Origin of the sequence: Bradyrhizobium sp. URHD0069, assembly GCF_000701345.1 — a bacterium.
Taxonomy (GTDB): Bacteria; Pseudomonadota; Alphaproteobacteria; order Rhizobiales; family Xanthobacteraceae; genus Bradyrhizobium.
The window spans coordinates 57,033-172,375 of record NZ_JNIJ01000009.1 but is presented as its reverse complement, the minus strand read 5'-3'; the positions used below and the strand labels follow the sequence as shown (position 1 = coordinate 172,375).

101 protein-coding genes and 2 pseudogenes (2 of these 103 cut by a window edge) are annotated in these 115,343 nt (G+C 58.9%); 38 read left to right on the top strand and 65 right to left on the bottom strand.

Annotated features, from left to right (window positions below; all coding sequences use genetic code 11):
* The 3 genes in view from N554_RS0103820 to N554_RS0103810 are tightly spaced (at most 44 nt apart) and all read right to left on the bottom strand, a layout consistent with a single transcriptional unit that may run on beyond the window.
* Positions 1-493, bottom strand: partial view of an NAD+ synthase gene (locus N554_RS0103820; protein ID WP_029582263.1) — the 5' end (the start) only. Its footprint begins 1,265 nt before the window's first position; 493 of the gene's 1,758 nt are visible here — the first part of the coding sequence; its start codon is at positions 491-493; its stop codon lies beyond the left edge, outside the window.
* A gap of 44 nt (positions 494-537) precedes the next feature.
* Positions 538-891: a diacylglycerol kinase gene (locus N554_RS0103815; protein ID WP_029582262.1), complete on the bottom strand. Its 354-nt coding sequence runs from the start codon at positions 889-891 to the stop codon at positions 538-540.
* Position 892: 1 nt separating this feature from the next.
* Complete coding sequence (locus N554_RS0103810) at positions 893-2,281, bottom strand: class II 3-deoxy-7-phosphoheptulonate synthase (protein ID WP_029582261.1); 1,389 nt, start codon at positions 2,279-2,281, stop codon at positions 893-895.
* 173 nt (positions 2,282-2,454) lie between these two features.
* On the opposite strand from N554_RS0103810, the gene N554_RS0103805 reads away from it, so the two are divergent.
* A complete protein-coding gene (locus tag N554_RS0103805; RefSeq protein ID WP_029582260.1) occupies positions 2,455-3,360 on the top strand; it encodes an alpha/beta hydrolase family protein in 906 nt (301 codons plus the stop codon).
* Between the two features lie 943 nt (positions 3,361-4,303).
* Here the strand turns inward: N554_RS0103805 and N554_RS0103795 are convergent.
* Complete coding sequence (locus N554_RS0103795) at positions 4,304-4,573, bottom strand: DUF2312 domain-containing protein (RefSeq protein ID WP_029582258.1); 270 nt, start codon at positions 4,571-4,573, stop codon at positions 4,304-4,306.
* Between the two features lie 313 nt (positions 4,574-4,886).
* Here N554_RS0103795 and N554_RS0103790 point away from each other — a divergent pair, with 313 nt between their 5' ends.
* The 3 genes from N554_RS0103790 (at position 4,887) to N554_RS0103780 (ending at position 8,172) form a co-directional block, all read left to right on the top strand.
* A complete protein-coding gene (locus N554_RS0103790) occupies positions 4,887-5,123 on the top strand; it encodes a PepSY domain-containing protein (protein WP_029582257.1) in 237 nt (78 codons plus the stop codon).
* Between the two features lie 191 nt (positions 5,124-5,314).
* Positions 5,315-6,157 carry a GNAT family N-acetyltransferase gene (locus N554_RS0103785; RefSeq protein WP_029582256.1) on the top strand — a complete coding sequence of 281 codons (843 nt, stop codon included), beginning with the start codon at positions 5,315-5,317 and terminating at the stop codon, positions 6,155-6,157.
* A 1,376-nt stretch (positions 6,158-7,533) separates the two neighbouring features.
* The gene (locus N554_RS0103780) at positions 7,534-8,172 is read left to right on the top strand and encodes a hypothetical protein (RefSeq protein ID WP_029582255.1); all 639 of its coding nucleotides are present in this window, start codon (positions 7,534-7,536) and stop codon (positions 8,170-8,172) included.
* 688 nt (positions 8,173-8,860) lie between these two features.
* Here the strand turns inward: N554_RS0103780 and N554_RS0103775 are convergent.
* The gene (locus tag N554_RS0103775) at positions 8,861-11,266 is read right to left on the bottom strand and encodes a bifunctional diguanylate cyclase/phosphodiesterase (RefSeq protein ID WP_029582254.1); all 2,406 of its coding nucleotides are present in this window, start codon (positions 11,264-11,266) and stop codon (positions 8,861-8,863) included.
* Positions 11,267-11,539: 273 nt separating this feature from the next.
* On the opposite strand from N554_RS0103775, the gene N554_RS39545 reads away from it, so the two are divergent.
* Genes N554_RS39545 through N554_RS0103765 form a run of 3 tightly spaced genes read left to right on the top strand, consistent with a single transcriptional unit; the run spans position 11,540 to position 13,348 of the window.
* Complete coding sequence (locus tag N554_RS39545; protein WP_156041761.1) at positions 11,540-11,722, top strand: hypothetical protein; 183 nt, start codon at positions 11,540-11,542, stop codon at positions 11,720-11,722.
* A 7-nt stretch (positions 11,723-11,729) separates the two neighbouring features.
* Positions 11,730-12,788: a catalase family peroxidase gene (locus tag N554_RS0103770; RefSeq protein ID WP_029582253.1), complete on the top strand. Its 1,059-nt coding sequence runs from the start codon at positions 11,730-11,732 to the stop codon at positions 12,786-12,788.
* Complete coding sequence (locus tag N554_RS0103765; protein ID WP_029582252.1) at positions 12,785-13,348, top strand: cytochrome b; 564 nt, start codon at positions 12,785-12,787, stop codon at positions 13,346-13,348. Before N554_RS0103770 ends, N554_RS0103765 begins: the two co-directional genes overlap by 4 nt.
* A 39-nt stretch (positions 13,349-13,387) precedes the next feature.
* Here N554_RS0103765 and gor read toward each other — a convergent pair whose 3' ends face one another.
* From gor to N554_RS0103745, 4 genes are all read right to left on the bottom strand, one after another.
* Positions 13,388-14,773 (bottom strand): glutathione-disulfide reductase, encoded by a 1,386-nt coding sequence (gene gor, locus N554_RS0103760; RefSeq protein WP_029582251.1) that lies wholly within the window; start codon positions 14,771-14,773, stop codon positions 13,388-13,390.
* Between the two features lie 114 nt (positions 14,774-14,887).
* Positions 14,888-15,412: a DUF2059 domain-containing protein gene (locus tag N554_RS0103755; RefSeq protein WP_029582250.1), complete on the bottom strand. Its 525-nt coding sequence runs from the start codon at positions 15,410-15,412 to the stop codon at positions 14,888-14,890.
* Between the two features lie 24 nt (positions 15,413-15,436).
* A complete protein-coding gene (gene rpiA, locus N554_RS0103750) occupies positions 15,437-16,135 on the bottom strand; it encodes a ribose-5-phosphate isomerase RpiA (protein ID WP_029582249.1) in 699 nt (232 codons plus the stop codon).
* A gap of 116 nt (positions 16,136-16,251) precedes the next feature.
* Positions 16,252-17,088 (bottom strand): SDR family NAD(P)-dependent oxidoreductase, encoded by an 837-nt coding sequence (locus N554_RS0103745; RefSeq protein WP_029582248.1) that lies wholly within the window; start codon positions 17,086-17,088, stop codon positions 16,252-16,254.
* A gap of 87 nt (positions 17,089-17,175) precedes the next feature.
* Between N554_RS0103745 and gph the strand changes: the two genes are divergently transcribed.
* The 5 genes from gph to N554_RS0103720 all read left to right on the top strand — a co-directional run bounded on the left by gph (position 17,176) and on the right by N554_RS0103720 (position 22,085).
* Positions 17,176-17,871: a phosphoglycolate phosphatase gene (gene gph / locus N554_RS0103740; protein WP_029582247.1), complete on the top strand. Its 696-nt coding sequence runs from the start codon at positions 17,176-17,178 to the stop codon at positions 17,869-17,871.
* A gap of 152 nt (positions 17,872-18,023) precedes the next feature.
* Complete coding sequence (locus tag N554_RS0103735) at positions 18,024-18,497, top strand: hypothetical protein (RefSeq protein ID WP_029582246.1); 474 nt, start codon at positions 18,024-18,026, stop codon at positions 18,495-18,497.
* Between the two features lie 119 nt (positions 18,498-18,616).
* Complete coding sequence (gene moaA, locus N554_RS0103730) at positions 18,617-19,642, top strand: GTP 3',8-cyclase MoaA (RefSeq protein WP_029582245.1); 1,026 nt, start codon at positions 18,617-18,619, stop codon at positions 19,640-19,642.
* Between the two features lie 299 nt (positions 19,643-19,941).
* Positions 19,942-20,481, top strand: coding sequence for a TRAP transporter small permease subunit (locus tag N554_RS0103725; protein ID WP_029582244.1), 540 nt, complete (start codon positions 19,942-19,944; stop codon positions 20,479-20,481).
* On the top strand, positions 20,478-22,085 hold the full coding sequence (locus tag N554_RS0103720) for a TRAP transporter large permease (protein WP_029582243.1): 1,608 nt from the start codon (positions 20,478-20,480) through the stop codon (positions 22,083-22,085). The genes N554_RS0103725 and N554_RS0103720 overlap by 4 nt, the downstream gene beginning before the upstream one ends.
* A 79-nt stretch (positions 22,086-22,164) precedes the next feature.
* Here N554_RS0103720 and N554_RS0103715 read toward each other — a convergent pair whose 3' ends face one another.
* From N554_RS0103715 to N554_RS0103700, 4 genes are all read right to left on the bottom strand, one after another.
* Positions 22,165-23,253 (bottom strand): TRAP transporter substrate-binding protein, encoded by a 1,089-nt coding sequence (locus tag N554_RS0103715; RefSeq protein ID WP_029582242.1) that lies wholly within the window; start codon positions 23,251-23,253, stop codon positions 22,165-22,167.
* Between the two features lie 249 nt (positions 23,254-23,502).
* Positions 23,503-24,591, bottom strand: coding sequence for a TRAP transporter substrate-binding protein (locus N554_RS0103710; RefSeq protein WP_029582241.1), 1,089 nt, complete (start codon positions 24,589-24,591; stop codon positions 23,503-23,505).
* A gap of 187 nt (positions 24,592-24,778) precedes the next feature.
* A complete protein-coding gene (locus N554_RS0103705; protein WP_029582240.1) occupies positions 24,779-25,909 on the bottom strand; it encodes an Mrp/NBP35 family ATP-binding protein in 1,131 nt (376 codons plus the stop codon).
* 101 nt (positions 25,910-26,010) lie between these two features.
* A complete protein-coding gene (locus N554_RS0103700; RefSeq protein WP_029582239.1) occupies positions 26,011-26,400 on the bottom strand; it encodes a VOC family protein in 390 nt (129 codons plus the stop codon).
* 227 nt (positions 26,401-26,627) lie between these two features.
* Between N554_RS0103700 and N554_RS0103695 the strand changes: the two genes are divergently transcribed.
* Complete coding sequence (locus N554_RS0103695; protein ID WP_029582238.1) at positions 26,628-27,497, top strand: NAD(P)-dependent oxidoreductase; 870 nt, start codon at positions 26,628-26,630, stop codon at positions 27,495-27,497.
* A 17-nt stretch (positions 27,498-27,514) separates the two neighbouring features.
* Here N554_RS0103695 and N554_RS41700 read toward each other — a convergent pair.
* Positions 27,515-27,619, bottom strand: a pseudogene (locus N554_RS41700) (recombinase family protein); the annotation flags it as partial.
* Between the two features lie 269 nt (positions 27,620-27,888).
* Positions 27,889-30,681 carry a hypothetical protein gene (locus N554_RS37145; RefSeq protein ID WP_029582237.1) on the bottom strand — a complete coding sequence of 931 codons (2,793 nt, stop codon included), beginning with the start codon at positions 30,679-30,681 and terminating at the stop codon, positions 27,889-27,891.
* Between the two features lie 460 nt (positions 30,682-31,141).
* On the opposite strand from N554_RS37145, the gene N554_RS0103680 reads away from it, so the two are divergent.
* The 4 genes from N554_RS0103680 (at position 31,142) to N554_RS0103665 (ending at position 33,992) form a co-directional block, all read left to right on the top strand.
* Positions 31,142-31,348 (top strand): hypothetical protein, encoded by a 207-nt coding sequence (locus N554_RS0103680; RefSeq protein WP_029582236.1) that lies wholly within the window; start codon positions 31,142-31,144, stop codon positions 31,346-31,348.
* Positions 31,349-31,594: 246 nt separating this feature from the next.
* Positions 31,595-33,199 carry a sensor histidine kinase gene (locus tag N554_RS0103675; RefSeq protein WP_029582235.1) on the top strand — a complete coding sequence of 535 codons (1,605 nt, stop codon included), beginning with the start codon at positions 31,595-31,597 and terminating at the stop codon, positions 33,197-33,199.
* A gap of 45 nt (positions 33,200-33,244) precedes the next feature.
* Positions 33,245-33,454, top strand: coding sequence for a DUF1289 domain-containing protein (locus N554_RS0103670; protein WP_029582234.1), 210 nt, complete (start codon positions 33,245-33,247; stop codon positions 33,452-33,454).
* A gap of 25 nt (positions 33,455-33,479) precedes the next feature.
* Positions 33,480-33,992, top strand: coding sequence for a TIGR02281 family clan AA aspartic protease (locus N554_RS0103665; RefSeq protein ID WP_029582233.1), 513 nt, complete (start codon positions 33,480-33,482; stop codon positions 33,990-33,992).
* Between the two features lie 4 nt (positions 33,993-33,996).
* On the opposite strand, the gene dusA is transcribed toward N554_RS0103665, so the two are convergent.
* The 5 genes from dusA to N554_RS0103640 all read right to left on the bottom strand — a co-directional run bounded on the left by dusA (position 33,997) and on the right by N554_RS0103640 (position 39,473).
* Positions 33,997-34,986: a tRNA dihydrouridine(20/20a) synthase DusA gene (gene dusA, locus N554_RS0103660; RefSeq protein ID WP_081851096.1), complete on the bottom strand. Its 990-nt coding sequence runs from the start codon at positions 34,984-34,986 to the stop codon at positions 33,997-33,999.
* Between the two features lie 279 nt (positions 34,987-35,265).
* Positions 35,266-36,663, bottom strand: a complete 1,398-nt coding sequence (locus N554_RS0103655; protein WP_029582231.1) for an FAD-dependent oxidoreductase — start codon at positions 36,661-36,663, stop codon at positions 35,266-35,268.
* 93 nt (positions 36,664-36,756) lie between these two features.
* Positions 36,757-37,443: a haloacid dehalogenase type II gene (locus tag N554_RS0103650; RefSeq protein WP_036052325.1), complete on the bottom strand. Its 687-nt coding sequence runs from the start codon at positions 37,441-37,443 to the stop codon at positions 36,757-36,759.
* A gap of 141 nt (positions 37,444-37,584) precedes the next feature.
* Entirely contained in the window at positions 37,585-38,559 is a 975-nt protein-coding gene (locus tag N554_RS0103645) for a zinc-binding alcohol dehydrogenase family protein (protein WP_029582229.1), read from the bottom strand.
* Positions 38,560-38,612: 53 nt separating this feature from the next.
* Positions 38,613-39,473 (bottom strand): alpha/beta fold hydrolase, encoded by an 861-nt coding sequence (locus N554_RS0103640; RefSeq protein ID WP_029582228.1) that lies wholly within the window; start codon positions 39,471-39,473, stop codon positions 38,613-38,615.
* A gap of 298 nt (positions 39,474-39,771) precedes the next feature.
* Here N554_RS0103640 and N554_RS0103635 point away from each other — a divergent pair, with 298 nt between their 5' ends.
* Positions 39,772-40,446, top strand: a complete 675-nt coding sequence (locus N554_RS0103635; RefSeq protein ID WP_029582227.1) for a CGNR zinc finger domain-containing protein — start codon at positions 39,772-39,774, stop codon at positions 40,444-40,446.
* A gap of 172 nt (positions 40,447-40,618) precedes the next feature.
* On the opposite strand, the gene N554_RS0103630 is transcribed toward N554_RS0103635, so the two are convergent.
* The 7 genes from N554_RS0103630 to N554_RS0103590 all read right to left on the bottom strand — a co-directional run bounded on the left by N554_RS0103630 (position 40,619) and on the right by N554_RS0103590 (position 48,848).
* Positions 40,619-42,796 (bottom strand): xanthine dehydrogenase family protein molybdopterin-binding subunit, encoded by a 2,178-nt coding sequence (locus N554_RS0103630; RefSeq protein ID WP_029582226.1) that lies wholly within the window; start codon positions 42,794-42,796, stop codon positions 40,619-40,621.
* Positions 42,797-42,798: 2 nt separating this feature from the next.
* Entirely contained in the window at positions 42,799-43,269 is a 471-nt protein-coding gene (locus N554_RS0103625; RefSeq protein ID WP_029582225.1) for a (2Fe-2S)-binding protein, read from the bottom strand.
* Positions 43,270-43,374: 105 nt separating this feature from the next.
* On the bottom strand, positions 43,375-44,427 hold the full coding sequence (locus tag N554_RS0103620; RefSeq protein WP_081851095.1) for an efflux RND transporter periplasmic adaptor subunit: 1,053 nt from the start codon (positions 44,425-44,427) through the stop codon (positions 43,375-43,377).
* Between the two features lie 10 nt (positions 44,428-44,437).
* Positions 44,438-44,629 carry a DUF1656 domain-containing protein gene (locus N554_RS0103615; RefSeq protein WP_029582223.1) on the bottom strand — a complete coding sequence of 64 codons (192 nt, stop codon included), beginning with the start codon at positions 44,627-44,629 and terminating at the stop codon, positions 44,438-44,440.
* On the bottom strand, positions 44,626-46,671 hold the full coding sequence (locus N554_RS0103610; protein WP_029582222.1) for an FUSC family protein: 2,046 nt from the start codon (positions 46,669-46,671) through the stop codon (positions 44,626-44,628). Before N554_RS0103610 ends, N554_RS0103615 begins: the two co-directional genes overlap by 4 nt.
* 700 nt (positions 46,672-47,371) lie before the next feature.
* Positions 47,372-48,109 carry an SDR family oxidoreductase gene (locus N554_RS0103595; RefSeq protein ID WP_029582221.1) on the bottom strand — a complete coding sequence of 246 codons (738 nt, stop codon included), beginning with the start codon at positions 48,107-48,109 and terminating at the stop codon, positions 47,372-47,374.
* 103 nt (positions 48,110-48,212) lie between these two features.
* Positions 48,213-48,848: a 2-hydroxychromene-2-carboxylate isomerase gene (locus N554_RS0103590; protein WP_036052322.1), complete on the bottom strand. Its 636-nt coding sequence runs from the start codon at positions 48,846-48,848 to the stop codon at positions 48,213-48,215.
* Between the two features lie 248 nt (positions 48,849-49,096).
* On the opposite strand from N554_RS0103590, the gene N554_RS0103585 reads away from it, so the two are divergent.
* Positions 49,097-49,612 carry a winged helix-turn-helix transcriptional regulator gene (locus N554_RS0103585; RefSeq protein ID WP_029582219.1) on the top strand — a complete coding sequence of 172 codons (516 nt, stop codon included), beginning with the start codon at positions 49,097-49,099 and terminating at the stop codon, positions 49,610-49,612.
* 303 nt (positions 49,613-49,915) lie between these two features.
* Here N554_RS0103585 and N554_RS0103575 read toward each other — a convergent pair whose 3' ends face one another.
* Together N554_RS0103575 and N554_RS0103560 are read right to left on the bottom strand one after the other, a co-directional pair.
* The gene (locus tag N554_RS0103575) at positions 49,916-50,215 is read right to left on the bottom strand and encodes an HU family DNA-binding protein (protein WP_029582218.1); all 300 of its coding nucleotides are present in this window, start codon (positions 50,213-50,215) and stop codon (positions 49,916-49,918) included.
* Between the two features lie 1,052 nt (positions 50,216-51,267).
* The gene (locus N554_RS0103560) at positions 51,268-52,509 is read right to left on the bottom strand and encodes a glycosyltransferase family 4 protein (protein ID WP_081851094.1); all 1,242 of its coding nucleotides are present in this window, start codon (positions 52,507-52,509) and stop codon (positions 51,268-51,270) included.
* A gap of 328 nt (positions 52,510-52,837) precedes the next feature.
* Here N554_RS0103560 and N554_RS0103550 point away from each other — a divergent pair, with 328 nt between their 5' ends.
* From N554_RS0103550 to N554_RS0103535, 5 genes and pseudogenes are all read left to right on the top strand, one after another.
* Positions 52,838-54,217, top strand: coding sequence for a glycosyltransferase family 4 protein (locus tag N554_RS0103550; RefSeq protein ID WP_051677298.1), 1,380 nt, complete (start codon positions 52,838-52,840; stop codon positions 54,215-54,217).
* Between the two features lies 1 nt (position 54,218).
* A complete protein-coding gene (locus N554_RS0103545) occupies positions 54,219-55,352 on the top strand; it encodes a radical SAM protein (RefSeq protein ID WP_029582214.1) in 1,134 nt (377 codons plus the stop codon).
* Between the two features lie 464 nt (positions 55,353-55,816).
* On the top strand, positions 55,817-57,940 hold the full coding sequence (locus N554_RS0103540) for a type I secretion system permease/ATPase (protein WP_029582213.1): 2,124 nt from the start codon (positions 55,817-55,819) through the stop codon (positions 57,938-57,940).
* Positions 57,941-57,990: 50 nt separating this feature from the next.
* Positions 57,991-58,362: pseudogene (locus N554_RS42860) on the top strand (cysteine peptidase family C39 domain-containing protein); the annotation flags it as partial.
* Between the two features lie 222 nt (positions 58,363-58,584).
* On the top strand, positions 58,585-59,943 hold the full coding sequence (locus tag N554_RS0103535) for an HlyD family type I secretion periplasmic adaptor subunit (RefSeq protein WP_245283515.1): 1,359 nt from the start codon (positions 58,585-58,587) through the stop codon (positions 59,941-59,943).
* A 167-nt stretch (positions 59,944-60,110) separates the two neighbouring features.
* Here N554_RS0103535 and N554_RS0103530 read toward each other — a convergent pair whose 3' ends face one another.
* The 5 genes from N554_RS0103530 to N554_RS0103505 all read right to left on the bottom strand — a co-directional run bounded on the left by N554_RS0103530 (position 60,111) and on the right by N554_RS0103505 (position 67,239).
* On the bottom strand, positions 60,111-61,418 hold the full coding sequence (locus N554_RS0103530; RefSeq protein WP_029582211.1) for a DUF4910 domain-containing protein: 1,308 nt from the start codon (positions 61,416-61,418) through the stop codon (positions 60,111-60,113).
* A 92-nt stretch (positions 61,419-61,510) separates the two neighbouring features.
* Complete coding sequence (locus tag N554_RS0103525) at positions 61,511-62,806, bottom strand: class I SAM-dependent methyltransferase (RefSeq protein ID WP_081851093.1); 1,296 nt, start codon at positions 62,804-62,806, stop codon at positions 61,511-61,513.
* A gap of 215 nt (positions 62,807-63,021) precedes the next feature.
* Positions 63,022-63,603 (bottom strand): dTDP-4-dehydrorhamnose 3,5-epimerase family protein, encoded by a 582-nt coding sequence (locus N554_RS0103520; RefSeq protein WP_029582209.1) that lies wholly within the window; start codon positions 63,601-63,603, stop codon positions 63,022-63,024.
* A gap of 1,468 nt (positions 63,604-65,071) precedes the next feature.
* Positions 65,072-66,511, bottom strand: coding sequence for an undecaprenyl-phosphate glucose phosphotransferase (locus N554_RS0103510; RefSeq protein WP_245283511.1), 1,440 nt, complete (start codon positions 66,509-66,511; stop codon positions 65,072-65,074).
* Positions 66,512-66,582: 71 nt separating this feature from the next.
* Positions 66,583-67,239 (bottom strand): Crp/Fnr family transcriptional regulator, encoded by a 657-nt coding sequence (locus N554_RS0103505; protein WP_081851103.1) that lies wholly within the window; start codon positions 67,237-67,239, stop codon positions 66,583-66,585.
* Positions 67,240-67,676: 437 nt separating this feature from the next.
* Here N554_RS0103505 and N554_RS0103500 point away from each other — a divergent pair, with 437 nt between their 5' ends.
* Entirely contained in the window at positions 67,677-68,948 is a 1,272-nt protein-coding gene (locus N554_RS0103500; protein WP_245283510.1) for a lipopolysaccharide biosynthesis protein, read from the top strand.
* Here the strand turns inward: N554_RS0103500 and N554_RS0103495 are convergent.
* The 6 genes from N554_RS0103495 to N554_RS0103470 all read right to left on the bottom strand — a co-directional run bounded on the left by N554_RS0103495 (position 68,940) and on the right by N554_RS0103470 (position 75,645).
* Positions 68,940-69,713, bottom strand: coding sequence for a LuxR C-terminal-related transcriptional regulator (locus N554_RS0103495; protein WP_081851092.1), 774 nt, complete (start codon positions 69,711-69,713; stop codon positions 68,940-68,942). The genes N554_RS0103500 and N554_RS0103495 overlap by 9 nt on opposite strands.
* Positions 69,714-70,139: 426 nt before the next feature.
* Positions 70,140-71,117, bottom strand: a complete 978-nt coding sequence (galE, locus tag N554_RS0103490; protein ID WP_029582203.1) for a UDP-glucose 4-epimerase GalE — start codon at positions 71,115-71,117, stop codon at positions 70,140-70,142.
* 278 nt (positions 71,118-71,395) lie between these two features.
* Entirely contained in the window at positions 71,396-72,454 is a 1,059-nt protein-coding gene (locus N554_RS0103485) for an NAD-dependent epimerase/dehydratase family protein (RefSeq protein WP_029582202.1), read from the bottom strand.
* Between the two features lie 22 nt (positions 72,455-72,476).
* Complete coding sequence (gene rfbF / locus N554_RS0103480) at positions 72,477-73,310, bottom strand: glucose-1-phosphate cytidylyltransferase (RefSeq protein WP_051677295.1); 834 nt, start codon at positions 73,308-73,310, stop codon at positions 72,477-72,479.
* Between the two features lie 143 nt (positions 73,311-73,453).
* The gene (locus N554_RS0103475) at positions 73,454-74,341 is read right to left on the bottom strand and encodes an aldo/keto reductase (RefSeq protein ID WP_029582200.1); all 888 of its coding nucleotides are present in this window, start codon (positions 74,339-74,341) and stop codon (positions 73,454-73,456) included.
* A gap of 50 nt (positions 74,342-74,391) precedes the next feature.
* Positions 74,392-75,645 carry an acyltransferase family protein gene (locus N554_RS0103470; RefSeq protein ID WP_081851091.1) on the bottom strand — a complete coding sequence of 418 codons (1,254 nt, stop codon included), beginning with the start codon at positions 75,643-75,645 and terminating at the stop codon, positions 74,392-74,394.
* Between the two features lie 441 nt (positions 75,646-76,086).
* Between N554_RS0103470 and N554_RS0103465 the strand changes: the two genes are divergently transcribed.
* Positions 76,087-77,574, top strand: coding sequence for a GumC family protein (locus tag N554_RS0103465; RefSeq protein WP_156041759.1), 1,488 nt, complete (start codon positions 76,087-76,089; stop codon positions 77,572-77,574).
* 78 nt (positions 77,575-77,652) lie between these two features.
* The gene (locus N554_RS0103460; RefSeq protein WP_051677292.1) at positions 77,653-78,924 is read left to right on the top strand and encodes an O-antigen ligase family protein; all 1,272 of its coding nucleotides are present in this window, start codon (positions 77,653-77,655) and stop codon (positions 78,922-78,924) included.
* 140 nt (positions 78,925-79,064) lie between these two features.
* Here the strand turns inward: N554_RS0103460 and N554_RS37830 are convergent, their stop codons facing one another.
* Positions 79,065-80,117: a glycosyltransferase family 2 protein gene (locus tag N554_RS37830; protein WP_081851090.1), complete on the bottom strand. Its 1,053-nt coding sequence runs from the start codon at positions 80,115-80,117 to the stop codon at positions 79,065-79,067.
* A 581-nt stretch (positions 80,118-80,698) separates the two neighbouring features.
* Positions 80,699-81,721, bottom strand: a complete 1,023-nt coding sequence (locus tag N554_RS0103445) for a class I SAM-dependent methyltransferase (protein WP_156041758.1) — start codon at positions 81,719-81,721, stop codon at positions 80,699-80,701.
* Positions 81,722-82,081: 360 nt separating this feature from the next.
* Here N554_RS0103445 and N554_RS0103440 point away from each other — a divergent pair, with 360 nt between their 5' ends.
* The 5 genes from N554_RS0103440 (at position 82,082) to N554_RS0103420 (ending at position 87,852) form a co-directional block, all read left to right on the top strand.
* On the top strand, positions 82,082-82,747 hold the full coding sequence (locus tag N554_RS0103440) for a methyltransferase domain-containing protein (protein ID WP_197033403.1): 666 nt from the start codon (positions 82,082-82,084) through the stop codon (positions 82,745-82,747).
* Between the two features lie 366 nt (positions 82,748-83,113).
* Positions 83,114-83,395, top strand: coding sequence for a hypothetical protein (locus N554_RS0103435; RefSeq protein ID WP_156041756.1), 282 nt, complete (start codon positions 83,114-83,116; stop codon positions 83,393-83,395).
* 2 nt (positions 83,396-83,397) lie between these two features.
* Positions 83,398-84,885 (top strand): hypothetical protein, encoded by a 1,488-nt coding sequence (locus tag N554_RS37135; protein WP_051677289.1) that lies wholly within the window; start codon positions 83,398-83,400, stop codon positions 84,883-84,885.
* Between the two features lie 716 nt (positions 84,886-85,601).
* Positions 85,602-87,209 carry an Ig-like domain-containing protein gene (locus N554_RS41695; protein ID WP_245283509.1) on the top strand — a complete coding sequence of 536 codons (1,608 nt, stop codon included), beginning with the start codon at positions 85,602-85,604 and terminating at the stop codon, positions 87,207-87,209.
* A 178-nt stretch (positions 87,210-87,387) separates the two neighbouring features.
* Positions 87,388-87,852 carry a hypothetical protein gene (locus N554_RS0103420; protein WP_029582190.1) on the top strand — a complete coding sequence of 155 codons (465 nt, stop codon included), beginning with the start codon at positions 87,388-87,390 and terminating at the stop codon, positions 87,850-87,852.
* Between the two features lie 2 nt (positions 87,853-87,854).
* Here N554_RS0103420 and N554_RS0103415 read toward each other — a convergent pair whose 3' ends face one another.
* From N554_RS0103415 to N554_RS0103360, 12 genes are all read right to left on the bottom strand, one after another.
* Positions 87,855-88,208, bottom strand: a complete 354-nt coding sequence (locus N554_RS0103415; RefSeq protein ID WP_029582189.1) for a hypothetical protein — start codon at positions 88,206-88,208, stop codon at positions 87,855-87,857.
* 425 nt (positions 88,209-88,633) lie between these two features.
* Positions 88,634-89,335: a LuxR C-terminal-related transcriptional regulator gene (locus tag N554_RS0103410; RefSeq protein ID WP_081851088.1), complete on the bottom strand. Its 702-nt coding sequence runs from the start codon at positions 89,333-89,335 to the stop codon at positions 88,634-88,636.
* Positions 89,336-90,065: 730 nt separating this feature from the next.
* On the bottom strand, positions 90,066-90,305 hold the full coding sequence (locus N554_RS35335; protein ID WP_081851100.1) for a hypothetical protein: 240 nt from the start codon (positions 90,303-90,305) through the stop codon (positions 90,066-90,068).
* A 319-nt stretch (positions 90,306-90,624) separates the two neighbouring features.
* The gene (locus N554_RS42620) at positions 90,625-90,750 is read right to left on the bottom strand and encodes a hypothetical protein (RefSeq protein ID WP_256378719.1); all 126 of its coding nucleotides are present in this window, start codon (positions 90,748-90,750) and stop codon (positions 90,625-90,627) included.
* 75 nt (positions 90,751-90,825) lie between these two features.
* On the bottom strand, positions 90,826-91,320 hold the full coding sequence (locus N554_RS0103395) for a TorD/DmsD family molecular chaperone (RefSeq protein ID WP_245283508.1): 495 nt from the start codon (positions 91,318-91,320) through the stop codon (positions 90,826-90,828).
* A gap of 167 nt (positions 91,321-91,487) precedes the next feature.
* Positions 91,488-92,153, bottom strand: a complete 666-nt coding sequence (locus N554_RS35330) for a DUF3306 domain-containing protein (protein ID WP_245283507.1) — start codon at positions 92,151-92,153, stop codon at positions 91,488-91,490.
* 35 nt (positions 92,154-92,188) lie between these two features.
* Complete coding sequence (locus N554_RS0103385) at positions 92,189-92,698, bottom strand: DUF3305 domain-containing protein (RefSeq protein WP_036052343.1); 510 nt, start codon at positions 92,696-92,698, stop codon at positions 92,189-92,191.
* Positions 92,699-92,731: 33 nt separating this feature from the next.
* A complete protein-coding gene (locus N554_RS0103380) occupies positions 92,732-93,958 on the bottom strand; it encodes a cupin domain-containing protein (RefSeq protein ID WP_029582184.1) in 1,227 nt (408 codons plus the stop codon).
* Positions 93,959-94,002: 44 nt separating this feature from the next.
* Positions 94,003-95,010 carry a formate dehydrogenase subunit gamma gene (locus tag N554_RS0103375; RefSeq protein ID WP_029582183.1) on the bottom strand — a complete coding sequence of 336 codons (1,008 nt, stop codon included), beginning with the start codon at positions 95,008-95,010 and terminating at the stop codon, positions 94,003-94,005.
* Positions 95,011-95,067: 57 nt separating this feature from the next.
* Positions 95,068-95,670 carry a formate dehydrogenase FDH3 subunit beta gene (fdh3B, locus tag N554_RS0103370; protein ID WP_029582182.1) on the bottom strand — a complete coding sequence of 201 codons (603 nt, stop codon included), beginning with the start codon at positions 95,668-95,670 and terminating at the stop codon, positions 95,068-95,070.
* Between the two features lie 13 nt (positions 95,671-95,683).
* Positions 95,684-98,638, bottom strand: coding sequence for a formate dehydrogenase subunit alpha (locus tag N554_RS0103365; RefSeq protein WP_029582181.1), 2,955 nt, complete (start codon positions 98,636-98,638; stop codon positions 95,684-95,686).
* Between the two features lie 11 nt (positions 98,639-98,649).
* Positions 98,650-98,859: a hypothetical protein gene (locus N554_RS0103360; protein ID WP_029582180.1), complete on the bottom strand. Its 210-nt coding sequence runs from the start codon at positions 98,857-98,859 to the stop codon at positions 98,650-98,652.
* 398 nt (positions 98,860-99,257) lie between these two features.
* Here N554_RS0103360 and N554_RS0103355 point away from each other — a divergent pair, with 398 nt between their 5' ends.
* The 3 genes from N554_RS0103355 (at position 99,258) to N554_RS0103345 (ending at position 103,181) form a co-directional block, all read left to right on the top strand.
* Entirely contained in the window at positions 99,258-99,782 is a 525-nt protein-coding gene (locus tag N554_RS0103355; RefSeq protein ID WP_051677285.1) for a (2Fe-2S)-binding protein, read from the top strand.
* Positions 99,779-100,795, top strand: a complete 1,017-nt coding sequence (locus tag N554_RS0103350) for an FAD binding domain-containing protein (protein WP_029582178.1) — start codon at positions 99,779-99,781, stop codon at positions 100,793-100,795. Before N554_RS0103355 ends, N554_RS0103350 begins: the two co-directional genes overlap by 4 nt.
* 175 nt (positions 100,796-100,970) lie before the next feature.
* Positions 100,971-103,181, top strand: a complete 2,211-nt coding sequence (locus tag N554_RS0103345; RefSeq protein ID WP_029582177.1) for a xanthine dehydrogenase family protein molybdopterin-binding subunit — start codon at positions 100,971-100,973, stop codon at positions 103,179-103,181.
* A 167-nt stretch (positions 103,182-103,348) separates the two neighbouring features.
* On the opposite strand, the gene N554_RS0103340 is transcribed toward N554_RS0103345, so the two are convergent.
* Positions 103,349-104,035: a sensor histidine kinase gene (locus N554_RS0103340; protein ID WP_036052315.1), complete on the bottom strand. Its 687-nt coding sequence runs from the start codon at positions 104,033-104,035 to the stop codon at positions 103,349-103,351.
* A gap of 807 nt (positions 104,036-104,842) precedes the next feature.
* On the opposite strand from N554_RS0103340, the gene N554_RS0103335 reads away from it, so the two are divergent.
* Positions 104,843-105,613, top strand: coding sequence for a helix-turn-helix domain-containing protein (locus tag N554_RS0103335; protein ID WP_245283506.1), 771 nt, complete (start codon positions 104,843-104,845; stop codon positions 105,611-105,613).
* Positions 105,614-105,650: 37 nt separating this feature from the next.
* On the opposite strand, the gene N554_RS0103330 is transcribed toward N554_RS0103335, so the two are convergent.
* The 5 genes from N554_RS0103330 to N554_RS0103310 are packed head-to-tail and all read right to left on the bottom strand — an operon-like array spanning position 105,651 to position 110,503.
* Complete coding sequence (locus N554_RS0103330) at positions 105,651-106,841, bottom strand: ABC transporter permease (RefSeq protein ID WP_029582174.1); 1,191 nt, start codon at positions 106,839-106,841, stop codon at positions 105,651-105,653.
* 2 nt (positions 106,842-106,843) lie between these two features.
* Entirely contained in the window at positions 106,844-108,004 is a 1,161-nt protein-coding gene (locus N554_RS0103325; protein ID WP_029582173.1) for an ABC transporter permease, read from the bottom strand.
* On the bottom strand, positions 108,001-108,681 hold the full coding sequence (locus N554_RS0103320) for an ABC transporter ATP-binding protein (protein ID WP_029582172.1): 681 nt from the start codon (positions 108,679-108,681) through the stop codon (positions 108,001-108,003). Before N554_RS0103320 ends, N554_RS0103325 begins: the two co-directional genes overlap by 4 nt.
* A 47-nt stretch (positions 108,682-108,728) precedes the next feature.
* Positions 108,729-109,799, bottom strand: coding sequence for an efflux RND transporter periplasmic adaptor subunit (locus tag N554_RS0103315; RefSeq protein ID WP_197033402.1), 1,071 nt, complete (start codon positions 109,797-109,799; stop codon positions 108,729-108,731).
* Positions 109,800-109,813: 14 nt separating this feature from the next.
* Positions 109,814-110,503, bottom strand: a complete 690-nt coding sequence (locus tag N554_RS0103310) for a PadR family transcriptional regulator (RefSeq protein ID WP_210165368.1) — start codon at positions 110,501-110,503, stop codon at positions 109,814-109,816.
* 180 nt (positions 110,504-110,683) lie between these two features.
* Between N554_RS0103310 and N554_RS0103305 the strand changes: the two genes are divergently transcribed.
* Positions 110,684-111,034: an ArsR/SmtB family transcription factor gene (locus N554_RS0103305; protein WP_029582169.1), complete on the top strand. Its 351-nt coding sequence runs from the start codon at positions 110,684-110,686 to the stop codon at positions 111,032-111,034.
* The gene (locus N554_RS0103300; RefSeq protein ID WP_029582168.1) at positions 111,031-111,501 is read left to right on the top strand and encodes an SRPBCC domain-containing protein; all 471 of its coding nucleotides are present in this window, start codon (positions 111,031-111,033) and stop codon (positions 111,499-111,501) included. Before N554_RS0103305 ends, N554_RS0103300 begins: the two co-directional genes overlap by 4 nt.
* A gap of 83 nt (positions 111,502-111,584) precedes the next feature.
* Here N554_RS0103300 and phnN read toward each other — a convergent pair whose 3' ends face one another.
* The 5 genes in view from phnN to N554_RS0103275 are tightly spaced (at most 15 nt apart) and all read right to left on the bottom strand, a layout consistent with a single transcriptional unit that may run on beyond the window.
* Positions 111,585-112,166, bottom strand: a complete 582-nt coding sequence (gene phnN / locus N554_RS0103295) for a phosphonate metabolism protein/1,5-bisphosphokinase (PRPP-forming) PhnN (RefSeq protein ID WP_051677281.1) — start codon at positions 112,164-112,166, stop codon at positions 111,585-111,587.
* Positions 112,163-113,314, bottom strand: a complete 1,152-nt coding sequence (locus N554_RS0103290) for an alpha-D-ribose 1-methylphosphonate 5-triphosphate diphosphatase (RefSeq protein ID WP_029582166.1) — start codon at positions 113,312-113,314, stop codon at positions 112,163-112,165. The genes phnN and N554_RS0103290 overlap by 4 nt, the downstream gene beginning before the upstream one ends.
* Positions 113,315-113,329: 15 nt before the next feature.
* Positions 113,330-114,028 (bottom strand): phosphonate C-P lyase system protein PhnL, encoded by a 699-nt coding sequence (phnL, locus tag N554_RS0103285; RefSeq protein WP_029582165.1) that lies wholly within the window; start codon positions 114,026-114,028, stop codon positions 113,330-113,332.
* Positions 114,029-114,036: 8 nt separating this feature from the next.
* Positions 114,037-114,837 carry a phosphonate C-P lyase system protein PhnK gene (phnK, locus tag N554_RS0103280; RefSeq protein ID WP_029582164.1) on the bottom strand — a complete coding sequence of 267 codons (801 nt, stop codon included), beginning with the start codon at positions 114,835-114,837 and terminating at the stop codon, positions 114,037-114,039.
* Positions 114,830-115,343: the 3' portion of an alpha-D-ribose 1-methylphosphonate 5-phosphate C-P-lyase PhnJ gene (locus N554_RS0103275; RefSeq protein WP_029582163.1), read on the bottom strand. Its footprint extends 371 nt past the window's final position; 514 of the gene's 885 nt are visible here — the last part of the coding sequence; its start codon lies off the right edge, out of view — the gene reads right to left on this strand; the stop codon is at positions 114,830-114,832. Before N554_RS0103275 ends, phnK begins: the two co-directional genes overlap by 8 nt.

The following is a 115,343-nucleotide window of genomic DNA, read 5'->3' as shown; positions in this document are numbered from 1 at the left end:
CGTAGTCCTCCGACTCCTCTAGCCAGATGTCCTCGCAAATCGGCACGCCGACCCGGATACCGCGGATGGTCACCGGTCCCGCGGCAGGCCCGCGCGCGAACAGGCGCTTTTCATCGAACACGCCGTAATTCGGCAGGTTGGCCTTGAACCGAATAGCCGCGATGCGGCCTTCGTCCAGCAAGGCACAGGCGTTGTAGAGCTTGCCGTCCTCGACCCAGGGACTGCCGATCAGCATCGCCGGACCGCCGTCGGCGGTATCTCGCGCAAGCTCCTCGATGGCGGCGCGGCATGCCGCCTGAAACGCCGGCTTCAGCACCAGGTCTTCCGGCGGATAGCCGGCGATGTACAGTTCGGGCAAAATGACGAGGTCGGCACCGTCGGCACGCGCCTGCGCGCGGGCGGCGCGCGCCTTGGCGGCGTTGCCCATGACATCGCCGACCGTCGGGTTCAGCTGGGCCAGCGTGATCGTAAAATGTGCGGCGCGTTCGGTCATTGAGCGATGGTGCCTTGCGCACGGGCAAACTGCAATTGCATGCTTTAGATCGCGCCTATGCGTTCGGCGATGGCGAACAGCCAGAACAACCCGGCCATCACAAGCGCGACGCCCACCGCGGCGGAACCCATATCCTTGACCCGCCCGATCTGCGGATCGTGATCGGTCGTCAGGCGGTCGGCGAGCTTCTCGATCGCGGTGTTGAGCAGTTCGACGACCAGCACCAGCACGACGACGGCGACCAGCTCGATGCGACGCATCGTGGTGGCGCCGACCAGCCATGCCAATGGCAGGGATAGCGCCAGCGCGACGAGCTCTTCGCGAATGGCCTGCTCCGAGCGGATAGCAAAGGCCAGGCCGTTACGCGTATTGATCGTGGCCCGCCAGAACCGCAGCAACTCAAAGTCCCGCCGCGACCGGCATCGGCTTGACCTTGCTGCCGCGTTCTTGCTTGAGCAATTCCGCGATCAGGAAAGCCATGTCAATCGACTGCTCGGCATTGAGACGGGGATCGCAGACAGTGTGATAGCGATCGTTGAGGTCCTCGTCGGTGATGGCGCGCGCGCCGCCGATGCATTCGGTCACGTCCTGGCCGGTCATTTCCAGATGGACGCCGCCGGCGTGGGTGCCCTCCGCCGCGTGGATAGCGAAGAACGACTTCACCTCCGACAAGATCCGGTCGAATGGACGGGTCTTGTAGCCGCTGGTCGAGGTGATGGTGTTGCCGTGCATCGGATCGCATGACCAGACCACCGCACGGCCCTCGCGCTGCACGGCGCGGATCGTTTGCGGCAGATGATCGCCGACCTTGTCCGAACCGAGGCGGTTGATCAGCGTCAGGCGCCCCGGCTCATTGTCGGGATTGAGCACGTCGATCAGCCGCAACAATTCGTCCGTCTTGAGCGAGGGACCGCATTTCAAGCCGATCGGATTCTTGATGCCGCGGAAATATTCCACATGGCCGTGATCGAGCTGGCGGGTGCGGTCGCCGATCCAGATCATATGACCCGAGGTCGCGTACCAGTCGCCGGTCGTGGAATCGACCCGTGTGAAAGCCTGCTCGTAGCCGAGCAAAAGCGCCTCGTGGCTGGTGTAGAAGTCGGTGGCCCGCAGCTCGGGGTGGCTTTCGAGATCGAGCCCGCAGGCGCGCATGAAGTTCAGCGCGTCGGAGATGCGATCGGCCAACTCCTTGTAACGGCGCGACTGCGGGGAATCTTTCAGGAAACCAAGCATCCACTGGTGCACGCTGCCGAGATTGGCGAAGCCGCCGGTCGCAAAGGCGCGCAGCAGGTTTAGCGTCGCCGCCGACTGGCGATACGCCATCAACTGGCGCTGCGGATCGGGGATGCGCGACTCCGCCGTGAACGCGATATCGTTGACGATATCGCCGCGGTAGCTCGGCAGCTCGACGCCGTCGATCTTTTCGGTGGACGACGAGCGCGGCTTGGCAAATTGCCCGGCGATGCGCCCGACCTTCACCACCGGCACCGCGCCGGCATAGGTCAGCACCACCGCCATCTGCAGCAGCACGCGAAAGAAATCCCTGATATTGTTGGCGCCATGCTCGGCGAAGCTTTCGGCACAGTCGCCGCCTTGAAGGAGGAAGGCCTCGCCTGCGGCTACACGCGCAAGCGCCTTTTTCAGGTTGCGGGCCTCGCCTGCAAAAACCAGCGGAGGAAACGTGGCAAGCTGCGCCTCGACATCGGCCAACACCTTCGCGTCGGGATAATCGGGTACTTGCTTGACCGGCTTGGCGCGCCAGCTGTCGGGTGTCCACCGCTCGGACATGACGTCAACTCCTTAAACAAAAACCGCTACTTATCGGAGGTAGCGGCGGAGCCGGGTTATACACAGGCCGGTCACGGTCCGCCAGTTGGATTTCCGATACCCGAGACAAGCCCTTGCGGCAAAAGCCGAATCGCCCTTGTTGGAGGGACCGCGAAAGCGCGGGGAAATCGCGGGTGGCGGAGGCTGCGCTGGACGACGTTTTCATCGATGACATCACCTTCCCCGCTGCGGACGGATGTCTGCTGGGGGCGACGCTATTTTTGCCCCGCGGGGCGAAGCGCCAGGCCGTCCTGATCAATTCGGCCACCGCCGTGCCGCGCAAGATCTACCGGGGTTTTGCCGGCTATCTGGCGCGGCGCGGCTGCACGGTCCTGACCTACGACTACCGCGGCACCGGCGATAGCCGGCAGAAGGCGCTGGTCGGCTACAACCAGCCCAGATCGCTGGTCGGCTTCAAGGCCTCGATGTCGGACTGGGCCGCGCTCGATGTCTCTGCCGCCGTCGCCTGGATGCGCGGGCGTTACAAAACCCTGCCGCTCAACTATATCGGACATTCCTTCGGCGGCCAGGCGCTTGGACTGCTTCCCAATAATGGCGAGGTCTCGCGGGCGCTGTTGATCGCGGCCCAGGCCGGATACTGGAAGCTGATGGCCGGGCCGGAACGCTATCGTGTCTATGCCATGCTGAATTTCGTCGGCAGCCCCCTCACGCGCCTGTTGGGCTATGCGCCGGGCTGGAGCGGTTTGGGCGAGGATCTGCCGAAAGGCGTGTTTCTGGAATGGGTCAGTTGGGTCATGAGCAAACGCTATTTGTTCGACGATCCCGCGCTCAGCGGCCTAAAGAATTTTCCGAACTACCGCGGAGCGATGCGCGCGCTGTGCCTTTCCGATGATCCCTGGGCGACACAACCGGCGGTCGAACTGCTGTGCTCGGGATTTGTCTCGATCAAGCCGGAAATCCTGACCATCGCGCCCGCCGACGCCGGGGCAGCCAAGATCGGCCATTTCGGCTTCTTTCGCCCCGAACACCGCGACACGCTCTGGCGAGGTGCGGCGGAGTGGATCGAGGCGGCGGAATAGGCTGGATGGCGCTCGCTTCAACCTGGTGTCGTCCCGGCGACGGCATCATGTAACTGATTCAGTTTTCAAAGAGCCAAAGACAATTTGCAGACCGTCATTGCGAGCCAACGGTCGCGCGAATGCGCGCCCGATGACAGGCTCCGCGAAGCAATCCATTTCGCTGAAAAGAAAGAATGGATTGCTTCGTCGCTTCGCTCCTCGCAATGACGTCGCTCCAATTTCAGATGCGCGTCCGCGCTCTCGCGGCGCGATGCGCCCGAGTGATGCAAAAATCTTTCGCCCGAATGAGGGCGTGGGGAATGCCGGGTGCACGGTGCACCCGCAGCCCGTGTGCAATGGTAGTAAGCACACGGTAGTCACCGCAGGTCACCGGAACACCCGGCATTCCCGCACGCAATGGTTTTAACGGCTTATATCGTGCTCTCCCCGGCGACGAATTCGTCTTGTCACCGTCATCGGCGGATTGAAGGTTTTGTCAGAGCCCGGTTGGGCCAACGAAACCTCCGCCGACTTGACACCAGCAACGGGTGCCAGGACCACACGGTTTTGCCGTACGCGACCCGTCTTCGCCAAGAGGCTTCGCCGGGCTGTGCACCTCCGGCGAAACTTTAGTGAAAACGGAAGCAACATCGTTCGTCTGCGCGCCGCAAATCGTTCGTCTGCGCGCCGCAAATCGCTCACGAGGTTCAACTCGCCCTGCGATTGCCAATGCGCGCCCGACGCTGCCGCGTCCACCGCATCCCATCCCGCGTCCGTGACGATCGCGATACGCCCCTCATGTGGGACGAGACGGCGAGGGATATAGATTTGATTTGGGTAAAACGGGAAGCGGAATATTTTTGCAAATGGGGCTGGACAGGAAAGTCGGTGATTTGCCCGTCGGGCAAAGGACCGGGATGGCGCGCGAGCGCTCGCTGGGCGCTCGCGCTTGATTTCGATTGAGTCACGCGGCCTTGGCGGCCGGTTCCGAGCCGCCTGTTTCCATGGCTCTCATATACATATCAAGCAGAGTTTCGCGCTCATCGCGCTCGTCCTTATCTTCCTTCCTCAGCTTGATGATTTCCTTGAGTATTTTCACATCAAAACCCTCAGCCTTGGCCTCTGAAAAGACCTCCTTTTTCGACTCGCTCAACTCCTGCAATTCGGTGTCCAAGTGCTCGATCCGTTCTACGAAAGAACGGATCCGTCCGCCGGGAATGCTGATGTCAGACATGGTGCCTCTCTGTTGAATGAGATCGTGAAAATGAACGCAAAGAAATAACCAATGCGTTAACTCAGGGGGCACCTATCAAAATGTCGCTCTCGCGCGGTCGGACTACGGCGCGCTATCGCGCGTTTGGGCCGCCCACCGAATTGCCTGAATCGAATGACTAGTCGATTCAACTTCGAGCCAACGAAGTCTGGGTGCGGTAGTCCACGGCCGGTCGCGCCGTAGCATGCCCCCGCGGGCGGAACCGCAGTGTCGAATAGGCGTTGAAGCTTCCGAGCAATTTTTTCGGTTCGCACAAGCCAAGGGAGCATAGATCATGTCGGCGCGATCACTCTCTCAAGCGGTCCTTTGTTCTCTTGTGATGGTTGGCGTCTTCTCGCCTGCCCATGCCCTGACCCAGCAGGAGCTTGTAGCCAAGCTTGAAGCCGCGGGTTATTCGCAAATCCGAGAAATCAAATCCACCGCCGAAGGTACGGCCGTCAGGGCGATGAAAAACGGCAAGGAAGTATCCCTCGTCGTCGACAGCAGCGGCCAAATCCAAGAGCGGCGCTAGAGACTGGTTCTTTCGCCGCGGCAATTCGTTGCAACTGTCTGCCGGCGCCCGGCCGCTCCTTCGTCCAGTACCCAGGCTCTGAGTTTGGGCCGGCCTGCCCGGGCGGCGCTGCCATAGCGCTTTATCGGTTGCCGGTAACGTCTCACCCGCGGTGATATCGGTTCATGAGTCCATCTGTACGATCGCCCGCCATGAGCGGTTTGCGCATCCGGCCGATGCGGCCGGACGAAATTTCAATAGCCGTGAACTGGGCGGCAACCGAAGGCTGGAACCCGGGCCTCGCCGACGACGCCTGCTTCGCCGCGGCCGATCCGGAAAGCTTCTTCATCGGCGAGTTCGAAGGCGCTCCGGCCGCCACCGTCTCCTGCGTCAATTACGGTGCGAGCTTCGCCTTCCTCGGTTTCTATATCGTGCGAGAGGACTTGCGCGGCCGTGGCTACGGACTGCGCATATGGAACGCGGCCATCGCGCACGCTGGCCCACGCGTGATCGGGCTCGATGGCGTGGTGGCGCAGCAGCAAAACTACAGGGTTTCCGGATTCAAGCTCGCTTACGCCAACGTCCGTTACGGCGGTACCGTCGCGACGCCGGATGCGCCGCAGGCTGGTGTCATCGCGCTGACCCAAGTCCCATTGGCGACTGTGGAGGCTTACGACGCGACCGTGTTCCCCGCTCCGCGCACCGCGTTCCTGCGCGCCTGGATCGGCTCGCCCGGGCATGTCGGTCGCGCGCTCGTGCGCGATGGAGGGCTTGCCGGCTGGGGCGTGATCCGTCCATGCCGGAAGGGCCGCAAGATCGGCCCACTGGTGGCCGACGACCGCGCCACCGCCGAGGTGGTTCTGTCGGCTTTGCTGGCCAGCGCGGGCGGCGGCGAGATATTCCTCGACGTTCCAAGCATTAACCGCGACGCGGTGGCGTTGGCGCAAGACCTGGGGCTCGCGCCAGTGTTCGAGACTGCGCGCATGTATACAGGCGCGATCCCGCCGTTGCGGTTGGAGCGGATATTCGGCGTCACCACCTTTGAGCTGGGGTAGCTCCCCTCCCCACGCGAGCAATGGCCACGTCGCGCAATCGGACGATCAGTTGATCGAGCGATGGCACGAGAGGACGCGTTTACCGAATGCTGTTCCTGTAGATGTTTTCCGTTTTTCATGATGACGACAAGGTCTTTCGCACCGGTCTTAGGCGTGTACTCATTTATCGGTGTCTTTAGTAGTGTGTGTTACCGCTTTCGGCACAGGCGTAGAATCGCGATCGGTGCGATCACCGCGCGCGGACGATTGCTGGAGCACTGAGGCTCTGTGAGATGTGAACAGCTTGGCGGCTTCTGTCGCGCTGAAGACGGTTTGGAACAAAAAATCATGAGACGGTTTGGAACACAAACAATCATGGTGGGTTAAGTTCGATCCCCTAAGATCAAGGGAGAATGACCATGAAACTTGCGACAATAGCATTGGCTTCTGTGTTCGCACTTTCAAGCACGTTCGCGCTTGCACAGACAAAGCATCAATCCACAAGTCCAAAGCATCAATCCACAAGTCAGCATAAGTACAAGTCGGCCAATAAGTACAAGTCGGGCGTCAGGACCCAACAAGGTACGGTCGGCATGGGGCGTTACGGAGGCAGCTCGAACGACAGAGGCGGCTTGGTTGGCGGCGCGGACCCCGGTACCTACAGGCCCTAAGAGTAAGCGCCGCGTTTCTGCGGGGCTTTTGTGCACTCTTCGACCGAAGTAGCGCGGCGCCTTACCGAACAAACACAATTTATGAGTACACGCCCTGGATTAGCTTGAATATTCGCCAGCAGATCGCCGTCGACAATCGGCACAGGGACTTGTTCAGCAGCGGACCTTGATGGGCACCTTCACGATTCCGGCGAGCACACTTTGGAGATCGGCAACGGCTTGGCCGCATGACCTGACGCCGCAGCCACTCTGTCGGCGGGAGCGGACCAACTACCCATAGCCCGTTCGCAGATTGGTACGGGCGCCGTCGATGTTCGAACTTAGCATTTCAAAGACCAAGGCACTTGGCTTGGCCAAACTGAGGAGACGGGCGGATTAGGTGATCGAATGAAGTCGCCTATGTCTCCTGGTGGGCACTTTTCGGACGTAACCGGTCTAGCCGACGAAGTTTGTTCATTGGGTCAAAGGGTCAAAGCCGACTTCACGCTAAAGCGCCTACACTTCTTAGTCTGCCCCAAGGCAGACATTGCCGCGCCAATTTAAGGATTAACCTCCGTCAGTTGAATACGGCTGTTTGGCCGGCCCGATCTGCGGCACGCGGACCGGCTTGGTGACACCATTGCAGTTTGGATGTAACAAGTTAGGTGTTCCGGCTCGGAGCAGTCTCTGTCTCGCTCGTTCAAGATATTCGTCAGGTGATCGGTTGCGCTGAGGGGGAGAGTATTCATGTCGCTCACCATCGGGTTGCTGATGATACTGACTGGCCTCGCCATCATGGCATTCGGCCTTTTCATGTTCTATGCGTGGCTTCCACTACTCTATGCCCTTATTGGTTTCGACGTCGGCCTTCTACTGGGTCGGGCATTCACCGGGGATGTTGGTGCAACTGCGATTGTCCTCGGACTTGCCGGTGCGTTTATTCTTGGTGCCGCATCTTATATTCTTGAGCCCTATCGGCGCGTTTTGCTCGGCGTTTCCGGCGGCATCCTGTTCGGCCTTTCTGTGGCCGCCGCTTTCGGGATTGATGGCTGGTTTGGCGGCTTCTTCGGCAGAGTGCTGGCGTTAGTCTGCGGCGTGGTGGGAGGCTTGCTCGTGCCGCGATTCTTCGACTTATTTGTTATCGTTGCATCTGCCGTCAGTGGTGCAGCCATGGTGATGACTGGGGCAAACCACATTCTCCCAGGTGTCGGATTTTTCGACCGCGCCGCCGGCGGCGTGTTGCCGTCATTGGTCACAATAATTCTGGCCGCTGCCGGCGTGAGTTGGCAACTCAGCAACATCGCAAAGTGGACTCAAATGTTGTCCGTCGGCCGCGACGTTTCAGATGCTTCGACAAGAGGCCAAGAAGGTCCGCCCCGACGTTGATTTTGCAATCCCGGGAGCAACTGTAAATATCAGTCGGCCGAGGCTACTAACGATTGAAGTGGCTTTAAAATGAAACACGACAGCTTATTGGCGGGGTGGCGAAAATTGGTCGTCGCGGCTGGTTTAGCGACGCTTGGATCAGCGCTGGTGATCACAACCTCCTTTGCGCAATCATCGGCAAATTGCCGTGCCTACGCCGAGGATTACTCTCTTCGCTATTCGGCGCCATGGGCGACGTCGAATTTCAACATCGGGGGGCGGCGCGCCGGCGTTAGTGCGCTGGCCGCCCATAGGTCCCGCGCCCTTCGACAGTCCACCCTCTTCGACAACGCCTACGCACGCTGCATGCGCGGTCGATGGCCGTAAGGAGATCCGCTCTTCTCGAGCAGCAGGCTCTGTTGGCGGATGCTGGGCTGAAGAGCGCCGCTGAAGCGCCTGATCTTGCGGTGCCCTCCTCTTGCCCGTCGATCGAATGCGATGAGCCGCGACGTCCGCTATACCGCCGCTATCGGAGGAAAAGCGGAAGTGACTCGGACATCGTAAAACTGACGCGATTGACCCGTAACCGAAGGGCTGCGAACGTTGGATTCAATGCGCGTTGCCGCCGCTAGATCCCCTCTCAAGCACCTCTGTACTGGTCGCATTCACGATCAAATCTTTCCCGTTTCGTGGCATCGACTTTCCGTCCTCACGCGCTTTTTGCTCGCGAAACAGGAAGATCGCCACTCACGTCCAATACAATGTCCCCATGCGTGAAATTGCGGAAGCTGCCGATGGCGGCCGGGCGTCCGAGCAGATAACCCTGCACCTCATCGCAAAGTTCGTCGCGCAGGAATTGAAGCTCGGCGTCGGTCTCGACGCCTTCGGCCAGCACGGGAAGGCCGAGCCCGCGACCAAGCCCCAACACCGCTCTAACAATGGTCGCGGCTTGACCGTTGGAATTGACAGATTTGATGAACGAGCCGTCGATCTTGATCTTGTCGAACGGAAATGCCCGCAAGTTAGAGAGCGATGAATAACCGGTCCCGAAGTCGTCCATCGCGATGCGGATGCCGAGAGCCTTGATCAGCCGCAGCGTGGTGAGCGCCCGATCGAAATCGCGAACAAGCGCCGTCTCGGTGACCTCGATCTCCAGACGGCGTGCCGGCAGGCCGGTTTCCAGGAGGATTTGGTGCAGCTCCTGGACGAAGTTGGCATTGTAGAGCTGCACGGCCGAGACGTTGACCGCGACCGTCAATGGTTCGGTCCACGCTGCCGCCTCGCGGCAGGCCATCTTTAACACCCAGTCGCCGATCTCCAGGATCGCGCCGGTCTCCTCGGCCATCGGGATGAAAATTGCAGGTGAAATCTCGCCGCGCGTCGGGTGCTTCCAGCGCAGCAATGCTTCGAAGCCGGTGACGGTCCCGCTCTGGACTTCCGTCTGGGGCTGATACACCAGCCGCAGCTCGTCGCGCGCAATCGCGAGTCGCAGATCATGTTCGAGCATACGGCGCTCGCGAACCTCAGCGCCCATCTTTGCTTCGAAGAAACGATAGGTATTTCGGCCTTCGGTCTTGGCGCGGTAGAGGGCCGTGTCGGCATGGGTGAGAAGCGACTGACTATCCGTCGCGTCATCAGGATAAAGCGCAATGCCGATGCTCGCCGAGATGCTGTTGATTTCCGGCGTATCGCTTGGTGCGCGCAGCGCTTCCAGAATGGTCTCGGCAAGTCGGCTTGCCGCGGCGGGATTTGCAACTCCGGGCATCAGAACGGCGAACTCGTCGCCCCCCAGACGTGCCATCATCTGACGCTCGTCGAGCACTGCGGTGACGCGCGAAGCCACGCTCTGAAGCACTGCGTCGCCCACGGCGTGGCCGAACAGGTCATTGACTTCCTTGAACCGATCGAGGTCGAGGCAGAACACGGCGAGACTGTCGCCTTTGTTTAGGGCGACAAGTTCCTGGTCGAGCCGCCCGTTGAAGTGGCTGCGATTGGGAAGTGAAGTCAACGCGTCGTGATGTGCGAGATAGTGAATGTGTTGCTCGGCCTCCTTGCGGGCTTGCAGATCGCGAACAGCGACGACGTGATGGGGCCGTCCGGCAAAAATGATCGGCCGCAGGATCAACTCAACAGGGGTCATCGAGCCGTCGAGGTGGCGTAATTCTGTTTCGATCGGCAGGCTCGATCCGGACAGCAGTTTAGCGCATGCGACCCGGTTCGGAAAACAGCGCTCAAGCCTTGCACCGACGAGACTTGCTGTCGATAAACCCGTCAGAACGGCAAAACTTGTGTTAACGGAGACAATCACCTCTCCGTCGCAAACCAGAAGTCCCTCAACCGAGGCATTCGCGAGATCGCGCATCCGGTTGACTTCAAGTTCCGAGCGGCGACGGTCTCGGATATCGAGCACGACACCCGCCAGCGCCAATCCGATAATGGCGAAGCTCGCGATCGCCACCCCCGCCGCCAGCCATGCGGCTGGCAGCGCTGATTCCGAAACCGCAATACTGGGGTCGGGAATGATCGACACTGCGCCCATCGCGGTGAAGTGATGGCTGCAGATCGCGAGCGTCAGCAGCACGGCGCCGCCGATCTTCCATTTCTCTTCCTTTTTATGAAGACCAACGGGAAGTGCGACGGCACCGATTCCGGCACCGAGTACAATCGATGCGAAGACAAGAACAGGATCCCACAGGATGATGCCCGCGATTTCAAATGCAGCCATTCCGGTGTAGTGCATCGCGGCGATGCCACCGGCGACGATGGCGCCGCCAATCCATGGCCCATGGCGCCCGTTCGGAATGAGGGAGATAGCAAGTCCTGCGCCGGTCAGCAGGATGGCCGCGAGTAACGACAGGATGGTTAAGGCAATATTATAGCCGCTCGGGATTCCCGGTGTGAACGCAAGCATCGCGACGAAGTGCGTTGCCCAGATACCGAAGCCGGTGGATATGGCCGATACCGCAAGCCACACGCGCCGCATGTGGCCGCTCGATTTGCAGGCATGATGAAGCAGATTAATCGCTGCGAAAGACGCCAGGATGCAGATCACGGCCGCGAGGCCGACAAGCCTCAAATCGTGGGCGTAAGCGATGCAATTGTAGACCTTGAACATGTTACAATTCCGCAACAGCGGGAATACCGCGGTTGCGGGAAAATCTAGTGGTAAAACCGTAAGAAGCGGTAAAGCCATCCGGCCCGGCAGAGGATGTGCCCGGCAGGCAGGTCGGTGTATGATGAGATCCCCGACGTGACCCTCAGGCCGTCGGATGACCGGGCGTGAAGGTCATGGGACATGACCGATATTGGCACACACCATGGGCAGCTACGTCTCGCGAAGTCCGCTTCTCGGGGTGCGCAGACTTGCTGGGGGTCATGGATTTTTCTCATGCCGCGGCTGGGTCTTCTGCTCGCGCGACGTGCGATTCTGAAAGAGTTCTGGCGGTTTGAAAGACCGGCGCTGCGCCTGAACGCTAAAAGCCAAACATATCCGAATAGCTCACAGGATTTTGAGCGGATTGGTCGTGGAGAACGGCAAATTCGCTCGCAGGCCCATCCATCACAACAGTGAGGGTTGAATGGAACAGCCGCGCCAACTTTCCGGGCGTTCCGTGCTTGGACGGCTTGTGCTGATCGCCGTCGTCATCGGTGGCGCTGCTGCCGCCTTCGCCTACACGGCGGGATGGTTCTCGCCGCAGCGCCTCACACCGGACAAGATGGTGGATGCGTTCAAGCCGCCGACCGCCGTGCCGCTCGGCCATCGGCGAAACCACGCCAAGGGTATCTGCTTCACCGGAATATTCGAAGCGAACGGCGCCGGGTCTGAGCTGTCGCGGGCCCAGGTTTTTAACCGCGGCCAGTATCCGGCGCTCGGGCGCTTCAATCTCGGCACCCCTAATCCGAACGCGCCGGATGCGACGGTACGGGTGCGGGGCATCGGGCTGCAGATATCGACGCCGGACGGCCAGGAATGGCGCACCGCCATGATCAATCCACCATTCTTTCCAGTGTCAACGCCGCAAGCATTTTATGAGATGCTGCGCGCATCGGCGAGCAAGGACCCGAACGCGATGAAGACATTCAGCAGCGCGCATCCGGAGTTTTCGGCATTCGACGCATGGGCCAAGAGTGCGCCCTGGACTGGCAGCTATACGGAACAGCGATTCAACAGCCTTAACAGCTTCATTTTCACCGCCGGTTCCGGCGTAGAGAGTACGGTGCGATGGTCGCTCTTGCCGGCGGCGCAACCCGTTCCGGTCTCGCGCGATGATCTGGCGAAGCGCGACCCCGACTTCCTCGAGCAGGACGTCACAGAACGAGTGCGCAGCGCACCGGTGCGCTGGACCATGGTAGTGACCGTCGCCAATCCGGAAGATCCAACTGCCGATCCGAGCAAGGCCTGGCCGGATGAGCGTCGTACAGTCGAGGTCGGCACGCTCATCGTTCAGCAGATCCAAGCCGAGCGGGACGGTCCCTGCCGTGACATCAACTTTGATCCGACCGTCCTGCCTTCGGGCATCCGGACATCGGACGACCCGTTCCCAAGCGCGCGGTCATCCGTCTACATCAAATCATATGACCTTCGTGCGGCGGAGGCCAAGTACTATCCACGAACTGCAACGGACGCCAAGCCATGATCGGCCTCCGCCAACATTTCACCCCGCTCCAGCGCCTGCTGCACTGGCTCATGGCGGTCTGCCTTCTCGCGATGCTCTTCGTCGGCGTGGGCATGGTGTCCACCATCACGCCGAAATATCTGACGCTCGTTTCGATTCACAAATCGCTCGGCATCACCATTCTGGTACTCGCGTTGATCCGCCTGGCAGCGCGCCTGCACTATGGCGCGCCGAGACTGCCGGCCGACCTGCCCGAGCCGCTCAAGCTCGCAGCGCACCTGTCGCATTACGCGTTCTATGTCCTCATGATCGTCATGCCGCTGCTCGGCTGGGGGATGCTGTCGGCCGCCGCCTATCCGGTCGTGCTGTACGGGGGCGTTCGCCTTCCACCAATACTGCCGCAGAGCGACAGCCTGCATACGCTGCTATGGAATGCGCATTTCTACCTGGCTTTCGTATTCTTCGCGCTGATCCTGATGCACGTCGCCGCGGCGCTTTTCCATGCGCTCATCCGACGCGACGGTGTGTTCGACTCGATGGCGCCCGTGCCGGCTCACGATGAGGTCGCGCCCGCTGAGTGACGCAAATCCACCAAAGTCCGGGGCTTTCGCTCGAAAACGCTACTCCGCCGCCTGCCGCACATAGCGCGCGGTCGGCGTCCGCATGGTCACGAGTTCTTCCGCCGCGGTGGGATGCAGCGCCATGGTCGCGTCGAAATCGGCCTTAGTTGCTTTCATTTTGACGGCGATGCCGAGCACCTGCACGATTTCGGCCGCGCCGTCGCCGACGATGTGACAGCCGACGACGCGGCCGGTGGTGCCATCGACAACCAGCTTCATCAGAACCCGCGTATCGCGGCCTGACATCGTTGCCTTCATCGGCCTGAAGTCAGTTTTGTAGATATCGACGTGGCTGAATTGCGCGCGCGCCTGCGCTTCCGTCAGTCCCACCGTGCCGACCTCCGGCTGGGAAAACACCGCCGTGGGAATGTCGACATGGTCGACTTCAATCGGCCGCTTGCCAAACACCGTATCGGCAAACGCGTGACCCTCGCGGATCGCGACCGGCGTCAGGTTGAGGCGATGTGTGACGTCGCCGATCGCGTAGATGTTCGGCACCGAGGTGCGCGAAAAATTATCGACCGCGATCCCGCCATTGCTCGGATTAATGGCGACGCCGGCCTTCTCCAGCCCGAGATTGGCGACGTTGGGATGCCGGCCGATCGCGAACATCACCTGATCGGAGGCGACGCTCGATCCGTTGGACAGATGCGTGGTGAACTCCTTGCCGTGCCTGTCGACCCTGCTGACCGTGTTGCCGGTGAGAATGGTGATGCCCTGCTTTTCCATCTCGGCGCGCACATGGGTGCGGACGTCGTCGTCGAAGCCGCGCAGGATATTTTCGCCGCGATAGATCACCGTCACGTCGGAACCGAATCCGGCGAAAATGCCGGCAAACTCCAGCGCGATGTAGCCGCCGCCTTGAATCATGATGCGCTTCGGCAGCTCGGCCAAATGAAACACTTCGTTGGACGAGATCACGTGGTCGATGCCGGGGATCGCAAGCCCGTGATTGGGAGCACCGCCGGTCGCGATCAGCACATATTTTGCTTTCACAGCCTCGCCCGTCGTGAGCCGAAGCGTATGGGCGTCCTCGAACACCGCGCGCGTCTTGACGATACGCGCGCCGGATTTTTGCACGTTGGCGGTATAGGCCGCCTCCAGTCGTGCGATCTCCTTGTCCTTGTTGGCGATCAGGGTCGGCCAGTCGAACGTCGCGGAAGGAATGGTCCAGCCGAAGCCCGCGGCGTCCTCGATCTCCTGATGGATGTGGGAGGCATAAACCAGGAGCTTCTTCGGCACGCAGCCGCGGATCACGCAGGTCCCGCCCATCCGGTATTCTTCGGCAATCATGACGCGCGCGCCGTGACCGGCGGCGATCCGGGCGGCGCGCACGCCACCCGAACCTCCTCCGATGACAAACAGATCGACGTCGAACTCAGCCATATTGCCCGACCGAACACTAGAGCTTCAATAAAACCGACGCTCTAATCGTTGTTTTGACGCATTCTCTTCACGCGAACCGAATGCACTTTGCTCGAGAACGCTGTAGTTGCGGGATCAGATTTCCTTGCCGCGCTTGCGCATCTCGGCGCGGAATTCACCATTGACGCTTTCGGCAAAACCCTGCGCCCACTGGTTCATATAGGACATGCTGAACTGAATGGCCCTCGGCTCCGACGCGAGCAGCTTCTGACCAAGCGGCGACTTGTAGAACGTGACCAGATCCTTCAGCTCCTGCTCGCTGAATTCGTTGGCGTAAACTTTCGCCATCCCTTCCCCGATTTCCTTTTCGCGACCGGCAAGCTTTTGGGCGACGACAACGGCAACTTCATTGAGATCTTTTTGGTAGTTGAGGTTGCTTTGCATCAACTGATCTTTGGTCTGCTGGACGATGTTGGGAACGGCGTTGGCATACATGGCGCTTGCATTTTTCATCGCCAGAATTTCCTTTGCCGCCGAGATAGCCGACGAGGAAGCTTCCTTGAGCGGAGGCGCCTTCTGTTGTGCGCCCGCCGGAACGACCGTCAGAGCCAGCCCCAATGCGAGGCCCGCAGCCGAAAAAATTCTAGAAAAGCTCTTCATTCCGATTCTCCTAACATTGCGGCGTTACGGCCGTTCAACAACGCGAATTCCCTGCGAGCCCGCCAGTATCGCCATGCCCGCAAGACCGATGAACAGCCCGTGATCGACCACGCCCGGGATGACGGCCAGCAAGCCCGCCAGGCGCGGAGCATCGGCTATTCGTCCAAGATGGGCGTCGACAATCCAGTGGCCGCCGTCAGTGACAAAAACGTGACCGTCCTTGCCCGTTCGGACCACCATTTGCCCGGAATTGCCGCTTTCCGCAAATGCCTTTCCGATCGCGTGTTGCGTCGCCGCCAGCCCGAACGGAATGACCTCAACCGGTAGTGGAAAGCGGCCGAGATCTGCGACCCATTTGGAATCATCGGCGATCACGATCATGCGATCGGACGCCGCGGCGACGATCTTTTCGCGCAGCAACGCGCCGCCGCCGCCCTTGATGAGGTTGAGAGCCGGGTCGATTTCGTCGGCGCCATCCACCGTCAGATCGAGCCGATCAATGTCGTCAAGCGTCGTCAATGGAATGCCGCACCGTATCGCGTCGATGCGGGTCGCTTCCGATGTCGGCACGCCAACGACGTTGAGCCCGGCGCGAACCCGTTCGCCCAAAAGTTCGACAAAATGTTTCGCAGTCGAGCCGGTGCCGAGACCGAGCTTCATGCCGTCGCGGACATGTTCAAGCGCGCGGGCCGCCGCTTGGCGTTTCAATTCGTCCATATTCACGTGCAAACGATGCCCCAGGAGCCGCTCACCGGTCATGCACCGGCGACGTCGGCGGGCCATATCTAGCGTCGTTTTCCCGCGAGGAACAGCGCTATAAGCGGCCTTTGGAGCCGCAATCAGTGAACCGGCACCTTGTCCATCGCCGCCAGGATGGCCGCGAACCGCTCCTCAACCTCGCTGCGCATGTCGGGATGGGTAAAGACGTAGAGTTCGTCGTCCCTGACGGCGGCCAGGACCCGCGCGGCAACGGCCGCAGGTTCCAGGCCGGCCTCGAGTTGCCGTGCAATCTCGGCGACCATGGCTGCCGCCGGGCTCGCCGGATCCAGCGGCTGCGCCGGACCATACCGCTGCGGCCGATTGCGCCCGCTCTCGCCGATACGGGTGCGCACGAAGCTCGGACAAAGCACGCTCACGCCAATGCCGTGGGGCCGAAGCTGCATCGCCAGGCCCTCGGACATGCTGACCACCGCAAATTTGCTCGCCCCGTAGGGGCTGAAGCCGAGCCCGCTGTATATGCCGGCCATCGACGCGGTGTTGACGATATGACCGCCTTCGCCGTGGGCGCGGATGTGGGGCAGAAAGCTCTTGATGCCATGAAGCACGCCCATCAGATTGACGTCGAGCACCCACCGCCAATTGTCGAGCGAGATAAGGTCGATGCCGCCGCCCGCCGCGACGCCGGCATTGTTGCAGACCACATGCACATTCCCAAACGCTTCGAACGAGGCCTGCGCGGCCCGCTCCACACTTGCGGGATCTGCAACGTCACAGATCGTGCCGCGCACATTCGGCGCGAATGCCTGCAGGTTTTTGACGGCCGCCTGCAGCGCGTCCGTCTCGATATCGGCCAGCATCACGTTCATGCCGGCTTCCGCAAAGGCCCGCCCGAGTGCGAGCCCGATGCCGCTTGCCCCGCCGGTGACAAAGGCTGTCTTGCCTGCAATCTCTCGCATCAGTGCCTCCCGGATCGGCCGAAGCCTTCATCTCGTAATTGCATCTCCTACTTGCATGATCGTTCGGGGACCGATAGCGATTTCTCGATGACCTCTCCCCGCACCGTTGTATTCGATCTTGACGGCACGCTGGTTGATACGGCGCCCGATTTGATCAATGCGCTCAACTTCGTTCTTGACCGCGAGGGCCTGCCCCCGGTGCCGCTGCAATCGGCGCGCAACATGATTGGCGCGGGTGCCCGCAAGCTGATCGAACGCGGCCTGGAATTGGAGGGCCGCACGGCCGGGGTCGAAGACATCACCCGGCTTACGAATGACTTTATCGACCACTATGCAGCGCATATTGCTGACTTTTCGCGCCCGTTCGAGGGCCTGGAAAGCGCGCTCGATGAGCTGGCCGCACGCGGATTTCGCTTTGCGGTTTGCACCAACAAGCTGGAGTGGCTGTCGAAGCTGCTGCTCGACCAGCTCGGATTGAGTTCGCGATTTTCTGCGATTTGCGGCGCAGACACCTTCGGCGTTTCGAAGCCTGACCCGGCCATACTCCGGCAGACGGTCGCGCGCGCGGGCGGGCAGCTGTCGTCGGCGATCATGGTCGGCGATGCCGGCCCCGATATCGGCGTAGCCCGGCGCGCCGGTATTCCCGTGATCGGCGTTGAATTTGGCTATACCGATGTGCCAATCGCCGATCTCAAACCGGATCTGCTGATCGGTCACATGAGAGATTTGACTGCGGCAGTGGAAAGCCTGATGTTGCAGAGAAAGGTCATACAAGTATTTTAAGTATTTGCTTCCATTCGATATTTTTCAGTACTCCATCCGGAAATTAACCATCAATTTGCGATGCAGGTCCGCGCGGTTGCGCCCCTGTCCTGACGCTCCTATGGTCCGCGCGGGGATTGTGGCAGTTTGCCGCAGTAAGTGACGGATAGATCATGCGTCGTGTCATCGTGATTGCCATGGCGGGGGCAAGCCTGGCCGGCTGTTCCTCGCTTTCTCTGGACGCCTTCAAACCAACGCCGCCAACCGTGCAGGTCCAGCTCGAGTCGGTACCGCCAGGAGCGGACGCCCTGACATCGCTAGGGCCGGGCTGCAAGACCCCCTGCTCCGTCGCCGTGCCCGCGCCCGAGGCTGGTTTCTCGGTCACCTACACGCTGAACAAGTTCCAGCCGGCAACGGTCCCGGTACAGGTGATCCGTAGCCCCGGAGATTTCTCCTCCCCTGCCTCGACGACCGTCGATCCCAACCCGGTGATCGCAGAGCTCCAGCCGGCGGGCCCGCCGCCGAGGGCAGCCCGGAAAATGCTGAAGCCGAAACAGCCAACAGCGCCCAAAGCCGCCGCGGCGCCTGCGGGATCGCCGTTCCCCGACCCGGCGCAAGCACCCCCGCCGCCTGCGGCCAGCCGCTGATCGCCGGCACCGCACCAGGAAGGTGCGGATTGTGCGCGGATTGCATCATGCATACATTGGGATCATAAACTTTGCGTCGCGCCCATCATGGCGGCTGCCGCAGTGACAAGGCGTATTGAATGACCGGACCCTCCAATACATCGCTGACCCGCCCGATGACCGACCCGTTTGGCCGGACGATCAGCTATTTGCGGGTATCGGTCACGGATCGCTGCGATCTGCGCTGCTTTTATTGCATGTCCGAAGACATGACATTTCTGCCCAAAGCCGATTTGCTGACGCTCGAAGAGCTTGATCGGCTTTGTTCGGCGTTCATCGCCAAGGGCGTACGGAAGTTGCGGCTGACCGGCGGCGAGCCGCTGGTCCGGCGCAACGTGATGTCGCTGGTGCGCTCGCTCTCGCGCCATCTCGACACCGGTGCGCTCAATGAACTGACGCTGACGACCAATGGCTCACAGCTGGCGCGTTTCGCCGGCGAGTTGCGGGACTGCGGGGTACGCCGCATCAACGTATCGCTGGACACGCTTGATCCGGCGAAATTCCGCGCCATCACCCGTTGGGGCGATTTCGACAAGGTCGTGGCCGGCATCGAGGCCGCGCGATCGGCGGGTCTCGCTGTCAAGATCAATGCGGTTGCGCTGAAGAATCTGAACGAGGATGAAATCCCCTCGCTGATGGAATGGGCGCACGGCAAAGGCATGGCGCTTACGCTGATCGAGGTCATGCCGATGGGCGACATCGGCGAAGGGCGCATCGACCAATATGTGCCGCTGTCGCTGCTTCGCGCGCGTCTCGCCAAGCAATTCACCTTGACCGACCTCGACGATAATACCGGCGGGCCCGCCCGTTACGTTCGCGTCAGCGAGACCGGTGGCAAGCTCGGCTTCATCACGCCGATGACCCACAACTTCTGCGAGTCCTGCAATCGGGTGCGGATCACCTGCACCGGGACGCTACATACCTGCCTCGGCCACGAGGATGCCTCCGATTTGCGCAAACCGCTGCGGGCGTCCGGCGATGATGACCTGCTCAGCGCGGCGATCGATCGTGCCATCGGCCTCAAGCCGAAGGGCCACGACTTCATTATCGATCGCAGGCACAACCGCCCGAGCGTCAGCCGCCATATGAGCGTCACCGGCGGCTGAATTCCGGCCCCTGATTCGTCAGGCCATCCCGCTGTTTGCCCCCCGCGTCAACTTGTCCATTTTTCAATTGACGGCGCCACAACGCGCTGAAATGGTGCGGCTGCCTTATGCTTGCTCGGCTGTATAGGCCGCTGCGCCTGACGGGCGCGGTCAAGACGGCAAAGGTATTTTGGGGGAGGACTATCGTTGCAATCGCTCTTGCAGATGAGCCATGACGTCACGCGTTTAATGCGTGGTGGCGGAGCGATGCTTGTTGAAACGATCGGCGTGCTCTGATGGCGACCGCCGGAGAGAACGCGATGCGTCCATTGTTGGCAGTTAGCCGAGCTATCGACCAGATCAACGAAAAGATCGGCTACATCTGCAATTTTCTCGTCCTGGCTGCCTGTATCGTAAGCGCCGGCAACGCAATGATCCGCTACGCGTTCGGTTACAGCTCGAACGGCTGGCTTGAACTGCAGTGGTACATGTTCGCCATCCTCGTCATGTTCGGCGCGTCGTACACGTTCAAACGCAACGAACATGTTCGAGTCGAAATATTCTACTTGCTTCTCTCCGAGCGGGGCCAGCTCTGGCTCGACTTGATCGGCACACTTTTCTTCCTGATACCGGCGTGCCTTCTGCTTAGCTATCTTTCCTGGCCATTTTTCATGCAAGCCTACTCCGTTGGTGAAATCTCCGGCAACGCCGGCGGCTTGGTCCGCTGGCCGATTAAAATTGTGGTACCGGCCGGTTTCGTGATGTTGGCGTTGCAGGGCGTCTCAGAAGTCATCAAGCGCATCGCTGCCCTCCAAGGTCATGTGACGATCGATGCGAAATATGAGAGGCCGACACAATGATCACGCTGGAAATGATGCCACCGCTGATGTTCGGCGGTTTGGTTCTGTCCATGCTGATCGGCTTCCCGGTAGCCTTTACGCTCGCCGCGGTAGGACTTTCGTTCGGCTTCCTAGCGATCCATCTCGGTTTCTTTGACCTGAATTTTCTTCAGGCGATTCCGGGCCGCATATTCGGCAGTGTTCTTTCGAACGAACTTCTGCTCGCGATACCCTTCTTCACGTTCATGGGTGCAGTCCTCGAGCGGTGCGGTCTTGCAGAAGACATGCTCGATTCGATGGGGCAGCTCTTTGGACCGATCCGCGGCGGCCTCGGCTACTCAGTCATCATCGTCGGCTTCATCCTTGGAGCCATCACCGGTACGGTGGCGGCGCAAGTTATCGCCATGGCGATGATCTCGATGCCGGTGATGATCCGCTACGGCTACAATATCCGCTACATCACCGGCGTGCTGGCGGCGTCCGGGACGATCACGCAGCTCGTGCCCCCCTCGCTCGTGCTCATCGTGCTGGCCGATCAGCTCGGCAAGTCGGTCGGCGATATGTATCTTGGGGCGTGGGGACCGTCGCTTTTCCAGATCGCACTGTTCGCCGGCTACACGTTTTTGCTTGGCCTCATCAAACCGGACCATGTGCCGCCGGTACCGAAGACCGAGTTGACGCTGACCGGCTGGCCGCTTTGGCGCAAATGTCTGCTTGGCATCATCCCCTCGGCCGTGCTGATCTTCGTCGTACTCGGCACTATGATGATGGGTCTTGCAACGCCGACCGAGGCTGGCGCCATGGGCGCGGTCGGCGCCATCGTGCTCGCAGCGATACACAGCAAGGAATTCAGCACGACGGGCCACAAAATCTTGGTCGCCGGTGTGATCGCCGCCGGTATCGGCACCATAATCGGCATGTTCTTTACAGCGGGACTTATCTTCAAGATCGCTTTTGCCATCACCTATTTCGCGGTGGTGTGGATTTGCCTCGAGGCGGTCCGCATTCCCGCCCTGCGAGACCTGATCAAGCAGGGCTATCAGACGACAATGCGCATTACCACCATGGTGGTGTTCATCCTGATCGGCTCAACCTGTTTCTCGGTGGTGTTCCTCGGCGTCTCCGGCGGCGTATGGTTAGAGCATCTGCTTACGTCGTTGCCCGGCGGTGTCTGGGGCTTCCTGATCTTCATCAATCTCTTCATTTTCTTCTTGGCGTTCTTCCTGGATTTCTTCGAGATTGCCTTCATTATTCTGCCGATGATCGCTCCGATCGCGCAGAAACTCCTGACGCCGGTTGTCGGACCGGATGCCGCGCTGATCTGGTTCGGCGTGATGCTTTGCGTGAACATGCAGACGTCGTTCCTGCATCCGCCATTCGGGTTTGCGCTGTTCTATTTGCGCGGTGTCGCTCCGAAATCAGTGAAGAGCTCCGACATCTATTGGGGCGCGCTGCCCTGGATCGGATTGCAGTTGATCATGGTCGCACTCGTGATTGCCTTCCCGATCACCGTGACCGGCCTGCTCGACAGGCCGCTGAACGTCGATCTGAACAAGATCAAGATCGAGGTTCCGGAGATCGAACTTCCGCCGCCGCTGGATTTCGGTCCTCCAGCAAAACAGTAGCAATTCTGTTTTCGTCAACAGAAACCCCGGAGCTTTCGCACCGGGGTTTTTATTTGCCTTTAATGTTCTGCGGACGCGATCAACCCTGCGGATTGCGCGCCATGAAGCTGTCGTAACCGAGCTCCGCGACCTGGAACCATTGGTATCCGTTGTTCGAGAAAGCGGTCATCGACTCCAGCACCTTCTTGAAATTCGGATTGGTCGCCGCAGTTTCGGTGTATAGTTCCTTCGTAGCCTTGAGGCAGGCCTGCATAATCGGCGGCGAAAACGAATGCAGCTTGCTACCGCCGGCCAGCAATTTGCGCAGCGCCGGCGGATTACCCTGATCGTACTTCGCCATCATCCAGTTGTTGGCATACTGTCCAGCCTGCTCGATAATGGCTTGATAGTGCTTGGGCAGCGCATTCCATTTCTCGAGATTGATGTAGGCCATGAGCATCGGGCCGCCTTCCCACCATCCGGGATAATAGTAGTGCGGCGCGACCTTGTAGAGGCCGAGCTTCTCATCATCGTAGGGACCGACCCACTCGGCGGCATCGATGGTGCCTTTTTCGAGCGCCGGATAGATATCGCCACCGGCGAGCTGCTGCGGGACGACGCCGAGCTTCTGCAAGACACGCCCGGCAAAGCCGCCGATGCGCACCTTGAGCCCCTTCAAATCATCGACGCTGTTGATCTCCCTGCGAAACCAGCCTCCCATCTGGCAGCCGGTATTGCCCGCGAGAACGGAATGAACATTGTAGCCCTTGAAGAAATCGTTGAGGAGTTCCTTGCCGCCGCCGAGCATGTACCATGCCTGATTGATGCGCTGGTTGGGCCCGAACGGCACCGCCGTGCCGAAGGCAAATGTCGGATCCTTGCCGAAGTAATAGTAGGACGCCGTATGTCCCATCTCGACGGTGCCATTTTGCACGGCGTCAAGAACCTGCAGGCCCGGTACGATTTCGCCAGCGGCAAAGGTTTGAATCTGGAATTTGTTGTCGGTGGCTTCGCCGACCGCCTTCGCCATCTGCTCGACGCCGCCCCACAGCGTGTCGAGCGACTTCGGCCAGCTTGCCGTCATGCGCCATTTGATCTCCGGCATCGATTGCGCGATCGCCGGCGCTGCCAGCGTCGCAGCACCTGCCACGCCTATTCCGGTGACCTTGATAAAGTCTCGTCGCTTCATTGAGTTTTTCCTCTCCTGGGGGGTGTGTGTCAGCCTTCTTGTCGAGGCTTGTTCCCAGCATGGAACATCCGGTTTTGGATTTCCATGGTGAACTTAGCTGCCGCAATGCAAAAAGCCCGGCCTTGGAAGGCCGGGCTTGCGGTCTGCGACTTACGAGGTGGCCCTGGTTCTCAAACCAAGGCCCTATCTTTTGTTTGGCACGTTTTCTTGACGCGAACCGGTAGCCGCTGCGCTCGAAAACGTTACCGATCAGCCGCGGGTGCGCGAGCGGATCATGAAGCTGTCGAAAGTATATTCGGCAACCTGCCACCACAGATACTGGTCGGAGCGATAGGCCTGCATCGCGTCGATCGATTTCTTGAAGTCGGGGTTCTTCGCGGAAATTTCAGCCCACAATTCGTTGGTCGCCTTCAGGCAGGCTTCCAGCACCTCGTTGGTGAACGGGCGAAGCTGCGTGCCGCTGGCAACCAGGCGCTTCAACGCCGCCGGGTTCTGCATGTCGTAGCGCGCCGCCATCCAGGCATTGGCATTGGCTGCCGCATTGGTCAGAATTGCCTGATAGCTCTTTGGCAGCGAATTCCACTTTTCAAGATTGCAGAAAGCGTGGACTGTCGGGCCGCCTTCCCAGAAGCCGGGGTAATAATAGTATTTGGCAACCTTCTGGAAACCGAGCTTCTCGTCGTCGTAAGGGCCAACCCATTCGGCGGCATCGATCGTGCCCTTCTCAAGCGCGGGGTAGATGTCGCCGCCGGCGAGCTGCTGCGGCACCACGCCAACCTTCTGCAGCACCTGCCCTGCAATGCCTCCGATGCGGAACTTCAGACCGGAGAGATCGGCAACCGTCTTGATCTCCTTGCGGAACCAGCCACCCATCTGGGTGCCGGTATTGCCGCAGGGGAATGCGATCACGCCGGATTTCTTGAAAAACTCGTTACCCAACTCCTGACCACCGCCCTGATACCACCACGAGTTCTGCTGGCGCGCATTGAGGCCGAACGGCACCGATGCATAGATCGCGAAGGTCGGATCCTTGCCGACGTAGTAATATGAGACGGTGTGACTCATCTCGACGGTGCCGTTGGAGGTTGCGTCGAGCGCCTGCAAACCAGGAACGACCTCGCCGGCGGCAAAGACCTGAATCTGAAATTTGTTGTCCGTCATTTCGGCGACGTACTTGGAAAGCTCCACAGCGCCGCCGTAGATCGTGTCGAGCGACTTCGGGAAACTCGACGTCATGCGCCACTTCACCTCGGGCGAGGATTGCGCGATCGCCGGCGAGGCCACAGCGGCCACCGCGGCACCGGTTGCCGAAACTTTCAAAAAATCACGACGCTTCATTCAGGCATCTCCTTGTTGGGCGTTTCCCAGATTTCCAACATGGCCCTGCGGCGGCGCGATTCTGCGTCGTCCCGGGCGCTCTGGCGGGCGGTCTTTAACACGGAAGTTCAGCCGCGGAATACGGGACAAAGGACAAAGGCATGACAGCATTTATTAAACGAAAGTCGCATATGTTAGGGAAACGGGCTCAGGCCGCAGCGATAACGCCGCGAAGCTGATCGCGGACTTTTGCACCGATCGCCCGATAGATCGCGGCGTGCGGTCCATCCGGCTCACTCTCCACGACGGGGGTCCCCGAATCCGACGTGGCGCGAATCGACATGTGCAGCGGAATTTCGCCCAAAAACGGCACCGCAAGCCGCTCCGCCTCCTGCCGTGCGCCGCCGTGGCCGAAGATGTCCGATCGCGTGCCGCAATGCGGGCACTGGAAATAGCTCATGTTTTCGACAATGCCGAGAACCGGCACATTGACCTTCTTGAACATCGCGAGCCCGCGCCGCGCATCGATCAGGGAAAGATCCTGCGGTGTCGAAATAATGATCGCGCCCTTCAGCGGCACATTCTGCGCCAGCGTCAGTTGCGCGTCTCCGGTGCCGGGAGGCATGTCGACCACGAGGATATCCAGCGTACCCCACGCCACATCCCGCAGCATCTGCGTGATGGCCGACATCACCATCGGCCCGCGCCAGATCATCGCGGTGTTTTCCTCGACCAGAAAGCCGATCGACATGATCGCCAGACCGAAGCGCGCAATCGGAAGCATCTTCCTGTCGTCGTTCAGCTGCGGCTTCTCGCGAATCCCGGTCAATCTCGGGACCGATGGCCCATAGATATCGGCATCAAGTAAGCCGACGCGCAAGCCGAGGTCGCGCAGGCCAAGCGCCAGATTGAGCGCGGTGGTCGATTTTCCGACACCCCCTTTGCCGGAAGCCACCGCAATGACCGCAGCGATGCCGGGAATTTCCGACTGCTTCGACATCGGCGAGGTCGGACTTTGCGGCGGCCGATGCGATGAGACATGCGGCACGCCCTGCGCGGGACGTGGCGGCGGCGGCGCGGCCGCGGAACCGGGCTTGCGCTCGGCGGTGAGCGCGATCATCGCTACGGTGACGCCGGGAATCGCCCGCACGGCCGCTTCGGCCTTCGCGCGCACGCTTTCCCATGCGCCGGCCTCTGCGGCATCGACGTTGATCGACAAGAACACTTTGCCATCCTTGGCGGTGATTGCCGACAACACATTGGCGTCGGTCAAGGCGACGCCGCGCGGCGACGTCACCTTGGCGAGAGCGTCGAGAACCTGCTGCTGCGTTATGCTCAATGCCTGTCTCCTATCCCGAGGCGACACATAGAGCGATCCCGTGAAAAAGGATACCGCTCTTGCGCCGCATCAGGGCTCCAGCAGCATGGTGATCCCGAGTCTCAGCCCTGTTCTTGAGCCGCTTCATAATTGAGTTCGATCATCACGCCATTGGGGTCGTTGACGAAAATCTGCCAGAGATCGCCGCCGGGCACCTGCCGCACGTCGAACGCCATGCCCTTGGACTGAAGCCGCTGCTTCATGCCGGCAAAACCACGGCTGGCGAAAGCGACATGATGGACAACGCCTGAATCCGGCTTCTGTTGCTCATCCGTCGGGGAAATATCGACGAGATGGACCACGGGCTTACCCTCGCTGTACATCCATGCCCCGGGAAATGCGAAATTCGGCCGGTCGCCCTTCTTCAGTCCCAGGGCATCCTCATAGAACCGGACCGTGTCGGCGAGCTTTCGGGTCCGGATGTTGAAATGATCGAGCACGCCTACACTCATGCAATGTCACTCCCTTTATCTTGAAATGGTGGTTGCCGAAGGCTCTTCCTAGCATAAATCCTTGCATAGCCGCCAAACGAGGACATTGCCCTTCATGCTGCAGCGTTTAATGTGGGGTTCTTCGTCTTCAGCGGAACCTGTTTCGAGACACCGAACCAGCCCACCCGCCCCTCTCCAGCATACGGCCAGGCGAATGCAAAGGCCGTCCAAAACCCAAGGTTGCAAATATGGCTAAAGTCGCTTTTCTCGGTCTCGGCGTCATGGGCTTCCCGATGGCAGGACATCTGGTGAAAAAAGGCGGTCACGAGGTGACGGTCTTCAACAGGACGTCGTCCAAGGCGAAGGCATGGGCCGAAAAATTCGGCGGCCGCACGGCGCCGACGCCGAAAGCTGCAGCGGAAGGCCAGGATTTCGTCATGGCCTGCGTCGGCAACGACAACGACCTCCGTGCGATCACGATCGGCGCCGACGGTGCATTCGCGGGCATGAAGCGAGGCGCGACCTTCGTCGATCACACCACCGCCTCGGCCGAGATTGCGCGCGAGCTCGATGCGGAGGCGACCAAACGCGGCTTCAAGTTCGTCGATGCCCCGGTATCCGGCGGACAAGCCGGTGCGGAAAACGGCGCGTTGACCGTGATGTGCGGCGGCAGCGAAGACGCTTGCGCAAGCGCCGAGCCCGTGATCGCGGCCTATGCCAGGATGTGCAAGCGGCTCGGGCCAGCGGGCTCAGGCCAGCTGACCAAGATGGTCAACCAGATCTGTATTGCCGGCCTGGTCGAAGCACTCTCGGAGGGCATTCATTTTGCGAAAAAAGCCGGACTCGACGTCCACGCGGTGATCGACACCATCTCGAAAGGCGCCGCGCAGTCCTGGCAGATGGAAAACCGTTACAAGACCATGAACGAGGGAAAATTCGACTTCGGCTTTGCGGTGGAATGGATGCGCAAGGATCTCTCGATTTGTCTTGCCGAGGCACGGCGCAACGGAGCCAGCCTGCCGGTCACCGCGCTGGTCGATGCGTTCTATTCGGAGGTCGAGAAGATGGGCGGCAAGCGTTGGGACACTTCCAGCCTGCTCGCCCGCTTGGAACGCTGAGCTTCGCACTCAACAACGAGCTTCGTAACCACAAGCGTGTCACCCTCGCGACTGTAGTCGAGGGCTGCCGCAAGCAGCCCTCGCTCGCTTAATGCCGATGCCTGTTCCGTGAAGACCTTTGCGGCTATGGCGCAGCGCGGCGCGAAAAAGGCGAGCAAGCAGGCGGCCAAGTCGAAGGTGTCCGCCTCACACATGGCGCGCGCGATCTGCAAAACTTCCCGTTGCCCGTGGCCCCGATCAACAAAATCGCCAACAAAAATTGCCCTTCGGGTTTCGTGCCGCGCCCTCGACCTCGGTATAGCCTGGCTTGATCAGTAGTCGGCGAAGAGCATCCGCATATCCGCCGCCTGCTTGAACGGCACTGCTTCGTCGTCCGCCTTGCGCAACAGCGCTACCAGCGTCTCAATTTCGCGCTTTGCCATGGCCAGATCGCGAACCAGTTCGGCGCCGCGCGCGCTCTCCTCGTCGAGCGCTTGACGACGTGGCGCCGTGTGCGTGCGGTCGGCTCTTGTCGCGCGGCGGCCTCCTGCGCGAGGGCGGCCGTTTTCACGCGCTCCTGTCCGAGCGATTGTGCGGTCTTCGCGGCTTCCGCCTGCTTGAGCTGCCCTGTTTCCTCGCTCGCCTTGCGCAATTGCACCGCCTGCTTCTCAATTTCGCGCTGCGCCGTCGCCAGTTCGCTCGCCAGTGCGGCACGGCGGGCGCGTTCCTCCTCCAACGCTTGACGATGTTGCGCCGTGCTTGCGGTCAGCTCTTTTCGCGCGGCGGCGGCCTCCTGCGCGAGGGCGGCCGTTTTCTGCCGCTCCTGTCCGAGCGATTGTGCGGTCTTCGCGGCTTCCGCCCGCTTGAGCTGTCCTGCTTCCTCGCTCGCCTTGCGCAACAGCGCCGCCTGCTTCTCAATTTCGCGCTGCGCCGTCGCCAGTTCGCTCGCCAGTGCGGCACGGCGGGCGCGTTCCTCCTCCAACGCTTGACGATGTTGCGCGGTGCTTGCGGTCAGCTCTTGTCGCGCGGCGGCGGCCTCCTGCGCGAGGGCGGCCGTTTTCTGCCGCTCCTGTTCGAGCGATTGTGCGCTGTTTGCGGTTTCTGCCTGCTTGAGCTGTCCTGCTTCCTCGCTCACCTTGCGCAATTGCGCCGCCTGCGTTTCCATTTCGCGCTGCGCCGCCGCGAGTTCGCTCCACAGTGCGGCACGGCGGGCGCGTTCCTCCTCCAACGCTTGACGATGTTGCGCCGTGATTGCGGTCAGCTCTTGTTGCGCGGCGGCGGCCTCCTGCGCGAGAGCGGCCGTTTTCTGCCGCTCCTGTTCGAGCGATTGTGCGCTGTTTGCGGTTTCTGCCTGCTTGAGCTGTCCTGATTCCTCGCTCGCCTTGCGCAATTGCGCCGCCTGCGCTTCAATTTCGCGCTGCGCCGCCGCCAGTTCGCTCCACAGTGCGGCACGGCGGGCGCGTTCTTCGTCCAGCGCTTGACGATGTTGCGCCGTGCTCGTGGTCAGCTCTTGTTGCGCGGCGGCGGCCTCCTGCGCGAGGGCGGCCGTTTTCTCGCGCTCCTGTCCGAGCGATTGTACGGTCTTCGCGGCCACCTGTTTGAGCTCCCCTGTTTCCTCGCTCGCCTTCAGCAGCGCCGCCTGCGTCTCAATTTCGCGCTGCGCCGTCGCCAGTTCGCTCGCCAGTGCGGCACTGCGCGCGCGTTCCTCGTCCAGCGCTTGACGATGTTGCGCCGTGCTTGCGGTCAGCTCTTGTTGCGCGGCGGCGGCCTCCTGCGCGAGGGCGACCGTTGTCTCGCGCTCCTGTCCGGGCGATTGTGCGGTCTCCGCGGCTTCCGCCTGCTTGAGCTGCCCTGTTTCCTCGCTCGCCTTGCGCAATTGCGCCGCCTGCGTCTCAATTTCGCGCTGCGCCGTCGCCAGTTCGCTCGCCAGCGCGGCACGGCGGGCGCGTTCCTCGTCGAGCGCTTGACGATGTTGCGCCGTGCTCGTGGTCAGCTCTTGTTGCGCGGCGGCGGCCTCCTGCGCGAAGGCGGCCGTTTTCTCGCGCTCCTGTCCGAGCGATTGTGCGGCCTTCGCGGCTTCCGCCTGCTTGAGCTCTCCTGTTTCCTCGCTCGCCTTCAACAGCGCCGCCTGCGTCTCAATTTCGCGCTGCGCCGTCGCCAGTTCGCTCGCCAGTGCGGCACTAAGCGATTGTGCGGTCTTCGCGGCTTCCGCCTGCTTGAGCAGCGCTGTTTCCTCGCTTGCCTTCAACAGCGCCGTCTGCGTCTCAATTTCACGCTGCGCCGTCGCCAGTTCGCTCGCCAGTGCGGCACTAAGCGATTGTGCGGTCTTCGCGGCTTCCGCCTGCTTGAGCAGCGCTGTTTCCTCGCTTGCCTTCAACAGCGCCGTCTGCGTCTCAATTTCACGCTGCGCCGTCGCCAGTTCGCTCGCCAGTGCGGCACTGCGCGCGCGTTCCTCGTCGAGCGCTTGACGATGTTGCGCCGTGCTTGCGGTCAGCTCTTGTCGCGCCGCGGTGGCCTCCTGCGCGAGGGCGGCCGTTTTCTCGCGCTCCTGTCCGAGCGATTGTGCGGTGTTCGCGGCTTCCGCCCGCAGTTGCACATCGAGCCCTTCGATGGCGCGCCCGGCGTCGGCAAGCTCATTCGCCAAAACCTCGGGACGCTGCGCCTTACCCAGAAATTGTCGCGCTTCCGGCGCGGACGCCTCCACGGCCTGCTTGACCTGCGCAGCCTGCTTGACCTGCGCAGCTTCCTGCGCCCCCGACTGCGCTCTGGCCTGATCGGCCTCGGCGTGCTGCTCAAGCGCCAATACGTCGGTCTTCCCCGAGTCCTGGCTCGGCAACCGGGTCTCTTGCTCGACGATCGTGCCGACCCTAACGATATCCCGTTGACCGGCGTCTCGGGTGACATAAAAAAACAGGCCGATGAGCGCTGCCGCTGCAACGACGTCGACGAAGAAATTATAGCGACGCCGCCATCCCGACGGCCCGACCTGAGAGGGGTTGCTGGATCCTTCGTCCTCCTGCAGGAGATATTTGTCGCGCGACATTGGATGCCAATGCGTCGGCGCGATTTTGATTGGCTCGCCGGATTCACCGACCCATGCACCCACCTCGGGCGACCAGTGAGCGAGGTAATAGGTCCCACTGGCGTCATCCTCGAGAATGACGACTTTCCCATCTCTCGGTGCGGTCTCGATGGCATGGCGCATGCAGACGCCTGTTCTGCGTGTAGCACGAGCTGGATAGAGTTTTCCGGGAGCGGCATCTCTGACTTGACGCCCGTCAATAACAAATGGGCAGTGTAGGTACGGCGTCCGAATGGGGAACTTCAACGAGTGAGATGTGTGGATCACGGCTACATTCTGGAGTTGACAAAATGCGCGTGTAACGTAGCGCGGTTCCGATAAATCCTTTGTCGACGGGCTTCCTCTGCCACCCGCAGCGCCTTGACCAATTCCTGACCTCGCAATTTTTTTGCATGTTGATTTTTGCTGCGATGCAACCACCGCGGCCGGCTCACCGGACCGCGCCGATATGTCCTAAGCCTTCCAAAGCGCCTGTGTGCATAATCTCCTTCCAAAGCGCCTGTGTGCATATTCTAATGGATATCAACTCCATCACTTAGGCACTGCGATAACCGAGGCCTCCGGTTACCTACAAGGCGCGAGGATGAAATCTTCGTTCAAGCAAGAACAGGCGAAGCTTTGCCGCAGGCTGGCCATCTCTCTTACCGATCAGGTCGAGAAGAGCCGCTTGTTGCGGTTGGCTGAGAAGTATGAGGCCAAAGCGGATGCCGATGATAAGAAGCCCATCAGCCGGTTGAAGGCCCTTTGCAAGAACTGGAACGATACGACGCTTCGGCGTTTTTGGAGATGATGCCTTATTTCGGTTCTCAATTTCGGTCGTTAACGGATATTCGTCGCCAGCATTTGAAAATCAGCGACTGGCTGAGCAGATCGCCCGACTGGAACCGTACCCTTTCGAGAGGCCCGCGGAACAGGCAAATTTAATCTCCCGTTAACGAGATTCTTTAGCCCTTTAAGGCAGCTCTTAATGATTTAGCGCCAGAGATAGACAATGCAAAAGCTCGCGCTGTTCGCGGGCAGGATTTTGTGTTGTTTGATGAGTAATCCCGCAGATAAGCCTGAAGTTGTCCAGCTTCCGGCTGAACCGCCGATTGCAGCGCCGGTCAGTCACCGCCGCATAGCCGCGCAGCGGGTGCGCGAGGCGCGCGACCGGTTAACGTCGACCAGCGGAACCCGCCCCGCCTTCGATCGCGAGCTGCTTCGGCAATATGTCCAAACCCGCATCTCGGCATCCTATGTCGTGATGCTGCTCGTGGTGGCGACCGGCTTGCTGTTCGGCTTTTGGGTAGAGCCGGTTTCGGCGGCGGCGTGGACCTGCGGCATGCTCTGCATTCATGCCGTCGTCATCCGCAACTGCGCCAGGTTCCTCGCCGAGTCGCCCTCGGTCACCGCAACCCGGAAGTGGCGAACGCGATTTATCCTGCTCGATCTGCTTTATGGAATGTGCTGGACGGCGATCCTGATCCACCCGACAAGCTCCGACGTGGTCTCGAACACGCTGATGATGTTCCTGATGCTGCTGGTAATCGCGGTATCAAGCATGCTCGCCGCCAGCCTGCCGATCGCCGCTCTTGCCGTGACCGTTCCGGTGACGTCGGCGATTGCCCTGAATTTCGTGCTGAGCGGCACGTTCGACAATTACGTTCTCGCGGGGCTCGCGCTCGCCGCCGAAGCCTACTTTGCGCTGCTCGCCCATCGTCTGCATTCCACGACGCTCGCGACGTTGGAGGCGCGTGCCGAAAAGGACGCGCTGATCGGCGAGCTTGAGCAGGCGAAATCGATATCCGATGAGGCGCGGCACCGGGCGGAGGCGGCCAACGTCGCGAAATCGCGGTTTCTCGCGCAAATGAGCCACGAGCTGCGAACGCCGCTCAATGCGATCCTCGGATTTTCCGAGGTCATGAAAAGCGAAATTTTCGGCGATCATGCGGTACCGGTCTACAAGGAATATTCCGCCGACATTCATAATTCTGGCGTGCATCTCTTGAATCTCATCAATGAAATTCTCGATTTGTCGCGGATCGAGGCCGGCAGGTACGAGCTCAACGAAGAAGCGGTGTCGCTCGTGCATGTCGTCGCCGACTGCCATCACTTGCTGAAACTGCGCGCCTCCAGCCGCGGCATCACCATTCACGAGGTGTTCGAGCATGGCATGCCGCGGATTTGGGGCGATGAGCGCGCCACACGTCAGATCGTGCTCAATCTGTTGTCGAACTCCATCAAGTTCACGCCCCAGGGCGGGGAGATCTGGCTGAAAGTCGGATGGACCGCGTCGGGCGGGCAATATCTGAGCGTCAAGGATACCGGCTCCGGCATCGCGGAGGACGAAATCCCCATCGTGCTGGCGTCGTTCGGTCAGGGATCCAATTCGATCAAATCCGCCGAACAGGGTGCCGGCCTCGGGCTGCCGATCGCAAAAAGCCTGATCGACATGCACGGCGGCACATTTACGCTGAAATCAAAACTTCGCATCGGTACCGAGGTCATCGTCACTTTCCCGCCGGAGCGCGTGATGTCGGCGCTGGCTCCGATGGCCGAAGAAGCTCCGCCGCTGCAACCGGAAACCGCCAGCACCGGGACCGCCGACGACAAGCGCCGGGCCCGCAACAGGCCGATCATGAACGCCGGCACCGGATTGTAACTGGAGCACTTGCGCCAACGAGAAAATACCCATCACTGTCCCTGAATGAGCAAAGAAACGCCGTGTATCGCAGTCTGCATCATCGATCCCAAATCCAGCCTCTGCTTCGGCTGCGGCCGTACGCTTCCGGAGATCGCGCGCTGGCAGCGAATGGAACGCGCGGAGAGGCTTGCGGTGATGGCACTGCTGCCGGCGCGCATGGCCGACGCTGGCCTGTCTCAGCCCGAAATGGCGGGGAATCAAAAGCGCGACTGACCAACACCTGCATGGGAGGCCCGCTGTGAGCCGCTTCTTGCTCGTCGTTTTCCTGCTCGCTGCGACGGCCGGCGCTGTCGTCGCCTATAAAGATCCAGAACAGGTCGCCCGCGCCAGCGACACCGTCTCGGACTTGCTGCGCAACCGGACGACAGCTGCAACGCGCGCCGTGCAGATCTCGCGCGGTCAGGGCGGTGAATTCGCGCTGCGGGCCAAAATCAACGGCGTAAGCGCGCCGATGGTGATCGACACCGGGGCGACTTCGGTCGTACTGACCTACGAGACGGCAAAGGCGGCCGGGCTGCCGCTGGAGTTGCTCGAATACAATGTCAACGTCGAGACCGCCGGCGGACATACCAGGGCGGCACGGCTGACGCTCGATCGCCTTGCCATCGGCAAGCTCGTCGAGCGTTCAGTCCCGGCGCTTGTGGTGCCGCACGGACAGATGAAGACCAATCTGCTCGGCATGAGCTTTCTGGACCGGCTGGAACGCTGGGAAGTGCGCGCCGACCGCCTGATGCTGCACGGCTATCCGTAGCGCCTCACGCAGCGATCGAGGCCATCACGCGATCCTCCACCAGCGCAATCGCATCGCGCAGAACATTGACGCCGGCATCGGCTTTGACGCCGTTTTCAGCCAGGTGACGGCGGAACGCGCGCGCCCCCGGCACGCCATGAAATGCGCCGACGAAATGCCGCGTGATCGAGTGCAGCCGCGTGCCGTGCGCGAGCTGGCTCTCGATGTATGGCATCATCGACTCGAACACGTCCTTCATGGTCGCGTGCGGCGCCGCCTCGCCGAACAATTCGGGATCGGCGGCGAGCAACCGCCATGGCTCCTGATACGCGGCACGTCCCAGCATGACGCCGTCGACATGGCTGAGATGCTGCTTGGCCTCGGCGAGGCTTGCGATGCCGCCATTGATGATGATGGGAACGTTCGGCAGTGAAGCCTTCAGCCGATATACCCTGTCGTAGTCGAGCGGCGGGACGTCGCGATTTTCCTTCGGCGACAATCCGTTGAGCCAGGCTTTGCGGGCGTGCACGATCAGCGCATCCGCGCCGGCGGCGACGACGCTGCGCGCCAGCACGTCCAGCGCCACTTCCGGATCCTGATCGTCGATCCCGATCCGGCATTTGACCGTGACCGGAATGCCGACCGCGCGCTTCATGGCATCGACGCAAGCGGCGACAAGCGCCGGCTCCGCCATCAGGCAGGCGCCGAAACGGCCGTCCTTCACCCGATCCGATGGGCAGCCGACATTGAGGTTGATTTCGTCGTAGCCGAAATCCTCGCCGATCTTCGCACACGTCGCGAGATCGCGCGGGCTCGAGCCGCCAAGTTGCAGCACGACCGGATGTTCGGTGGCATTGAAGCCGAGCAGACGCGTGCGGTCACCATGAATGATCGCGCCCGTCGTCAGCATCTCCGTATAAAGCCGCGCATGCCGCGTCATCAGGCGATGGAAGACGCGGCAATGCCGGTCGGTCCAGTCCATCATCGGGGCAACGGAAAATCTATGCGCTAACATGTTGATGTTATTTCGCTTTATTGTCTCACTTGGCAATAGCTGATTTTTGGGCCGACGGAAATTCAAGATCGACTGCTAAAGTATTTTTCTTTCATTTCAAGCGCTTACACCGCCTTTGTCCGGTACGACATTGCAGTACGAGATGAACGCGTGCAATTCCGTGATCTTGCCGAAAGGTTTTCCCGATCAGGTTCGGACGCAAAGTAGCGCGCTGCCCTCCCCACGCCTAGAGCTGGATAAGCGCGATCGTAGTTTTGGCGATAATAGAGTCAGTTGCGATCACGCAGCCCGTGCCGGCACGTTGCCGAAAAGAGGGCCGAAACCTTCGGCGATCGTAAGGTGCGTGATGACGGCGTCGCGCAGCTTCGTGTAAGGAAGCTCGGCGAGCATCGCGGTCTGAATTGCAGCCATGACCTCGCCGGCCTCGGAACCGATCATGGTGAAGCCAAGGATGCGGTCGTCACTGGCGCTAACCACCACCTTCATGAAGCCTTGAGTCTCGTCGGTCGCCTCCGTGCGCAAGACGTTGCTCATCGGAAGCGTGGCGACCCGCACCGGAATTCCCTTGCGCTGCGCTTCGCCCTCGGAAAGGCCGACGCGAGCGAGGGGCGGATCGGTGAACATGACATACGGAACCAGCCGATCGTCGGTTCTGCGATTGCCGCCGGCCATGTTGTCCCTGACGATCCTGAAGTCGTCCACGGAAACGTGCGTGAACTGCGGGCTGCCGGCGCATTCGCCGATGGCCCACACGCCGGACGCCGTCGTTTCCAGCCGTTCGTTGACGTGGACGAAACCGCGGGCGTCGAGCGCCACGCCCGCCTTGTCGAGGGCGATATCGCCCGTGTTTGCGATACGTCCCGCCGCCACAAGCAGATCGCTGCCTTCGACCTTCTGCTCGCCGGCCGCTGTCCGCATCGTAACGGTGATCTCGTCTCCGGAGAGGCCGTGAACGCCGACCGGCTGAGCGTCGAGCAAGATTTGGATGCCCTCAGCGGTCAGGATACCCAGGATCTCTTCCGCGACATCGGCATCCTCGCGGCCCATCAGTTGCCGACCAGGCTCGATGATCGTCACTCGACTGCCGAAGCGGCGGTAGGCCTGCGCCATTTCGATCCCGGTATAGCCTCCGCCCAACACGATCAAGTGCGACGGCAGATAGTCGAGCTCCAACACCTCGATGTGCGTGAGTGGGCGGACCGCTTCAAGGCCCGGAATATCCGGAATCGCGGCGTGCGTGCCGACATTGACGACGACCTCGTTGCCGGTAAGCAGGCGGGTGCCGCCATCGTTCAGGGCGACTTCGATGATCTTCGGGCCCATGAAGCGGCCGCTGCCCATGATCAGTTCAGCGTGGCTGCTCTTGTATGCGTTCAGGTGGAATTCGATCTCGCGATCGATCATGTCCTGCTTGCGGCTGCGCACCTTGCGCATGTCGGTCTTAACAGCAGCCGCCAGCGTACCGAACTGCGCGGCATTCTGGACGAGATGGGCGACCCGCGCGCTCCAGAGTTCGTTCTTGGACGGCATGCAGGCGACGGCGGGGCACGAGCCACCGACCCAGCGGCGCTCCACGACGGCAACCTTTTTGCCGGAATGACCCAAATGCCATGCGAGCTTCTTTCCGCCTTGGCCGCTGCCGAGGATTACGACATCGAAGTGTTCGGTCTGAGACATGACTATTCCCTCCGCCTGATCGCTGAGTTGAGCATTGGGTCTCTCCTTGTCTTGGCTTGTTGTCTAACGACGTCAGGGAACATCGCCAGGGGATTAGCTCCGCCCCCTGTGTCGGGCGATAAGCTGATCGGCAACGTCATTCAGGTCATCGCCGACGATCTGCGGCTGAGGACCGACTCCCAGCACATCGTTGCCGACCCGCTTGATCAGCGCCGCTTCCCAGCCGGCCGCCACGGCGCCAAGCGTGTCCCAGATATGGCAGGCGATGAGACAGAGCTGGGAGGGCCCGACCCCAAGCTCCTTCTCGACGTGGGCGTAAGCCTGACGCGATGGCTTGTGGTGCTTCACGCCGTCCGCGCTGAAGCGCCGCTCGAAAAGATCGACAATGCCGCCGTGTTCAAGCTGACGGGTTTGAACCTCAGGCAGATTGTCCGTGAGGGTGAACAGCCGGAAACCCGCATCGCGCAGCTTGCGTAGCGCTCCCGGCACCTCCCGGTACGGCGGCATCGTCGAAAACTTCTCGGTAAGCTCTCTCTTATCCGCGTCATCAATCTTGATGCCTTGCGTATCCCCAAGCATCTTCATCACAGCCGAACCGATATCGGTGAACGGAACGTAGCAGCCGGCCACAGTCAGAGCCGCGGAATACATGATGAGGTTAGCGAACCAAAGGCGCATGGCGCTCTTCTCGCCAAAGATGCGTTCAAAAGTTGGCTCCATAGTTTGAAGGTCCAGAAGCGTTTCATTGACGTCAAAGACGATCAGAGGAAGAGCGGCCATGTAAATAAACTCCGATTTTTGTTGCATCTATGGCCGGATGACATTGTCTGTTTGGTGGAACGCTGCCACGGGGCCGATTTTGACATTCTAAATTTCTCTTTCTCCTATCCTCTTATCGAATTTCGAGCATTGGCCGCCGCCTCAAGCGTGAACCACGACGATCTTCCCATTGGCCTCGTTGGCCTCCATCACGCGATGGGCCTCGCGGATCTCTTCGAAACGGAACGTTCTGGCGGGCTTGATGTCGAGCCGACCGGCCGCAGCGTCCGCTGCAATTTGTTGAAGAGGCACGTCCGAAAGGGGAAAGCCCGGAGTTCCGAACACAAAGCTGCCGAAGAACGTCAGATAGACGCCGCTCGCCATCTGCAGCAGAGGGTTGAAGTCGGGGATGGGATCGAGACCGCCAAGCCAGCCGGCCAGACAGGAGCGGCCACCACGGTGCAGCATGGCAAGGGAATCGAGCATGACGCTATTGCCCACCAGGTCCAGCACGGCATCGATCTTCTTCGCTTCAGCGATGTGCTTCGACAAGTCGCGTCGCTCGATTTCGCAGCGCTCGGCTCCGATTTTCTCAAGCATGGCGAAGCGATCGCGGTTACGAGTCGTCGCGATCACCCGGACTCCGGCATTGACGGCCATCTTGAGCGCGGCCTGACCGAATGAGGACGTCGCGCCGCGAATGACGAGCAGTTGCCCCTTCTCGATCTTGAGATTGCGGAACAGGCAGGTCCAGGCGGTCGCGTAGGTTTCAGGAATCGCTGCGAGTTCCGCCCACGGCAGGTCCGACTCGATCAGCGCCACGTTTGAAGCCGGTGCGCGGGTATATTCGGCATAACTGCCGTTGATCGTGCGCCCGAGACCGCCCATGAGCGCGGCTACCTTCGCGCCGATCGGAAACTCCCCACCGGGGCAGGATTTCACGATGCCCACGCACTCGATGCCGCTGACGGGAGCCGCCTCCGCCCATTCGCCCCTGCGCATGTGCATCTCAGCGTGATTGATGCCGAACGCCTTTACTTGGATGACGACGTATCCCGCCTTCGGCTCGGGCTCCGGAAGGTCCTTGATGACCAGAGCATCGAGGCCACCAAATTTTTCGAGAACAATTGCACGCATCAGATCGCTCCCTGGAGAAGATTACTTGAAAGGCGGAGGCGGCCTATGGGCTCTCATTTGGAACGCGAGAGAAAGTCGCGCATCGCCGCGGCGATTTCGTTGCAGTGCGTCTCAAGTGCGAAGTGGCCAGTGTCAAAGAAACGCACTTCCGCGCCCGGAATGTCACGCTTAAACGCTTCCGCGCCCGGCGGCAGAAAGAACGGATCGTTCTTGCCCCAAACGGCCAGGAAGGGCGGCTTGTGGTTGCGGAAGTACTCCTGAAAAACCGGGTAAAGCGTGACGTTGCTCTTGTAGTCGCCAAACAGGTCCAGCTGGACTTCATCAGCCCCGGGGCGGGCCAAATAGAAGTTATCGAGCGAATAGCCGTCCGGAGACACATAGGTCGTGTCGGATACACCGTGAGTGTATTGCCAAATCGTCGTCTCGGGGGCGAGGAACGATCGGAGCGCGTTCCGATTGGCCTGCGAGGGGTCCTGCCAATAGGCGCGGATGGGATTCCACCCATCGCTCAGCCCCTCCTCATAGGCGTTGCCATTCTGGGAGACGATTGCGGTGATCCGCTCCGGATGGCGAACAGCCAGTCGAAAACCGGTCGGCGCGCCATAATCGAAGACGTAGATCGCGAAGCGAACAAGTCCGATCACTTCGGTGAAGCGCTCAATCACTTCGGCTAATCTTCCGAAAGTGTAGGAAAACTTGTCGCGAGATGGCATGTCGGACTGGCCGAAGCCAGGCAGATCCGGCGCCACGATGTGAAAGCGATCCGATAAGGCCGGGATCAGCTCGCGAAACATATGGCCGGCACTTGGAAATCCGTGAAGCAACAGGAGCGCCGGCGCCTCGACCCTCCCCGCCTCGCGATAGAATACCTGGAACCCGTCGACGTCGGCCTTCCGATAATGAATCTTGCTCATCAAAGGGTTCCCGCTTTGCCGGAGCAGAGTAACTTTTCTGATGCTATTTGTCAGGTTACTATAGCTCTAGAACCTGGCTGTTCCAGTCGCATCCTGCTCAATCTCACGTGACTATCTTTCGCGGATTGTTACAGGCACGCCGATCGTCATTAAAATTTCTCGCGTGCGGCATCGCTGGTTGTGCCGGCATAGCCGTTCCAGTTGGCCCTTCAATGGGGTTATGGACGGAGGGTAACTTGTTAGGGCCCATACAAATGGTTATGTTTGTTTCGATGTTTGCCGCTTCTCTCGAGCGCCCATGACAGCCAAGCTCCCGCCGCCATTTTTCATCGCCGACAACCCTGGACTCGACTTCTTGAATTCCATTGCGGTCCCGGTGGATACCAAGGTCGAGTGGCTGGCCTCGGGGGAAGATCTTCTCACCTGGATCAAGCAAGCTGGATTGGTACCCAACAACGCGTTGAAGGGTTTTCGGAAGAGCGCTCTTCCCGGGGAGCTCGACGCTATTGCGGCGCAAGCACGCGCGCTAAGGGATTGGTTCAAACCCTTTGTCTATAAACATATGGGTAAACCAATTGAGCCGAACGCACTGCGCCAACTCGAACCACTCAATCAGTTGCTGGCGCGCGACGAAGAGTTCGGTCAGATCGCGGTTCGTGAACGGCCTTACAAGGAGGACCATGACCACGGACAAGAGGAAAAAGGAAATTCCGGTCTGGCTTGGCGCCCGCAGCGGCGCTGGCAGTCACCCGATTCGCTGCTCCTTCCGTTAGCGCGATCGCTAGCCGACCTCGTGTGTATAGAGGACTTCACCTATGTGAAAGCGTGCGAGGGGCCGGAGTGCACGCTTCTGTTCGTCGATCGAACCCGAGGCCGTACGCGCAGGTGGTGCAGCATGGCGATCTGCGGCAATCGAGCAAAGCAGGCTGCGCACCGAAAGCGCTCCAAGCGTGCACGAAAACGGACTCCTTAGCCTAGCCTGCCCTCCACTAACGGCTTAGTGCTCTTCATGCCGCGGCAGAGCCGCAAGAGCTGCGGCGGCATGTGAGAAAAGGACAGATCCCCCTGGATTGCGTACTACGCCGCGTTACGCCGTAGCCGCTTGCGCGCTGCGTTTCGCCCTTCGTATTTGCTGCGCCAACGACTCACACCGGTTGTTTCAGCACGCTGGCATCGACCGGCATTTTGCGCAGGCGCTTACCGGTGGCGGCAAAGATCGCATTGGCGATCGCGGGAACGATCACCGATGTCCCGGTCTCACCCATCCCGCCCGGCGGCTCCGCGCTTTTGACGATGTGGACCTCGATCGCGGGCGCCTCATTTATGCGCAGCATCTGATAGGTATCGAAGTTGGTCTGCTCGACACGGCCGTTCTTCAGCGTGATCTCGCCGTAGAGCGCAGCCGTTACGCCAAAGATGATGCAGCTCTGGATCTGCGCCTGCACCGTATCGGGATTGACCACGGTGCCGCAATCGACCGCGCAGACCACACGCCGGACGCGGACAGCGCCCTCTTTCGAGACTTCGACCTCGGCCACCTGCGCGAGATAGCTGCCGAACACTGACTGCAGCGAGACGCCGCGACCGGTTCCCTTGGGCATGGCCTGTCCCCAGCCGGCTTTTTCCGCGGCAAGATCAAGGACCGCTTTGGCGCGCGGGGACTTGTCGAGCAGCGCTCGACGGTAGGCGACCGCATCCTGTTTCGCGGCGACCGCCATTTCATCGATGAAGCTTTCAGTGACGAAGACATTGTGCGAGGGGCCGACACTGCGCCAGAACGCCGTCGGGATGCCCGGAGGCTCGACGCGGATATATTCGACGTGGAAATTCGGCAGGTCGTAGACGAGATCGATCGCGCCTTCCGTCGAGTCGGGATCGAGGCCGTCCTTGAAGGCCGGCGGCAGCCATCGCGCAAGCACCGAGGAGCCGGCGAAACGATGCTTCCAGGCGACCGGCCTGCCCTGCTCGTTGAGCCCGGCGGAGATACGGTCGAACCAATAAGGCCGGTACATGTCGTGCTGAATGTCTTCCTCACGCGTCCACACGACCTTCACGGGACCATCGACATGCTTGGCAATCTCAACGGCGCGGACCGCACCGTCAGCCTCCAGCCGTCGACCGAAGCCGCCACCGATCAGATGATTGTGGACGATGACCTTTTCCGGCGGCAGGCCTGCGGCCTCCGCGGCCATCGCCTGGACACGCGCCACAGCCTGGCTGCCGATCCAGATCTCGCACTCATCCTTGCGGAAGTGCACCGTGCAGTTCATCGGCTCCATCGTGGCGTGGGCCAGGAATGGAAGGTGATAGATCGCCTCGACCTTGGTGGCGGCACTCGCCATGGCCTTGTCAGCGTCACCGATGTTGTGCGCCACAGCGCCCGAGCCAAGCGTCGCCTGTTCGAGCTCGCGCGCGATCTCTTCAGTGGCGAGATTGGCATTCGGACCGTCATCCCATTCGAGCTTGAGCGCAGCCAATCCCTTTTTTGCAGCTCCCATATGATCGGCTACGACCGCAACCACGTCGTCGAGCCGGACGATCTGGCGCACACCTTTCACCGCCCTGGCAGCCGTGTCATCCAGACTCTTCACGCGCCCGCCGAACACAGGCGATTGCGCCAAAGTCGCAATCTTCACGCCGGGCGGCCGAGCGTCGATACCGTAGACCGCGGTCCCGTTGACCTTTGCCGGCGCATCGAGCCGCTTGGCCGGCGTGCCGATCAGCTTGAAATCTTCCGGCGATTTCAGGGTGACATTTCCGGGGACGGGCATCTTTGCCGCCTCGACGGCCAGCTCGCCATATTTCAGACGCCGGCCGGTCGACACATGGATCACCTCGCCATCCTGCGCGCGGCAGGATTTTGCATCGACCCCCCAGCGATTGGCCGCTGCTGCGACCAGCATGGTCCTTGCGGTGGCGCCGGCCTCACGCAGTGGCTTCCATGCACCGCGCATCGCGTTCGAATTGCCGGTCGCCTGCACGCCGAGCAACGGGTTGGCGTAAAGCTTTTCGTTCGGCGGCGCATGCTCCAGCCGCACCTGCTTAAGGCTCACCTCGAGCTCTTCGGCAATCAGCATCGGGATCGATGTGTAGGTGCCTTGCCCCATCTCGACATAAGGCATGGTCAGGACGACCTGGCCGTCGCTGTCGATACGAATGAAAGCGTTCGGCGCAAAGCCATCGGGGCGAGCGGCTTCGCTTCGGCCAAGAGGCAGGCTGAGGCTCAGCATGAGACCACCGCCGACCGTCGCGCTGGTTGTCAGGAAGCTACGTCGCGACAGATTCGTGTCAGGAGTGCGGGACGCGATGCGATCGAGGATCATAGTCAGCCTCCCTTTTTGTTCGTTTGCATGGCAAGCTTGATGGCTTCGCGGATCCGCACATAGGTTCCGCAGCGGCAGATATTTCCGCTCATGGCGTCGTCGATGTCGGCGTCGTTGGGATGCGCATTGCTTGCAAGCAGCGCTGAGGCCGACATGATCTGGCCGGACTGGCAGTAGCCGCATTGGACGACCTCGTGGTCAAGCCAGGCCTTCTGAATCCTGGCACCGGCTGCGGTCGCACCCACTGCTTCGATGGTCGTGATGTGCGAGTTGCCGATGCTGTCGATTGTCGTGATGCAGGAACGGGTGGCGACGCCGTCAATATGCACGGTGCAGGCGCCACACAGTGCCATGCCGCAGCCGAATTTCGTCCCGGTCATACCGAGCACGTCGCGAAGGACCCAGAGCAGCGGTGTGTCGCCATCGACATCGACGCTGCGCGCACTTCCATTGACGTTGACATTGAAGGCCATCATACGCTCTCCTTTGTGCCGCGATGTTATTCCTAGACCGTGAACCCATAAATCTGCTGGGCGGACGGTTCGCCAGTGTTCGCTATGCCCCGATAGCGATCAAATTCAACTGATTGCTTCTCCATGGCACGATTTGCAAATTGCAGCCCACCAGCTGCATCCGTCCTGACGACACGCATCTATGACGCGCGACGAGCGCACCTCCGAATGGCGCCAGCCTTTGGCTAACGATTCTCTTATAAGGCTCCAAAGAGATCGTATTTCGTATAGGGCCGTCGGTGTGGGGGCCGCAGAGGGAGTGACAATCACCGTCGCTGTCAAGCCTGCAGTCAGCGTTACTGCCGGGGGCACGCTGTCGATTTTGATTCGAACGGGAATCCGCTGGGCAAGCCGCACCCACGTATAAACGGCCTCGACCGAGGGCAAGCCCTGGGTGCTGACGGTTGCATTTGGTGCGCTGATTCCGCGCGTTATGCTTTCGACATGCCCCGTCAATTTCCCATCATATCCCATTAAATTGACTTCGGCGGCATCACCGACTTGAAAGCTGCCGAGTTTAGTCTCCTCGAAATAGCCAGCGACCCAATACGAATCCGAATCAACTATTGCGATATTTGGCGATCCCCGGTTTGCATAATCTCCAACGCGAAGCAGAAGATTCGTAACGAAGCCGTTCACGGTGGCGCGCACCTCCGTGCGCCGCATGTTCAGTTGGGCCTGCTCAAGGTTGGCGAGCGATGTCTGATAAGCAGCCCGGGCGACGGAGTAGCTTCCCTCATAAATCTGCTTCTCTTCGACAGACGCGGCGAGGTCCGTCAATTTCCGGCGCCGCTCATTTTCATTCTTCTTGACTTCGAGGTCAGCAGCCTTGCTCGCGACGTCCGCTTTGGCCAGGTCCAGCGCTACTTTGTAATCGCCCTGGTCGATCACATAGAGAAGGTCGCCTTTGTGGACAAACTGGTTGTCCTGGACCAACAGCTCGACGATTTGACCGGCTACTTGGGGCGCAATATCGGCGACTTGTACACGGACCTGACCGTCGCGGGTCCACGGTGCCACCATATAATGTTCCCATAAGCCAACGACCGCGAAGGCCGCGAACGCGAGCAGAAGGAACGTCAGTGCGAAACGGATCGTTCGACGGGCGCGGTTGAACATCGTATGCCCTTCAGATGAAGATGTTCAGGCTTGCGACAACGCAGATATAAATGGCGGCTTCCGCAAGCAACGGATGCCAGAACCATTTTTGCACTCGGGTGACAACGAGAGCGAAACGGATCGGAATAAAGATCAATGCCCCGATCAGTGCATATTTCACGAGCGGCGAGATCAGTAGCCCTGCGACGACGAATTCCTTCATGGCTTCAGACCCCCTTGCGAATGATAACGCAGCAACTTCAGATGCCCGAGCAATCTCATTTCTGACGTCGTTAGAACCGCGGTGCCATAAAGCGCGGCTGCGGCATGTACGAGGTCAAGGCGCTTCGAGCGATCGAGGCCTGCAGCAGCGGCTAGATAGGCCCGAGACAGATCGAGTATCTCCACTGCCGATAATGTCGGAAGGATCTGCCTTGCCTTTGCGTCGATGGCAGGGTCAACGGCGATCCTCGCCTGGTCGAGTGCCATCCATGATCGCCGCACCGCGAAACTAAGATTGCCCAGGTCGGAAAGCCGCTTCATGACGTTGCGGCGTGCGGGAGTAACCGGCTCGCCGTTCTGCCATGAACTGAACTGACTTAAGCGGTCATAGTGAAGGCTTGCCCTGGGCTGATTGAGACTATTCTCGTCAGCCAAAGCTCTGCGCAAGGTACGACCCACAGCCAAAGCCAGGCGAAGACGAAGCAGGGCAGGATCAACCGGGACGATCAGAAGCAAGGAAAAGAAAATGCATACGCTTCCGGCGACGAGGAAGGCTGCAGTATCCACAAAAGTCGTTGGATCGAGCGTCTGCACGTTGGCTGGCGAGATAAGCGATATGCTTTGCACACCATAAAAAATTCCCATTGGGCCTTTGCCGATTTTGATCAACCAGCAGGCGATTGCCACCACCGGCGCGAGAGAGATGATGAACAACGGATAGTCACTGATATTTGGGAAAATCAGGAAGTCATAGATCGTGCCTGTGATGATTACGGCCGGCGTCATTAAGAGTGCCGCTCTTCCCATTGCAAGGGGATCGTGCAGAACAGATCCGAGGGAGACGAAAACGATTGTTCCGATGATCATCAGGTTCGCGCCGGGCAGTCCAGACAGCACGGCAAGCAATCCAACGATGCCGACCGTGAGGCCTACGCGCAGAGCATTAAGAACCGCCGCGATATAGTCTTGATGCACGGGAAGGCTCACGGATCTTCGTGGAAGCCGTCCAACCCGACTTGAAAGTAGACCGTCACGAATGTCGCGAAATACTTCAATCATGAATTTGCAGCGATCCAGAACGTATGCCTCATCAATAGAGAGCTCCCCTGCTTCCATTGCCTGCTGCATGAGAGCCTCAATGTCAGCCAGCCGTTTCTCAGGGCGCTGCGCGACAATTGCTGCGCGCATGAGGGAGATTGCGCGGTCGACGGTCGAAGATGCCGCGGACATGTTGCGCAAACCTAGACCCACGGCCTGGATAGCGGAGATCGCTTCAAACAGGCCGAGCAGCGCGCTTCGAGCGCCTTTCGCGCGCGCCCATCCATCAAGCAATTCCGGCGTTGCAAACCCGATCTCGCTTCGTAATGGCATAAGCCTCGCGCTCATCGCGACACATTGCGATGGATCAGGTGGTACGCGTTGATCGAGAGCGGCCAAGGCCATGGCCACGATATCCTTCGTAGCAAGACGTAGCTTGGATTGCAGTGATCGTGTCGATTCAGCGATCGCGAAAATTGCGCTCACGAATGCAAGGACGAGCACGGCAAGCAGAATGACGGCGACCCGATCGAGCATAGCCATAAAGGTAGCCGTGGGGGCGTCGACGTCGACAATCGAAATAAGTGCGACCGTATAGCCGGCCAGGATACATCCATACGCGCGGAAGTCACGTAGAAGCGTTGCTATCGCAACGAGACATGCCATATACACCGCAAAAACGGCGATGAGCATCGTCCGGTCTTGTGAAAAGAGGCTCGTCAGGATTATCGCGAAGACTGCTCCAAACAATGTTCCTGCGATGCGATAGATCGCTTTGGACAGGATCATGCCTTGGGTCGGTCCCACCAATATGAGCAGGCCTGTTCCCACGCTTGCCGCGGCGTTGAGTTCAAGCGCGAAGGCAATATAGTAGCTGACAGCCAGCGCCACCCAAATCTCGAACGCCAGGGTCGTCGTGCCAGCCGGCCATTGCGCGAGGCCCAGATGATAGGAGCGATGTTCGCGCTCTGTTGGGTTCTGTATAGCTGCCGTCGACATCTTCATCTACTTCTGCCTGAGCGACTCAGTTTCGTAGTCGGCATCTTCGTAGTCGGCATCGATCTGGATTAGGAAATCGCCGGCCTTGACGCGCTGAGACGACGAGAACCTCACCGGCTGCTCAGCCGCGTCAATTCGGCTCCGATAAAAGCACGTTCGTCGTCTGGATCACCGGGTCGCCCCTCCAGCCGGGGCTTTAATTGGGCCGAGGCTAATGACGTTGACCCGGCGGCCCTACGCTGCTTGCTCTACCAGATTGACGAGCCTTTCGTTCTGCGAACTCCCAATTTTCCGAACGGTCTCTGAACCGAAGGATCCCATCAGCGGCTCCGGACTATCCGGTCTGTTTTATCATGCTCGGTTCTCCCACAGGCTCTCTGCGCTTTACGCGCTCACTGCGCGTTGCGCGCTCATGGAAACCAAGCCCATAAGTAATCCGTTCACGAGCATGACCAAGCGCGCCGCGGCGATGTCCTCATTGCATCAATGACGTCGCCAACGTAGGTCCTTGCATTCCTCCCTGCCAGTATGCAGCTTTTGGTAGTATCAACTCCTGGAATCACATCGAGGTGAAGAAGCATGTCTTTACCTGCGGCTTGAACGCAGCCCTATTTGTGCTCGGGGGCAACAGTGCGAAGTCACGCCCCTCGTCGCGAAGCGCAGCGTTCTCTTCGGAAAGGCAGAGCTCCATCGCAAACAGCTCCCGTCACCACTTCTCGCCGAAGGGGCGTATTTCCAGCTCAAAGGTCCAGGCGCTGCGCGGCTGCTGATAAAGCAGCCAGTAGGATTCCGCGACCGACGACGGCGGCATCAGCAGATCGGGGTTATTGAGGGCATCCGGTCCCAGCGCCTCGATCCGCCGCTGGCGCACCCATTCGGTGTCGACGCCGGAGTCGATGATGAGATGGGCGACGTGGATGTTCTTCGGACCCAACTCGCGCGCGATCGCCTGTGCGACGGCACGCAGCCCAAACTTGGCGCTGGCGAAAGCCGCATAGCCCGGCCCGCCGCGCAGACTCGCCGTCGCGCCGGTAAAGAAGATATTGCCCTTGCCCCGGGGCAGCATCAGCCGCGCTGCCTCGCGGCCTGCGAGAAAGCCGGAATAGCAGGCCATTTCCCAAACCTTGCGGAACACGCGCTCGGTGGTATCGAGGATTGGGAAGTTGACATTGGCGCCGATGTTGAAGATGCAGACCTCGAGCGGAGCGTGCTTGTCGGCATCGCCGAGAAAGGAGATGATTTCCTCCTCCTTGCGCGCATCGAGCGAACGCGCGTGAATTTCGCCTCCGGCCGCCTCGATGTCTTTCACCAGAGGTTCGAGCTTGGCGCCGTTGCGGCGCCCGGCGAATACCGTGAACCCCTCTGAAGCAAACTTCTTGGCGATCTCGCCGCCGATGTAGTCCCCGGCGCCGATCACGGCCACGGTCGCGTTTCTCTTCTGCAAGGTCTTCTCCCGGTGAGGTTAGATCTATCGGCCGTGGACAATCTATTCTCGCCATGCAACTCCCGGACATCCAGCTGACGTTCGCAGGCCGCGATTCCCGATCTTAGGCAATTTTTGGAACAAGTCGGCTGGTCTGCTCGACGATCGATTCTTCGACGTCGCGGAGCTTATCCTTGCCGAAGAACATTTCATTTCCGACAAAGAACGTCGGTGAGCCAAATGCTCCGCGGCTCACCGCGTCGGTCGTCAAATCGATCAGCCTCTTTTTGACGTCATCCTGCTGCGCGCGCGCAATCAGTCGATCGATATCGATGCCCGATGAGACAAAGGCGCCGCGAAAGACTTCGAGGTCGTCCATCTTCTTCGGTTCTTCCCACATATGATGGTAGGCGGCGCGGAAGTACGGCTCGAACACGCCTTCGAACTGCGCCGCGACGACGCCTCGCATCAGCATCAGCGTATTGACCGGAAAGAACGGATTGGGACGGAACCTGGTGATGTTGTGGCGACGAATGAAGCGTTGCGTCTCCAGCGCCTGATATTCGGGCTTGTTCTTGATTCCGCGAAGTGACTCGAATGGCGACAGATTGTTGGTCGCCTTGTAGATGCCGCCGAGCAGCACCGGAACATACTCGAACTTCACCCCGGTGCGCCGTTCGATAGCCGGAAGCGCCAGCTCCGCCAGAAAGGCATTCGGGCTGCCGAAATCGAACTGAAACTCAGCTTTTGGAGGGTTCATCACCGGCTTCTCCTGGGTAGCACGCGTTGCGTGTCAGGGATCGGTTGCAATGACCAACAGCCCAGCCTTGGCTATGAATGACCCATACAGTTCTAAAAACGAACTGTCAATTGAAGTCCGCTGCGGCTAGGATATTGAGCCCTTCTGAGGTAATTGTCACCCAGAGTACCTATTTAGAATGGCAGGGCGACCGAGGTTCTCTCGTCGATTTGGGCTGGACGGGGCGCGGCGATGACCGGAGAGCAGGTATGAAGTGGGATGCCCTGGAGGAAGAGCCATGTTCCCTGGCCCGAACCATAGGTGTAATTGGCGATCGCTGGAGCCTTCTGATCCTGCGCGAATGCTTCCTGCGCACGCGGCGGTTTGAGGGATTTCAATCCGCGCTCGGAATCACGCGCCACCTGCTCGCCGAACGGCTGAAGAAGTTGGTCAGGCAGGGCGTGCTACGGCGCATTCCGTACCAGGAGTCGCCCAAGCGGCACGAATACATCCTCACCCAAAAAGGCCTCGATCTGTATCCGGTGATGATGGCGCTGGTGCATTGGGGCGACACACACATGGTCGACGAACGGGGACGTCCCCTGCTGCATGAGCATCGCAAATGCGGCAAGATGTTCGATCCCGTGATGGTATGCTCCGAATGCGGCGAGCCGCTTTTGGCCAAGGAAGTCCACACCCATCCCGGTCCCGGTGCGCGCCCGGCCTCGGCAAAGCTTCCCGCCGGCAAGCCGGCGAAAGCAAAGACACCCAAACACGCGACCTGACGGCTTCCGAGGCCGGCATGTCGGCGCCTCGCCCGCATGCTTCCTCGCGTGCTGCCGCCACCGCGCGACAATCACGAGCTATCTTGGACTGAAACGTCGTCCAGCATTCTCGCGTCGTCCTGCCGCGCGGGTGTCGAACATGGCCTGCTTAGTGGCGGCGCAACTCCATCTTCTGAATTTTACCGGTTGCGCCGTAGCTGAGCGCATCGACGAAGACGATATCATCCGGCATCCACCCGTTGGCGAACGTTGCTTGGATATCGAACTACGCTGAAGTCAAAAGGCCCGGAGGCCCTTTGCTGTTCATACCGCGTCTTTTGCTGCCTTGACCGGGCGTGCTCTGACGATTTTTCGGGCCGGTTTGGCCTTAAACATCATCGGCTCCCCGTTGAAGGGGTTGGTACCTTTGCGCGCCTTGGTAGCGGGCTTTTTGATGACCACGAACTTGGCAAATCCCGGAACCAAGAACACGCCATTTTTCTTCAGCTCTTTATAGCCGACGGTCGCGAGCGTCTCCAGCACGCCCTTTACGTCCTTCCTTGCTACTTCATTCTCGGCAGCAATCTTATCGATCAGCTGCGACTTCGTCATCTGCGTTGCCATTTCGTCTTCTCCACGTTGATTCGCGCTTCGGACAGTATTTGGGAATAAAGCCCAGAACCCTTGGAATATTGCGATCTACACAACTTTATCGCTATCTCTTATTAGACGAACAGTTTACGGGCGAAGTCGTACCTGCGACAAACGAGGTGTCGCCTCCCATCTCTCCGATATTGAGTCGCCTATACTAGGCCACAGCGTGCACTAAATGCCCGCTCCGCGTCAGCCGGCGGACCTCGCGCGCCCACGCGATGCCTTCGTCGGCGGAAATCGCCAGCCGTTCGGGAATATTTAGGCGGACCGCCCCTGGAAGTGAGCGAGCGAGGCAAAGATCATGTCTCGGGAGACCTGGACGATCGGCCACGGCATCGTGGCGTCATCTGATGACGATTGTTGGATCCTTGCGGTACAGAACTCTTGACGCGGATCTTTTAGCCTTGAGCACGCTGGTCGACCATCCGATCGCTCTTTATCTCGCTTCTCGAACTCGTTCACGATAAGCCTCAATTCCCCGCCGCATATCCTTCCCCGGAATCCATTCGCCCTCCTCGTCCATGACGCCAGCCTCAAGCATCGCGGCTGCGCATGGCCAGTGAAGATCGACCCAGCCCGATATTTCGGTCTCCGACATGCCGCTGCGCCGACAAATGCGTTCGGTCATCGCTCGCGCGAGGGGCTCGATATTGGAACTCATAAGTCCATATTCGCACAAAATCGATTTCGTCGGCAATCGGTGCGAGGGGAACTCCCCGGCGCTTCTCATTTAGTGAGCGTCGCCGATCGTTGAAATGGCCACGCGCAGTGATTGACCCTTGCTTGCGCTGATGGCGCATAAATCAACTGCTCGAAGATGAACGCGGTCCGAAAAGACAAAATGAACCACGGATGCAAGCAACATCACGACGCTCGAAAGGCTTTCCCGTTGTACCCGGGAAGCGTGGCAGCTCCGCAAATCTCGCGCACATCGGCAACAAGAACCGGCGACTCTTCAGGGCGACGCACCCTGACCACATAGGGCGTGCTCTGCTTTGTCTGAAACTGGATTTTCGTGGAATTCACGGTAGCTGTGGCGGACGATGTCGGGCGGGACGCAGCGAGCGCCTGAGATCATCCCACACCGGCTCAGCATGCTTTGTTTGCCCCCGCGTCGGATTCGAACGCGCGAGTACGGCGTCCCGCTTCGCCTCGACGAGTTCCTCGTATGCTGCCGAGGTCTTCTCGGCAATTTCGGCCCAATCATAGCGACGGGCGCAATCGCGCCTTGCCGCCTCGCGCTCCGTCGCGTCCAATCTTACATCGGTCAAGGCAGATATTTTGGCGCTCAATTCCGGGATATCGCCTACTCGGAAGACGTGCGCGGGATCACTCACAACTTCCATATTGGACGGAATATCACTGACCAGCACGGGCAATCCATAACTCAGCGCCTCCAGGAGTACGATCGGTAAGCCCTCGTGCGACGAAGGCAGGACAAACAAGCCGGCGTGAGCGTAAAGCTGACGCAGAGACTCGCCATTCTGAAAACCCGTCATGACGACGTTTTCCGTCAAGCCTGCCTCCGAAGCGAGAAGATCGGCATATTTGTTCTTATGATCGATGCGACCAACGATTGCCAGCTTCCAGCCCTCTAGCTCGGCGTCGGAGAAGGCGCGCAAGAGATCCAATTGCCGTTTCTCGGGAACAAGCCGTCCTACTGTCAACACGTATCGACCCGGCTCCAAACCCAAGTCAGCAAGCCTGTCGTTCTCCAGAGGTAGATCTGGAAAGACCACCCCGTTCGGAATAACCACGCAAGGCTTGCCGTACTTAGTGGCGATCAGCGCCTCTATGCTGCGACTAATGGCGATTCGTTCATGCGCGAAGCGCATCCCCAGCGCCTCGCCGAGGCGCAGGACAGTGCGAGCCGCCCAACCCCATTTCTCGCGGTTGTAGTCCTCGCCATGATGGGTGACGACAACTCGCAAACCGAGAAGGCGAAGCAGTGGTGTAACGAGAGCGGGGCCAATACCTTGGATGTGCACGACTTGCGGCCTGCGAAATCCTGCCACCAGCGCGCAGATCAGCGAGTGTAGCAGCGCCTCAAGATAAATATTGCGTACGGTCCAAAGCCGAAGCAGCCGTACTCCTCTCCACTCCCTACCACCTTGCGGACTGACATACGGCGAACGCAAACAGGCAGTCACGCGGTGCCCAATGTGGACGAGTTTCGGGGCGAGATTTTCGACGTGCGTCTCGACACCGCCTTGGACTCCCGGAAAGCCGCGAAATCCGAAAATATAGATCTCGCCCTTGCTCATTTCACGTCCTCCGCAAAACGCCTGGCTGATAATCGCCACTAGGCAGCTCGGGGTGATTGTGGGAGGAGCTCCCGCCGGTCGATTATTGCCGGTTGATGCTCATCCAGCGCAGTAGACATGGACTATCCTGTACGACGGCTCGCGACGTAACTTGACGGCCGTCAATATCGTCATGCCGAGCCGAGATAGGCTTTCCAAACTCGCCGTTTGTTTTCGTCCAACTCGAAGGGAAAGCGATGCGGGTGCTGTGCAATGGAGCAGCCGGCGGCTCGGTCTATCGCCTGTTCGGAATTGAGGCGAGCTTCGGGTTGGCGATCGGATCAGAACGATGAGCGAGCCGTCGATCGATCGCGGTATCGATGCAATGGCCGGGCTCGCCCGTCACCACGCAGGACCGCGTCTGGCGTCGAGCGCACGCCACCCCGATCCAACCGCAGGCACACAGATGAAGGCGGCCACCTCGCCAAAACAATCGGCCTTGAAGATCCTGTTTGCCAACAAATTCTTCTTTTTGAACGGCGGCTCTGAGGCTGTCATGTTCGACGAAATGCAGCTAATGAGGAAGTACGAACTCGACGTTATCGAGTTCTCCATGCATGACCCGCGTAATTTTCCGTCGAAGTACGAATCCTATTTCGTCTCGCAAAAAGATTACCGATCGAACTCGCGAGCTAGTCAAGTCAGATCGGCGCTGTCGTTCATTCGTTCGCGGGAAGCGGTGAAGCAGATTACCAATCTGATCCGCGATGAAAAGGCGGACCTACTGCATTGCCATAACATCTACCACCAGCTGACACCGTCCATTATCAACGCGGCTGCGCGGCAGAAGATTCCAGTCGTTCTCACCCTTCACGACTTTAAGCCGGTGTGCCCGGTTTACAGCCAGCTCTGGAACGGCAAAGTGTGCACGAAGTGCGCCGAAGGCAGCTTCGAGGCGTTGCTCATGCAACGCTGCGCCGATGGTTCGATCGGGCGGAGCGCGCTGCTTTGGGCCGAAGCTCGCTATCATGCGGCGGCTCGCAGCTATCAACGGGTGGACAAGTTCATCGCCCCTAGCCGACTCATGCAGGACGCCGTCGTCGGTCGCCTCGGTAAGGACAAGGTAATCCATATCCCGAACGGCGTCGACACCTCCCGCATCGAAGTGTCAGAGCTTGACGAAGGCTATGCTCTCTATCTCGGCCGCCTTTCACAGGAAAAAGGGGTTGAGACCCTGTTGCGGGCGCATGCGGCAGACAACGCGGCATGGCGGCTTGTCGTCGCCGGATCGGGACCGCTGCTGGAAGATCTTCGGTCGCGTTTCCCGTTAGCCGAATTCACGGGCTATCTGACAGGAACGGCTCTCGAGACCACACTCAGAAAAGCGTCTGTCGTCGTCGTGCCCTCCGAATGGCGCGAAAACTGTCCGCTTTCGGTACTCGAAGCGATGGCACATGCAAAGCCGGTCATAGCGGCGCGTACAGGGGGAATACCGGAACTGGTCAGGGATGGCGAAACTGGCTTGCTCTTCGAATCCAAGGACGTGCAACAACTGTCCAGTTGCATCAGGTTGCTGTTGGGCGATTCCGATCTGCGAAGAAGACTTGGCCGCCAGGCTCGAAGGATTGCAGAGACGGAGTATTCGCTCGAAAGACATGGAGCAGCACTTCTCTCGCTCTATCGGAGCCTGACCGCAAACACCAGATCGCCCAGCAAGATTGGATTGTAAAATGGATCTCACAGTCATCTCGACTTTCCGATGCAATTCAAAATGCCAAATGTGCTACATCTGGAAGAATCCGACCGATCCGAAGGAAGAGGTTTCACTTGAGACGCTGTCGAAGCTGCCGGCCGGCTTCGATAACCTCAACGTGTCCGGTGGTGAACCAACGCTTCGCAAGGACCTTGGCGAGATTGCCGATCTTCTCCATCCAAAAGCCAGGGTCATGGAGATCTCCTCGAACGGACTGCATCCAGAGCGGTTGGTTCCGATCATCAAGAAGCATCCCAATATCAAGGTTCGTTTTTCCCTGGAGGGTAACCAGGCAACAAATGACGCAATCCGGGGCGAGAAGGGCGGCTATGCCACCAAGGTTGCCGGTTTGCGTATGCTGAAGGAGGCTGGCGGCACTGATCTCGGCTTCGCAATGGTCATCCAGGACGAGAATGTCGACCAACTTGTCAGCGTCTACGAGTTTGCCAAAAAAGAAGGGTACGAGCTTGCAACGTCCGCGCTTCACAATGCTTGGCAGTTTTACAAAAACGACAACTATTTTTACGAACGTAAAGTCGTTGCCCGGAAGGTGGAGGGACTCATCGAAGCGATGTTGCGGAGTTCCAAACCGAAGAACTGGTTTCGTGCCTACTTGAATCTCGGCCTTATCGAAAAGATTCTCGGCCACGATCGTCTGATCCCTTGCACCGCTGGAAAGGACTTCGCATTCATCGATCCATGGTCGGACGTTTGGGCCTGCAACGTACGGTCTGACCTGCCCATGGGCAATCTCGCTCGACAGTCGTGGGACGAAATCATCAACAGCGAGGTTTCTCAACGGACTCGGCGGAAGGTCGCGACCTGTGACCAGAATTGCTGGATGGTCACGACGGCTCGCACCGCAATGCGCTCGAATATAGTACCCCAGCTGCCCAAGACCGAGCCGATGTTGTGGGTCCTGAAGAACAAGCTGAAGGTATCGATCGGCAAGAAGATCTGCTTCGACAGCTACATCAATTATTCGGACGTGAAGCCCTCGCCTATGGTGAGACGCGAGTCCTACCTGGAAAAGACCGTCAAGGGGCGATTGATCAAGGGGCGTCAAACGCCGGACGAGCATTATCCGCTAAAGACTTTCGTGAACAACTAAAGCCAGTCACTTCTAGAGCCAGTCACTTCGGGGGCGCCAGTCGCGTACAATGGACGCTGCGTTATGCCTGGCGACGCTTCATCACACGCCGGCGTAATCGCTCTGTGTGGCAGCCGTCGATGTTCTCCGCTGAACACAAAATCATCATCCGGCTGAATGAATATTTCAAGCAAGAACGATTGGTTCACTTTTTAAGTATCGGCTCGACGAGCCGCGGCTTTGCCAAAGTCTGGCCTTGTTCAGACGAAATGGTACCGCCTCCTCGGGCTTCAGCGTCTCCGCGCAGGTCCGAGCTGCATCGGTGTGCACTGATTCGGTCACGCCTTCAAAAATCGGCAGAATTCATCGTCGCCAAGCGTCAGTGGAGATGCCATCCCTGTGGCAGATTCCATTTGGGCTGAATCTCGGCGGCAAGCATTTAGTGTAACAGGGGAAAGGGCAGTGCATGAGCGCCGCGTACCAACTTGTCATTAGCTGATCCCGGCCTTATCGCGCTGGTGATGATGCTCCGATTCCAGGGACTCGGGGTCAATCCTGAACAGATTCGTCATCAGTTTGGCGGCGTACCAATCGGCCTGCCCGAGATGCTCCGCTGTGCGAAGGCGCTCGGGTTGAAGGCCCGCGTCTCCTCGACGAACTGGGCTCGGCTCGCCGGTACGCCAATGCCTGCGCTAGCCGCCTTGCGGGACGGAGGCTTTTTGCTGCTCGGCAAGGCGGGCGAGGATAAGGTCATCGTACTCGAGCCGGGCCACCCACGACCGGTCGTGATGGCGCAGGCCGAGCTGGAAGCCGTGTGGGACGGCCGGGTCCTGCTGATGACGAAGCGGGCCAGCCTCACCGACTTGTCTCGCCAGTTCAACATTACCTGGTTTCTTGGTGCGGTCCACAAGTACAGGCGGCTTTTGGGCGAGGTCCTTGTTGCTTCGTTCTTTCTTCAGCTCTTTGCCTTGGTCTCACCGTTGTTTTTCCAGGTCGTTGTCGACAAGGTGCTTGTGCACCGCAGCCTGAGCACACTGCAAGTGCTTGCGGTCGGCCTTGTCGCAATCGCCCTCTTCGAAACAATCCTTGGCGTCCTGCGTACCTATCTGTTTTCCCACACGACCAATCGTATCGACGTGGAGCTCGGCGCCCGGCTGTTTAGACATCTGCTCGCACTGCCGATCGGCTATTTCCAGGCGAGACGGGTTGGTGATTCAGTCGCCCGTGTGCGCGAACTCGAAAACATCCGTAATTTCCTGACCAGTTCGGGGCTGACCCTGGTGATCGACCTGTTCTTTACGGTGATCTTCATCGCGGTGCTGTTCTTCTACTCGCCGCTGTTGACCTGGATCGTCCTCGCTTCGTTTCCATTCTATGTCGGGATATCCGCCGGCGCGACGCCGCTGTTCCAGCAGCGTCTGGACGAGAAGTTCAAGCGCGGCGCAGAGAACCAGGCTTTTTTGGTCGAGAGCGTGTCCGGGATCGAGACGCTCAAGGCAATGGCGGTTGAGCCGCAGATGCAGCGGCGCTGGGAGGAACAACTGGCCGGCTATGTTGCTGCCAGCTTCCGGGTCACCAATTTGGGAAATGTGGCGAGCCAAATCGTTCAGTTCGTAAGTAAGCTGGTTAGCGCGGCGATTTTGTATTTCGGGGCGAAGCTCGTCATCAACGGCGAGCTCTCGGTCGGCGAGCTCATCGCGTTCAATTTGCTGGCAGGCCGCGTCAGTGCTCCCGTGCTACGGCTGGCGCAAACCTGGCAGGATTTTCATCAGGCGCGCCTGTCGGTCGCCCGGCTTGGCGATATCCTCAATACCGCGCCCGAGCCGGTCTACAATCCCGGCAGAATGGCGCTCGCCGCGATCCGCGGTGACATCAGCTTCGAACACGTCAGCTTCCGCTATCGCATCGACGGCCCGGAAATTCTGCACGACATCAATCTGGAGGTGCCGGCCGGCCAAGTGATCGGAATCGTAGGAACCTCCGGATCGGGCAAGAGCACTCTCGCCAAACTTGTGCAGCGCCTCTACCTGCCCGAAAGCGGGCGCGTGCTGATCGACGGAGTCGATATAACCCAAGTCGATCCGGCTCGGTTACGCCGCCAGATTGGGGTCGTCCTTCAAGACAGCGTGCTGTTCAACTGCTCGATCCGAGACAACATAGCTCTGGTAGATCCTGCGGTGCCAGCCGAAACCGTCATCGCGGCCGCAAGGCTGGCTGGCGCTCACGATTTCATCCTCAAACTCCCGGAGGGGTATGACACCGTTGTCGGCGAGCGGGGCAGCGGCCTGTCGGGCGGACAGCGCCAACGCATCGCTATCGCTCGCGCGCTGATCTCCGATCCCCGAATACTCATTTTCGACGAGGCCACGAGTGCGCTCGACTACGAAAGCGAACGCATCGTGCAGCAAAATATGGTGCAGATGTCCCAGGGGCGGACCGTATTTATCATCGCGCATCGACTCTCGGCGCTGCGAATCGCAGATCGCGTAATCACCATCGAGCGCGGTCGTCTGATCGAGGATGGCTCTCATCACGACCTGATCAAATCTGACGGGCGGTACGCAACGCTGTATCGCCTCCAGGCAGGCCTGCATGAACACCAGTCGTGACACCCACGACCCCACGGGCCACGTTCGCACCCCATGAAAGGCTAAGGGCAATGAAGGCAAAGGCTAAGGCGTTGACCGACGATCCGGGATTTTTCGTCCTGGAAGTATTGCTTCGCCTACTCGGCATTGGCATCGAACCTGAGCAGCTCCGTCGAGCTGTGGGCTCCCCTGCTGTGGGCGTCAAGGAAATGGTCAGCTACGCCAGGAAGGCCGGCCTTGCGGCCCGTTGCTCGAAGTCAACTTGGGAGCGGCTTCCAGGCTGTCCCTTGCCGGCAATCGCCACCCTTCGTAACGGAAGCTTCTTGTTACTCGGAAAAGTCACTGACGAAACGGCTGTGGTTCTCGAGCCGCGTGCCGACCAGTCAACCCTTATGACGCGGGCCGAATTCGAAGCGGCATGGGACGGCCGGCTTGTTTGGATGAGAAAGCGTAGCACCCTTGCTACTCGGTTACGGCGGTTCGGCAGGACCTCAATCACGCATGCGAACGCTATCAGGCCGACGGTGCAAAAGGATACGCCGTTGGGCGCAACTGGGGGCGGCACCGGGATTATCGATTTTGCCGATCATGCCCGCAAAGTCAGACGGGCCGTCGCCGGTCTCAAGCCCGACGATGGGCGCCGTCGTCTCGACGAGCTCGCCTTTCTGCCGGCCGCCCTCGAGATCGTCGACACTCCGCCCTCGCCGCTTGGACGCGCGACAGCGTTCAGCGTCATCGCCGTCTTCGGCATTGCGCTAGCTTGGGCATGCTTCGGAACAGTCGACATCGTCGCCATCGCCCCAGGCAAACTCATTCCGAGCGGTCGCACCAAGACTATCCAGCCGTTCGAGACGGGAGTCGTCCGCTCAATCAAGGTTCACGACGGACAAGCTGTTAAAAGCGGCGATGTACTGATCGAGCTCGATACAACTATGAGCGCGGCCGAGCTCGGGCATTTGAAGGGCGACCTGTTGGCAACTCAGCTCGAGGTCGCACGGCTGAAGGCGGCATTGACCGGAAAAGGCGATCCGCTGGCAGCTTTCATACCGCCTGCCGACGCGACCTCCACCCAAATCGAGATGCACCGCCGGTTCCTGATCAGCCAAACCGCCGAACAAGATGCCAAGCTTGCGGCGATAGACCAGCAGGTCAAGCAAAAGGAAGCTGAACGCGCCACGTTTGCAGCCTCGATGGAGAAGCTCAAAGCAACTCTTGCGCCACTGCAGCAGCGGGTCGAAATTCGCCAACAGCTCTTCCAAAAGGAATTAGGGTCCAAACTCACCTACCTGACCGAGTTGCAGGACTTTGTTGGACAGCAGCAGGAAATCCTTGTCCAGCAGAGCCGATCCAGTGAGGCCGATGCTGCGATTTCTGTCCTGATGGAGACACGGGCGAAGGCAGTGGCCGAGTACGAGCGCGGACTGTTCGACGATCTGGCCAAGGGAGAGGAGAAGGCGGCAGGACTGACGCAGGACATCATCAAGGCGGAACAACGCACCAGTCTGCAAAGACTGACGGCACCGATCGATGGCATGGTCCAGCAGCTTGCGGTCCACACAATCGGTGGCGTGGTGACGCCGGCGCAGATGCTCATGCTCATCGTGCCAAGCGAGAGTCGGCTTGAGATCGAGGCCATGGTCTCGAACCGGGACATCGGCTTCGTTGAGCCTGGCCAAGACGCGGCGATCAAGGTCGACACGTTCAATTTCACGAGATATGGCCTGCTGCAAGGCAAAGTTCTCAGCATTTCCCAAGACGCTATTACCCGCGACAAGCCGCGGGACACAGCGAACGACCCGACCCCAGGTGCAGAAACAAGCAGCAGTGAGCCGAAAGGTCAGGAATTGCTCTATGCCGCACGCATCTCGGTCGATCGCAGCCAAATGGAGATCGAGAATAAGCGCGTCAATCTTTCGCCCGGAATGGCGGTAACCGTCGAAATCAAGAACGGCTCGCGCCGTATCATTAGTTACCTTCTGTCCCCGCTCCTTCGCTACAAACAGGAGAGTTTGCGCGAGAGATAAGCGACAGTCAGGGACAAGCGCGGTGCGATGCGAGTGGCGTCATGATCGCAGGTTGATCGTGAGAGGCCAAACAGCACGCCATTGACCGCTGGACGACATGCCGCGGTGACCAATTCTAGGCTTGCGTCACTCGATAACGCCCGCGATAAGAGGACGCAGTTGTGAACCTAGCTCGGCTCGTCGACGGGCTTCAGCAAACCGGCCTCGCTCAGGGCTCGCACGGCTTCCTTGATGATCTCCCAAGGCAGCTTGGAGCGTGCTGCAATGTCGAGCAGCGAATTCTCGCCGTCGGACATGTTCAGCAGCCATAAGAGAGCCATCTGGAAGTCTCCGGCCGAGTGCCCTCCGACCGTACTATACAAGCCATAATCGCCCAGCTTCGGTTCGCAGAACGGCTTGAGATTAAGATAACTGCGATTGTGTTCGATCACATCGATCGTCGTGAGGGCCTTCGCCAAGGAGTCGCTTAACGAGGCCGCGCAAACGAGATCCAGGTCGTCTGCCGAGGTGTGGTACTCCGGAAATTGTCCGTGGGGAGTGCGCATGAAACATCCAACGGGAAGATTAAGTCCGGGAGAACAGTATTGCCGCTCGTCATAGCCAAACGGCGAAAACGGCAAAATATCGAAAGCGCCCCCGCTCTGCTTCAAGACATACGTCCATGCCCGATCGATTTCGGCGTCACCGCGTCGGCTGGCCTTATAGCTTGGAGAACCTCTGTCCCCCACGCAGGTCAACACGAAACCATGTTTGATCTTGCTCAAATGGGACCGACGGATTGCGGCCCAGGTAATCGAACCAATGGTGCCGGGGATAAACAAGAAGCGATACGAGTACCGCAGATCCATGCTGCTGAGGCGCTTTGCCAGTGCGGAGGCAACGGCAATGCCAGACAGATTGTCATTGCAGAGCGACGGGTGGCAGACGTGGCAAGATATCAGCACTTCATCCGGGGATCGGCCACGCAGCAGGAGTTCGCCATAAGTCAAATGACCGGGTTCAAGCGAAGAATCGATGTGCACCTCATACACGTCCTCCGGCAATGCAAGCAACTGACGATGCTGCAGGCAAAATCCCCATGCTGGTTTGTAATATGACGTGCGATATGGAATCCAGTCCGGATGCTGAGGGTCCGAGAACAGATGCTCCCTGAGCTCGGCAAGCCCCATACGCGCATGAACAGGGACGCTGTAGCTGAGGACATGCAAATTGGAGGCACGGAAGTCTACAATGCGTTCGCCGGCGCTGTTTTTTATGTACGCATCCCGGATGTTCCATTCGAGCGGAACAGTCCAGTCGAAGACCCGTAGGCCAGACGGCACTTCGCAGATGGTGAGCGGGATCTGTTCAAGTATCAGATTGAGAGTTTTTCGAACTCCGTCACCCGTGATGCTCCGGCAGATCGGATAAAGGTCTGAAACAAAGCGGTACATCGACCGACCGTCATCGTCGGCGGATAGATTTATGGCCGCCATGGGCTCATCGGGCTTCTCGACATTTCGGCTCTGGACCGCGCCGTGCATCGCGTTATCTCGCCGTCAGACCACCTGGACCCATCGGAAGCACATCATTGGACGATCTGCGGCTCGGGGATCGGCACCACGAATTGCGCGCCCCACGCCCGGGCAAATGACAGCTGGTCGATGATCTCATGCTTGAGATTCCACGGCAGAATGAGGATGTAATCGGGTTTGGTCGCGTTGATCCGCTCGGGCTCATAGATCGGTATATGGGTGCCCGGCAAAAATCGTCCCTGTTTGTGCGGGCTGCGGTCAACCGTGTATTCAACGAGATCACGAGTAATGCCGCAATAGTTTAACAGGGTATTCCCTTTGGCCGGAGCGCCGTATCCGACGACGCGTTTTCCTGTCTGCTTGGCAGTTACCAGAAACTCGACCAGCTTCCGTTTCGTCTGCTCCGCGCGCTCTTCAAAAGCACGATATCCGCCGAGGCCTGCGAATCCGGCATCCATCTCTCGCTTCCGGAGATCTTCAACGCGCCTCGAAATCCGATGACGCCCGCCCGCGCTGTGTTGGGCAAAAATACGCAGCGACCCCCCGTGCGTCGACAATTCCTCGACGTCGAACAATGTCAGTCCATGCGCCGCAAAAATCTTTTCCACCGCTATGAACGAAAAATACGAAAAATGCTCGTGATAAATCGTATCGAGTTGGCACTCGGCGCACAGACGCATCAAATGAGGAAATTCCATGGTGACAATGCCTTGCTCGGCCAGCAGTATCTTCAATCCTTTGACGAAATCGTTCAGGTTGGGAACATGGGCGAGGACGTTGTTGCCAATCAGGAGATCGGCACGCAGACCCTCTCTGCGCAATGTCCGCGCAGTCGCCTCGCCGAAAAAGTCGACACGGGTAGGAATTCCTCTGTCACGAGCTACCACGGCGACGTTTCGCGCAGGTTCTATCCCCAGGACGGGCACCTCGCGATCAACGAAGTACTGCAGCAGATAGCCATCATTACTTGCGATTTCGACGACTTTGCTCTGTGAGCCGATCCCGAAGCGATCGATCATCGCACCAACGTATGTCTTTGCATGACGGAGCCACGACTCGCTATAGGAAGAGAAGTAGGCATAGTCCCCGAAAATATTCTCTGGACTCTCCCAGTCTTCGAGTTGGACCAGGAAGCACTCGCCGCAAACATAAACCCGCAGCGGAAACCGCAGTTCCTCGCGCTGGAGGTCTTCCTCCCTCAGGTAAGTGTTGGCGAGCGGTGACAGGCCGAGATCGAGGAAAACCTGACGCAACTGCGCGCCGCAAAACCGGCAGCCACTATGTCGCTCCTGCCGGGCGACCGTTGCCGCAGCGTTAAGCGAGCGGACGACAGGTTCATGGTTCAACATCGAGCGGCTCCTGGTGCGCGTCAACGATGGCTCATCGATTCGAATAATCGAGCTTACGGTTCGGCGGACCCGCCCACTTGACGGTCGTCAAGTCGCTCGCGTCTACACAGAAAACAAAGGGGATCTGTACCCTGATGGGCATCGGCAATGAGCCACAAGCCGTCAATGAAACCGATTGGCTCTCTGCACACGGTTTGGTTTATGCGCGCCGCACATCAGCCGTACGCAGCCTCGCTGAGGCTCATGCGCGACCTGAGTTCGTCCTCGATCTCGACGATCGGCTTCCACGCCGTGTCTCGTTGCGAAATAACACGCACCGGCAGCGGCCAATCCAGCCCGAGCGTCGGATCGTCGTAGCGAAGTCCGCCCTCGACATTCGGCGTATGGGGTTCGCCGATCAGGTAAGTCAATTCTGTGTCGTCCTCGAGCGTGATGAAGCCGTGCGCGAGACGCTTGGGGATATAGAGACCACGCCCGTTCGCGGCCGACAAAACGACAGCGAGGTGCTCCAGATAAGTGGGCGACTCCGGACGCAGATCGACGATGACGTCAAACACTGCGCCCTTCGTGCATCGCACATATTTCGTTTCAGCTGCAGGAGGATATTGGAAGTGCAAGCCACGCAATGTGCCTCGTTTCGCGTTGAAGCTGACGCTCGCCTGCGCGACCATGGACTTTAGTCCATGCGCAGAAAACTCTTCAGCGCAGAACACACGGGCGAAGTGACCGCGGTTGTCCTCTCGTCGATCAATGTCAACGGTGTATGCGCCCGCGAGCTTGGTTTCTGAGAAGATCATTCTTGCAGAGCCCGCAGTTTGCGAGATATCCCGGTTCAACAATCGCTTCGGCCTCGCCGGACATCTTCCTGCCGTCCCTGCCCTGCGTGGTCTAAGGCGCCATCCAAGGTCGATCCCTAGACTACGGCTCTGACGCCAAGTTGAGATTCCTCAAGTTGAGGGTCCGAACCGGCTGACTACTGGCATTTCCAGCACCGGAGTGCGGCATCGCCTCGCGTTCACGAGAGGACCATCTCAAACGCGCGCACGGCCGCCCGGAACAAAACGTAGATCCACGCGAAGGTGCAGCCGAGGGCGAATGTGACTACGAGAACCGCCCAATCTACGCCTCTCCTACCCACGGACCTTGCAACGGCGGGGTCAACAGGGCTCTGGTATGCGGGCCCCAGCTCATCTGTGTGCGACATTTGCTCAATCTCGGCCAGAGGACAGCACGCAGCGTAGTTCCCCTCTGTCGCAGCAATCTGAGAATTCTCAATAACGACATGAGAAAGACAGTCGATCCGAAAATCGTCAATCACAATGGCCTGAGCTGCGTCCGCCCGATGATCGCCCGCAATAGCTTCTTTTCGTCAGATTGCTGGCAGACGCTCGCGGTTCTCCCATGGAAGCGCGGCGGGACTGGTGACTATGGCTGCGAGCGACCGGCTCTCTCACGTCGCTGACGCGTCGCGTACGTCCGGGTTGTCGGCCGGCCCGAGCTTCGCGCGCCGGCCGTTAGCAAGGCAGGGCTTCTTCGGCGGACTATTCGACGAGCGGTGCTAGGCTCGGTCGCGGGTAGCCGCGATTATCATTGGGTGCTGGTAGCCTGACGGGCTTCGGCGCCGGCTAACACAGACGGCCTATTTGGCAATCCCTGATGACCCGTTCGGTTGACAGCACTGCGGACTCGCCGCCACTCCCCTTCCAGCAGCACCGCGGCCCAAAGCATATGACCCAGGACCCATATCGCAAACAAGTGCTGCAACCAGAGCATGCTACCAATCCCAAGGGAGTACAAACACTTGGCGATTTCTTATCATGAGCATCCGTTAGTCAAGCGCTCACCAGCTGGCAAACCACCCCGCCATGCCCGTGCATTGATTTAAAAAGTCTTGGCGGTGCCCCCCAGCTGTTCCCCATCCCAAGTCCCTGTTGCAGTCAGTTACCTGGGTCCCCGGATGTCAACCGGGTGGGCTGAATACCCAACGCTTTTTTTGATCGCCCTAAGCTCTCAGGTTTTTGTGCGGCGCAGCGTTTCGCGAGGCCCCTTTGCCAACGCGTCGGTCACTGCCTTCGTCTGCGTCGAGGACGGCCGCAGCACAACGGGCGTTGATTTCCGCGCCGATCGCGATCCGGGTCTCGGATCGTCGCTATCGGCTCACTGAAGGGATATTGCGAAAGGAGTTGAGGAGCACATGCTGTGTATCGACGGCGTGCCTACGCGATCGAGGGCATTCGCCGCAGCGACCACAGGCGCACAGCAGCATCAAAAGGCGTTATCCGGTTTCAGAACCCGGACGACAGTCACCAGCAAGATGCGGATGTCCAGCCACAGCGACCAGTACTCAATGTACCAGAGGTCGCTCTCAACGCGTCGTTTCATCATTGCTATTTCGGGCGTCTCGCCACGGAACCCGTTGACCTGCGCCCAGCCGGTGATGCCGGGCTTCATTTTGTGCCGGATGGCGTAAGTCGCAATCAGTCGATCATATTCATTGTCGTGCGCAAGGGCGTGCGGACGCGGACCGACCAACGACATCTCGCCCCGCAGCACATTGAGAATTTGGGGAACCTCATCGATACTGAGTTTCCGCAATAAAGCACCGAGATGAGTCACACGCTTGTCATTCCTTGTGGCCTGAACAACGACTGGACCATCGTCAAGCGTGGACATCGTTCTGAACTTGAAGATCCTGAACTGCCGTCCATTGAAGCCGACCCGCGTTTGCAGAAAAAATGCAGGCCCCGGCGACTCCAGACGTATCGCCGCGGAGATCACAGCGAAGAACGGCATCAGAAGAACGAGGGATATAGCGGCCAAGAATCGATCCATGCCTTGCTTCAAATTGCGTTGCACCGCACTGAGCGGAGCACGCTGGAGTTGCACGGCCTTCGTTGGACCAAATTCGAACAATGGGCGATCCAGCACACGGCCGGTCGTTGTGTCCGGCACAAGTTTGACAGGAACCGGAAGTATTCGTAGCTCGTTTTCGACCGCGCCGAGGAGGTCCGTTAAACTCCACGGAATCGCTACGATGATTTCCTCGATATTCATTTCCCGGACGTAGCGGATCACTTCCCGCAACCGCGCTTTCAATGCCTCTTCGTCAAAAGTCCGATCCAGGGCCACTGGCAGCGGAAAAACGCGTACCACGGCATACCCGTATCTTTCCAAGGCAGATAGCGCGTCATTGGCAGCAATCTCTTCCGCCAATCCGACCAGAATTACCCGGTTGGGCTTCAGCGCGCCTGACGAGATGACAACGGTACAGACGTGCGCAACGGCAAGCCGCATCACGGCGGTGACAACGATTCCGCTGGTAAAGAACAAGAGCATTTCGCCGCGTGAAAATGCCGCTCCAATCTTCAGCAAGAACACAAGGGTTGCGAGAAATACAAACACCATCAGCCAAATCAGCGTGGAGCGTCCCACCTGCCACTTGAGCCGAAGCAAGTTCGGCGCACGATAGAGTTGAGCCGCATGGCCAAACGCCGAATAGAGCGTGGCGACAGCGATCCCTGAACCGAGATAACTTTGTCCCTCACCATTTCCCCGAAGGGCCACGGCATCGTACAGAAAGCCAGCTCCGACGCCCAACAGCACGATCCAGATCAGGTCGAACATCGCAACCAGCGGCGACATGACGTTGAGCGAGATCGGGACGGCGAGCTGGTCGCGAGAAGCTGAGCGGGCCAGATCGGCCACAATGCTGGTATCACGCGCTAGAGACATTCGAGACCTCTTGATCGCGAGAATGGACAGACGGCTGTTGCGGGCTAATCGCCGGCTATGCGCAGGAGACCGGGCAAATTGATAAAGCGAATTGTCTTGCGGTTCGGCAAATCAATGAGCCCTTTCATCCTGAACTCGGCCAGCGTGCGACAGACAGTTTCGAGGGATGTACCCAAATGATCCGCGATATCGGCCCTCGGAAGCAGGAGCGAGAGCGCGAGCGGCCGTTTCGGGTCTTCAGGCAAGTGATGGCGAATGCGCAAAAGAAACCCCGCAATTCGGGCGACACTGCTCTTCTGGCTCATGGTGACGACAAGAGACAACGTCTCGGCAAGGACCTGGTGAGCGCCGCAGGGTTCGCTTTGTTGGCAGATGCCAGAAGCCGCCGAACGCTGCACCCGACAATTGGTTACCGCCTCAGCCGTTATCCGCTGACATGAGGATTGAGTTGGCATGACCACGTCGCCGGGCCAATAAAAAGCCAGAATTTGCCGGTTACCATTTTCGAGCAGCCGAACCGCCCGGATCACGCCTTCTATTATTTTTATCTTCTGGGCTTGATGCTCGCCCTCCCAGAAGAGCGCTCGTCCACGCGGAATCAGCGATGATGCGGATTGGCGACGGTGCTCAGCAAATTCTTCGCGGGACATCCCGCGAGGGAGCGGCGCAGCGCCCCCCGTGCCGATCTGTGGAATACCCATTTGCCCAACCCTCATTGACACACGCCGGCATCTGGAGGGTTGCACGTAGAAAGATTTAAGAAAATTCAGCTTAAGGCACTAGACAGCCGGCAGTTCCCACTAGCCCTTTCGGCTTAGGCCGAAAGGTACGATAATCTATGCGATTAGCCTTGGAAAAGCGGTTGCGGGGATAAATCTTCTACCGCACCCTTCCGCGATATGGTTCGAAAGGTATCGCCACGCGGCTCCCGCACAAACGCCTTCGCTGCACGTAGGCTTTATCTGCTTTTGCTTCAGTCTTCGAGAAGCAACGATCGATTATTAACAGCTTTCGAGCTTAAGTTGCGCGTCCAATGACGATGCGCCATTGTCACGACACGTGCTCGAACGTCACGACGCTCCAATGACCGCAGGAGCCGGGGTTAAGGGGCAACGATCCGACTTTTCACAAAGGTCTTATGCCGGCACCGATCAACAAGGTCCTATTTAGTTCAATCCTCATTGTCGCGATGCGGGCGAGTATTATTGCCTGCAAATTCGGACTCGCAATTTTCATCGGACGCTATCTTGATCTATCGTCGCTCGGTCTCTATGGGCTGGCCGCCGGCGCTGTTAGCCTCGGGCCAGTCGTGATCGGCATGGGCATGGTTCATCTCATCATGCGCGATGCGGTCACGCTGTCCTTACGCCAAGTGACCATCGACCTGCGGCACTATTGGTCTTTCACCACTTCGGTATATGCCCTGGTGCTTACGTGCGTCGTCCTGATCGCAATCACGTTTGGCGCCTCTGAATTGTGGTCCCTTGTCATCGTCATCATGCTGTTTGAACATTTTGGAAACGATGTTTTTCAGCTGCTCTCGAATCTCGAACGCCCGCTGCTGGCAAATGTAAGCGCTTTTCTTCGCGGTGCAGCCTGGATTCTGATCTATGTCCCAATCGCCATCTGGGAACCTAGCTTTAGGTCCAATGCTTTCCTGTTCGAGTTCTGGCTGGGAGGCAGTGTATCGGCGTTCCTGTTGTTCGTGTGGGCAAGCCGATCCTGGCCATGGAAGGCGGCGTTTTCGTTTCCCTTCAAGCGAGCCTGGATTACGACGACAATCAAAAAGGCTTTCGTGATTTACGTCAGCGATCTAAGTTTTGTCGGGAGCCTATATCTTGACCGCTACTTGGTTACTTTGTTTTTGGGATTGCAGCTTGCTGGCGTCTATTTTCTTTACTGGTCGGCCGCAGCCGCCGTCACCACGTTCGTCAGCATTGCGGTCCTGCAGATTCAGCGTCCGCGCTTGATCAAGGCCTATCACGATGGTGGAGCGCCGGCTCACCAGCAGCTTACCACCAAGTTTATGAAAACCACGATATCGGCTACTGCCGTGTTCAGTGTTGCAGTCGGATGCGCGTTCTACGTAGTGCTGCCGTTTCTGAAGCAACCGTCTGCAGCAGATTACCAAGCGGCGTTCTGGCTGATCATGGCTGGAATGGGGATGCGCAACATTGCCGACTTCGGGGCAATGGCTCTCTTCACCTCCCGTCGCGACAAGATCATGACTTTCACAAACCTGGCAGCAGTGATCGTGCTCACTATCGCCCAAGTGCTGTTGCTACCCATTTCCGGACTCTACGGCGCGGGTGCTGCGATCCTGTTCACTTTTTCAGCGATAACGCTCTGGCGATACAAGCTTCTGTTCAGTCCCGCATCGTCTGGAACGCAATCCAGACCATTATTTTAGATTAATAGCGCCGTGTCGCAGCGGCCCTTGGGCAGCTTGGCTCCACGCTTTTTCGGATGCGCTCCACTCGTCAATGGATCCACTGAAGTCCTTCATCATAAATCTTTCGTGCTTGAATCTGCCCTCAGCGCGGATGCTCGATCCGATTAGTTTGGCAGCCATGAATGCCGCTTCTGTGCGATTGCGGGCGCCGAGCGCGCGCAACAGAGCAGCTGTGTGAATCTTGGTTGTACCTTCGGCTATACTCAGGTGCGCCGCAATTTCCTTGTTCGACATACCTTGCGCGATCAAAGGCAGGATTTCATTTTGCCGACGGGTAAGCCTAAGGCTTTCCACCCGAGTGTTGATTGAAGGCGGAACCTCCGGTCTGTCATCGTCGCCATCCGCGATCCACCGTGGAACGTATATTCGTCCAGAAAGCAGATCGTTAATCGCCGTGAGTAGCTCCTCGTCTGGCTGAAGCTTGTGCACGAAGCCATGAAATCCGGCCGAAAGGCAATTCAGCACGTCGGCCCGAGTGTTCGACGCCGACAACACGGCGAAACGCGTCGTTGGGCTCAGTTCGTGTACTTCCTTCAACAGATCGAGCAACCGGTAGCTCAGGGATCCGGAGTCGATTAGGACTAGGTCAAAGCACCGGCTCTCGGCCAAAGCTTCGAACCCTGAGGCTTCGACCACGCGCGCACGCTGAATTCTCGCCTCGATCAATTCCCGGATGCCGCTCCGGTAAACACGGTGTTCGTCGATCACTAAGATCACAGACACGGTACAATCCCTTAAGTATTAAGTACCAACTCTTTCCAATCACCCCCAAAGTCTATTTCCAAGTTGAATTTCAAAGATGTTATTTTATTTTATCTCTTCTGTGGCGCTCGGCAAAACTCCGATCTCGCACCCCAAGCCGTACCTCGGGAGCAAGAATGCTCCCCCCTCGCGCTGAGGCCGCACTTGCCGGAGGCTCGATGCCGCAATGCGATGATACTACTCCAACATTCAAATTAGTCAAAAACTTTTGTCCCTCAGCGTATGTACGGTTGGAGGGATTTCGACGTGCCGCGGGTTCGCGCCGGTTAACTTTAAGCACGCGACTGATCGTCAATCCGCCCCCGGTAGGAAAGAGAGCCGAAGAAGTTGCATTGCCGATTGCCGGCACCGCTCGTGCTGACCACCGCTCACAGATGATCCCCTCAATCAATATAACGGAGCTCGCTCCCAATTGAGCGCGCTGCTGACAATCGCGTCGAGATTGTCAAATTGCGGTGTCCATCCAAATTCGGACCGTGCCACGCTGGAATCTGCCACGATAGCGAGAGGATCTCCGGGCCGTCGGTTCGAAAACCTGATGTCGAGTTTCGTCCCATTCACCCGTTGCACAGCGTTCAAAATCTCAAGCACCGAATATCCACGGCTGTAGCCGCAATTCGCCGTAAGATTTTGTCCACCTCCCCTAAGACGGGTCAGTGCAAGCTTGTGGGCAAGCGCCAAGTCCTTGACGTGAATGTAATCTCGAATGCACGTTCCGTCAGGCGTGGGATAGTCCGTACCGAATACCTCTATGAATTTTCGCTTGCCCAGAGCGGCTTCGCTCGCAACCTTTATTAAATGCGTGGCACCCTTGGTCGCCTGCCCGGTTCGACCTCCCGGGTCTGCGCCTGCGACATTGAAATATCTTAGAACCGTATACTTGAGGCCGTGCGCATTCGAGATATCCTCCAACATCCATTCCGACATCAACTTGGAGCGCCCATAAGGAGACTGAGGTCGAAGAGGACTGTTCTCGTTGACCGGTTCGAAACCGGCCGCCCCGTACACCGCAGCCGTTGACGAAAAAATAAAATGCGGAACATGCCCCATAACCGCCGATTCTATCAGCGTTCGCGTTTTGCAGGTGTTGTTATGATAGTAGCCGAGCGGGTTAACGATCGATTCTGGGACCACTATTGATCCGGCGAAATGAATAATCGCATCGATCTCGTATTCGGCTATCACGCTAGCCAGCAGAGTCGGGTTGCCGACATCCCCGACCACGAGTTTGGCAGGGGAAGAAACGGCGGCTTCAAACCCCGTGGAAAGGTCGTCCAAGACGACAACGGTCTCGCCCGCGTCGGTCAACTCAAGGACTGTTTGGCTGCCAATGTAGCCGGCGCCACCGGTAACCAGAACGGGCATTCGCTGCTTTTCCATTGCTCTCTAAATGAGACCGCCGGGATCGAAGCTAATGACAGATCTGACGAGTGAAAAGAGATTTTTGCGGTTCGCCGTGTTGGGTTTCGAATTGTTTGCCGCAGCACCAAAAGTGCGCGTCCCGCCCCTGGTTAAGATGTACGGGCCGGCATGAATGCCGCGGGCACAACGGAACAATCGGGGCGCGTTCCTAGCCCCTGCTCAACGGATCCTGTTTCTCGATCTTGTTTCACGCCACCGCTACAGAACGAGCTTTCAAGGTCTCAAAAACTGGCCGCGGCGGGAAGCATTTCCTCGATCGGCGTCCACAAAAGTCGGGGGTCGAGCTGCTCGGTACGTCGGAGGTGACGCAATTCGGACAAGCGTGTGAACGGCGCGGAATTGAACATTACCTCGTCGAGCTGAATCCGTTGAAATACCGTCTTCAACTGCAATGCTCCCCTTTCCGCACTCCACTGACATTTGAAACCCGGCATGCGTTCCTTAATCTTCGCGAAAGATACCCGGTAGCTGCGATTGTCCGGACCGCTGGGACCGTACGTCACCTCGCAGCCGGGAAACGTCATGCTGATGATTTCCGCGATCTCGCGCACGGTGTAGTTTTGTGTTTCAGTGCCGACATTGAAGGCTTCGCCGCATACGGCCTCTCTGGGGGCTTCGAGCGCGCCAAGGATCGCCTGGCAGATATCATCGACGTGGACCAGTGGACGGCATGGTGTCCCATCGCTCATCACGCGAATCTTGCCTGTCGTGAAGGCAAACCCAGCCAAATTGTTGAGGACCAGATCAAAGCGCTGCCGGGGCGACGCCCCGAATGCGGTCGCATTGCGCAGGAAGACCGGCGTGAAACGCGAATCGACCATCGCACTCAGTTCGCGCTCGACCAGCACCTTGCAGCGCGCGTAAGCGGTCTGCGGATCGACCATTGACGTTTCGGATTTGAGTTCAGCCCCCGCCGCTCCATAAATGCTGCAAGACGAGGCGTACACAAACCGTGCGACGCCGGCGGCTTTGCATTTCCTCGCGAACTCGACCGACCCGCGATGATTGATCTCCATCGTGATCTCGGGATCGTTCTCTCCCAAGGGATCGTTTGAGAGCTCGGCAAGATGCACTACCGCGTCCAGTCCCGACAGTTCCGATTGCGACAACTGGCGAACGTCTTTGGAGATGACCATCGGCCGTGTGCGACCGTCGTCGAACAGCCAGCCGCGCCGATAGAGCCCAGTGTCGATGCCAGTCGCTTCATGACCGCGATCGAGCAATTTGGGACCGAGCACAGCGCCGATATAGCCGTCTGCCCCGGTGTACAGGATGCGCATCGGTGTTCCCTCAGATGTGGGCCTAAGCAGTTGTCGCGGGCTGGGTGTCAGAAATATCCTTCAGCGGCGTCCCAGGTTCGTTGTTCCAAACACACCAGGGTGGTTTGCCGCTGTCCCAAAGCTCCTGCAGGATCGCCCTGTCCCGGAGCGTGTCCATGTTCTGCCAGTAACCGTGATGCCGATAGACCGCGAGTTGATCCTGCTCGCTTAGCCGCGCAAGCGGCTCGTTCTCCCAACTAGTGCTGTCGCCGTCGATGAGATCGAGCGCTTCTGGTTCCACAACGAAGAAGCCGCCGTTGATCACCTGCCCGTCGCTGGCGTCCTTTTCCCGGAAACGGGCAGCACGCGGCCGATCGGAAGACAGGTTGATTGCGCCGAAGCGGCCGGGCAGCTGAACGGCCGTGACGGTCGCAAGCGCGCCTTGTTGGTGATGAAAAGTGATCAGTTCGCGAATGTTAACATCGCTGACGCCGTCGCCGTAGGTAAGGCAGAACGTCGAGTTCCCAAGATAGTCCCTGACCCGCTTGAGTCTGCCGCCGGTCATCGACTTTTCGCCGGTATCGACCAGCGTGACCTTCCATGGCTCGCTTCCGTTTCGATGAGTCTCGATCCGGTTGCGTTGAAGGTCGATCGTGAAATCGCCCTGGTGGGCCATGTAACTGAGAAAGTAGTCTTTGATGATCGAGCCCTTGTAGCCACAGCAAATAACGAAATCGTTCAGGCCGTGGTACGAATAGAGTCGCATGATGTGCCAGAGGATCGGCCGACCGCCGATCTCGACCAACGGCTTCGGCAGCACAGAGGTGTGTTCGCTCAGCCGTGTTCCATAGCCGCCGGCAAGAATGACTACTTTCATCAGCTTCCCCTGCCCTCTTGGTTGTTGCTATGGCGTTGGCCAGACAGCCGACCGCCTGGGCGAACGCTCGAATGAAGTTCTAGGCGACGCCGCCGAAAGCAAGTTGATAACCGTCAACTCCGATCTCACCCGCCGTCGTGGCGTCATATCCACGATCGGCTAAATCGGCCGACAAGGCGGCGCAAAAACCGTTCTCGACCGAAGCTTGTCGGATCCGGACCGATACGCCCATCCGCTCTGTCAAGGCCCGCGATCGTCGCGTGGTCCTCCTTCGTCAGCGCGAAACTGAACACATCTATGTTCTCGACGATGCGAGCGGGCGTCGCCGATTTCGGGATTGCCACGAACCCGTTCTCGATGTGCCAGCGCAACACGACCTGCGCCTGCGTCCGCCCGTGACGGTCGGCGATCGCCTTGAGCGCCGGATCGGCGAGGCCCCTGCCCTGGCCGAGCGGACTCCAGGCCTCGGTGACGATGCCATACCGCTCGTGTGCCTCCCGCAACGTCCGTTGCTGAAAGCCTGGATGCAGCTCGATCTGGTTTACGGCCGGCACGACTCCTGTATCGCCGATGATGCGCTCCAGGTTGTCGGTCGTGAAATTGGAGACGCCAATCGATCTCACGCGGCCCTGCTTCCTCAGCTCGATGAAGGCACGCCAGGTGTCGACATAGGCTGCGCGTTGCGGACAGGGCCAGTGAATGAGGTAGAGATCGATGACGTCGAGGCCGAGTTTGGCGGCGCTTGCCTCGAACGCGCGCAGCGTCTGATCGTAGCCCTGGCTGTCGTTCCAGAGTTTCGTCGTCACATGGAGCTGATTCCGCGGCACGGCGGTGCCTTTGAGCGTTCGCCCGACCCCGGCCTCGTTGCCATAGTCTGTCGCGGTGTCGATCAAGCGATAGCCGGCATCGATTGCGGTTCCGACGATCTCCGGAGCCTTCAAGTCATCGATCTGCCAGACGCCAAAGCCGAGTTGCGGGATGCTGTGGCCGTCATTGAGGGAGATATGCGGGACCTCGGGTCTGCCCGTCACTGTCCGTCTCCGGCTTGAGACGTGATACCGCATCCTGGCTGCGAAGCCAGCTACGGCGGGACCACCGATGCGCCATGTTCCGTTACGGGCTTTACCTGGTCGTCTGCAATCGAATGGTGAGGTCTGACAATCTCAAGTACTGCTGCGGGCCGAAGCACATCGTAGCTTGCACGAGCACCGCGCTTCGTGATGTTCCTAACCCAAGTGCGGACCGCAAGCGTATGACTTTCGAACAGCAAATAAAAGATGAACGATACTGACAAAGCACACAGCATGAAGACCGCATCGAGACCCAGCGATGCAAACGTAAACTCGTTATGATCGCTGGCCGCCATGACGTTCAGAAGTAACAGGATCGGGTAGTGAATCGCATAGATCGAGAAACTGAATTTTGCGATTTCCTTGGTGAACCGCAGGGATGATGGCAAAGATATCTCTGTGATTTCCAAGCTTAAGATAGCTGCTGCTGTAAGCAGACCTATTGTGAGGTAGTACGCTGCCCAGGACGCGAGCAATCCCTTGATGGATAGAATGTAGATCCCGCCAAGGCAGATCAGAAACCCAAATAGCCATGCCAGGACCGGCGCGACGATGGCGTAGACGAGAGCACCGCTGCACCAGATCAAAAAATAGAAGATGAATTTTAGCCCTGTATGTGTTCCCCGGACATCTGATTTCTCCGCGATCACAAACAGCACAAAGATCCCGACGATCAGCAAAGCCATGGATGGTGTTTTGCGAACCGAGACTAGTGCAAATATAAGCACGTAGTACCAAAACTCGTTGGACAAACTCCACAAGGCCAGGTTACCGGCGTATGTGGAGCAGGTGATTGTCTGCAGAAATAAACCGTTGCAGATAGCAGAGGCTGGACTGACGCTGGCCGAGAACAGCCCGGTGGCGAGAAAAAAGTCATAGTGCGAGGCTACAAACGCCTGCCACCCGCCCATATGCCTCGCTGAAACATAAGCAAAGAAGGAAATCACAAGCGCAGGTATAACCACAACGTAGAGTCGCACTGCTCTTGCTGAAAAGTAATCGATAGCGCTTAGCCCGCCATTTTTAGCTCGAACCAGCGCTGGTCCACCAACCAGGTAGCCGCTCAGGACGAAGAAAACCACTACGGCGGCAATACCGTGCGCGCTCAACGCCCACAGGGCAGAGTAGACAAAAACGACGGATGCATCGTAGCTCGCCCCTGGAACTTGCTCTTGAAACATCAGCTGATAGCTGTGAAACGCCAGGACTTCCACGACTGCCAGTCCACGCGCCAAGTCGAGCCAATCGGGAAGATTGGGGGGCATCACGGCTTTTGACCGGAAACCTATCACGTCTTTCGTCCCTCCACCTTGCGGATCACCGTGAATGGCAAGATGACAAGATGGACTGGTGAGAATTCAAAAGCATACTCCAAAACCCTATCCGTCACGTTCTCCAAACAAGTTGACGATTCTCAATAACAGCTGCATCGGTCGACTTACTCGCCCATTGCGATACCGCTTCTCGACGGCATGGCCGTCGCAGGGCCGGTCCGCAGGTGCCAAGGACGTTCGAAGCGATATGCCTGGGCGTCTGTCCCATTTCCGAAGGAGCGTGTCATTTCGCCACCCGAAATCCGGAGCTGGGCGCGAGACTTGACAATCGTCAACTCGTTGGTCCGCCGGGCGCGCATTACTTGGAGGTATGACGCACGTCGTCTGAGTGCATAGTCCGTGCCCCGTGGTCAACTGTGGGAGCTATTCGCCGTGCAACAAAGCAATTACAACTATGCTCACATGCTTACTGATATGCTGCCGATTCTCTGGCGACGGCGGCGGGTGATATATGCCGCCCTCGTTCTTACATCAGGCGCGGCATTTCTGTTCTATAACACTGTCGGCGAACGCTACGAAGCATACACCCTTATGCGCGTCGGCCAGGGGATCAAGGATCGGTCGGCGGGCGCTGGGAGTGGTCCTTTTGGGGAGGGCGGCGTCGACCTCGTAAGTCGCATCGACTCGCTAGCCCGGATTGCAACCACTGACCACGTGGTTGGTCAGGCAGCCTCGACGGTTGGCCTCGCCCGTATGTTCCCGAACAACGAGCCAGGCTTGCTTTCCAGGAGTCTTCAATGGCTAGAACAGTTCGATTTGCCTCAACCGTTCAATTTTCTCAAATCGCAATCTCTGAATGAGACCAAGGGTCACGCGAGTGGACCTGAGGCTAACAGGCGGGAAGCAATTGCGGCACTCCGTGACCTTATCACCACAAGGGCGGAAGGGCGATCCGACCTTCTGCGGATATCATTCCGTTATCCTGATCCGGCCATCGCGGCAGATTACCTGAACGAACTTGCGAACGTATTGGTGGCCACCCAGGCCGACCTCGTTCAGGTTCCAGGCGCGGGTATTTTCTTTCAACAGCAATCGAAACGACTGGAGCAGGACGCCGAGGCAGCGGCCACCGAACTTCGGAATTTTTCAGTCTCGGCCGCGATTTATTCCGTCGCCGACCAGCGCTCGCTGCTTCTCAAGCGAGCCGACGAACTGGACTCCCTGATTGCCTCAACGCGCGGGGCGATCGAAGAGCGAAAAGGCCAGAAGCAGGCAATTCTGGATCAGCTACTGATACTGCGACCTGTATACCAATCGAGAACAGTTACCGGCATCGTGAACAACCTTCGCGGACGCGATCACAAGGACAGCGAAAACGCGGTCGGGACGGTGCAAAGCGAAGAAGCACCGCCATTGCTTCTTGTGAAGGTGTATCAGGACGCCATGGCGAACCTGCTAAAGGTCAACACTGATCTAAATGGCTCACTCAGAGTCGAAAAGCACCTTGTCGCCGAACTTGAGAAGATCAATGCGGAGCTGGCGTCTCTCTCATCAAAGGAGGCGGAATATGACCGGCTGAAGCGCGTGCTCACCAGAGCTTCAGGTGCGGCAGACCATTACGGAACCCGCGTGATCGAGGAACAGATCAATCAGGATATTGCCAAAAAGTCCCAGCTATCGAGCGTTCGGGTGGTTCAGCAGGCAGAGCCATCAATTATGCCCGTGTTTCCGCGGGCAATACACCTTGTCGTGCTGGCGGCCCTCGGGGGCATAGCACTGGGGTCGGCATTTGCAGTGATGCTAGAACTCACGCGCGTACGCCGACGTGATGAAGGTGAGGACGGAGTTGGAAGAGCGATCGAGGAAGTGGTCCGACGGTCCGTGCGCAGCCACCTTAAGGAAATTCAGGCGGCGGAGTGACCAACCAGTTGGATCGGCAAAACCCGAACGGGTGGCGTCTCCGATGGGGCCGATAGCAAATGCCTCACAGGAGCCTTGATGGCCTATTTGACAGACAACGTTGTAAGCCTTTCCAAACGCGCCGCCGAATCGGCGAATCCGCAATATTTCGTTGCAATTCTTGCTTCGATTGCACTGATAAGTGTTCTTACGCTCTTCTATCACTTACTGATTTCTCCAATATTTAATGTCGCCAGCAATGCCGTGAGTATCGCGCTCGTCGCGTATGCCGCTTTTACCGTATTCCGGTCACGGCATAGCAGCACTACAAATGTATTCTACCTTGCCGCCGCCTGCACATTCACGTGCCTGAGCATCGTCTTCAATTTTCCGACCGCGTCAGTAGTTGACGGAATTAAATACCTGTCGATTTACGTATTTTATGCGGCTGGCCACGCCTGCGCCGCCAAACTTCGTCCAGTTGAAATTCGGTACATTTGTTTTCTCGCAGCATTACCGATATTTTTCTTCCTGGCATTCGGCAACAGCAGAATTCCCGAGTTGATCCAGAACAACGGCACGAATATATTTTCCTATTTTGCCAACATGAATGTAGCCACTTTGTATTTCTCTGCCCTGATATTCACCTTGGCGGAGCGGCTCGGGGTGCGCGCCATATTCTTGCAGTTTCTGAATGTCGCGCTGATGAACAAGATCGGAGTGGCGGTGGCAACCATCGTTGCCATTAGCGTGTGGATTGCTGTTCCGTTGAGAAAGCAGTCAGTGATCGCGCTAGCGATCTTTATTCTTGTCGCGATCGTCGCTTTCTGGGCTGGCGCCTTCGACCGCGCTATAGCTACCGTCGAAAGCATGAACCTGCTGGCCCAGTTGGGTCCTGAGGTTGTTTCCAGGTTGTCATTTAGGGAGTTGGTTCAACTCACGGGAACCACGGATCTATCCGGATTTTTCCGTCTGATGCACTGGGCTAATATATGGGACATATACTCCAGCGGCAGCCTTGGTACACTGCTTTTTGGATACGGGATTGGGCAAACACCGTATTTAACGGTTTTACATTTGGTCCCACACAACGACTATCTCCGCATTCTCGCAGAGTACGGATTGATTAACCTGGCTGTGTTCGTATGTTTTCTACTGCATGTATTGTTCAACCTGAAGACGGGTCTTACTAAAGTCCTCTTTATGGTATTATTGATATACTTCTTTTCCGAAAATCTGGTCGACCATTTCGTCTCGATGGCGCTTTACTTTACGTACGCAGGACGATTCTCGGCGATGCCAGGCGAAGACGCGCTCGAAAAGGCGTTGCGCTCAGTCCGAGCTTGGGCCGCTGCTGAGAGGAACAACTAGGCCTCGGGCACGAAAGCCCATGCCGGCACAGATGCTGCTGGCGGCGGACGGCGACGACCGTGGCTCGGAGCAGAGCGCAAAACTCACTCACCGACGAAGCCGCGCGAGCGCGAGACGGTGCCGCCTGGCGGATGACGATGTCATCCGGGTCTGACGACGGTTTGGCGGTCTCGCCAATCTTTGGAGAACGCCTGTCTGAGATGCCGAAGTCGTTCTGCTATTGGCCTTGGACAGAGAATGATCGCCGCAAACCTCAGGACTGATGGTTTGTCCACAATCATCAAGTCGCTCCGAAAGCGCCATACGAACATCAAAATCTCCGGCACGCTGGCGCCGTTGCTGCGATGATACGTCAAAAATACCAAGGCCCGGCGAGAGAAGCAGCGTCTGGCTTGACGTTTGACTTCTTCACGTAGCGATGGGACCTTGATGCGCTCGTCCGCGTTACGCGCAATGAGATTCGCGACTTTCCAACCGTCGCACAAAATCTGCGCTACACTCAATCTGGCTGTCTCCGAGTTGTCATGAAGGTTGAAGGTCGCGCACGCCTCGTTGACGAAACCGACTTTACCTTCGAGCAGAAGAGGCGCCCACGTTCCAACGTCCGCTGTATGAGGCAGGTCGAGGGGAATTCCTCCTCGTAAACGCAAGGTTTCCGTGCGCAGCATAACGCTGCACATCGTAACAATAATCTCATCCTTCAGGAACTCCAAAAGGACATCAATCCCATTCCGCAGTCCTGATCCGAGACGTCTACTGGTGCGAGCCGGAATGGTTCGCCCCGATGAGGATAAACGAAAATTAGTCAATGCGACGACGATCGGAACTTGTGATTGCTTTCCGGCAACATCAACGCACCGTTCCAGTAACCAGGGGCATATACTGTCGTCATCGGAAAGTAAAACAACGTATTCGCCTCTGGCAGCTGCCACACATGCGTTCCAATTCGGTAGGAGCCCGATGTTTGTTTCCTGCCTCAGTACCCGGAGCCTTTTGTCGTTGAACTCCCGCAGCACCTCTTCTGTATTGTCGGTCGATGCATTATTCGAAACAAGTATCTCGATATTGGCATAGGTCTGCGATAACGCCGATTGAATGCACCCCCTAAGCAATGCAGCTCTGTTGAATGTTGGAATGGCAATCGTAATGAGGGGGCCGTCTGCCGATTCGAACGTAATTTCTGAGGGTGACATCGCACATTCCTGTCTTGGCAGTGAGGGTGCAGTGGTCAACACCGACTAGCCGGCCGACTCCGCGAGTTCTTCAACACCCTTCTCGAGCTCCGGTCGTTGGGTCACTTGGTGATCAGAAATCGCCGCATATAACATTGATGATCAGATACGACTTGGGCATGAACAGGAACCGTTCAATGACAAATTGCCCTTCAGACGAAAGACTTCGAAACTCTTTTGCGGACAGGAGGTTGATTTCATCGAACAATTGCCGCGCCAACATTGCATTGCGCTCAACCAGTCAAAGAGCCCGTCCCATGGGTCCCGGCAACCAGTGCGTGATCTGTGGCACAGTAATGCTGCAGACCTACGGGAAATTGACGACCATCAAGTCATAAGAAGATCGACTATTGATCTTGTGCTCGATGAGCGCGACTTTCATCCCAGGGATGACCGGAGTCGCGGGTTTCCAGAATCTGGCCACCGAACGCTTTCAAGCTTGTAATGCTGCAGGTGGCATTCCTGAAGCGCAGCGTGCCCAAAATCGCCCCGCTTTGACAGCCCGCTAACGAGCTATCGGAGTTCCTGTCCTCAACCACCGATCACATCGAAGAACCGCCATTGCTCGACGTTCCCGATATTCTCTTTACACCTATGGCAACGGTAGGGAACGCGAGAGCTGTAACCATACGCGCCGATGTGCGCCCGAGCCTCAGGAGTTTCGGAAACGGCCCATGTTGGGCTACTTTTTCGAGGATCATGCTTTTGCGAGCAGCCCATTCAGACGGCTTAGGCGTGAGGTGATACTTGCCCAGCAGCCTGGGATGGAAAGGAAAACCCCAGACCTCCTGAAAACCTGCATGCATGAGAAACTGGTTCATGTCAGTGAATGAAAATTCTTTCAAATGAAATCCTTCCGCCTTCGAGCCGAAGGGCACAAAGTATTTGCTGATGTCATGTGGCCCGGAGAACGAATGCGGTGTGAGAACGACTAGATAACCTTCCCGGTCAAGCATCTCGTAACATTTGGCAAGAATGTCGGAAGTTTCATCCGGCACCAAATGCTCGATCACGTTGTCCATGACAATGACGTCGAAATTCGTTGGCGGATTGTAGTCAAGGATATCGCCATGCTGGACGTGCTCTGATTTGGCGAAGGGGCTAAGGTCTTGCTTCGCCTGTACAATTGAGGCTTGGGACACATCGATGCCATAACCGTCGTAACCATCCTTTGCGAGCGCCACCAACAAGTGGCCGCTCCCACAGCCTAAATCAAAGATCTTTGCGGTATGTTTGCGCGACGACGACAGTAGCGACTTCACGATACCCACCACTGTGTCGGTGTAATTGGTTTCGCCGGCGCCGGGATTATAATTCTCGATGATATTACCAATAACGTCGCTATAAGCTTGTTGGAACAACTGCCGGCGCTCATCCGATCCTTTTGGGGTTTCCAGAATCTGGCGGGCATATTGCCTTTCAGTTTCGTAGTGATGTTGGCGCCACTCCTGAAACGTAGCGGGTCCTGCCGATTTTCCATCCATGGCCGCAATCTCCACAGCGCCAGCCGCGCCCGTCATCGCAAGGATGCAACTGTCACACCCGGCATAGTTGATATCCGTCAATTACGGTTCGAACTTTGAACGAAGAGCATTCAACCACCCTACGGGTGGAACGGGAGCATTTATTGACGGTTGGCGGAGCCGATCGCCTTCCGCGGTCACGCAGGCGCTTATTGAGAATCGTCAACTTGGCCATCAGCGCGATGTATATTCTTGGCTCGTGGGGAGTATGCCGTTCAGCTCTTACGAGTTCATGTTTGTCTTCGTGCCACTCGCCCTCGTCGGTATCGTTGAGCTGCGTCTCTTCGCAGGTAATCTATCACTCTGTTTTGGTTGATCGGTGCATCGGCAAACCTAAATCATCGGAGGCAGAGGATAGTCGTTAAGCAGAAACTGTTGTCACCCCTGACAATGGAGGATGACATGCTACCAAACGAGGCCGTATGGCTTTCTACTTATTTTGCCCAGAAAGATAACGAAGCCCTGGGCACGGTACTGAATATCGGAAGTTCGACGGCAGAAGTTCGCGAGAGAACTCAATCCTTCATGGATGAGCAGATATTTCGTCCGCTGGTGCGACGAGGCGTGCCGGTCGTCCACACGGATATCAAGGCAGCGGATGGCGTCGATATCGTTGCCGATATCATGAACGATGATGATCTGGAACGGCTGCGAAGTCTGGAGGCGAAGACGATCCTCTGTTCCAATATGCTCGAGCACGTTCCTTCAGCATCACGCATGGCCGAGCGCCTAACCACTCTGGTTCCGCCTGACGGCGTTCTCCTGGTTACGGTTCCAAACAGTTACCCGTACCATCCCGACCCCATCGACACTTTATTGAGGCCAGATATCGAGCAGCTCAGCGGTCTTTTCCATCAATTGAAATTGCTGGATGGTGGAATTGTGGAGGGGCCGACTGTAGCGCAGGAGCTTGTCAAAAACCCGCTGCTTCTCCCACGCCGCATTGCCCGGTCCATCATTCCTTTTCCCCAGTTCGGCTTTTGGCTCTCGGCCCTAGATCGATGGCGCTGGCTTTTCAGGCACTACAGGGCGACGTGTATCGCGCTCTGGAAGCCTGCCGTCTCGTGAGCTCAGCGGCGTTCTTGTTGCTGATCGTGAATAAATGGGGAGCGTCATCTAAATGGGAGCGTCATCCCCCGGATGAGTTACATAGGATTCGCCGCCTCATTCTGAGGCGACAAGTCGTGCCGCGTCAGATAACCGGGTCTGTTGTACTCCGTGCTCGGTTCAGGATGCGAGCGAGATCCGTATCGTTTGTTTCGTACTGTTGTCTGACCGCGTCGAAAGGTCTTGCGCGCGCTTATTGAGGATCGTCAACTATAAGGCGACAAACATCATCGATTTCTGGCGACGCTGGCACATGAGTCTCTCCGCCTTTCTTCGCGACTATTCCGCGCGGACTCTATGGGAAGCGCAGGCAAGATGATGGGTACGATGATCGGACTGAACGAATTCAATCTCAGTATCAATGCCGAGCGGCAACTGACGGGGCTGCTAATGCTGGCGGCTATCGCCGCCATGATGGCGATCGCTCTGTTTGCTCCCACCTCACAACAATGGTTGGGCTACGATCCGCAGCGGCCGGTCGAGGAGGGACATTCCTGGAATGCTCGCCTGACGGCGTATCCGCTGCATGGCGCTGCGTTGGGTTGCCTTCTCGTCTTCACTTTGACGCAGATGTCCGCCGTGCGGTCGTTCCTCTATTTCCAGTTCTGACGATGAGCGAACAGTTCCTCGCGCCTACGCAGTTGCTCGGGATCGGGGTCGGCAAAGAACTCCGGCCACATCGTCGTGCACGCGTCTATCCTGGGGCATTCATCGCGGGGGCGATCTTGTCGGTCACTTTGTTCTATGCTGGGCTGGGCACCTTACGTGCAATGGATCGTCTGCCACCGCCTCCGGTATCCGATACCTGGTGCATCGACCGTCGTTTCGCTTGGCTGAGAGAAAACCCCAACTGGAAAAATGCAGGTCTTATCGCCGAAGGATCATCGGCGACCTTGCGGAACCTCGATTTCGGCGTCATTCCTCCCGAAGCGCAGCAGCGGGGCGTCGCCAACGCAGCCCCTTGCTTCCTCACCGTCAACCAGACGCGTCGGCACGCGCCGGACTCAGCTTTCACGGATCCGATTCACCTGCAGTGGCCTGAAACTGCGGCCTTTACCCGCTTTGTCTGGAAGGAAGCTCGGCGACAGGGTGCAGATCTACCGCCTTTGGAGGAAGAGGACACACACAATTCGGTGCTGGATGACGGACGCAAAAGTCTTGCAACCGACGGCGGCCGCTCGGGCTCGAGGATAAATCATCAAACCGGATTCAGCGGCCATGCTATTCCGGTAAGGAATGTCCGGAGGGGTGTATTGCCGGACGACCTGACTTTAGCGGACCGCGCAGAGTTAAGATCGGGCAAAGAGATCACAACAACCACACCGCTGTTGGACGCTATAACTCAAAATACCTCCGGTCACAGCGAAGGATATGCCGTCGGAGTGCCCAGGACCTACGCGTGGTGCAGCGGCTCGTACAAGCCTCCGGGCTACAGCGCCCCGCCTTCCGATTTCACCGCGGTCACCGGATGGGGGCAGATCTATCCGAAAGTGGGGGCGCCCGCCTATTCGAATCCCGACGGAAGCATAATAGTTGCCAATGCAAAAACCTACGTCCACCTCACCGCTACCCAGGAGTGGATATTGGTCCAAGACCAGGCCAAATATGGGATCACGGGGGCTCACTTTGTCTCCAACTTCTCGCCGAAAGCGACGGCCGTTGAGATGCGGCTAAACACGGAGCCGGACGGCAGTGCGGCCATTGGCGCCCCTCCGCCCGGGTACAATGATCATTTCTGGCTGACCAAACGAGGCACGTATCCCGCTGGAAGCGTTGACGGTGTGTATGTGCAGATGGAGATGAGGACGACTGATCCAGAAATGAAATTCGTTGCCAACGTTGGGGCCGACTGGTGGCGCGACGCGACCGCCGATTTTAGGTACAGTTTCGTCAACAATCCAGGCGCCGGTATGAGCAATTGGGTCGAGCTCTCGACGCAGTGGTCCACCCTCCGTTTTTATTCTTGGAGTACATCCAAGCTTCTCACGGACCCGCCTCCCCCGCTCGCGGAACCAAAGCCCGCGCCTGTCCTCGTCCGACGCCTCGCAAGCACGTCACCGCCTTGCCTTTCGCCTCCTAAGGCGCGACGATCCAATTAAACTGCGAGGCATCGAGGTTTGTAATCACAATCGTCAGCACGAGAGGCCGACAACACCTGTTTCCGACGCGGCCGCCGCTTTCATTCATGTTCATGCCCTCTCGATTGTCGTAGGTCGAATTGACGCCTTTGGGGATGGTCCTCTAGCGCGCTTGTCGGCAAAGGCCCACCAGACCACAGCACCTCCCATTGCAACACACGTTAGAAACCCAGCCACAAACGCGAGAATTGCGGTTGAAAGAACACTCATTGCTCCCTCCCTTCCGGGTCGTACGACTGACCGCTCATGATTGGGGCCGTCGACAGCAGATTGGGAGGTAGTTAAGCTTGGACGCGCGCCTCGCGAGTTGCTTCTTGTCAAGTTAAAATCTTGCCAGGAGATGTCGCCGCCAGTCGCGAAGTTGCTTTCGACTCAAACATTTCGACGAAACGCGCAGCGCTGTGCCTGCACTTTTGCATTCGTCTCTCCGGCCTTCGCGTAAGACCAAACACATTGGCGACAAATTGTATTGCCAAACGTCCACACGATTTTGCACCGCACACTGTGCATCGAACTGATGCGTAATTTGTGGGCAAACTCAGCAGCAGGGGATGGGCGAACTGTCAGGGAAACAATAAATGGCAATTTCGATTTCGGATATCATCGCGCAAAACACGGTCGGCCAGAGCGACGGAGTTCCCGTCGGCGTACCGCCGGGTTTTGAATGGTACAACGGGGTGTACAAGCCGGCTGGCAATAGTGCTCCACCGTCCGACTTCACCTCCGTCACCGGTTGGGGACAGGTTTACCAGAAGGCCGGAGCGCCTGCGTATACAAATCCGAACGCCACCGTCGACGTTGCAAATGCGCAGACCTATGTTCATCTCAAATCGACCGGCGAATGGGTGCTGGTGCAAAATCAGGCAACAACTGGAATCGCCGGCGGACATTTTGTTGCTGATTTTTCCGGAAATGCGGCGATCGGCATGCAGGTGAATACGTTGCCAGGCGGATCCGCGGCCCTCGATACGCCTCCGTCCGGATACAACGATCATTTCTGGCCGAGTTCGCGAGGAACTTTCGCACCTGGAACGGTTGATGCTGTCTATGTCCAGATGGACATGAAGGTGAGCGATCCGAACCTGCATTTGGTTGCCAACATCGGGGCCGACTGGTGGCGCGACGCGAACGCCGATTTTCAAAGCGGTTTCAATAACAATCCGGGAGCCGGCATAAGCAATTGGGTGGATCTCTCGACCCAATGGTCCACGCTTGGCTTTTATTCCACAAGCACTGCGCAATTTCAGGGAGATCTGCCTCCACCGCTGGCCGGATCCGCAGAGACTCCTCCGCCCGCCGGGTTACCGGATACAGAGCCGCCGGCGGCACCTCAGATTGCCTCGTTCACACCGGACACCGGCACTGTCGGGGATAAGATCACGAGCGCGAGCGTTCTGACATTGACCGGCACGGCGGAGGCCGGCAGCACCGTCAAAATGTTTGACGGGACAACTCAGATCGGCACAGCAAAAACCGGTGCGAACGGCGCCTGGAGTCTCGCGACCGCCGAATTGTCGACGGGCGCTCACAACTTCACCGCGACGGCCACGGATGCCGCTGGCAACACCGGTTCGGCGTCGTCTCCGCTAAACGTGAATGTGGAAGCGGCGTCGTTGCCGCCAGTAGCGTCGCCGCCGGCAAGCGGCGCGAACCTGTTGGTGAACGGATCGTTCGAGGCGTCGCCTCTGTCGGCAAACCACTGGGAGGGCTTCAGCTCGATTCCAGGCTGGACCGCGTTGACCGGCGGCACAATCGAACTGTGGAACGATCTTAACGGCGTAAAGGCCACCGATGGGGGGAATTTCGGCGAACTGGATTTTCTCGGCGCTCGTGACGGGTTTCACCAGACCGTGAAGACCGATGCGGGGCAGAACTACGACCTCTCCTTCGACGCGCAATCGCGACCTGGCTTCACCAGCGCGACCACCGCGATCGAGGTGTTGTGGAACGATTCATTGGTTGCCACCGTACCACCCGGTAGCACCTGGGAAACCTACAACTTCGCCGTGACCGGCACCGGCGGAGACGACCGGCTCACCTTCCGCGAGGCCTCCGGCCAGAGCGCTGACGGGCTAGGCGCACTCTATGACAATGTCAGCCTCGTCCCTGTCGGATCAGGCAGCAGTGTTCAGCAAAGTGCCGTTACCGAAACCACTCGGGCGATGGACTTGGTGAAACAATTTTCGGCTACAAGCTTTGCCAACCCTAGCTTTAGCCCGATTGGTGGCCTGAACCAGACCGATACGTCGACAACCCTGGCCCAAACACTGGCCAGATCACACTAGCGGGCTCAAGTTAGGGCCCTGTCCCATCGGAATCCGAGGGCACAGCTTCGTGGCGCTGTGCTCTCGGTTGCGATTGGAACGGAGACTTCAGGAAGTAACCCTGCTCACAGTGCATTTTTCGGGCGAATAGCTCATCCCGTTAACGCGTCTTTATGGTGATAAGATTATCGATCGAGTTATGCCGCAACTGAACCGGCAGGGCTGGATGAACCGCGAACGTCTGGAACAACTGGCGATACTCCTGGAAGGCTATCGCGGCGGTAACGCGCTTCGATTTGATCTTCAAAGCTGGGGCGTATCGGAAACGCAAAGGAGCGGGTTTCTTTGGCTAGGCCGACGACATGCTTGCGATACAGCGGCGTGCGCGGTGGGCCTTGCATGCCGTTCAGGTATCTTCGCGGAAGATGGTCTGTGCTGTGATGCGGACAAAAGTGGCGGCCTCACTCCGATGTACCGCGGCCTCGAGGGCTGGAACGCGGTGAAATCCTTCTTCGATCTCGACCAAGTTCAGGCTGTGAGACTGTTCGCGGAGCATTCCTACGAGGTGACCGAAGGCGAGGCTGCAGCTCGCGCCGTGGCAGCACGAATCCGGCAGGTTATCGTGGCGCTCGACACAGCTGTCCAAGAACGGCAAGACCGGTGAGCTTACTGTTTCGCTGAACGAACGCATTGAATCGCTCGAACCGAGCCAATGCCGACGAGACCTCCGGCCGCCTTCACCAGGAAGTCCGTCAAACGGGCATGGCGCTGAAGAACCTCGATTTGAGCCAGCTCGAACAATCCTGCCGCGCCGACAAGCAATAAAATTATTAGCAGCAGGCGATCAGCATATGCCGAGGCAAAAACAGCGCCGGTGCAAGCCCAGGCAATCCAGCGCTCCAGATTGGCAGGCAACGACGTCAGGGGACGTTGCGAGATAGGCCCAATTGTTACTACAGCTAAAGCCAGCAATAGCGTCCAGGCTGCAAATCGGCAAACCGTTCTCGCTGGGCTTGACATCTGCGAGGTCCTTGGAATTGAAATCGATTTGTGAGAGCTGGAAGACGGCGCCGGACACGGTGGTTTAGCAGCGGACCGCTGATGACCGCAAAAGCGATAACCACCTGCCTCGGGCTCGCAGATACCGAACTAGTCCAGGCGTTTTTGTGCAACGAGCGGCGCGAACCATGGAAATATCAAAGCACGGTTGCGAATGTCATTTGCGCTCAGCGCCCCAGACGTGGCAACGTCAAATGCTCTGCCCACATGAAATCGCCACCCTTGCCAACATCCCAAAGAAGGGGCTGTTGAACGAAACGCATTCTGTCCGCAATTATTGTCCGCTTGGCTTCGCGTAACTTGAGATATAGCAAGTCAACGCCGTTTTGGGGCGCTGCACATACTATCGGCGTGGGCCCGGCGCGACGGCGATCCACGCTTAAACTTTACTTGAGGGGCTTGGGGAGCGGCCGTTTGAATGCATTTGGCTCGTCTTCAAATCCGCGCGCAGCAAGCTCGTTGGATCTGACAAGCTTCGCTGCCATAAATGCCGCTTCCGTACGGTTTCGGGCGCCAAGTGCACGCAGAAGCGCGGCCGTATGAATTTTGCTTGTGCCTTCGGCGATATTTAATTCTCGTGCGATCTCCTTGTTCGACATTCCCCGAGCAAGCAGATTTAAAACCTCATTTTGCCGGGGCGTTAGTTTCAGGGCTTCTTGCTGGATATTCGCCGGAGATGGACGATTAAGACCTTCATCGTGTGTATCTGCGACCCAACCCGGAACATATATTCGTCCCGAAAGCAGATCGCCTATGGCGGTGAGCAACTCTTCGTCCGATTGAAGCTTATGCACGACGCCATGAAAACCGGCCGAAAGATAATTAAGAACGTCCATGCGAGTCTTGGCGGTCAACATGACTGCGACGCGCGTCGCCGGCCTCACTTCGTGGAATTCGGCTAACAAATCGAGGGTCTCGTAGCTCAAGCTTCCGGAGTCAATCAGGATCAAATCAAAAACCTTGTTTGATCCAACGCATGAAAGTCTCGGCGCCTCGACCACGCGAGAATGCGGAAATCGCGCCTCTATTACTCCTCGAAGACCCGCTCGATATACGCCGTGATCGTCGACCACCAAAATAATAGACACGGTACAATCCTAACCCGTACTCGTTCAAAAACTCCCCCCGGAACGTTGCCCTTTCGATTATCGAATAATCTATCCAAGTCCTGTTTGTTCCATTTGCAAGGCTCCGCACTGAGAACATGCTTTAGTTTGATCGTGTCTTATCATTTGTCTGTTCGCTATCCGACATACGGCCTCTATCCCCTCATTGCGATAGCGCGAGATATGCACGCTCATCGATCATCCTTTGCTGGGCAGCAAGAGAGGGAACAGCGCGATACAGTCGGGATAGCAACGCTTCGAGACCCCGTTTACGACGAGTGTTGCGCCGAATTAGGTGTTCAGGCTGCGAACGCGAGACATCCGCGACGGAGCATATGGGTGGCGTCCGCGTTGAACGGATCGGGGTGCAACGATCTCAATTTCGGCATGATCCCGCTTCGTGCACTGGAGTATATATCTCGAAATCTTCCGGCGCCGCACTCCAGCGTTTATCATCCGCAACCGGCTATCGGCAAACCGCTAACGATCACTTTCTGCCCGCTCGCATGAGCATAGCCTTATCCTGAACTCTGGCTCTGCCTCTGCCCACTCGCCAACAACACTGTCGCTAGTGTCGTTGCGGGTTGAGAGTCGTACAGACCTCAAGCAGGTCTTTACCTCGCTCCCCGTGAGTCCGTAAAAAGGCCCCGCGCAAATTCGGGGCATTTTCTTTGGCGCGATAGAAGCCGCAAAGCGGCTCGCACGTGAGTGCTCACGCGACGGCAATCGTCGTCTTCCATCGCGTGTCATTCGCGTTTGGATCGACGACAGTCTCCGCTAGGTGAGTTGAGCTAGCGGTGTTGCACTCTTTAAAGTGAGAGGACGTCTCGACTTGGGCTAAATGCTCCCAGTACTCCGCTTCAGCGAGGAGTTTCCATCTGTTGTCGGGATTATACGCGGCCTGTTGACGGCACAGCGAACCCATTGCCCGGAAGCGAGAAACGTTTTTCATTGCCACCTCCCTAGCCATAGTACTCAAGCTTATTCCGTCTCTTCCTTCAGAGTCATTATAGTTATCGTACAGAACCATTTTCGATTGGTCAGGTAGCCAACCCGGGAACTTGACCCTGGCAGACCCTCAGAAACTATTTCCGAATGCAGCTATGAGTTGAAAAACATGTTTCAATTTCATACTAGAGCCGCCTGACGTAGCAGGCAGCAATCGACCGAGGCGGCCTCCGCCCGTTCTCTGCAATGACACGCTGAATACGAAGACGAAGGGAACGGCCTTACAGCAGCCGATTGCGCGGTCTACCTCTGAACCGGCAGTGCTAGATTCTCGCAGCCGGTTCGGCAAAGGCTGCAGACGAAGATTCCTGCACGAGATTGTCAAGAATGCCAGCGGCTCCGATCGCAATAATGCCGGCGGTAAGGCATGCGACGATGAATACGCGCATCATGTTCTCCTTTTCAACTGTCCGGCAGGTTTTCTGCCGGCAAGATTCGTCTCGCGGACGGCAGCAGGTAGATGTTCAAGCCGAGAGGGCAAAGGCCTCCATTTCAATGTCCACGAACGTCAGCCCTAGCGAGCCCACGCATGCGTAAAAGTCTGCCGATTTGGCTTGCTCCAGATCGACAAAAAAGCGCCGGACCCAAGGCGCGAGATGCTTTTCAAAGAACTCACGATCGATGCCCGCGGGACCTGGAATATCCCCGCCGACAAGACCTGCCATGATCTCGCAAAGAATTGCCACGTGATCCTCAGGCTCCGAATGCCCTGCCGCACTTTCAATGCCGAGGTGCCGGAAAGCTTCGCGCACCCGTGCAAGCGGCCGTCCGTAAAGCGAGCCCGTCAGATAGTGGGATGCGTACGGCAAGAGCTGGCCCTGCCCGAGCCCGGTAAATAAATCAAAATACTCTCGCGCCGCGGTTGTTTCGTCAGCTTGGCTGGCGGCCTCCGCGAGCACCGCATGTGCGACCCCGAGCGGGCTTGCGTCGCCTCGCAGCAAGGCCAGCCGTTCAATCATTTGCGCATCGGGGCTGCGTGAGAGCAAAATCGCCAGCAGCGCATACTCTTGCGCGCGGGCGCGATCGATTTCGTCGACGACGCGCTCGGAGGAAGCATGAGACCTGGCCTCCTGCATCGACTCCATCCTCTGCTCACAAAATACTGCCGCAATCCGGACGGACCGCGCTATCCGATATTCCACCGCGGTAAGGCGCTGCCGTGCGTACGACGGATTCGCGGAGAATCATCTCCCTCAGCGACACGGATATTCCTGGTGGCCGCCCCTTCTCCGCTCTTGTTGTCCGGTAACCCACTAATGCTGCTGATCGACGGCGAACCGTCAAGGCTTTCCTGCACACTCTGATTGAAATCGGCAGACGCGCAATCGGTCACGTCCGGTAACGGCTGCTCCACAGATAGCGGCGTTTCCAAGATCATCTCGGCGACATTGTCGGTCTTTCCCAACACCCGCGCCACAAGAGCCGGCACATTGGTCGAGTCATGCAGCGGACCGAAGCCGGGTATTGCATTCGGGTCGTTGAAGTCCCATTGGTTTTCAGCGATGCCGATAAAGTCGCGAATGGCCGGATCGCTCACCCAGGTCTGACGTAGCGCGGCGCGCGTCAGTTCGGCGGGCACACGGCTTTGCAGAAACTCGCGAATGTCCGTGTTGGCGGTGATCGCTTCAATCGATGGCAGAGTAGCCGGGTCAAATGGCTCGTCCGCCGCCGTGTCGATCCGAGGTTGCGCAGCAACTACTTCCGCGCTGCCCGCCGGGACGTCTGCCGCAAAGCGCCCGGGCGTCTCTTCCCCAGCCTCCGTTCTGCGCTCAATATCGGCGCTGCGCTTCAATCGCGCCCAGCGCGAGACGAAATTTTCGGACCGCGTCATTCCCTGTTCTCCCGTCCATCTATTCGGCAGGCAAGCGTCGGGTCCGCCGGCTGGCGTCGTCGCTTGACGAAGGGCCGCTCGACGTGATGTACGGCGATGAATTGAGCCACAGCCCTGACAATGTCGGGCGGCATAGGCACCGCCTCGACAAGATTGCTGCCGGCGTCGGTGAACGCCTCCCCTTCGGCCGGATCTGCGGTGACGGCAAAAAGCTCATACGGCCGCTCCGAGGCAACAGGACGCAAGGCAACCCACAATGCTGGCGCGCCTGATGCAAGGTTGTCGCGATAATTTGTTGTCTCGGTCCGGTGCAATTCGATCATGGCCCCGCCTGCGAAGAACAAGGCGGTTTCCGCTTCCGTACCGAGCGGAGTCCAGGGCGCGGCGGAGGGCTTTCCGGCAAAAACCGCTACCGGGCGCCAAAGGAAGTCGACCCAGGCGCTCCTGGCCTTGTGCCGCTCGACCACGACGCCGACCGGGATGCGTGCGAGAGCCGTGGATATCAATTTACTGCCTCCAATATCATCGCCCTCCACGGATCAGGCCGGCACGACCGGAAACTTCTGCTTGTGGAAGGCCTCCACGGTCTGCGTATCCACCTTCAGGTGTGCCTGCACCAGTTCTGGCGGTGTCAGGGACAGCCATTGGTTTAGCGATACGTCCGCGTAATAGCTGCTCTTGAACATCTCCAGGAAGCGCAGCGGTGTCGTGCCGGTGTTTTCGACGTAATGGCCCATGGCGAAAGGCACGTAGCCGACATCGCCGGCCCGGTAGTCGAAGGTGCGCGCCTGGCCTGATGCCCCGAACACGCCCATGCGCGCCTGGCCTTCAATGTAGTACTGCCATTCATTGGTGTTGGGATGCCAGTGCAACTCGCGCATGCCGCCCGGCTGAACCTCCACCAACGCCGCGGAGATCGTCTTCGCTGCAGGGAACACACTGGTATCGGTGATCCGCACGGTGCCGCTCTTGGTCTTGATCGGTTGCTGCGCCATCATCCTGTGGCTGAAGGTCTGCGGTACCGGTTTTGCCCCGGCGATCTTGTCGGAATCAAGCGACCCCGGCACAGTGGAAGCAAAGATGTACAGTTCGCTTGGATCCGGGACATGAGCGAAGGATGAACCCGGGACACCAAAATTCTTGGACAATACGTCGTTCGGCGTGTGCTTGAACCAGTCGCTCAGCAGGAAGGTATCATCTTCGTCGAAGTCGCCGTCGTCGAAAACCAGCAGGAATTCGCAGCCGTCCGGGTTGAGCCCCTGGATGGAATGCGGGACACCGCCCGGAAAAAACCAGAGATCGCCGACGCCGACGTCATCGACGAAGTTGTTTCCCTGAGGGTCGACGGCCGTGATGCGAGCGCTGCCGTACAGCATGAATGCCCATTCGCCCTGCTTGTGCCAATGCAGTTCGCGAACGCTGCCGGCATTTAAGCGCATTTCCACACCGGCGATATCCTTGGAAATACCGAGTTCTCGCGCGGTGACCTGACGGGTCCAGCCGCCGGATGTCAGCCGCATATGAGCGTCCGAGAAAGAGAAGCGCAGATTAGGAAGTGTGCCGTGGTCGGTGGAAGGCGGAACCAGCAGATTCGGGTTCTGCCGTTCTTGCTCGAGGTTACGCGGGCCGGGGTTGGTGCCGCCAAATCCCGGGCGTTGTGGCTGTGGCACCGATTGATTGGTTTGCGCGCCGGCAACTCCTGCTGCCGCTAAAACACCGCCGGTGGCAGTTGCGGCCAATAAGGTACGTCGGGTGACTTCATCCATCATGCTTATCCCTTCAACAATTTCGGATCGCACTGATCCACAAATCATTCTGCCGCTGTCGTCGAAGGCTCTCGCTGCCCCTCCTTGCTTGCGAGTTGTCGCGCAATCCAGAGATCGTGATGCTCCTTCGCCCAGTTGAGATCGACCTCTCCCGTCCCCATAGCCTCGAACGCACCTTCTATCCCCAGCGTGCCGATATAGATGTGAGCAAGGATCAGGGCGATGAACAAAATGGCCACGACGGCATGTACTATCTGCGCAAGCTGCATGTCGGCGATATCGGTTCCGTAAAACGGGAACAGCAGCAAAACCCCCGATACTGAGACTGCAACGCCGGCCGCAAGGGAAAGCCAATAGACAAGCTTTTCGCCCAGGTTAAAGCGTCCGGCCGGCGCGTGCTTCGACTTGATGAAGCCACCGCCCTGCTTGACCCAGTCGATATCAACTTTTTCCAGAAGATTGTCCTTGAAAAAGATCACCGTGATCAGGACGAGACCCACCACGAAGGCGGCGCTGGTGAAGTTGTGTATGTACTTTGCCCACTGCGAGACGCTGGAGAACGCGTCCGGGCCGATGACCGGCAAAAGAAGCCTCTTACCGAAGGTAACATTCAGACCGGTAAGCCCAAGAACGACAAATGACGCCGCCGTCAGCCAATGCGAAAATCTTTCAAAGGCTTTGAAGCGAAGCACTTTCCGCCCCGATCGACCGGCTGCAATCCGGATCTTTCCGATGATCAGATAGGCCACGCCCAAGAGCACGATGGTGCCGAGAAGCACGATCGCACCAGACCAATGCAGCAGCACTTCGTGGAAATAATCCCAACTCCGTCCCGCGGGCTGGATCAGCACCCCGGCCTTCGTGTCGGGAATGTCGATTCGCCCTTCGGCGCGAGGCATTTGCTTGAGGAGGCTACGCTCGCTGGTGACACTCGCGGTCGGGTCGGGCGCACCGTCGGGGCCGAGCTTCTGCGCGACCGCTGGAGCGATCACAGCGATAGCGAACAGCATCACGGCGATCGCGACGAGGCGGATGCGTGCAAGAAAATTCATGACGATCATCCTCCTCGCATTTCCAATATCCGGCTTCAACCCGATCACGGCGTGCGATCAGACCACGACGTCCTCGTGATAAGCAGTCTTCCAGCCCCATGCGCCGGAGCCGTAGCCGCGTTTCAAAACCCGCTCCTTGTAGATTTGCGCGATGATTTCGCCGTCGCCTGCGAGCAGCGACTTGGTCGAGCACATCTCGGCGCACAGTGGCAGCTTCCCGTCGCCAAATCGGTTCGATCCATATTTCTCGAATTCCTCGGCGCTGCCGGACGGTTCTGGTCCGCCGCCGCCGGCGCAGTAAGTGCACTTGTCCATCTTGCCGCGCGAGCCGAAATTGCCGACGCGGGGGTACTGCGGTGCCCCGAACGGACAGGCATAGAAGCAATAGCCGCAGCCGATGCACAGGTCTTTCGAATGCAGTACGACGCCGTCTTCAGTTGAAAAAATGCAGGTTACGGGACAGACCGCAGCACAGGGCGCGTCGGTGCAATGCATGCAGGCCATCGAGACCGAGCGTTCGCCGGGCTTCCCGTCATTAATTGTGACAACGCGGCGGCGGTTGATCCCCCAGGGCACCTCGTTCTCGTTTTTGCATGCAGTGACGCAGGCGTTGCAGTCGATACACCGGTCCGCGTCGCAAAGGAATTTCATGCGAGCCATTGTTCCGCTTTCTTTACGCTGCCTTGATCTGACAAAGGGTGGCCTTGGGCTCCTGCATACCGGTCGCGGGATCATAGCCGTAGGTCGTGAGCGTGTTCACGCTCTCACCGAGCACGATCGGATCGAAACCTTTTGGATATTTGGCGCGCAGATCGGTGCCTTCGTACCATCCGGCGAAATGATACGGCATCCAGGCGACGCCCTTGCCTACCCTCTCGGTCACGAGCGCCTTCACGCGAGCCTTTGAACTACTCTCCGGTCCGGTCACCCAGACCCATCCGCCGTCCTTGATGCCCCGCTCGACCGCATCCGCCGGATTGATTTCGACATACATGTCCTGCTTCAGCTCAGCGAGCCACTTGTTGGAGCGCGTCTCCTCGCCGCCGCCTTCATATTCCACAAGCCTGCCTGAAGTCAGAATCAGCGGGAATTGTTTGGCGATCCCCCTGTCAACGGCCGTCTTCTGCACGGTGAAGCCGATGTTGGGTACACGGAACTGCCTGGCGTCCGGCAACGTCGGATAGTCGGCGACCAAGTCCGGCCGCGGCGTATAGATCGGTTCACGGTAGACGGGGATCGGATCGGGAAGATTCCAGGCGATCATGCGCGCCTTGCCATTGCCGTAAGGTGAGCAGCCGTGCTCGATCGCCACGCGCTGGATTCCGCCGGAGAGGTCGGTCGACCACGACACGGCATCTGGATTGGTGGAACTGATCCGCTGAATGATTTCCAATTCCTGCGGCGTGAGGTCCTTATCCCAGCCGACCTTTTTGAGCACGCCCAGGGTGAACTCGGGATATCCATCCTTGATTTCGGAGCCGGCCGAATAGGAGCCTTCAGCAAGGAGGTTGTGGTGTTCGTCCTTCTCGACCTCCTGCCCGTTTTCCATCACCTTACGCTTGACGATGCGCTCGACGCCGAACCGGGCGCGGAACGTGCCGCCGCCATCTTTCACCGGCAGACCGGTGTTATAGAGAATGCCTGAGCCGGGATGCCTGAACTCCGGCGTTCCCCAGCACGGCCACGGCAGACCGTAGTAATCGCCACCGACTTCCGGATCGTCCTTTGGCGCTCGCATCGTGACGAGATCGAACTTGGCCTGGTTCTTCATGTGGGCCTTGAGCCGCTCGGGAGATTGCCCGCAATAGCCGGTCGACCAGCCGCCGCGATTGATCTCGCGCAGGATATCTTCTGCCGACACCGCGTTGTTCTCGACCTTGATGTTCTTGAACATCCGGTCGGCAAAACCGAGCTTGCGGGCGAGCAGATACATCGTGTCGTAATCGTTCTTCGATTCGAACACCGGCTCGACGATCTTCTCGCCCCACTGCAGCGAACGGTTCGACGCGGTGCGCGAGCCATCCATCTCGAAACTGGTGCAGGCCGGCAGCAGATAGATGCCGTCCTTGCGATCCGAGAGCACCGACCATGCAGTGGGATAGGGATCGCAGACGACCAGCAACTCGAGCTTCTCGATCCCTCGTTTGGCTTCCGGCATCCTCGTAATTGTGTTGACGCCATGTCCCATGATGAACATTGCCTGCACGTTATCGGGTTGGCTGACCTGATCTTTCGGCAGCAACGTCGCATCGAACCAGCGCGTGCTGGGAATGCCCGGTGTTTCCATCAGCGTCTTGTTCGGGAAGCGGGATTTCATCCACTCGTAATCGACTTCCCACACCCCGCACCAATGCCGCCAGCCTCCCTCGGCGAGGCCGTAATAGAGCGGTAGCGTCGTCACATCGAGGCCGAGATCGGTAGCGCCCTGCACGTTGGTATGGCCGCGAAAGATGTTGGCGCCATCCCCGGCATGCCCCACATTGCCGGTAGCCAGCAGCAGGATGCAGCTCGCGCGGACGTTTGCGGTGCCGGTCGCGAACTGGGTCTGCCCCATCGCCCAGATCAGCGTCGCCGGCTTTTCCTTGGCGAAGACTTCGGCGATGTGCTTGACTTGGGCTTCAGGCAGACCCGTGACGCGTTCAACCTCCTGCGGCGTCCACTTCGCCACTTGTTTGCGGATTTCGTCGACGCCGTAGACCCGCTGCCTCAGATACTCCTTGTCTTCCCAGCCGTTCTCGAAAATGTGCCAGAGCATGCCGTAGATCGTGGCGATATGGGTGCCGGGACGCACCCGAACGTACTCGGTGGCATGCGCGGCAGTCCGCGTCATCCTGGGATCGATGACGATCAGATTGGCGCGGTTGAGCTCCTGGCCCTCCAGAATATGCTGCAGCGAAACCGGGTGCGCCTCGGCGGGATTGCCGCCCATCAGCATGATGGTCTTGGAATTGCGGATGTCGTTGTAGCTGTTGGTCATCGCGCCATAGCCCCAGGTATTGGCGACCCCGGTGACCGTGGTGGAATGGCAAATACGCGCCTGATGATCGGAATTATTGGTTCCCCAGAACGCGGCGAACTTGCGATTGAGGTAGGCCGCTTCATTTGTGAATTTCGCTGAGCCCAGCCAATAGACCGAGTCCGGTCCCGACTTCTCTCGGATCTGCAGCAGCTTGTCGCCGATCTCGTCGATCGCCGTCTCCCAGGAAATGCGGGTCCACTTGCCGTTCACCAGCTTGACGGGATAGCGCAGGCGGCGCTGGCTGAGCACGTCATCGCGGACCGCGGCACCCTTGCAGCAATGCGACCCCCGATTGATCGGACTGTCATAGTCCGGCTCCTGGCCAATCCACACGCCATTTGCGACGAGTGCGATAACCGAACAGCCGACCGAGCAATGGGTGCAGACATTCTTGCGAGTTATAACCTCTGCCCCTGCGGGAGGCGGCGGACCGGCTTCCGCTTTGCGGATGCCGCCGAGCCGAAGATTACCAAGCACCGCCAGCGCCCCGGTGGTGACACCGGCGCGCTTGAGGAAGATGCGGCGATCCAGACTTCCGCTTGACTTATCTGCTTGCAGGCCAGCGAGTCTTCCGCGACTTCGATGACGTTCCGACCTCTTGATCAGCACGGACGCCTCCCTTATCGGGCCGGATAGGCGTTAACGCGGTAGAAATTTCGAACCTCTGCCGAGTTGGCTTGATAGCGCGCCCTCCGCTTATCTTTGAGGTCGACCGGCTTGGCAGCCACCGTCGCGGGCATCACCGTGCTTGTGGCCGCTGCTCCAACGCCGGCAATCGTAAGGCTAAGCAGATCGCGCCGGCGAATGTTCGTCTTGAGGCGCTCCTTCATAGAGGCCGCACTCCTCGACCAAGCTGTGGCTCCATCTCCCGCGCACAGCTTGTTTTTATCGCCATCATTTCGCATAAGCAACGTATCATGCAGACACCATGTTTCCAATCGCACCAACGCGAACAGATCCACACATCCACGTGAGAATCCTGTTTCTCATGACCGCACCCAAGAAAAGCCGGCAGTGTGGATGTACCGTTAGCCGACATTTTGGAGTCAGGTCGTTCGAAACGCTCGGCGCAATTTCAAAATTGCACGCTTCTGTTTCGACGGCCCGTTGTCGTTTGCGTCGACCGCGTGTCATTGTGAAAGCCGGAATTTGGTGAAAGCCGGAATTTGGACCAAGAAGAGCAGACCCGATGCCAATACGAGAACGCTGCCTTCAGGAGTAGTTCCACATGACGCAAGCAAACACCGTAGGGCGGGCCCCGACGAGCCCTGCGCCGACCAAGATTTTGGTTGCGCTCGATGTCAATGGGCGCCAGAGGCAACTCACCGTGGCGCCTTGGACCACCTTGCTCGACGCGCTTCGCGACCACCTCGACCTCACCGGCACCAAAAAGGGTTGTGATCACGGGCAATGCGGCGCCTGCACGGTGCTCGTGGATGGACGGCGGATCAATTCCTGCCTCACGCTCGCGGTGATGAAGGATGGCGCCAAGATCACCACGGTCGAGGGACTGGCGACGGAGGGCGCGCTGCACCCGCTGCAGCAGGCCTTCATCGACCATGACGCGTTCCAGTGCGGCTACTGTACGCCGGGGCAGATCTGTTCGGCTGCGGGCTTGATTGCCGAAGGCAAGGCGAAGAGCGCCGACGAGATCCGCGAATTGATGAGTGGGAATATTTGCCGCTGCGGGGCCTATCCGAACATCGTGGCGGCGATCCAACAGGCGATGGGCACGATGGCTGGCAGGTCATGATCAATTTTCAATACGCCCGGGCCAACGACGTGGCCGACGCGGTGCGGATGATTGCCACCGATCCGACGGCAAAGTTCATCGCTGGTGGCACCAACCTGATCGATTTGATGAAGGAGGACGTCGAGCGCCCTTCCGGGTTGATCGACATTTCGCGGCTGCCGCTCAAAGGCGTCGAGGAAACATCTGATGGCGGCGTGCGCATCGGCGCGCTGGTGCCGAATTCCGACCTCGCCTGGCATCCGCTGATCGAGCAGCGCTATCCGCTGTTGAGAAACGCTATCCTGGCGGGCGCGTCGCAGCAGTTGCGTAACATGGCATCGACCGGCGGCAACCTTCTGCAACGCACGCGCTGCGCCTATTTCTATGATATTGCGACGCCATGCAACAAGCGCGAGCCGGGTAGCGGCTGCTCAGCCATAGGTGGCATCAACCGCATTCACGCGATCCTTGGTACGAGCGAGTCCTGCATCGCGACGCACCCGTCCGACATGTGCGTTGCACTGGCGGCGCTGGATGCAAAGGTGCATGTGACGGGGCCCGCGGGAGAACGCGTGCTTGCGTTCACCGATTTCCATCGGCTGCCGGACTCCAGTCCGCAGACTGATACCAACCTGCATCCGAACGAACTCATTACCGCAGTCGAGCTTCCCGCGAAGGGATTCCCGGCAAACTACTCCTATCTGAAGATTCGCGACCGTCTCTCTTATGCCTTTGCCCTGGTTTCGATCGCAGCCGCGATGGAACTTGAAGGCGGCACGATCGGAGAGGCGCGTCTTGCACTCGGCGGCGTCGCGCACAAGCCGTGGCGTGACAGCGCGGCCGAAAGCGCACTGCGGGGGCAGCCCGCAAACCAGACGACATTCGAGCAGGCGGCGGATATTCTGCTGCGCGATGCGAGGGGCTACGAGCATAACACCTTCAAAATCGATCTGGCGCGGCGCGGCATCGTCCGCACCTTGACACAAGCAGCGCAGGCGACGCCGCAGTCGCAATCCGACAAGAAGATCCGATGAGGGTGCTATGGTATGCCACGATGGCAACTGGGCACCCGGCCTCGGCATCAGCCGCCGCGAAGTTCTGACCGGCACGGTGGCGCTGGGCGCGATCGGCTCTGGTCGACCCAGCTACGCTGATGAAACGCAGCGTCCGGCCACCGCGCTCCGGCAAGACAACCAAGTGAGCAAGTCCATGACACTTTACATCGGCACCCCCACCTCTCGCGTCGACGGCCGCGCCAAGGTCACCGGCGAAGCGAAATATGCCGGCGAGTTCAATACGAGCGGCCTCGCGTATAGCAGCGTGGTCGAGTCCACCATTCCCAAGGGCCGCATCGTGCGCATCGACACGAGCGATGCGCTGCGGGTCGAGGGCGTACTCGACGTGCTCACACACGAGAACCGGCCGCGCATGGCCGGCACCGACCAAGCCTGGAAAGACGACGTCGCGCCGGAAGAAGGCTCGCCGTTCCGTCCGCTCTATGACGACAAGATCATGTTCAGCGGCCAGCCGATCGCGCTGGTTCTCGCCGAGGAATGGGAGATCGCACGCTACGCCGCCTCGCTGGTACGCGTTGAATATGAAAAGCAGGCGTTCGTCACCGACCTGTACCAGCAGCGCGATCAGGCGTTTGTCGTCAAGAAGCCCGACAAGCCGCACGGTGACGCCGGACGCGCCTTTGCAGCGGCCGCCGTGCGTCACGAGGCCGAATATTTTATCCCGACCGAGCACCACAACCCGATGGAATTGTTCGCCTCCACAGCGGTGTGGGACGGCGACGACAAGCTCACGGTGTATGACAAGACCCAGGGCGTCCAGAACGTGCAGCGCTATCTGTGCAGCGTGTTCAACAAGAAGTCGGACGATTTACGCGTCATCTCACCGTACGTCGGCGGGGCGTTCGGTGCCGGGCTCCGCCCACAATACGAAGCGGTGCTGGCTGTGCTGGGAGCGCTGGCGCTGGAGCGCTCGGTGCGTCTCGTGCTGACGCGCCGGCAAATGTATGGCCTCGGCCATCGGCCGGCTACCATTGAGCGCCTTGCGCTCGGTGCGAAGGCGGATGGAACACTTGACGCGGTCACCCATGAGGCGATCGCCGTCACATCGCAATTCGAAGACTTCTCCCGCAACGACACCGGCTGGGCGGCGCTGCTCTACAAGTCCGCCAACGCGAAATACGTGCACCGGCTGGCGCGGCTCGACGTTCCGACCTCCTGCGACATGCGGGCGCCCGGCGCCGCGCCCGGCGTTTATGCACTCGAAAGCGCGATGGACGAGCTTGCGGTGGCGCTAAAGATCGATCCCGTGGAACTGCGGCTGCGATGCTACTCGGATCGAGACCAGAACGAAGGCGTCCCCTACACCAGCAAGCAGCTGCGGGAATGTTACCGCCAGGGAGCAGTAGCCTTTGGCTGGGACAAACGCTCGGCGGAGCCGCGCTCGATGCGCGACGGCAGCGAGCTTGTAGGCTGGGGCATGGCAACGGGCGTCTGGGAGGCATTGCAGATGCCAGCGGCTGCTCGCATCGTGCTGACTGCGAACGGACACGCGGAAGTATCCTGCGCGGCGTCCGACATCGGCACCGGCACCTACACGATCCTGGCGCAGGTCGCGGCCGACATGCTTGGCCTGCCGATCGAGAACATCAGCATCAAGCTCGGCGACTCGAGCCTGCCGCAAGCGCCGGTGGAAGGTGGATCGTGGATGGCGGCCTCGGCATCGCACGCGGTCGCAACTACGGCCCAAGAGGTCCGCGGGGAACTGCTGGCTCTGGCGAAGGCAATGAAGGGATCACCGCTGGCTGACGCAAAATTTGAAGATACCATGCTCGCGGACGGCAAGGTCGTCAGCAAGCAGGATGCAAGCCGCGCGGTCTCGATCACTGACGCGATGCGGCACGGCGCGGTAGACAGGATCGAAAAGGAAAAGACCAACAGCTTCCCGGATGACAGCTCGCACGCGCGTAACACGCATTCCGCGGTGTTCGCCGAAGTGAAAGTGGATGAGCAGCTCGGCGTCATCCGTGTCACCCGCGTCGTCAGCGCGACCGCGGCCGGGCGCATTCTTAACACCAAGACCGCGCACAGTCAGATCATGGGCGGCGTGGTGTGGGGCATCGGCATGGCGCTGCACGAGGAGACCGTGTTCGATCACCGGTTCGGCCGCATCATGAACGCCAACATCGCCGAGTACCATGTGCCGGTGAATGCAGACGTGCAGGATATCAAGGTGGTCTTCGTCGATGAGCCGGACACGATCATCAACCCGTTAGGCATCAAGGGGCTGGGCGAGATCGGCATCGTCGGCGTCGCGGCGGCGATTGCGAACGCGGTCTATCACGCAACAGGCAAGCGCGTGCGCGATCTTCCGATCACGCTGGACAAGCTACAACGTTCGACCTAGGCGTAACGGCGAGGAATCGCCAACCCAGAGTGACGTGGTCCGGAACGAGCGACTGGTAGGGCCTGTCTAGTAAATGCGGAAGTGCGGGCGATTGCTGGTCGCCAGTTCAATTCGATCGCTGTCGCGCAGGGGACCGATAACGCCGACCCCCGACAAGCGTGGCTGAATCATAGGACGCACGCTGCATCGGTTGCGACACGAGGCATCGACTTCGGCCCATCGCAACGATCCTGTTCGATTGGAATCATTAGAATAGACCTGCTCCCATCCTCTTCGAAATTAAACTGCAAGTCCGCGCCAAGCGCCTGTGCAAGCGCCTCGATGATTCTCAGCCCGCGCCCAGGCCTGACGTCGGCCGACGAAGCCGATCCGTTATCCGACACCCGACATTCGATAAACTCTCCGGATGTCCGGCATTCGATACGGATCGTGCCGCCGCGCCGATCAAATGCGTGACGCACCGCGTTGGTGATGAGTTCGGCAACGATCATCCCCATCAACCAGCAGCGTTCGGAAGACAACCGGAACGGTTGTTCCACGAACACGAGGTCTATGTTTCGGTTTTCCAGTTTGGACCGGCTGATAGATCGGCATAGCTCCCGGAGATAGGCTGATGCGTCGACATCATCGTTGCTTGCCGGCATCTGGAGTGCATGGTGAACCCTCGCATAGTTATGCAATTGCTCCATCGCGTCTGCCAACGCAGCTTTCACATTGCGGTCCGGAGATTTTGCGGCAGTAAACGACAGCACCTGGATGGCAGATGCGAACTCGTTCTTGACCCTGTGGGTGATTTCGCGAAGCAACAATCGCTCTTCCGAGGTAGAATACGCAGATAATGTCATGTCAGACATGCTCCTGAGTCTACAAAATTACCAAACACGGAAGGTGCGGTCGCTCTGGTGCGATCTTCTGGTAACGAAGTAATCACCGACATTCATCGTTCAAATGTAAGCCTTGATCACGAATTCGAGCGTCAGACCTGCAATGCGAACGCCAGCCGCGTGATAAGCTTGTCGTTGGTGAGGGCCCTACCCTCTATCACCGGCTGGAAAGAACGCTCGCTACTCTGACGACGCTAGGCCGGAAATTTCGCCCGCACCATTAAATAGCATTTCAGAAACTAAATAGAATTTCAGAAACCTTCCGCGCTTTGACGGCGCGCAAAGGCGCTGACAAGCGGTTCAGCAATCGGGAAATTTCGCGCCGCCCCATCCTTCGCCAATGCCATCTTAAAGAACTTTTTAGTTGCGGAACGGTGGACACAAAGCCCATTTACAAAACGTAACAAACGCCAAGCATCGGTAGCCAGCGTCTTCGGAAAAGGAGGACGCATTCTGCTACAGGTCGCTATCCGTCGGATACGCATCAGCCGCCAGGGACTCAGTGAGTTCTTAAGAGGATAAGCCATGGGTTTGCGACCTTTTATGACGAATCCGAGCCTTTCCTACGCTGGCCGCTGTCACCCTTTGTTAGGTTCCCGGGTGGATCACGGCTTAGACGGTTTTTGTGAGGAGCGTGCCTGGCGTTGTCTCGCCGAAGACGACAGAACTCGGGCGATTGCGGCGGATATCCTGGTATCACGATGGTTCGATCCCAGGAGTTGCTGCCGTTACGAAGAGACGGTGTCGTCGTGTGACCGGTACGTTATTGCTGTCGCCTTGAAGACCACACGCGTCAAGCTCACCAGGGGTTCACATACTATATTCGACGGGATAATGCCGGCCGGGACGTTACACGTTGCGGGCCCGTCTCAGCCGCTGACCGCCGAGTTTCGTGCACCGTGCGATTTCATTCACTTCCATGTTTCCAACGGATACCTCCGAAAGCGCCAGGACGCAGCGAAGTCTGGCCTATCCCAGCCGATACGAGACCTGAACGATCTCATTATCCGCGACCCGCTGGCGGGACTGCTGGGCCGGACGCTCATCGAGAGCGGCAAAGCTCGCGACAGACTCTACGCGGAGAGCGTCGGTCAAACTCTCGTGATGCATATAACGAGACTTGAGCTGACGCCACCCACAGTCAATGCTCTGCCCAAGTGGCGGTTAAAGCGCGTCCAGGAGTATGTCGATTCGCACCTTGATGAGGGCATAAGCCTCGCCGACCTGGCCAAAGTGGCCGGCCTGTCGCGAATGCATTTCGCAGCGCAGTTTCGCGCAGCGACCGGATACCGACCGCACGACTATCTCCTCCACCAGCGTATCGAAAGTGCAAAGGCGATATTATCGAGCACGGACACGCCGCTTGCGGAGGTCGCCCTGGCCGTGGGCTTCCAGGCGCAGCCGCACTTCTCGACGGTTTTCAAGCGCCTTACCGGAGAGACCCCCGCACGCTGGCGGTGTTCGGTCAGGGGCGACCTCGAGCCCCCTGAGACCTTTCGGCGCTCCTCGGCTACCAACGGCCAGAATCAGATTACGGCGCCGGTCTGATTTTTGCGCTAACTCGCCGCCGATCGGCCGTCAAAACCTAACTTGGGTACAATCCTGCGACGATCGGCAAACGGGCGGCGCGGAGTGCAGGAAATAATCCGCCGATCAATCCGACGATCAGCGCGAGCGCGACGCCTTCTCCGATCAGCCATGGGCTGAGCTTGAAGTCGAACACCACCTGGGTGAAGTTGCCGCCAAGCGTCGAGGCGGTGACGCCGTCGAAGATCAGGTAGGTGGCAGCCGCGCCGAGCACCCCGCCGATCGCCGCCAGCGACAGCGATTCCGCGAGCGTTCCGACAAAGGCGGGGAAGCCGCCAAAGCCGATGGCGCGCAGCGTTGCGATTTCCGTCGCGCGAGCTGCCACCGACGAATACATGGTGTTGAGCGCGCCGGCGAGTGCGCCGAGCGCCATCGCGATCGCCAGCGGCCAGCCGAGTTTCTGGATCAGATCGGAAGTTTGCGACGCCTGTTCGGCGAAGTAGGTGGCCTCCGATTTGACGTCGAGCTTCAACCGCGGATCGTCGTCGCTGTAGCGTTTGAGCTCATTCAACGCCGCCGGCCCGGTCAGACGCGCGCGCACGGTCTGGACGACGTTGTTGCGGTTGAACAGACTCTGTACCACGGACAGATCAGCCCAGATCTCGGATTCGAACACACTGCCGCCGGCATCGAACACGCCGACCACGGTCCAGCGCGTGGCGCCGAACGAGACCGTGCTGCCAAGGTCGAAACCCTCAAATTCCCGCAGCAGCGACTTGCCGACCACGACCTCGTTGCTGCCGCGACTAAACATGCGGCCCGCGGTGATGTTGATGCCCTTGCGCAGCGCGGCGCCCTGCTCGCCGATGCCGCGTAGCGGCAGATTAGCCTTGGTCTTGGTGGAACGTTTGAGACCGTCGACCACGAGATAGAGTTCCGGCGAGATCAGCGGCTTGCCATCGGGGCCTCGCGCGATACCGGGCCCGTCCTCGATAAGGCGCACCTGATCGCGGGTCACGGTGCTGTTGATTTCGGCCTGCGAGCCGGCCCGCAGCACGATGGCGATATCATCAGCGCCGGATCCAGCGATGGTGCGCTGGAAGCCGTTGGCCATGGCCAGGAACGCGAGCAACACGATCACCACAAGCGCGATCGCAATCACCGTCGATAACGACAACCAGCGTCGCTGCGCGATGCTCTTGAGATTAATGGAGGTGACTGCCATCACCTGAAGCAAAAGCGAGCGCATGGTTATCCCCGTCCGAGCGCGGTTGCTATTTTGAGCCGCATGGCATTGAGAGCCGGAATGATCCCGGTGATCAGACCGAGCGCAATCATCAGCGCGATTCCCTGCAGCGCGATGTCAGGCGATACCGCGAAAGCCGGCGCGATGTTGGCCAGGCTGGTGCGCAAAGCGATCGTGATCAGCGCGGCAATCGCCAGGCCCGGCAATCCGCCGAGCAGAGCCAGCAGTATCGATTCGCCGAGCACCATTCGCAAAATTCGCGGGCCTGAGAATCCGAGAGTCTTCAGCACGCCGATCTCGCGGGTGCGTTCCCGGATCGAGAGCGCCATGGTATTGCCGACGATCATCAGGATCGTGACGAAGGCGGCGCCGACCACCAGGAACACGATCAGCGCGATGTTGCCGAATTGGGCTGCGAACGCCTTGCCGAAAGCCTTTTCGGTGTCGGTTGAGGTCTCGGCGGTGGAATTGGCGAACATCGCATCGATCGCCTTCGCCACTCGATCGTTATTCTCTGGCGCGCTGGTCTGAAGAATCATCCAGCCGATCGTGTCTTTGCCGAACGAGCGGGTCTCGTCGAAATAGGCGTACTGGAACAGCATGAAGTTGGTGTCGACCTGCTCGGTCTTGCCCTTTACGATGCCGGCAATGGTGAAGTCCCAGGTATGCCCGCCGCTACGTTGGGTGAAGATGTTGCTCGCAACCGGGACACGATCGCCGATCTTCCAGCCCCACTTGCGCGCCAATGATTCACCGATCACCGCGCTACTGCGGTCACGGATGAAGGCCTGAAGCTGCTCGGGTGGAATATCGAACTCACTGCGATACACATCGAAATAAGTCGCTGGCTCGATCGCCAGCGTCATCAGGAAATTCTTGGGATCCTGATAGTAGCCACCGAACCAATTGGCGAAGGTCACCTGACGTACCCCATCCACCACCCGCACGCGATTGAAATAGGCGATCGGCATCGGCTGGGTGAAGTTGATCTTGTTGACCGTGATCAGACGATCCGCGGCGGCGCGATCCTCGCCGGCCGTGAAGGCGCGGTAAAATCCGGCAAGTACGCCGAAGATCATGAAGGCGATCAGGATCGAGACGATCATCAGCGCGGCGCGCAATTTACGGCGGAACAGGTTTTTCCGCACCAGATCGAAGTCGTTCACGCGGCAAGCTCCTGCTCGACGAAACGGCCCTTGTCGAGGTGCAAAACGCGCTGCGCATAGCGTGCCGCCGCAGGATCGTGGGTGACCATCACGATTGTCTTTCCGAGATCCTTGTTGAGCAGTTGCAGGATTGAGAGAATCTCGTCGGCGGAGTGGCGGTCAAGATCGCCCGTCGGCTCGTCGCAGAGCAACAGGTTCGGATCAGACACGATGGCGCGCGCGATGGCAACGCGCTGCTGCTGGCCGCCGGACATTTCACGTGGATGGTGCTTGACGCGATCGGCGAGGCCAACCACCGACAGCGCGGTCAGGACACGGGTCGAGCGCTCCTTGCTGCGCAGCTTAGTGAGCAATAGCGGCAGTTCCACGTTCTGCGCCGCGGTCAACATCGGCATCAGGTTGTAGAACTGGAATATGAAGCCGATGTTAGCTGCACGCCAGGCCGCTAGTTCGCCTTCTGACAGACCATCGATGCGCTGGTCGGCGACAGCAATCTCGCCCTGATCGACGCGGTCGATACCGCCGAGCAGATTGAGCAGTGTCGTCTTTCCCGAGCCGGAGGGACCCATCACCGCGACGAAATCGCCACGGGGAATCGCAAGATCGAGATGATCGAAGATCGAAATCGTTTCCTTGCCTTTGGTGAAGCGCTTGCTTACGCCGGTGAGGCGAACCATCGGGTGTTCCGGTGTCACTTTTCTCTCCTCTCGGAATTCAACTGGATCTAGTTTGCCGCAGTGGTTTCGATCGCCGGCGCGACACCAGCCTTGGTGTCCCGCAGAAAATTCACCTTCACTGCCATATCGGGCAGAATGCGCGGATCCCTTTGCACAAAGCGGATGCGGACTTTCACGGTGGCCTTCTCGCGGTTTGCGGTCGGCACGATCGCGATCACCGAGGCGGGGATGGTCCAGTCCGGATAGGCGTCAAGCACCGCGTTCACGGCCCCGCCGGCGGCGACACGACCGATGAACGCTTCGTTCACGTCGACTTCGATCTCGATCGAATACATGTCGACGATGGTACAGATACCGGTTCGGGTGAAGCCGCCGACCGACATCGGTGAAATCATCTCACCGGGCTGTGCACTACGGTCGACGACGACGCCGGCAAATGGCGCGCGAATCTGATGTTTGTCGAGTACCGACGCACTGCGCTTTGCATCTATCTTCGCGGTTTCGGACTGCGACTGCACCTGGCGCAGTTGCGCCGTGAGCACGCCGACGCGCGCCTGTGCTTTGGTCAGATCGGCCTCGGTCGCGAAATTCTTCTGCGACAATGTCTGCACGCGCGACATGATCCGTGTCGCGTCCTGAAGGTCAGCGGTGATCGCGGCGATCGCGGCATCCGCCGCCTCGACGCGCGATTGCGCCAGTTCATAGTCTTTTTCGGCAAGCACGCTGTCGAGCCGCGCGACGATCTGCCCGTCGGTCACCGTCATGCCTTCGTCGATGAAAACCTCGACAACCTTGCCGGTGATTTCGGCCGCAACCGTCGCTTTGCGTCGCGCAACCACATAGCCGGAGGCCGCAAGATTACCGGAATCCCTGCTGCTGGTGGCGACCTGCTGTTGCTGAGGCTGCGCCGTCTGCGGCTGTGCTGCGGGCTGGGATGCGGTCTCTTTGGGACGGTCTTGCATCCAAAATTCGGACACCGCAAAGGCGGCAAATGCTACGATGACGCAGGCGGCAATGCCGACCGAGATCGGCAACCAGCGACGGCTCGATCGCCCCGGCTCGCTCACGCTGCGATCGATCGTCAGCGATCGTAGCAATTTGCTCTTGTCTTCGGTCATCATCCGATTTCCATCTAGGAGTCCGCGGCGGACGCGGTTTCCCGCGCAGCGGCTGCATTCTCGCGCTGGTATTCACGCTCGCAGCTGGCTTGCATATCTCGCCACAAAGGGGCTGGGCCCCAACCTTCTTCCGTGATGCGGCGTACCAGTTCGGTTACAAAATCCAATTCTGCCTTCAGCAGCGTCAGGCGATATTCGCTTTCGACGACGAGGATCGCCGGAAATTTCAGGCCTAATAGCGGCGCAGGTAATTCTTCGTCGGATCCGGCCACTTCCGCAAACGTCATGGCGAGGATGTCGTTGAGCTCGGCTTGCATCTGCTTAAGTTTTTCCGCCAGTCGAGAATGGCGGTCGCGCAGCAACGCCACAGCTTCATCCGGCGGCAACACGGGCAGAAGACACAGCGCGGCCTCGAATTGAGGAAACTCTTTTGCCGGTTCCGCCAAAAGGTGCCGCATCCAGTTGCGGAGCAAATCGCGGCCGGCTGGCGCCAGAGCATAAACCGTGCGCTCAGGTCTTTTGCCACCGCGCGACGTCTCCTTCGACCGGATCAAACCGCGCGAAGTCAGCATTTCGATCACGGTGTAGAGCGTGCCGTAACGCAGCTTGATACTCTCATGCTTGTGTCGACGCTTGAGCGTTGCCGCCATCTCGTAGGGATGCATTGGCCGCTCAAAGCACAGTGCGAGGACCGCGAGCGCCAAAGGGTTGGCCGGAATCTCAGAGGACATGGACGTAGATTATTCGAGTACATGAATATCCGTCAACGTATAATCGTCTACCGCACGAAGGCGATCACGGCTCTGGAGAGAGGTGAACGGCCCCGCGCACCCTACTTCGCATCCATCCTTGACATAACAAATAAGTTATATAATACGTTCGTTATGAATAACACGACGCCCCGACTGGATGCCGCATTTTCCGCGCTTGCTGATCCGACGCGGCGGGCGATCCTGGCGCGCCTTGCCTTGGGCGAAACGACGGTCATGGAAATTGCGAAGCCTTTCGAGATGACGCAGCCGGCCATCTCGCGCCACCTGAAAGTGCTTGAGGATGCGGGGCTGATTGTCCGTCGCGTTGAGGGCAGCAAGCGGCCCTGCCGCATCGCGCCGGACGCGATCGCGGATGTCGACAGATGGCTCGGCATGCTGCGCGAAGTATTGGCCAAAAACTACAACCGGCTGGATTCCATATTGGCTTCGATGATGGCCGACGAACGAAAGGAGCGACCATGAGCGCCATGACGCTTGTGACAGAGGGCGAGCGATATGTTGTCGTAACCCGATACTTCGCCGCCTCCCCCGAAGCGGTTTACCGTGCACACACGGAGCCGGCGCTGATCCAGAAATGGCTGCTCGGCCCGGACGGCTGGACGATGCCGGTCTGCATTAACGAAGCGAGACCGGGCGGGCAGATCCGCTACGAGTGGACCGATGGCAAGGACGGTGGATTCTACCTGACGGGCGAATACATCGAGCTGAAGCCGTTCAGCCGGATTGTACATGTCGAACGCATGCACCTGCCCGACCCGACACCAGCCAACCAGGTCGAAACGACTTTCGAACCGCAGGGAAGTGGCACGCTGATGACCATGCGGATGACTTTGCCGGATGCCGCGACGAGAGACGCGATGCTTTCAACCGGTATGGAATACGGTATGGAAGCGAGCTACGTGCGGCTTGAAAAGCTTTCCTTTAGTTAGTCATGGAGGGATGCCTATCCGCACCTCGCATGAACGATTTGCCGTTCTCCTGATCTCAGAGCTCCATGCGGCGTACCGCCGCCTCAACCGCCCCGGATGATCCGCACAAGCTCGCGCGCATGATCCTGAACGTCGCCGGTGTTGTTGATGGTGACATCAGGCGCGAACGCGCCATCGACGGCGCGACGAAGCCGGTGCTCGATCTGTCCATCACTGCTGCGAGCCCGCGCAGCAAGGCGCTCGGCGAGAACTTCAGGCGGCGCCGTGATCGAAATCACCGTGACATTGGCATAGGCGCGGCGCATCGCGTCAATCACGGTCCGCGACACATTGACGACCACCGTGCGTCCGGCGCGGATATCGCCATCGATCGCACGAGGCAATCCGTAGCAATGGCCATGCGCTTCCCAATGCATCGCGAACTGGTCCCGCACGAGCGCCTGCTGAAAGGCTTCGGGGCTCACCTGCTCGTTATCTTCAAAGGATGACGCTTCCCGCGTTACGACGCGGCGCGGAAATGCGATACCGGCATCAACGGCGCAGGCTGCCTTGGCCCGTCCGATCAGCGTGTCTTTGCCGGCGCCGCTGGGGCCGACCACCAGAATCAGCCGGCCGGGTCCAATCGCGGCTGGAGGATGATTGAATATAACCGGAATTTGCGTCACGCCACGCGATGTCCTTCGCGCCAGACACTGCGCACCACTGGAATGTCACGGGCAACATGCACACGAATCAAATCGGCGCGCTTGCCAACTGCGATCTCGCCCCGATCGGCGAGACCAACCGCTTCGGCAGGCGTCTTGGTGACGGTGCGGACGGCCGACGCCAGATCGATGGCAGGCGCATGCCGCGGCAATTGCAGTGCCGCCATCAGCAGGCTTGAGGGAATGTAGTCGGACGACAGGATATCCAGCAGCCCCTCGCGGGCGAGGTCGACCGCGGCGATATTGCCGGAATGCGAGCCGCCGCGCACCACGTTCGGCGCACCCATCAGGATGTCGATGCCGGCCTGGTGCAATCCGCGCGCGGCTTCCATCGTGGTCGGAAACTCCGCGACCGAAACGCAATCGCGAATCGCGTCGGTGACATTTTCGTCTGTCGTGTCGTCATGGCTGGCGAGCGGGATATCGTATTGATGCGCCAGCGCCACGATCTCACGCATATTGGTCGCCGCATGTGCCTTCTGATAGGCAAAACGCCGTTCGAACAGCGTGTCGAGCTCGGCGTCGGTCATGCCGGCGCCCTTGCCGCGATAGTAGTCGCGCAATTTGCCTTCATCGCGAAACTGCCGTTGCCCCGGGGTGTGATCCATCAGCGATATCAGCCGCACATCCGGCCGCCCCACCAGTTCTTTGGCCTCCTCGACCACACTCGGCATCGGAATTTCGCAGCGCAGATGCAGGAAATGATCGGCGCGCAACAGATTAGCGTCGCGCGCCGATGCGATCGCCTCGGCCAGCACACCTGCTCGACCGTCGACCTCCTCGGCACCATCCTCGCGCCACACCCGCAGCGAATCCAACACCGTCGTGATTCCCGATGTCGCCAATTGCCCGTCATAGGAGACGACGGCGGCGATCGGGTCCCAAAACACTTTTGGGCGCGGGACGTAATGCGCTTCGAGATGATCGGTGTGAAGCTCGATCAGGCCGGGCATGATCAGATCGCCGGCGACATCCTCGTTGCCTGCAGGTGCTTTGCCTTCGCCAAATTCGGCGACACGGCCATCCGCAAAGGCTATCCAGCCGCACGCGATCACGCGATCCGCCAGAACTATCCTGGCGTTGCCTATAATGGTTTCAGGTGAAGTCATCTCGATTGTCTTTCTTTATGCAGCGGCGGCAAATGACGTGACGTCAACGATCCGGTCGGCAATCAAATGGCGTATCTCATCGTCGTGGACGATCGCGGCCATGGCGACGCCGGCACGCTTCTTCTGCTCGATCAACTCGACCACCACGGCGCGATTGGCGGCATCGAGCGAAGCGGTCGGCTCATCCAGCAGCAAGATCGGCAGATCGGAGATGAAGCCGCGCGCGATGTTGACGCGCTGCTGCTCGCCTCCTGAGAACGTCGATGGCGGCAGCGCCCACAGCCGTTCAGGAATGTTGAGACGGCGCAACAACTGCCCTGCCCTCTCGCGCGCCTCGGCACGCGCCACTCCGTTCACGATCAGGGGCTCGGCCACCACGTCTGACGTCGCTACCCGCGGTACGGCGCGGAGGAACTGGCTGACATAGCCGATGGTGGCGCGGCGCACACTGAGGATTTGCCGCGGTTCGGCTTTGGCGAGATCGATCTGTACGCCTTCATGGCGGATACCGATACGCCCGCCGTCGCAGCGGTAATTGCCGAAGATCATCTTCAGGATCGACGATTTGCCCGCGCCAGACGGGCCGGACAGCACCACGCACTCGCCCGGCTCTACGCGAAACGAGACGCCACGCACCACAGGCAACTCTATCCCGTCTTGCAAGTGCATGACAAAAGTCTTTTCTGCATTGCTGATTTCGATCATCGCAGTCATTGGTGCACTCATGCCGGCAAAATCGAGGAGACGAGCAGCTGGGTGTAAGGCTCACGGGGATCATCGAGCACCTGGTCGGTCAGCCCGGTCTCGATCACACGGCCACCCTTCATCACCATGACACGATGCGACAACAGACGCGCGACGGCGAGATCATGGGTGACCACAATCGCCGCCAGGCCCAACTCGCTCACCAGATTGCGCATCAAATCGAGCAGGCGGGCCTGCACGGACACGTCGAGCCCGCCGGTCGGCTCATCCATAAACACAAGCCGCGGCTCGGTGACAAGATTGCGCGCAATCTGCAACCGCTGCCGCATGCCGCCGGAATAGGTGCGCGGCGCATCGTCGATGCGCCCAACGTCGATCTCGACACGCTCCAGCCAAGATGAGGCAGTGTCTCTAATCCGGCCGTAGTGATTCCATCCCACCGCCATCAGACGCTCGCCGACATTGGCCCCGGCCGAAACCGCCATCCGCAGTCCCTGCGCAGGATCCTGGTGCACATAGCCCCAGTCGGTGCGAAATAGAAACCGCCGCTCGGCCTCGCCCAGTGCCGCGAGGTCGCGCGTCACTCCGTCGCGCATCCGATACGAAACGCATCCTGCGTTGGGCACAAGCTGTGCCGACAGCAATTGCAGAAGCGTCGTCTTGCCCGATCCGGACTCGCCGACGATCGCCAGTACTTCGCCGGGGTAGAGCGCAAAGGACACGTCGCGGCAAGCGGTTAGCCGGCCATAGGCCTTGCTCAACCTGTCCGCGATCAGGAGGGGTTGATCGTCAGCCGCGGCGTCTTGATTTTCAGCCATGCGCTCTCTCCTTGTGCGGAGCCGCGTTTTCGCTGCCGCGATGGCCAGAGCTCTGGCGGGTCTCGCAGTAATCGGTGTCCGAGCAGACAAACATCCGGCCACCCCTGTCATCGGTAACGATTTCATCAAGGTAGGAATCTTCCGCGCCGCAAAGCGCGCACGGCGCATCGAACCGGTAGCGCGTGAATGGATGGTCTTCGAAGTCGAGCGACAATACGGACGTATGTGGCGGAATCGCATAAATGCGCTTCTCGCGCCCGGCACCAAATAACTGCAGCGCAGGACAATTGTCCATTTTCGGATTGTCGAATTTTGGCGTCGGCGACGGGTCCATCACGTAGCGCGCATTGACCTTCACGGGATAGGCGTAAGAGGTCGCGATGTGACCGAAGCGGGCGATGTCCTCGTAGAGCTTCACGTGAATCAATCCGTATTCGCCGAGCGCATGCATTCGGCGCGTCTCGGTTTCGCGCGGCTCGAGAAAACGCAGCGGCTCGGGGATCGGC

Bases quoted from the DNA above. Each gene is read 5' to 3' on its own strand.
- N554_RS0103810 (WP_029582261.1), bottom strand. From the start codon at position 2,281: ATGTCCGAGCGGTGGACACCCGACAGCTGGCGCGCCAAGCCGGTCAAG.
- N554_RS0103795 (WP_029582258.1), bottom strand. From the start codon at position 4,573: ATGTCTGACATCAGCATTCCCGGCGGACGGATCCGTTCTTTCGTAGAA.
- N554_RS0103790 (WP_029582257.1), top strand. From the start codon at position 4,887: ATGTCGGCGCGATCACTCTCTCAAGCGGTCCTTTGTTCTCTTGTGATG.
- N554_RS0103785 (WP_029582256.1), top strand. From the start codon at position 5,315: ATGAGCGGTTTGCGCATCCGGCCGATGCGGCCGGACGAAATTTCAATA.
- N554_RS0103780 (WP_029582255.1), top strand. From the start codon at position 7,534: ATGTCGCTCACCATCGGGTTGCTGATGATACTGACTGGCCTCGCCATC.
- N554_RS0103775 (WP_029582254.1), bottom strand. From the start codon at position 11,266: ATGTTCAAGGTCTACAATTGCATCGCTTACGCCCACGATTTGAGGCTT.
- N554_RS39545 (WP_156041761.1), top strand. From the start codon at position 11,540: ATGCCGCGGCTGGGTCTTCTGCTCGCGCGACGTGCGATTCTGAAAGAG.
- N554_RS0103770 (WP_029582253.1), top strand. From the start codon at position 11,730: ATGGAACAGCCGCGCCAACTTTCCGGGCGTTCCGTGCTTGGACGGCTT.
- N554_RS0103765 (WP_029582252.1), top strand. From the start codon at position 12,785: ATGATCGGCCTCCGCCAACATTTCACCCCGCTCCAGCGCCTGCTGCAC.
- gor (WP_029582251.1), bottom strand. From the start codon at position 14,773: ATGGCTGAGTTCGACGTCGATCTGTTTGTCATCGGAGGAGGTTCGGGT.
- N554_RS0103755 (WP_029582250.1), bottom strand. From the start codon at position 15,412: ATGAAGAGCTTTTCTAGAATTTTTTCGGCTGCGGGCCTCGCATTGGGG.
- N554_RS0103745 (WP_029582248.1), bottom strand. From the start codon at position 17,088: ATGCGAGAGATTGCAGGCAAGACAGCCTTTGTCACCGGCGGGGCAAGC.
- gph (WP_029582247.1), top strand. From the start codon at position 17,176: ATGACCTCTCCCCGCACCGTTGTATTCGATCTTGACGGCACGCTGGTT.
- N554_RS0103735 (WP_029582246.1), top strand. From the start codon at position 18,024: ATGCGTCGTGTCATCGTGATTGCCATGGCGGGGGCAAGCCTGGCCGGC.
- moaA (WP_029582245.1), top strand. From the start codon at position 18,617: ATGACCGGACCCTCCAATACATCGCTGACCCGCCCGATGACCGACCCG.
- N554_RS0103725 (WP_029582244.1), top strand. From the start codon at position 19,942: ATGCGTCCATTGTTGGCAGTTAGCCGAGCTATCGACCAGATCAACGAA.
- N554_RS0103720 (WP_029582243.1), top strand. From the start codon at position 20,478: ATGATCACGCTGGAAATGATGCCACCGCTGATGTTCGGCGGTTTGGTT.
- N554_RS0103715 (WP_029582242.1), bottom strand. From the start codon at position 23,253: ATGAAGCGACGAGACTTTATCAAGGTCACCGGAATAGGCGTGGCAGGT.
- N554_RS0103710 (WP_029582241.1), bottom strand. From the start codon at position 24,591: ATGAAGCGTCGTGATTTTTTGAAAGTTTCGGCAACCGGTGCCGCGGTG.
- N554_RS0103700 (WP_029582239.1), bottom strand. From the start codon at position 26,400: ATGAGTGTAGGCGTGCTCGATCATTTCAACATCCGGACCCGAAAGCTC.
- N554_RS0103695 (WP_029582238.1), top strand. From the start codon at position 26,628: ATGGCTAAAGTCGCTTTTCTCGGTCTCGGCGTCATGGGCTTCCCGATG.
- N554_RS37145 (WP_029582237.1), bottom strand. From the start codon at position 30,681: ATGCGCCATGCCATCGAGACCGCACCGAGAGATGGGAAAGTCGTCATT.
- N554_RS0103680 (WP_029582236.1), top strand. From the start codon at position 31,142: ATGAAATCTTCGTTCAAGCAAGAACAGGCGAAGCTTTGCCGCAGGCTG.
- N554_RS0103675 (WP_029582235.1), top strand. From the start codon at position 31,595: ATGAGTAATCCCGCAGATAAGCCTGAAGTTGTCCAGCTTCCGGCTGAA.
- N554_RS0103670 (WP_029582234.1), top strand. From the start codon at position 33,245: ATGAGCAAAGAAACGCCGTGTATCGCAGTCTGCATCATCGATCCCAAA.
- dusA (WP_081851096.1), bottom strand. From the start codon at position 34,986: ATGTTAGCGCATAGATTTTCCGTTGCCCCGATGATGGACTGGACCGAC.
- N554_RS0103655 (WP_029582231.1), bottom strand. From the start codon at position 36,663: ATGTCTCAGACCGAACACTTCGATGTCGTAATCCTCGGCAGCGGCCAA.
- N554_RS0103650 (WP_036052325.1), bottom strand. From the start codon at position 37,443: ATGGCCGCTCTTCCTCTGATCGTCTTTGACGTCAATGAAACGCTTCTG.
- N554_RS0103645 (WP_029582229.1), bottom strand. From the start codon at position 38,559: ATGCGTGCAATTGTTCTCGAAAAATTTGGTGGCCTCGATGCTCTGGTC.
- N554_RS0103640 (WP_029582228.1), bottom strand. From the start codon at position 39,473: ATGAGCAAGATTCATTATCGGAAGGCCGACGTCGACGGGTTCCAGGTA.
- N554_RS0103635 (WP_029582227.1), top strand. From the start codon at position 39,772: ATGACAGCCAAGCTCCCGCCGCCATTTTTCATCGCCGACAACCCTGGA.
- N554_RS0103630 (WP_029582226.1), bottom strand. From the start codon at position 42,796: ATGATCCTCGATCGCATCGCGTCCCGCACTCCTGACACGAATCTGTCG.
- N554_RS0103625 (WP_029582225.1), bottom strand. From the start codon at position 43,269: ATGGCCTTCAATGTCAACGTCAATGGAAGTGCGCGCAGCGTCGATGTC.
- N554_RS0103620 (WP_081851095.1), bottom strand. From the start codon at position 44,427: ATGTTCAACCGCGCCCGTCGAACGATCCGTTTCGCACTGACGTTCCTT.
- N554_RS0103615 (WP_029582223.1), bottom strand. From the start codon at position 44,629: ATGAAGGAATTCGTCGTCGCAGGGCTACTGATCTCGCCGCTCGTGAAA.
- N554_RS0103610 (WP_029582222.1), bottom strand. From the start codon at position 46,671: ATGAAGATGTCGACGGCAGCTATACAGAACCCAACAGAGCGCGAACAT.
- N554_RS0103590 (WP_036052322.1), bottom strand. From the start codon at position 48,848: ATGAACCCTCCAAAAGCTGAGTTTCAGTTCGATTTCGGCAGCCCGAAT.
- N554_RS0103585 (WP_029582219.1), top strand. From the start codon at position 49,097: ATGAAGTGGGATGCCCTGGAGGAAGAGCCATGTTCCCTGGCCCGAACC.
- N554_RS0103575 (WP_029582218.1), bottom strand. From the start codon at position 50,215: ATGGCAACGCAGATGACGAAGTCGCAGCTGATCGATAAGATTGCTGCC.
- N554_RS0103560 (WP_081851094.1), bottom strand. From the start codon at position 52,509: ATGAGCAAGGGCGAGATCTATATTTTCGGATTTCGCGGCTTTCCGGGA.
- N554_RS0103550 (WP_051677298.1), top strand. From the start codon at position 52,838: ATGAGCGAGCCGTCGATCGATCGCGGTATCGATGCAATGGCCGGGCTC.
- N554_RS0103545 (WP_029582214.1), top strand. From the start codon at position 54,219: ATGGATCTCACAGTCATCTCGACTTTCCGATGCAATTCAAAATGCCAA.
- N554_RS0103530 (WP_029582211.1), bottom strand. From the start codon at position 61,418: ATGGCGGCCATAAATCTATCCGCCGACGATGACGGTCGGTCGATGTAC.
- N554_RS0103525 (WP_081851093.1), bottom strand. From the start codon at position 62,806: ATGTTGAACCATGAACCTGTCGTCCGCTCGCTTAACGCTGCGGCAACG.
- N554_RS0103520 (WP_029582209.1), bottom strand. From the start codon at position 63,603: ATGATCTTCTCAGAAACCAAGCTCGCGGGCGCATACACCGTTGACATT.
- N554_RS0103505 (WP_081851103.1), bottom strand. From the start codon at position 67,239: ATGGGTATTCCACAGATCGGCACGGGGGGCGCTGCGCCGCTCCCTCGC.
- N554_RS0103500 (WP_245283510.1), top strand. From the start codon at position 67,677: ATGCCGGCACCGATCAACAAGGTCCTATTTAGTTCAATCCTCATTGTC.
- galE (WP_029582203.1), bottom strand. From the start codon at position 71,117: ATGCCCGTTCTGGTTACCGGTGGCGCCGGCTACATTGGCAGCCAAACA.
- N554_RS0103485 (WP_029582202.1), bottom strand. From the start codon at position 72,454: ATGCGCATCCTGTACACCGGGGCAGACGGCTATATCGGCGCTGTGCTC.
- rfbF (WP_051677295.1), bottom strand. From the start codon at position 73,310: ATGAAAGTAGTCATTCTTGCCGGCGGCTATGGAACACGGCTGAGCGAA.
- N554_RS0103470 (WP_081851091.1), bottom strand. From the start codon at position 75,645: ATGCCCCCCAATCTTCCCGATTGGCTCGACTTGGCGCGTGGACTGGCA.
- N554_RS0103460 (WP_051677292.1), top strand. From the start codon at position 77,653: ATGGCCTATTTGACAGACAACGTTGTAAGCCTTTCCAAACGCGCCGCC.
- N554_RS37830 (WP_081851090.1), bottom strand. From the start codon at position 80,117: ATGTCACCCTCAGAAATTACGTTCGAATCGGCAGACGGCCCCCTCATT.
- N554_RS0103440 (WP_197033403.1), top strand. From the start codon at position 82,082: ATGCTACCAAACGAGGCCGTATGGCTTTCTACTTATTTTGCCCAGAAA.
- N554_RS0103435 (WP_156041756.1), top strand. From the start codon at position 83,114: ATGATCGGACTGAACGAATTCAATCTCAGTATCAATGCCGAGCGGCAA.
- N554_RS37135 (WP_051677289.1), top strand. From the start codon at position 83,398: ATGAGCGAACAGTTCCTCGCGCCTACGCAGTTGCTCGGGATCGGGGTC.
- N554_RS0103420 (WP_029582190.1), top strand. From the start codon at position 87,388: ATGCCGCAACTGAACCGGCAGGGCTGGATGAACCGCGAACGTCTGGAA.
- N554_RS0103415 (WP_029582189.1), bottom strand. From the start codon at position 88,208: ATGTCAAGCCCAGCGAGAACGGTTTGCCGATTTGCAGCCTGGACGCTA.
- N554_RS35335 (WP_081851100.1), bottom strand. From the start codon at position 90,305: ATGAAAAACGTTTCTCGCTTCCGGGCAATGGGTTCGCTGTGCCGTCAA.
- N554_RS42620 (WP_256378719.1), bottom strand. From the start codon at position 90,750: ATGCGCGTATTCATCGTCGCATGCCTTACCGCCGGCATTATTGCGATC.
- N554_RS0103395 (WP_245283508.1), bottom strand. From the start codon at position 91,320: ATGATTGAACGGCTGGCCTTGCTGCGAGGCGACGCAAGCCCGCTCGGG.
- N554_RS0103380 (WP_029582184.1), bottom strand. From the start codon at position 93,958: ATGGATGAAGTCACCCGACGTACCTTATTGGCCGCAACTGCCACCGGC.
- N554_RS0103375 (WP_029582183.1), bottom strand. From the start codon at position 95,010: ATGAATTTTCTTGCACGCATCCGCCTCGTCGCGATCGCCGTGATGCTG.
- fdh3B (WP_029582182.1), bottom strand. From the start codon at position 95,670: ATGGCTCGCATGAAATTCCTTTGCGACGCGGACCGGTGTATCGACTGC.
- N554_RS0103360 (WP_029582180.1), bottom strand. From the start codon at position 98,859: ATGAAGGAGCGCCTCAAGACGAACATTCGCCGGCGCGATCTGCTTAGC.
- N554_RS0103355 (WP_051677285.1), top strand. From the start codon at position 99,258: ATGACGCAAGCAAACACCGTAGGGCGGGCCCCGACGAGCCCTGCGCCG.
- N554_RS0103350 (WP_029582178.1), top strand. From the start codon at position 99,779: ATGATCAATTTTCAATACGCCCGGGCCAACGACGTGGCCGACGCGGTG.
- N554_RS0103345 (WP_029582177.1), top strand. From the start codon at position 100,971: ATGACACTTTACATCGGCACCCCCACCTCTCGCGTCGACGGCCGCGCC.
- N554_RS0103340 (WP_036052315.1), bottom strand. From the start codon at position 104,035: ATGTCTGACATGACATTATCTGCGTATTCTACCTCGGAAGAGCGATTG.
- N554_RS0103330 (WP_029582174.1), bottom strand. From the start codon at position 106,841: ATGCGCTCGCTTTTGCTTCAGGTGATGGCAGTCACCTCCATTAATCTC.
- N554_RS0103320 (WP_029582172.1), bottom strand. From the start codon at position 108,681: ATGGTTCGCCTCACCGGCGTAAGCAAGCGCTTCACCAAAGGCAAGGAA.
- N554_RS0103315 (WP_197033402.1), bottom strand. From the start codon at position 109,799: ATGACCGAAGACAAGAGCAAATTGCTACGATCGCTGACGATCGATCGC.
- N554_RS0103305 (WP_029582169.1), top strand. From the start codon at position 110,684: ATGAATAACACGACGCCCCGACTGGATGCCGCATTTTCCGCGCTTGCT.
- N554_RS0103300 (WP_029582168.1), top strand. From the start codon at position 111,031: ATGAGCGCCATGACGCTTGTGACAGAGGGCGAGCGATATGTTGTCGTA.
- N554_RS0103290 (WP_029582166.1), bottom strand. From the start codon at position 113,314: ATGACTTCACCTGAAACCATTATAGGCAACGCCAGGATAGTTCTGGCG.
- phnL (WP_029582165.1), bottom strand. From the start codon at position 114,028: ATGACTGCGATGATCGAAATCAGCAATGCAGAAAAGACTTTTGTCATG.
- phnK (WP_029582164.1), bottom strand. From the start codon at position 114,837: ATGGCTGAAAATCAAGACGCCGCGGCTGACGATCAACCCCTCCTGATC.